Consider the following 115,073-nt stretch of genomic DNA (forward strand, 5'->3'; position numbering starts at 1 on the left):
GCAGTCTGTCGCAAATTATTACCGATTTTGCAACGACTGGCGCTACCGATCTATGACCCTGAACAGAACTCCGGGATCATCAAAGGCATGGCCGTCCGCGATTCCCACTTGCGGAACCAGGTCCAGTTGACCCTGATCACCAATTCGAAGAAACTACCGCAAAAGCAAGCCCTGATCGCGGCGATCCAACAGGAGATCCCCGAAGTCGTGAGCATCAACCAAAACTTCAATCCCACGAAAGATGGCTTGTTCTGGGGCGACGAGACTTGGCTACTCGCTGGCGAACCCTACTTAGAGGAACAAGTTGGGGACTTGCGCTTCTTACTGTCACCCCGCGCCTTCTTACAATTAAACTTGACGCAAACGGAGAAAATGTACCAGTTGGTCGCTGAATTGTTGGCGCTGACCAAACAAGACACGCTGTTGGACGCGTACGCAGGCGTGGGCACGATCGGCCTTAGTCTCGCCCACGCTGTCAAAAACGTGGTCGGGATCGAAGAGATTCCCGAGGCTGTCCAAGATGCTGAACAAAATTGTCAACACAACGGCATCACCAACGCCCGCTATTTAACAGGTAAAGTAGAAACGATTTGGCCCGAGCTGACCGCCCAAGGCCAACAATTTACCGCCTTAGTTGTCGATCCGCCGCGCACCGGTTTAGCGCCCAGCTTACTGGAAACGATTTTGACTCAGGAACCAGAGAAATTCGTTTATATTTCCTGTAACGAATCGACCTTGGCCCGGGATTTAGTGGAATTGACTAAGAAATATCGGGTCGCCCATATTCAAATGATCGACCTCTTTCCCCAAACTGCCCGCGTTGAAACGGTTGTCAAACTGGTGCGCCGCGCTGACGCGAAGAAACAGCGACGTTAGGCCACCCCAAATCAGCCCGTGACTTCTTAGGCAACGTTGAGTTTTGCAACTAACTCGGGGACAAACGGAGATAGTCGCAAGCTAAATTCTACCGTCAGCGACTAGGTTGTCCTCGCTAATAATGCTATAATTTATTCGAGCACTTTATAAACGTTACTTTAGGAGGTTAAACTAATGCAAACAACAGTGACACGTGGTGAAATCAAGCAACGAGCGAAGGCGCGCATGAAAGGTCATTTTCGTGAGGCGTTCGCCTTGAACAGCTTACCGATCATTTTAGGGATTGTCGCTCTTGTCATCGCGATCATAGTGACCGCCCTAGCGATTGCCGCGACCATTAATAATCCCCAGTTAGCTGATCCCTCGGATTTGGACGCCCAGACTTCGGTTGCTGAGATGATGACCAGCAATCAAGCCTCATACGGCGCTGGGCTAATCAGCAGTATCCTAGGCGCGCTCCTTAGCGCCGGGATCTCCGTCAGTTCCTTACGCTGGTTGCGGCAAGATGCCGACACCCGCTTGGAACGGCCCTTCGCCCAACAATTTGTTGGCTTCTCGGAGTTTTTCGTGCCTTTCATTGTTCTATTCATGCTGACCTCGATCATTATTGACCTGGGTCTCATCGCTTTCGTGATTCCCGGTATTATCCTCCAGCTTGCTTACGCGCCAATTTACCTGCTGTATGCCGATGACGGTCCGCGCAAGGGCTTCTTCGAGATGATTGGCCATTCTTGGCGCTTTATGCGCGGACACAAGCTAGACTGGTTTATCTTTGAATTAAGCTTCATTCCTTGGTATATCGGAGTTGGTTTGACCGCAGGCTTGTTGGGAATCTACTTCATGCCCTACCACAATTTGGCCGTCGCCGCTTTCTACGACGCGATCCGCCAAACAGAACAGGTCAAAGACGAGCACATCGATTCTGACACGGATTCACGGCTTTAATTTTACTCGACTTCAATCTCAACAAAGGAGTTCTTGGTAATGGCAACAATTTTGACACGCGCTGAGATCAAGCAACAAGCAAAAGCTCGTTTTCGCGATAATAAAGGCGCCGTCCTCGCTTTAAACAGTGTGGCAATCATCCTTAGTATCTTCAACAATTGGCAGATCAGTCACGCCAGTTATCAAATGATCGATGCTGCCCCTAATCATTCTGGAGAAAGTACCGTTATGTGGAAAATAGTCAATTCTGGAGTCAACCTCAACCCATTTGGCGATATCAACATTACCTTTACTTATTCCGGAGTTATCTCCGACCTGTTTATCGCGTTGTTGACGGCCGGCATCACTATCGCAAGTTTGCGCTGGTTAAGACAGCCTAAAGAAACACCTTTGACCGCACCGTTCAAACAACAATTTCTGACATTCTCCTCAACCTTCTTCATCCCCTTCTTAGTCCTTTATCTACTCAGTAATTTAGCCACCCTCATTGGTACCATCCTCTTGGTCGTTCCTGGGATTCTCTTGCTCTTCGCGTTCCAGCCACTGTACCTGCTTTATAGCGACATTGGCGCTGACGACGGCTATTTCGCCTTCCTCAAGACTTGCTGGACCTTTATGAAAGGCCACAAATGGGACTGGTTCGTCTTCGAACTAAGCTTCTTATTATGGGAGCTCGGCATCGCCCTAACCCTTGGCTTGCTAGCAATCTACGTGGTTCCTTATTACAACCTTGCCACTGCTGGTTTCTACGAGTCGATCCGCTTACAAAATAACGAGCTCGCCACTAGCGCCAATTAATTTAAGCGACCATCATAAATTGGAGGTTCTTCCGATGCACATTTACTTCGCCAATGGTTTATTCTCGCAAGCCGACTTCCGCTTCAACGCCAAGTTAGCCGCCGCGATCCGCGCCACCTATCCGCAGCTCACCATCTATTTACCCCAAGAAAACGCCGCGATCAACGACAAACAAGCCTACGCCGATTCCAAAATGATCGCTCACGCCGATACCGAGGAAGTTTTGAAAAGTGATCTGATGATCGCCGTATTGGATGGCCCAGTCATTGACGCCGGCGTCGCCAGTGAGATCGGCGTCGCCTACGCCAAAGAAATCCCGATCCTCGGCCTTTATACCGATTCCCGCCAACAAGGCGCCGACAATCAGCAAAAACTGACGGCGCTCCAAACCATCGCCGAGAATCAATTTCATTATCTCAATCTTTATACCACCGGTTTGATCAAGTTGAACGGCGCCATTTACAGTAACGAAACCGACTTGATCAAGGCGATCGCGACTTACCAATAAAGTTCACCGAACTACCACTGAGCTTTGATCAGAATTTAATTATAACCGCAGCTTGCGCTGCGAAATTCGGGGTGAGCTCGCTGTGGGCGTCACTTTGAGCTTTTCGGAAACCCACCGAAAATCTCAAAGCTGAGCCTTATTCTAAGCGGCAAAGCCGCTAAGAATAACGACACGGCGATCTCACCCCGAATTTCTCCGCTCCAGCCGCTCAACGTTATAACAGCCGTATGAGCACTCTCGCCATTTGGCAGGCTATTGCTACTTGATGGGGAGCTACGCAACTGACGACCGTGATTAGTGGTTACCAGTTTTAAATTGGTGACACCAGGACAGTCTGTCTGATAAACAAACCTAGTTCTCAGTGAATCAGTTGATGATGCGGCACGGCCCGCAACAAATGCGCAGCGAGAATGGGTTGATTGCGAGCATTAGCCTAGCGTAGTTAAGCACAGCGGTCAATTGCGCGCAGCACGTTTTGAATAAAGCAGATCCTGCTCTCTCTTCCAGAGCAGGATCTTTTTATCATCAAAAATTATAGACCCAATTTAAAGTGATCACCCTCACTCAAGACGTGTATCGTCTTGGCTGAGGGTGATTTTTGCACACAAAAATGACCCAGTCGACTGATCAAGTTCGACTAGGTCATCTTGTTAAGTAAAGAGGTTACAGATGCATCATCTCTAACGTTCTTAATATTTAACACCTCATGCTATTCAATTGTCACAAGAATCAGATTCGTTACGCACTACTTCTAAACGCTATCTGTGTTCCGTATCAAAAATGATTAACGGCTAATTGTTCTCGCGATCAAATTGATCCTTGTTGTAACGTGCTGTCCGAAGTAATTTCAGACATCCACCTCCATGATATGATTGATAACTAGAATTCTGCTTTTCACTCAGCTTTTCTAGTCCTTAAACTGCAAACTCAATTCTGACGCAATTACCATATCACTTGTTTCGTTAGTTTGATATTGAGTCTGGTAAAACTTGGTTCGGTGCTTGAAACATTATTGCTTAGTACCATGTCGCAATTGCTTGTACTTGGTCCATAGTTCAAAATCTATGTTACTAAATACTGCTCCTGCTTGAAACTTGGCTCAACTTTGGCCTTTCGTTGAGCATCGCTTGACTAATGATCATTAGTTCTAAATCTGCCAGTTTGATAATCCTATCGGTGACTGGCTGGCACCTGTTCCTCTTTACATTCTTATATTAACACGCTTTGTAAACGGTTGCAAGCGTTTTACCGAATTTGTTTTTAGAAATTTGAAAGCGTTTTCTGGCGGTGCTGCTTGACCCCATTTTGCCTGACTTCGCGGGCGATCCTCACACCAAACGGACTCAGGCAGTTGCGGCCTACTCAGGTCCATACCCATCGGCAATCAGTATAATGCCCCAAGTCAGCATTAGTCATGAGTCATGAGTCATTGATCATGGATCATTAATCATTAATCATTAGTCATTATTCATTGCCAGATCTAAAAAGGCCGCCGCATCACGGCTGCCTCAACGGATCAAATCAATGTGTGACCGGCGTCTGTAATTGCCCATTGCTGGCATAGGCCAACAAATTCGCTAAAGAATCCTGAACCATATTTTCCACCGCGACATTGGTGTGGTAGGCGATGTGCGGCGTCACCAGCACATTGGGTAACGCGAGCAACTCTCGGTAAAGCGGGTCAGTGATCGGTCGTTGTTGCTGAACAGCGGGCTCGATCTGGTCTTCCCGTTCGAAGGTATCGATCGCCGCGCCGCCTAAAGCGCCCTTTTTCAAAGCGGCGATCAAGGCTGGCGTATCAATCAAATTGCCGCGAGCTGTGTTGATCACCAAGGCCTCTGCTGGCAATAACGCCAAATTGGTGGCGTTCAAGAGGTGATGATTCGCCGGCACCCCAGGAACATGGAGCGTTACTAGATTACTTTCCGCTAATAAGCTGGGCAGATCAGGCATCAGCCGGAGCCAAGTTGGCTCGGCGCCATGATAATACGCGTCATATGCCAAGACCCGCGCCCCCATCTGGTGAAACAGTTTCGCGGTCAACTGACCGATATGGCCGAAGCCAACCACGCCAACGGTTTGCCGACTCAATTCGCGTCCGGTCAAGCCCCGGGCCGTCAAAAGTTGATCAGCGGCCACCAGCGTCGTCACTTCCGGCAAACGTCGCAGTAATTGGAGGGCCAAGGCGACCACGTATTCCGCGATTCCCGCTGGTGAGTAGCTGGGCACGTTACTGATTTGAATACCAGCCTGGGCCGCGGCGGGAAAATCAATGTTATCCGTGCCCACATTACGGATCGCCAAAACCGGTATTTGCAAACGGGCCATTTTTTCAAACAGGGCGGCATCATATTGTCCGGTCTGAAAGGCGCTGATGCCTAAGCTGCCGGCTGCCAGATCCACGTTCGCTGCGGTCAGCCAGTCAGGCAACAGCTGCAAGGTCACGTCAGGATGAGTGGCCTGCCACTTTTCGAAAATGCGCTGTTCTTCTGTGCTGACACCATAGGCCGTGATTTTCATTGAATTGTTCCTCCATTATTCTGATAAAGTCGTTGGTGACCGGCGATCCCGGCCAAACGAAACGGCGTCTGCCGAGATTGTTGCGGAGTGGTCCAGTCACTCCCATCCGTTGGTAATTGTGCGTTGAACAAGTGTTGGTAGCCGTCCATGGTCAAACGTTGGCGCGTCGCTAATTGCTGTAACACGCTGGCGCCCGTGGGCAAGACCTTCGCGTAACCAGCCACCAACCGGCCACTGAAGAACTCCGCCACCGCGCCGGAGCCGTAACTATAAAGGCCGATCCGCGCGCCTGCAGGTAGGTGGCCAAACAATAACAACGAATACAAACTCAAGTATAACGAACCGGTATATAGATTGCCCACGCGCCGATTGAGTTTCGTCGCCTGCTGGAATAACGCCAAGTAATCCGCCTGTTGGGCGGCGCTGGCGGTCGCCGTCAGTTGGCGTAATCCCTTTAATCCTAGCTTGGTAAAGGGGATGTGGAAAATGACCGCCGCCAGATCCGTCAGGTCGCGCTGGGTTTTGGTCTGATAATCCGCCCAGGTCAAGTCAAGGAAGCGCAAATATTGTTCCGTTGAGAAACGTCCATCGGCCAAGGCCTCTTGGCGATAATTCGGCCGCCAAAAGTCCATCACTTCTTCGCTATGATAGGCGCTGGGCTGTTCCAACTCCAAGATCCGCGGTTGCCGCGTCACTAATAACGCAATGGCGCCGGCGCCTTGCGTGACCTCACCGGCCGTTTGCAAGCCGTAACGCGCTTCATCAGCGCCTAGTACCAAGACCCGCTGACTTTCTGGATGGGCCGCCAAGTGATCATAGGCCAGTTGTAACCCGGCCGTGGCGCCGTAACAGGCTTCTTTGATCTCAATAGCACGCGCCGCTTGATTCAAGCCCAGCAACCGCTGAACATACAGCGCGCTGGCCTTGGATTGGTCGACGCCGCTCTCCGTGGCGAAAATAATCAAGTCCAAACTCTGCCGTTCCGCCGGCGTCAAAATCTGCGCCGCGGCTTGTGCGGCTAAGGTGACCACATCTTGATCCTGCGGCATGACCGCCATTTCGTCCTGACCAATGCCAATATGATACTTCGCCGGATCCACCTGCCGCGCCTGGGCCAGATCCGTTAGATCCAAATAGAATTCCGGGCTGGCAAAGCCAATTTTATCAATCCCGATCGCCATTTTCAAAATTAGTGTTCCTTCTTTTGTCGTATTTGCTGTAATAATGTTTGCGCCAAGGCCAAGTCGACCTGGCGCTGTTGATTCAACGCCGTGGTCAACGCGGCGATTTCCTTGCCTTGCGCGCCAGCTTGGATCGCCAAGTTCGCCGCCTGCAAGCGCATATGACCAGCCTGGATGCCCGTCGTCACCAAGGAGCGCAACGCCGCCAAATTGTTGGCCAACCCCACACTGGCAATGATACTCATCAGGCCGGTCACAGTTGGTTGGCCCAAGAGCGCCAGGCTGATTTTCGCCGCAGGTAGTGAATTGATCGCGCCGCCGACCCGCCCGATCGGCAAAGGCAGATTGACTTGTCCTTGCAAACATTGCTGCTCAGGCTGATCCACCCAAGTCGCTAAAGTTAGTTGCGCCTGCGCTTGCAGTTGCGCGGTCACCGCCGCGCTGACAGCGCGCAAATCATTACCCGTGGCCAAGGTAGCGGCGAAAACGCCATTCAATACCCCTTTATTCTCGGTGCTGGCCCGATCACGGTCCGCTTGGGCGAATTGGTTGAGCTTGACGATCTGGGCCGCCACCGCCGCGCCACTTTGCGCCGCTGTCGCCAATTGGTTGTAAGGCACGCGCCCTTGCACCCGCACTTGCATCCGCGCGCCGGAATTGCTTAAGATCGCCGCCAAAACCTGCTCCGAACCTTGAAGGACCTGCACTTGTAAGTAGGCCGCCACCGCTTCGGCGATCGTGTTGGCCAAGTTAGCGCCAAATGCCGCTTGGGGATCGATCCACAAATTTAGGCTGGCCCAGTCATTTTTTTGTCGAACCAGCTGCACCTCGCGCAAGCCCCCGCCGCGGCGAACGATACTGGGGTGAGCCGCCGCCGCTACTGTTTGGATCTGAGCCGCCGCCTGGTCCACCCGGATTTGGAGGTCAGCAAAGTCGGCCACTCCGGTCAAAATCACTTGCGCTTGTAGTTGGTGCTGCACTTGCAAGGTCTGAAAGCCGCCACCCGCCGCGATTCGTTGGGCGCCATTACTGGCTGCGGCTACCACTGAAGGTTCCTCAGTCACCAACGGCACGAAATACGACTGGCCGTCGATCAAGAAATGATTGGCCACCGCCAAAGGCAACACAAACTGGCCCAGATCATTCTCGGTGATTGCGGCCAAGAGATCATCCGTTAACGCTGGCTTTGTCAACAAATAAGCCGCGCTATCAGTGTCCAGTTGACCCTGAGCGACTAATTGTTGGATGCGTTCTGTGCGGGAAAGCTCGTAAAATTTCATTTTGCCTCCGGTCATTCACGATACAGGCGCCAAGCGATACCCTGGCCGCCGCCAATACATAAAGTCACCAGGCCATTGCGCAAGTCGCGCCGCCGCATCTCGCTCAGTAAGGTGGTGACTAACCGCGTTCCTGAAGCGGCCAAGGGATGGCCCAACGCCAAGGCGCCGCCGGTTGGATTCAACTTCGCCGCTGGAATTTGTAGCGCTGTCTGCACCGCCAAGGCCTGGGCCGCGAACGCTTCGTTCAATTCCACCACGTCGATTGCCGCCAGCGGCAGTCGCGCCTGGGCCAAGACCGCCTGAACCGCGGCAATCGGGGTCGTCCCGAATTGTGGTGAAGGAGCCCCTACCTCGCTGAACTCACCTAAATAAGCCGCGATCGGCCAGTTTTGCGCCTGGGCCTCACGCTCCGTGGTTAAGAAAACCATGCTGGCGCCATCATTCAGCGGCGAGGAATTTCCCGCTGTAATCGTCCCGGCTGGCGCAAAAGCTGCCGGTAATTGCGCCAAGGCGGCCAGCGTCGTTTGCGGGCGAATCGATTCGTCTCGCGTCACCGCTTGATCACCCACGGTCACTGGCACGATTTCCTCCTGAAAGCGACCCGCCGCAGTGGCTGCTGCCGCTTTTTCATGGGAAAGAACCGCGTATTGATCCTGTTGCGCCCGGGTGATTCCCTGTTCCTGAGCCATTGCTTCGACTTGCGCGCCCATCGCTTGTTCCGTTAAGGTATCCGTCAACCCGTCATGAAACAAACTATCGGTCAATGCGCCAGCGCGATCCACCGGTTGTCTTTTCTCCGGTCGCGCCAGCAGGAATGGCGCTTGGGACATACTTTCGATCCCGCCCACGACGATCGCGCGCGCCACCCCAGCAGCTAACGTTAACTGCGCGAACCGCAACGCCTTCAAACTAGAGCCACAAACATCATTGACGGTGGTCGCTGTCACTTGTGGCGCCAATCCCGCCTGTTGCGCCACCAATCGGGCCGGATTCTGACCCAAACCGGCGCTCAAAACGTTTCCTAATAAAACCTGATCAACTTGCGCCGCGCCGCCTGGGACCGCCGCCAGCAACCCTTTCAAACAAGCCACGCCTAAATCAACCGCGCTTAAGGTGCGGAACTGACCGCCGAATTTCCCGATCGCGGTTCGCTTCGCGGCAATGATGACTACTCGTTCCAAGCCGATTTCTCCTTTATTCTTCACTGAAAACTGTTAGACTTAACAATAACTGATAGCATAATTTTTGTCCATGCTGACCGCCCCGTTCGCCGGAAAGTTAACTAAAAAATAGCAATTTTTCAGGATTCGGACAGCCGTGGACGTTTGATTAAACAAGTTTGATTAGGAGCTGATTTCATGCTAGTGATTGATTTTTTGCAACTGAGCCAAGATTTACGACGGCAAACACCATTTTTCTACCACACGCCCACAGAGAAATGGGCTTGCCAATCGATCTCGGTCACGACCATCAATGAGCAGGACTGCCTGGTGATAAAAATGGTGGCGCGGCCGAAGTCGTTGCAACAGTGGGAACTGGCGGTGCTGTTAAACAAGCCGGAATATCTGACGATGCCGATTTATTTGGCGGTCGCGGATGAATTAGTGGCGGTTTATGGCTTTCGGATGACGCAGGGCGAAGCTTGGTTGAACTGATTTATCCTCAACTCGAGATCAAAAGTGTAGCTTGGCCGCAGCTTGCGCTGCGAAATTCGGGGTGAGCTCGCTGTGGGCGTCACTTTGAGCTTTTCGGAAGGGCGCCGAAAATCTCAAAGCTGAGCCTTGTCCTAAGCGGCAGAGCCGCCAAGGACAATTTCACGGCGATCTCACCCCGAATTTCTCCGCTCCAGCCGCTCAACGTTATAACAGCCGTTTGAGCACTCACGCCATTTGGCAAGCTATCGCCAATTGATGGGGATCTACGCAATTGACGACCGTGGTTAGTGGTCATCAGCTTTAAATTGGTGACACCAGCGCAGTCTGTCTGATGAACTGAGGCAGAATCTTGGCGAATCAACCAAATCAGTTGGCATTGCCGTACCATCAAAAAAGGGCGATTGTTTGACCTCTAGCTTGCAAAAGCACTTCGTCAGATACACAACTTCGATTGTAGATAGGCAGATAGGCTCAATTCTGCCTAGCAACTATTTTGGCGGCGGATTTGAACCTCCGAAATAGTTGCATAGCTAAACAGAAGAAACCAGGTTGGCGAACACGTTTCAACGCCACGTTTCACACCAGCTGCTCAACATTATCATATTCATTGAAGTACTCACGCCCACTGACGGGCTATGTCCGATCGATGTTGATCTACGCAATGGACGGCCGTGGTTAGTGGTCACAATTTTTAAATTGGTGGCGCCAGTGCAATCTACCCGATGAACTGGGACAGGTTCTTGATGAATCGGTCAAATCGGTCGGTCTCCAACCAAAATTCGTTTAAATGAGTGAGGTAAGTCCGTAGCACTACCCGAAATGTACCGACAGCTTTATCCGAAATCCATTGACATTGCTGTACCACCCCAAAAGTGGGCAATTGTTTGACCTCTACCTTGCAAAAACACTTCGTCAAATCCTTCACTTCGATTGCAGATAAGCTCAATTCTGCCTAGCAACCGCCTCAGGACGTGTGGCTCAGCGGTGAGATTATTCTTAGCGATTTATCGCTTAGAATAAGGCTCGATTTGAAGACAAGCCGCTGGGCTTGCGGATTGGCTTCAAACGATGCCCACCGCGTTCCAGCCACGACAAACGTCCTGAGGCGGTTGCGTCACCACCCAAACCCAGCACACCTGCAGTCAAGCGGACGATCAAGAATAGAAACTAGTCATTCCTAATCAATTCAAACGATACCCGCTCAGCTATCATCAAAAGAAATCCGCCAACAAAAAAGCGTCCTCGTGGTGAGGACGTTTCATCGCAAAGTCTTATTTCTTAGTTTTCTTAGCGTCTTCTTGAGCCAGCTGTTGACCTAAATCGATGATCAGCTTGCGCAGATCATCCTTGATTTCAGGGTGCTTTAACCCAAATTCGATACTGGTCTTAACATAGCCAAACTTATTGCCCACATCATAGCGTTGGCCCTTGAATTCTCGAGCGAAGACCCGTTGTGTTTTATTCATGGTATCGATGGCATCGGTTAGTTGGATCTCGCCACCAGCGCCTGGTTTCTGATCCGCTAAAATATCGAAAATCTCTGGCGTCAGTAAATAACGGCCAATGATTGCCAAATTACTTGGCGCCTCAGCTGTTTTAGGCTTTTCAACAAAGCGGCGAACATTGTAAAGTCCAGGAACGCTTTCGCCTTCAGGATCGATCACACCGTAAGCGGAAACTTCCTCTTTAGGCACTTGCATCACGGCCAAGGTGGAGGCGTGGGTCCGTTCGTAATCTTGGATCAATTGTTTGGTCAAAGGCACCTTGTCTTGCATTAAGTCATCGCCGAGCATCACGACGAAAGGTTCGTCCGCCACAAAGGATTTGGCCAAACGGACAGCGTCGCCCAGCCCCCGGGGATGAGATTGGCGGGTAAAGTAAAGATTGACGCCCATTTCAGTCGTTTCCTGAACTAGGCGAAGCAAATCTAATTTGCCTTTTTCTTCCAAATTGTGTTCCAGCTCCGGCACGGAATCGAAATGATCTTCGATTGGGCGTTTGCCTTTACCGGTAATGATCAGAATATCCTCGATCCCAGATGCCTTCGCCTCTTCCACGATGAACTGGATCGTGGGTTTGTCAACGATCGGCAACATTTCCTTGGCCATCGCTTTGGTCGCTGGTAAGAAACGGGTCCCGAAACCGGCGGCCGGGATCACTGCTTTACGAACTTTCATCAAAAAGCCTCCTTAAGATTACCATACATACAACTAGCATACCTGAAGCGCTCTGATTTACCAAGAGCTAATCTAAAACTTAGCGGTTTTTCAAGAATTGGGCCAGCCGCCCGCCGGAAGTTGTTTGCTGAGGCTCCCCATGCCAGGATTCATTGAAGATCGCGTTGATCACGGTGCCCACCATCAGCAACGTCGCGGCGAAATTCAGCCACAAGAGGCCGATGATCAAGGTCCCGATGGTGCCGTAACTGTTGAAAGAACGGCCAAAATAATGAACATACAGGGAGAAGCCTTGCGTCAAGACCAGCCAGCCGCCTGCCGTAAACAAGGTCCCAGGCAAAACAGTCCAGAATTTCAAGTGAATATTCGGCAAGAAATATTGCAGGAAAAGTAAAACGGCCAACGTCACCGTTACCACCACCGGCCATTTCCATTTGGAGAAAACCACTAGGATTTTATTGGATAGCTTAAAGGTTGGCACAAACCATTCCAAGAATGTTTGCCCAAAAGTGAACGCCCCAATGATCAACATCACCGACATCACGAAAATAAACGTCAATAGAAAAGCCAGAAACCGGCGCATGATCGCGTTTTGGATCGGCACATCACTATAAATATTCGAACTATCGATCTGATAAGCGTCATTCATACTGTTGCGGATCGCGTTGATGGCGCGACTGCCGGCCCACAAAGTCGCGATCACCCCAATCGACAACAAGCTACTGCTACTTTTGCCCAATAACGACACAACGATTGGCCGCACCAAGGGCAAAATTTGTTCAGGAAAGGCCATCTCGAGATATTCCAGGACTGTTTTCGCGTCAAGCCCCAGATATGGCAACATATTCCCAATAAAAATGATCAAAGGAAAAAAGCCCAAGAGCACGTAATACGTGATCACTTTGGCCGCGTTGGAAATATTGCTAGAAATCACCCGCGCAACAATTCGCTGAATAAAAACAAACAATTTGCGGTACCACGGTAATGCTTGATGAAATAAAGGTACCTCAGTCGTCGTTTCCACTTTCATTTTTCCCCTCCGACTGGAATTCGTACTTGAACCGCCGCTCATGACCGCCACCAAAACCACGGCCATAATCGGTGAGACTCGAACCGTTTGGCGCTAGAATCATTGACACCCCCGCGCCACGGTCGCTTGGGGCCACCAGCACGCTAACGCCACTACCGCCAATTCGGCGAACAACGATTGCCGCCAGCGCCCCGGTCGCGGCCTTAACGTCGTCGCTAAAGCCACCAGCACTAATGACTAAGTATACAAAAACGCCCGCTTCAGCGCAAACTGAGCTGAACCGGCGCGTCGCCATCCATTTCTAGGCTAATGCTCGAAGTCAAACCGTTGCGCTCCGCACTCTAGTCTTTGATGCCTCGAGCCAGGATTTCTTGAGCTAATTTCAGGTAATGGGCATCCTCTTCAGGATCCTGTGAAGTCAGAATTTGCGGACCATCTGGCGTGATCGCCAAAGTATGTTCGTATTGCGCCGACCAACTGCCGTCCGCCGTCACATAATATTCCCAAGAATCATTGGGATCATTGACTTCCTTAGCCGCGATCTGCCAAGTACCTTCATTGATCATCGGCTCGATCGTGATCGTCATTCCGTTTTTCAGTCGCAAGCCTTTTCCAGGTTCGCCATAATGAGGCACATTCGGTTGTTCGTGCATCGTTGGTTGGATGCCGTGGCCGATCAGTTCACGAACATCGCCGTATCCGTGGACATCTTCCGTGTACGTCTGGATCGCGTAACCAATATCACCCAAGCGATTGCCGGCGACGGATTCAGCGATGCCCAAGTACAAGGCCTGCTTGGTCACTTCCATCAGGTCTTTCGTCGATTGACTGACTTCACCCACCGCGTAACTCCAGCAAGAATCGCTTTCGTAGCCATCCAAATTGACCGTCATGTCGACCTTGACCAGATCCCCCTCTTTCAGGTAAAGATCCTTCCGCGGTGTCCCATGTGCGACCTCATCATTGACGTCCACACAAGTCGCGTATTTGTAGCCTTCAAAACCCTTCTCAGAAGGGTGACCACCACGACTGGTAATATATTCATCAGCAAATTTTTCAATATCATAAGCGGAAATACCTGGCTTAATGAGCTTGCGCAAGCCCAAGTGAACTCCAGCCAACAACTCGCCGGAACGCCGCATTCCTTCAATTTCACGCGCAGATTTTAATGTAATCATAAGCAGCCTCCATTCCTAAGTATTATACCGCTTGTAAAAAAGAAAGACCAGCGCGGGTCGCGGATGGCAGTGGCTTTGCTTGGTCGGCGATTTTTAGCAAATGATCATTTGCGTTTGCTGGTAAAAGTAGATTGGCCGCAGCTTGCGCTGCGCGTGGCGTTGGTGGAGTGCAGATGTGGTGGGGCTCCAGGTCGGGCTGGGGGTGGTGGAACGCGGCGGGCACGATTTTGAGCTTTTCGGAAACCCACCGAAAATCTCAAAACTCGGCCTTATTGTAGGCGATAAATCGCCAACAATAATATCTCGGCTGACTCACTCCCAGCCCGACCTTCCGCCAGACGGATAAACAGCTCACCAACGCCAGAGTGTGAGCCGACCTGGGCAGCGTCTGAGCATTAGCCTAGCAACTATTTTGGAGGCCGGTCTATGCCTCCAGAATAGTTGCTAGGCTAAGCGGAAGAAGCTAGGCCGGCGAACACGTTTCAATGATGTCCACGGCTTGCGCTGCGAAATTCGGGGTGAGCTCGCTGTGGGCGTCACTTTGAGCTTTTCGGAAGAGCGCCGAAAATCTCAAAGCTGAGCCTTGTCCTAGGCGGCAGAGCCGCCAAGGACAATTTCACGGCGATCTCACCCCGAATTTCTCCGCTCCAGCCGCTCAACGTTATAACAGCCGTTTGAGCACTCACGCCGACCAGCGAGCCATGGTCAATTGATGTGAATCCACGCAATTGACGGCCATGGCTAGTGATCATCAGCTTTAAATTGGTGACACCGGCACAGACTGCCTGATGAACAAACCTAGTCTCAGCGAATCAACTGAATCAGTCGGTTTCCCACCCATGGATTGTTTAGGAAACAGGTAAAGATGTTCAACCAATGCAAACTATCCCAACCAACAAATCCGAATCAGTTAGCATCGCCGTACCACCTCAAAAGTGGGCAATTGTTTTTTCTCTAGCTCGCAAAATCACTCCGTCAAATCCTTCGCCTCGATTACAGATAAGCTCAATTCTGCCTAGCAACCGGCTGGGACTGCGCGGCTCAGTGGTGAAATTGTCCTTGGCGGCTTTGCCGCTTAGGACAAGGCTCGATTTGAAGACAAGCCGCGCACTTTGCGGATTGGCTTCAAACGACGCCCACCACGTTCCAGTCCGCATCAGCAGTCCCAGCCGGTTGCGTCCACATCTAGACCCAGCATACCTGCAATTAAGCACAGAGCTTTTGGAATCCGTTGATGTTGCCGTACCACCAAAAAAGGGCGATTGTTTTGACCTCAATCTTGCAAAAGCGCTTTGTCAAATCCTTCGCTTCGATTGCAGATGAGCTCAATTCTGCCTAGCAACCGGCTGGGACTGCGCGGCTCAGTGGTGAAATTGTCCTTGGCGGCTTTGCCGCTTAGGACAAGGCTCGATTTGAAGACAATTCCCGCTTTTGGAATTGGCTTCAAACGATGCCCACCACGTTCCAGTCCGCATCAGCAGTCCCAGCCGGTTGCGCTCACGCGCAACACCCACCCAAACCTGCAATCAAGCAGAAACAAAAAAACCACCGCCTAGGCCAGTTGCGGTCTCAGCGATGGTTAGGTTTTTTTCTCAGAATTACGGTGAGGTTAACTTAGTTCGATGGTGTATCCCAGCACCAGCTGATCGCGCGCCGGTAGGGTCAAGTTTCCTTCCTTGCGCAATAAATCAGAGCGGAGACCGCGCTTGTCAGGCAATCCATTCCACAAACCGAAACTGATGGTTTGCCGCGCTGGCGAGATCTGCACCGCGTAATATGGAAAATCATCGGTTCGTAGCGTCAGTTGTTGGTGTTGCGTGGGACTGGTCAATCGCAACGCCTGCATATCCCGGTTGGTCAGAATCAACAGTTGCTCCGCGACTTCTGGTGTTTGCAGCGCCAATTTGCCGCGGTGAAAATAGCGGTTGGGCTGGATCGCGCCGGTGCGAAAGGCGTCTTGGTCTAGCTCGCGCACCAAGGTCAGGGCCTTTTCCGGCGCCAAGATCAATTGGCAATCATGCCAATCAGCGCTCGCCAAATGACAGGTCAGCTCCGTACCTAAGGAGAAGGCCATGGTCACATTCCCCATGTTCATCAAATGATACTGAACTTTGATTCCCGCGGTCAGTAATTGAAAAGTCGCCAGAAAGCGGAAATAGAAAGGATAATTTTTGCGTAGGTTGTCGTTATCGGTCAGTTCAAAGGTAACCTGCGTCTCAGTTTGGCTGTACACCTGCCAGCGGGCATCCTTGGCGAACCCTTGTTGCGGCATTACGTAGGTTTGGTTGCCATAATCATAGCTGTCACCAAAAGAACGACCGATCGCTGGGAAAAGTACCGCCGCGCTCTGCTGATCGACCAGCGGTTTGGCTTGATCAAAGCGCGCCAAACGACTGATCTGAGCGCCAACTTCATTGATTTGGGCGGTCATCGTTTTATTTTTTAATGTGATCATCTTATCACCTGTTTATCTCTTGGAATACCTCCATTATGACACAGGCGCCGAGATTTGAAAGCGATCAACCATCAAAATTTACTTAAAAAAAGCTAACGTTCATTAGGAAAAGATTAAGCGATTCGCCAGCGTTACCAAAACGCGCGCCACATCTAAGTCGATGAGCGCGCGTCGTTTGGACCCAGCGTTAAGTTGGGCTATTTTTCTGTTGTTAAGTTAGGTTATTTTTCTGTTGTAAAGTTGGGTTATTTTTTAAAGAAACAAAGTATAAATTTCTAATTATCTTTTTATATTTTCTTAAATGCTCGTAAAGCCTTATTCTATGTGCTTTCGAGTATTTTTACTGTAGGAAGATACTTCACGTTTCTTTGCATATTTCCTCATGTCTTAGCTGTCAGAAGTGGTAAATAAGTAGTAAATTCATTTGTACTACTAAGCAACAAGACGCTCCTGTTGCTTCTCTTTATTCAAGCGTTTCATTTCTGCCATTGCAGAATCGAATGTTGCATGTGCGTAATAGTTCAGCGTCATGGCTATATTAGCATGTCCCATAATGTACTGTAATGCCTTTGGATTCATTCCTGCATTTGCATAGTTGGTACAGAATGTATGTCGCAAACTATGTGGAGTGATGTGTGGCAATTTATCCTCGTTATACTTATTGTATTTCTTAACAAGACCTTTCATCATGCCGTTGTAATCACTTGCCACTTTTGGATAGTTCTTTCTATTAAGAAAGAGGAAATCACTATATCCATCAATCTCAACACGCTTATCATTCTTTCGATTCGCTAACACTCGCTTAAATGCTTGATAGGCTTCTTCAACCATAGGAACTTGACGTTCGCCACTTTTGGTCTTTGGTGTTTCAATGTAGTACCCAATTTCAGTATCTCTCAATAGCTGATGGTCTATATTGACAAGACGATTCTCAAAATCTAAATCTGGAAGTGTCAAACCACCAAACTCTGAAATACGAAGACCTGTTTTTAAGAGTATCAGAATTTCATCATAATTTTTGCTGTAGGTTTTATCAGCTTTTGCAAAGGCTAACAGTTTTTCTTCCTGTTCTTCTGTTAGTACGGTCTTAGGGACAGTATCATCATCAAGAACTGCTTTCAGTTGAAAGTCAAATGGATTCTTCCGAACACAATCATCTTGTATAGCAATATAGAATGAAGCCTTTAAAGAACGTTTGTAGTTATTGATGGTTTGATAAGCATAACCATTTTCACTCATTCTAATAGCCCATTCTTTAGCGTCTGATGGCTTAATACTGTCAATACTTCTTACACCTAACTTGTCTTTCTTCAAAATATCCATAAGATATTTGCGTCCAGTTTCAGTGTTTTTTCTAACCTTTGGTCTTTGAGCGTTCTGTTTTGCGTAAAGCTGGCAGAGTGTCATTTTCTTTCCTACAACATCAATACCATCATGAATGTCTTTCTGTAACTCTGCGATTTTCTCTCTAAGTGAGATACAATCACGCTTTCCTGCTGGTACTCGGTCTGTAGCCACAAGTTTCCACGAGTAAACAAATTGCGGTTCTCCAAATGAATCTATATATTTGTATAAGTATCTTCCGTCTTTTCGTTGGCTCTCTCCAGTCTTTAAGATTCGACCTTTATTGTCACGTCTTTTTTCTGACATGGCATTTGCTCCTTTCCTTTATGGAAAGAGCCTTGATACGACTTAATACTATTTTATCATATACAAGACCCTTTGGCGACGCTAGATTGCGTCCAATGTATCTATAATTTTTTCAAATTGTTTTCGTTTAATCTGAATACGATTGCCATTCATAATCAGCCAATTTGCATTTTTATTTTCCTCTGCCAAGCGTCGTAGCTTGTTTTCGCCAATACGAAAATATTTTGACGCTTCTTCAATGGTTAGGGTATAACGTTCCCAAATAGGAATGTCAGTCTGCTTCATAAAATCCTCCTTTCCAAATCACTTATTTGGATTTCATAAAAGTTGTTTTACCAGCAATCGAACAGCTTTAGCAAAGCTCACGGGAGTTCCACCCCTGCATGGTTCTCATGTAGCCATACTCATTGCCTGCGACGGTTTTATCACGCTCGGACTATTGACTGTATGGGAGTATCATTATCACGATAAGAATGTCGTTGCAGGCAATCCTGCTAAAGATTGCTTCTCGGATCACTAACATGAATCGCTCGCTATCTTTATAAGATAGGTCATGGCGGTTAGTTCCGTTGGCTCTTTTCTTATCGAAACGTATTCGATTACTTTTATTCAGTTTTCAAAGAACAATGGCTCGTTAGCCTATCAAAACACATTGAAAGCTCAATATGCTTTGGTGGAATAACAAACCTCCCTGTTCGGGAAGCGTGGAATGGTTTAGCACGCTTCCACGAAAGGAGAGAGGATATTACTTAATTTCAAATGACAAAATCTTTGTAATCAGTCTGGTTTCCATTCTTCCACGTAAGACTTCATCAACGACCATACTTTGATTGCCATATTCATCTTTCATAAGTCGTAGGGAACGCTTCGTTATGTACCCTCTGTAATGATGTAGAATCTGGTTAATCGCTTCGGTATCGCCATCTGTTGCCTTTACAATGAGAGGAAAGGGAATCATAGGATATTGTGTTTTCATTCTTCAAATTCCTCCATAAACTTTTTAATTAAGGCTAGTCCACTGGTTCTATGCCGATAGACAGTAGAACGGTTCAATTTCAACAGGTCTGCAATTTCTGAATCGCTCATGTCCATAAAGTAAAACAGCAGTAGAATTTCACGTTTCTTGTCTGGCAACTCACGTAATGCTTCACTCAACAAATCATTTTCAACGCCTACTGATAACCCATTGAGTGTAAAAATCTGAAAGTCAGTTGAATAGTTATCTGTTGTCGCAAACTGGCTAACAAGATAATCGCCAACATCCGAAAAGGACACCTCACGCTTTGCAATCCTTGAAAGATAAAGCATATAATTCTTTCGCTCGTCTTCCATAGCACGTTTACAGATATAGTCAAACTGATTTTCTATTGTGGTCTGAAAAGAAGATGGTTTCATGTTTCTCACCCCCTTTCTGTCTAGGAAAGGAAGTGAGCCTTGCTCGTTTATCTCCTTTCACTCTTAGTCCCAATGTGAAAGGGGGATTTGTTGCATTACTGATAAATAAACTTTGTAAAAAAGTTCTGAATAGCCAAAAAAGCATATAAACAGATTTATTTCTCTGTTTACATGCTTCTGTTATTCTATCTATATGATTTATAAAACCACATTGGTGGACGTACTTATCTATTGCAGATAGACGACTTTTTTTGACAAGAACCCAATGTAAGGAAATTTATTGTATATGATGTACTTCATGGCGACGTTGACCTCCAACAAACCGCCATTTGGAAGTAATATACAATATTTTAACAGCGTAAATAGCACTACCATATAACGGTTTTTTTTATTGGCGTTTAGTAGTGCTTTTTATTAAATATAAACCTATAAACCATATAACACGTTTTTCTATACCTGTTTTTAATTCAGTAGGAACAATAAAATGTATAGAGGTGGTCTACTATGCGTAAAAAAGAAGATAAATATGATTTTAGAGCCTTTGGTTTAGCCATTAAAGAAGCTCGATTGAAACGAGGTTTAACTCGTGAACAAGTGGGAGCATTGATTGAAATTGACCCACGGTACTTAACTAATATTGAAAATAAAGGGCAACACCCCAGCATACAAGTTCTTTATGACCTTGTATCGTTACTTCATGTTTCCGTTGATGAATTTTTCTTACCTGCTAATAACTTGGTAAAAAGCACCCGACGATTACAGATAGAGAAATACATGGATAGCTTTACAGACAAAGAACTATCCTTAATGGAATCTTTAGCCAGCGGTATCAACGAAGCAAGAAACATCGAAGACTAATTAAAAGAATCCATACATAACGGAAAGAGCCGATAAAATGAGATTGTATTAATCTCATTTTATCGGCTCTGCGTCTTTGCGTCTGGCTCTGTAATCACAGTTACTTTGAACTGCTTTATTTCAATTAAATTTTCTTGTCTGCATTTCGGACAATAGAGGGGGAATTTTTTTAATTCAGTATCTTCCCTTATCTTTAATCGTGTTTTATTTCCACATACAGGACACAATATCCACTTGTAGTTTATAATAACTATCTCCTCCTTTACACTTTAATTCAAATCTTTATTAAAAAATATTTCATCTTATTTAACAAGAAACCATATTTATATAACAACATAAAATACACTAAGTTATTTTATTGAACATATATCGTACTTTATCTATCCGACTATTTGGACGACGGGGCTGGCAAACAGGTTCACCGGTAGTAACATGGTACCCTTTTAACTCTGTTAAACAAACACTACGTCCATTTGTAAAGAAAGTTAAATCACTACGATATTCTTGAATACACCGAGCAGGGATTTCTCCACTAAGAATGACCTCATTATTTTTCAATTGAGTGTCTACGATGTTCGCACAATATTTAGGAGCATCGTTGTATGCTCGTGAAAGATATTCCTGTGGCGCATAAATTTTAAAACTAAGATATGGCTCTAACAATTCTGTTCCAGCTTTTTTTAAGACTTGTTCCAATACAATAGGAGCAAGCATCCGAAAATCTGCTGGGGTACTAACAGGGCTATAGTATAAGCCATACTTAAAACAGATTTTACAATCCGTCACATTCCAACCATATAATCCTTGTTCGCAACCATAGCGTATCCCTTCCATAACTGCATTTTGAAATGATTGATTTAAGTATCCAAGAGAAACCGAGCTCTCATACTGCATTCCACTTCCCAACGGAAGCGGTGATACAGATAAACCAATGGAAGCCCAGAAAGGATTTGGCGGCACTTCGATGTGAATGGTATATTCTGCATTTTTTAACGGTCTCTCCATATAAATGACTGTAGGCTCTTTTAGTTCTATCTCCACATGATACTTTTCTTGCAACAGTGCACTAATCACTTCCATTTGTACTTTCCCTAAGAAAGAAAGTATAATTTCATGTGTCGTAGAATCCACGTAATATCGTAGAAGCGGATCACTATCTGAGATTTCCAAAAGGGCATCAAGCAACATTTCTCTCTGTTCAGGTTTACTCGGTTCAACAGTTGTTTGTAGTAGAGGGTGCGGATTTTCAATCTTTTTTCTCTGTGGCAATAGTTTTGTATCTCCAAGAACACTATTTAACTTCAAAAACTCATTTTGCAAAATAACAATTTCTCCAGAATAAGCTCTATCAATCTTACATAATTCACCATTTATTGAAGTATACATTTCTGTAACTTTTATTTTTTCTTTTTCTGATACTCTAACCGAATCTCGTAAATGTAGTACTCCACTATAAAGGCGTATATATGCAAGACGTTGTCTTTTTTTTGTATATTCAATTTTGAAAACATTTCCGCAAAGTTCAGACGGACCTCGATGTGTTGATGAATAAAATTTATTCGTAATCACTTCTATAAGGTTATCAATCCCTATATTGTTTTTTGCACTTCCGTGATAAACAGGGAACAGGGAACAATTATGAAATCTTATGCTTTCCTCTTGTTCGAGTTCCAATGCTTCTAATGATTTACCGGACATATATTTCTCTAAAAGGTCATCGTTTCCCTCTATTACCGTATCCCATTGTTCAGATTCGGTAAAGTTCGTCACACACATATTAGGATACAGTTCTACCTTCTGTTTGATTACAATTTCGGCAGAAAGTTTCTCTTTAATATCCTGATAAACCGTTGATAAATCAATTCCATTTTGGTCAATCTTATTGATAAAAAAGATTGTGGGAATCCCCATTTTCCTAAGTGCATGAAATAATATACGAGTTTGTGCTTGTACGCCATCTTTTGCAGAAATCAGTAGAATTGCCCCATCTAAAACTGATAATGAACGATATACTTCTGCTAAGAAATCCATATGTCCTGGCGTGTCTATGATGTTCACCTTCGTATTTTCCCACTGAAAAGAGGTTATTCCTGTCTGAATTGTAATTCCTCTCTGACGTTCTAAAAGCGTATTATCCGTCCTCGTTGTACCTTTGTCCACGCTTCCTAATTCTGTAATCGCTCCACTGTTATATAATAAGCTTTCTGTTAAGGTAGTTTTTCCTGCATCAACATGAGCTAAAACTCCAATATTAATAATTTTCATGTGATTTTCCTCCATTCAAAAACCCAAAAGGGCATAAAAATCCCAGTGATAAATACTTTTATCACTGGGATTTTTATGCATAACCATAGGTATACAAAGCATACAGATATTCTCTGGATACTTTAGAATCACATGATAAAGGTATTCTTAAACTGGGTACAAAAAACTAAGCCCTCCTAAAAAAGGACATCTAATTATTTGTTCCCGCTATCAAATTGACAGTTTATTTAAGAATACCTTGCCGCATATTTATTAACTCCTTTTAAATAGTCACTTAAATAATAGCACGTAAGAGCATATTTGTAAAGGAATCTCCAATTTTTTATCAAAAAGAGTACATGATTACAAAGTATCTGTAATCATGTACCAATATTTGTTATTTTACAATCTTCCAATTACTCCCGTTCTTTTCAAGTACCAAATCAAATTGAGATACCTGCGTTGCTTTGGTCTGCTGGTCGATATACTCCACTGTCAGCGATACCGTGACTTGATTATCCTTACGATTGTGAATAGGATTTACCAGTTCTTGAAAGATGTACTCTTTTCCGATTGGTTTTAATATCCCGTCATTCACATAGTAGGAAAGTTCACTGGCTGTCGCTGTAGGATAGAGCTTGAAGAACGTCGTTAAAAACTCATTGATTTCATTGGTTGTAATGGAATCAACCGTCCCCTCACTTTCAATGGCTTTTGGTTTATAACTTGATTTCTTAGGTATGTTGGTAATGGTCGGATTCTTAACCAGTACCATATTTCCAGAACCATCTACATAGACACTCACTATATAAGCAGAGTGGACGGTCTTTGTATTTTCTCCCTCTGTAATGAGCTGGTCTACACTGTAGGTTACATTAAACTCATTGTCGCCAGTTGGCTCTACCGTCCATATCTGAAATCCTCTTACAGAAGACGATACAGGAATATCTTTGCGTACTGTATCAACATTGAGAGCTTGAAGTTCATCTGTCAGATAGCCTTTTAGACTTTCCATTCGATTATCAATGGACTTATCGGATTGCTCCCATGAATAGTAGACTTTCGCAAAGTTCTCTACAAAATTTTCTACATGATGAGTATCAACGTATTCCTTTTCTATGATAGTTGTTTCGTGAATAGTATGAGTATCTATAGCTGTAAAGTGCTTGAATATCGCAAAGCTGAAACTAAGCCCTAAAAGTACCCACAAGGCAATCACAACCTTTTTATGAGGATTGACCTTATAGACACGAGGTTTCTTTTCCTTTGGTATCTGTTTTTCTTTATTCTGATTTTTTCTAAATTTCATCATTAAATCTTCCTTTCTCATTGTTTGATTCGTCCTGCTCCCACTAAATGCTGTTGCCAGTAGGGGCTTGTTAAGTCGGCATAACCGATTGGGTCGCCTGCATGAAACATACGGTTATTGCCAAGGTATATCCCAACATGAGTAATATAAGAGCCAGCGTTATAGGTAGAATGAAAGAAAACCAAATCGCCAGCTTGTGCTTCCGATAGTGGGATATGCTGGGTCACATCATATTGCTGTTGTGCGGTTCGTGGTAAGTTAATTCCAGCTTTTCCATACGTCCATTGTGTCAGTCCGCTACAATCAAAAGAAGTAGTCGGGGAAGCTCCACCGTAAACGTATCGCCAGCCCTCATATTTCAGTGCTTCGTCCATGATGGCTTGTACCGTATCATCATCAAACTCTGTTGTGACAAGATACTGCGTTACCAGTTGCACATAAAACATATTGCCATAGTTGTATCGCCAGCCCCCATTGATAGGTATGGCTATGGGATTGGGGTAAGACACTTTTTCGCCACCTGAATACTCTTTTGAGAAACTTTGAGCCAGTTCAAAGGTATATTTATTTCCACGATTAGCCACATACCCTAAGAAACCACCACCATAATTGTAGGACTGGATAACCGATTCTAAATCTACACTGAGCCTTTCGCTACTGGCTAATAATTCACTGAAATACTTCACACCTTGCTTAATGGATTCTTCTGTACTCAATGAATTAGGTGGAAGACCGAGGGATTCCGAGGACTGCATAACATCTTCCGCAGTACCGCCCGATTCCACCTGTATAATCGCAAGAAGTATGTTGACATATTCTTCAACGCCATATTCTTTGGCATATTTTTCTACCATAGGCTTATGAGCCAGCACTTCTGCGGAAACATTCACACCTCCATAATGAATATTGGAAATTCCGCTGTCCTGTTCATCTGAAAATAAAATGGCAACAAACAGAAGCAGTGAGAAGACCATCAAGAATAATCCAGAACCACCAATCACTAAAGTTTTCAACTTCATGGTTTCTTACCGACTTTCTTAATGGTGGCGGTTTTGATTGGTGGTCTACTTCTTGTATTTTGTAGTGGTACTCTTTGAACAGTAGACGGACGTTCTTTTGTGATTGGACGTTGTGAAGTTCTATCTGCTGTAGTGGTTGAAGTTGCTGGCTTTTGAACGGTTTTTTCTTGAACGGTATTGCCTTGGCGTTCCACTTTTGGACTTGAAAAATCGGACTTAACTGCTGGACGCTCTTGTTTGGCTTGTTGAGATTCCTTATATGAAGTCTGAATATTAGACTGTTTTGAGGTCTGTTCATCATGATATTGTTCTTGTCTTGTAGTCGGTCTTTCATGAACAGAAGAAGCAGGCTGTTTTTTCTGTTTGACCTGTTCCATTTCAGAGCGACGCTTCGCAATGGTTTTTCGCCTTTGTTCCTGCTGTTCCTTGCGTCCACTGGCTCTGTCCGCTTTGGTTTGAGAAATACTACTGGTTAAATCACGGACATTCTCTTTTACTTTGGATTTTCCTTGATATACTGCATATCTTGCATTGGTCGGCAAATCTTTAACCTGTTCTTTCAAACCACTAGCAGTGTCTACCATTCTGTCTTTGGTATCAGCTACTGTACCGATGGTTTGACCGATACGTTTTCCAAGTGTTGATTTTTCCTTTCCGTCTGGTCGGGAGTGATCTGCTTGTGTCCTTGCAGAACTCCCCGAACCCGACTGTCCTTTTTTACCTGTAACAATGGCAGACCCAGCCCCTAGAGTAGTCATGGAACGTCCAAGTTTCCGCTGTAGACGGTGCATGTGAGCGTGCATAAGCATACGAGGTTTTCTCATCACACGACTTCCCACACTTTGAGAATCGTTACTCTGTAGAGAAAACATACTCATTAAATCGCCCAGCTTGAAGTAGATTCCTGCAAAGGTCACAATCTGTAGAAAAGCAATCAAAAAGAACGGATAACCAGCCGATAAGGTATAGAGCATGGTTGAAATACTAAATGCTGTCGTAATAATCAATGTGATTCCAGCTCGTGTCAAAATGGTATTAAAGAGCTTTGTTATGGCTCGTTTTGACATACCATCAAATGATGGAATCATGCTTAAAATAAAGCTCACAGGCAGAAACATAGCATAGATGATAAAAAGTACCTGCGAGAAAATCATGATTCCTGTTAATAGGAATACAAATATGGAAATCCCAATATTGAAGACAAATAGGAAGAAGACTGTACCTAAACGGTTAATGGTCTTTGTAATGGTTAGATTGGTATTGCTTCTGTCTTCAATTTCTTCCGCAACAATTTTTTCTCTGTCTTCGCCATTGTTGGAATCTGGGCTGGTGGAGAGCAGGCTTTCCACACGGTCAATACCGATACTTTCAATGTCTGAACTGTTGTATTGAAGCAGTAGCCACGGTTGCTGAACCTGTATGGAAAACAGGCTATCTCTGATTAAGTCCACGCTGTCCTTGCCTTGACTATCGGAATGGGGCATGACAATCTTCGTGCCAAGTGATAAACTGGCATTACTGATGTCTGATGAAAAGTCATTGATTTTTTTAATGTAGTCGGGAGCGTAGGCAATAAAGGAAGCCGATAGGATAAACACCAGCACAAAATTCATAATGGCATGAATTGCCTTTGTGGTTTCTCTCTTTATCAGTCCCGTATAGGCAACATAAACCCCAAGAACCAAAATCAAGAGTAAGAGGAATCCAACATAGAAACCCTCTGTTGAAAATCCGTTTGCACTCACACCAGCTAAGGTCTGCATATTCTTACCAATGGAATCTGCTGTAGCGGAAATGAAGTCTAAGGAATAGGCTTCCTGTACTAAGTAACCTGTCGCATTGGAAACATACAAACTGATTGTCCAAATAAAATTGGTAATGGCATATAGTCCATACATGACCTGTTTTCCAATCCCGTCCGACCAGTTCCACGGAAGCCAGCCCCAGCTATTATCCACATAAAAATCCAGTTGATAGTTTTCAAGTGGGTATCGGCTGTATTCATTTGCCACATTGACCGTATCATCTACCAAGCCCGCAGCTTGAACCACCGTTCCCAGCATGGCTAAAAGAAAAATGGCAATCACAAGTGTGAAAGCCACTGTCATTGCCACTTTACCTAGACGTTTCAGCGTCCAGTTTGATTTTATTCTGTTTACTATTGATGGTTTCACATTTACACCTCTTTTCGCACAGGTGGTCTGGTATCAAAGGCATGGAGCAGTTCTTCAAATACAGGGTGGAACTGTATCACACCGACACGACCATATAAATCACTGATAAGGCATTGCCCGTTTTCCAAATCACGCAATCGCTTCTGATTGTTTTCGTCCTCTGGGTCTACACCAAAAAAGGCTAAGGTCTTTTTAATCTCGTTAAGGTCAGTGGAACGAAATGCAAATTTTAAGCCGAGGTTATTTTTCAGTTTTTCATCTAAGAGGTCGTCTGTATTTTGGGTCACGAAATATACCCCAGCGTTCATAGCACGACCAGCCCGAACCAGCTTCATAGATAGTGTTTTTCCTTGTGCTACCTGTAAAAAGCTCCATGCTTCGTCTAAATCTACAATCTTGAAAATGCTTCGGTCTGTATGGATAAAGTCTAAAGCAAAGGTACTAATGACAATCAGCATAGCAACGGATAAAAGCTCCATAGTGGTATATTCCTCAAAGGAAGTTTCCTTGTCGGGAAGTACCAAGTCCGCAACCTGTATAATGTTCAGTTGTTTTTCTAAGCTGATAGACTGCTCCACATAACCATTACTGAATAATAAATGTGCAAAGTCATAGTCTGTAAAACTTTCGATATGGTCGGCTATACTGGTACTTAGTGGCGTATTCTCAACCCGTAATTCCTCAATCACTTTCATCAACCCTCGTACTTCACTATTGGTTACTGCACGAATGGCTTTTCTAAGGATTGGGAAGCGTTCCCCATCACGAGAGGAAATCCCCGTAAGGAATGTCAGAATATCAATAGCCAGTGATTCAGAATCTTTGGGATTTTTCATAATCACATAAGGGTCAAGTAAGCCTTTGTTTTTCTCATCAGAAGTCAGAGTGACGATATTGATTTCATGGGAAATCTCTGGCAAGGTTTCTTTCCATCTGCCACGTTCTGCTTTTGGGTCTACAATCACTGCTTGTGCCCCATAAAGCACCGCATAATAGACGATAAGGTTATTCGCAAAGGATTTACCACCACCCAGCGAACCAACAAAAGCCGACGCTAACGCATTGGTTACTGAACCCTTAACCCCTTGACTGGCAAGAGCAGGTTTCAGATAGACATTGCGTCCAGTATCTAAGCTGTAGCCAACATAAATCCCCTCATTTTCCCCCAGCATTTGAGTAGCACCAAAACCTAAACCAGCGAGGAAATCAGAGGTCACGTATTGAATATAATCATTCATATAACGCTTGCTGGCAGGTAAAAATTCTTCATGTAAGCCGAGCATATCCCCAAATGGTCGTACCAGTTTTACGCTTAAATCGTCATAAAAATCTTTCACTTCATTACAACGACGTTTGAGTTCGTCAAGATCATTTGCTGATACCCTTACCACATAAGACAGCTTGTACATAGATTCCTTGCTTTGGTCTAAATTGGTTTCCAGCTCATTCACACTTTCCAGAGCTTCCGCCACATTGGAGCTGGTTTCATTATCACTTTGCCAAGCGTGGTTATCCAAGTCTTTCAGTTCTTTCTTTTTATTGCGGACAGTAGATAGGGCTTTACGATTCGCTACAATTTCCACATTCATTGACGTATCAATCGGGAATGTAAATTGCTGTTGCTGGTAGTAGAAGATTTCAGAGGACGGGAAGTCCAGTTCTCCGACAATGCTGTTAATGGTAAAGTAAGCTACATAGACGGTTTCATCTTCCTGCTGGATTTTCAAATATCGCTGTTTTTCTTCCACCAAACAGCGAGTAGGCTTAATCAAGTCATAGTATTTAATCAGCGTTTCATTATCCAGCTTTTTCTTTGATAGATGGTACTCATACTCTTCATAGGCAGTGCCTGTCTGTCCGTAAAGGTGTTCAATCAGATAGCCGAAGTCGTCCTTATCTAACCTGCGGATTTTGAAACGACGAGAGATTTTATTTTCTAAGAGCTTTTCCATCTTCTGAAAACGCAGGATTTCATCATTACTCATACTAACAAAATCGCCCATCAGCTTATGGTTCACATCATAGACAAAATCAGACAAAGCATTTTTTGCTTCAACGGTAAGACTTTTCATAGAAAACTCCTGATCGTTGAGAAGCAACTTAAAGCCGATAAAGAAACGGTAGTTCACTTGATTTTCGCCAATCATGGATATTAAAGCGTCTGTCTGTTGGTCGATTTTGTCATAGGCAACCGCTTTGAGCTTGCCAGTGACTTCATTTTTGGAACGCTCTTGTGCAGAACGTATGCTGGATTCTGTACTGATTTGTAAAGCATGAATTTTGCCATCACGATTTTGTGCGATAAGCTGTCTGAAAGAATCATGCACTTGTATTTTCTGTTCTGGACTTAGAAATGAGTAATTGTAAGGAACAAGCTCATAGTAAGCATAACATTCCCCGTCTTTATTCCAGACGAGATTGTTTTCAATGTATTTAATTGGATATGCCATAAAATTCACTCCTAACTGCTGTAATGGCTTCTTGTGGCTGGTTTCTGCCAAGCGTTACTTTTTTTCCTGCATAGGTCAGCTTTGGTCGCAGTGCATAAGCAATGACAGACTTCAAAAATCCATAAGGCTTTTTACCATCAAAAGTTTTTGTAGACATAAACCATGTGAAAGCCACAGGAATCCCAAAGTATTTGAGAAATGCTCCCTCTATCATGGAAAGAGGGGGCAAGTTGCCAAGTATCATCACTGCAAAGAGTGACACGACAAACCATGTCATTTGCGTAAAGGTTATGGGAAACGGAAGTCTAAAATCATTGATAGAATACAGTACCTTTTCCACAGACCAGATACTGGTATAGCTTCGTATTTTCTTCATGTAATCAATCCTTTCATAAAAAATAGGGGTAGCTGATTGAGCCACCCCGTAAAATAGAAAATCTGCCAGTAGTAATGTACCGACAGATTTAATAGACGATTTCAAAAATCCCATGATTGGTTGAGATAAACGTTCCTGAAAGGTCTAAATCCCGACCATAGGCTTGATAATCAATATAGTTTTGAAGACTAGCTGGTACTTCGCCTAAAGCACCCGTTTCTTCAATGTAGTAGCGTGCCACGTCATACATATCATCACAATCGGAATGAATGATAATATCCTCTTGATGTTCGCTTAGTTCTTCAATGCTTGAAAAATGAGTGAGCAGAGCAGATAGCTCCGATTGTAATTCTTCGGGTAATTCCGATACCATTTCCCATAGTCGATTGAGTTCGCCAATGGAAGTGTATTCGTCAACCGTAAAGGGTAACTCGTAGTCATGAATGGCGTATTCCTCATATTCATCATTCAAGCCGATTTTCTCTTTGACTTCCTCAAAGTCAATGGGAAAGGTAAACCACGCACCGACCAATTCGCCCTCATTGTATTTGCCTAAATTCGCAATATAGACTTGCATATCGTCCATATATTCACGTCCTTTCTTTGTAGAGATTCAAAAATCCCTACCGCACTTCGTTTGGTGTACCATTCCTTTGCGGAACATAAGAAAACCACTTATATTCCACAAAAGAACGGTTTTATTTAAGCACCAATAATGCGATTGAATAGCTCTAGTAAAATGTCTTTTACTCCAGCAGCGTTGAAGACTAAGCCAACCGCAATAATCGCAATAATTAAAAAGCCAATCAGTTTGCTAAACTCACGCTTGAAGCCAAGATACAAGCCAATCACAACGATTGCTAAAAGCACCAGTGATTGAGCGTTTGATAGAAACCAGTTATAAAGGTTTTGTCCAAAATTCATAAAAATGTTCTCCTCTCTATATTCAATGAATTTGTATTTGAGTTATTTTTTTGTTGTTATCACGTCCTGTTCTTTTACTGACTGTTGCTTCAAAATCTGCTTGTGTCGGTCTGTCAGTTTCGCATGGTCGAGAATGTCTTTTACAACCTGCGTCTGGTTGATTTCATCAAGTTTAATCGCAACCTTTAAGGTCGGGGCAACTTGATGAGATAGCCAGTTCAGCGTCCTTTGGAAGGAGTAAGGCTCTGGTTTTGTGGTTAGTTTTAATCGTTCACGATTGTTCCCAATAAACCAAGCCCATTCTTCATTCAGTTTCCAATCAGAACGAGGTTTGGAATCGTCTTTATCTACAAAACGGATATACCGATTGATAATTTTAAAGGCGGTATGCTCTGGATTGTCATAGACGAGTAAATCACGGACTGCATAATAGGCACGCTCATTTTTCAATCGAATCTCAAAACGGTTTTTTACTTCTGCGTCTTCAATGGGAATATCATTTTTCTTGTACTGCTCGTAGTCCTTTTCATAGATACAGAAATAAACTTCACTTTGTAATGAACCGATATAGAGGGTGTTTCCCATACATTCCTTTTCCTCTTTGCGTACCAGTTCGCCACTGCGATAGCTTTTAAAACTGCGGAAGACGGAGATACATTCTTCCTGTTGGCACTTTTCAGTGAGTACAGGGATATTTAAAATCCCTGTCTTATCGTTAATGGCAAGGTCAAGGCGTTTCATCACACCGCCAGCCACCAAAACGTCCATAAAGAACTCATACCAGCTTCTTTGTTGTGCCAGAAGATAGCTTTCAAATTGTCTGCACCCACGACCTTTCAATTCCACCAGAACTCCTTTGTCCAGTTCATGGGAGCAAAGGACGAATATGTCGCCTAAAGCATAATGCTCTGAATAAGAATAGAAACCATAGTCCTCATGAAGAAAATAGGACAGTTTCAGTTGTAAGATGTTTTCGACCACCTGCTGTACGTCTGTTGTCGGAAAGCGAATTCTTACATAATCAAACAGCATTTCAAGGGGAGCGTCGGGATTGAAGCGTTCCAGAGCTTCCCAAAGGGACTGCTGTAAATCCTCTGATGGCTTGACTTTTCCTGTTTCAATATCGCTTAGATACTGCCTTGTAATACCAGTCGCAACAGCTAAACGGTTTTGAGATAGTCCATAAGCCAAGCGTTTTTCTTTTAAATGCTGTAACCAAGTTTGTTCATTCAGTAAAAATCCCTCCAATCAAAAAGGCGTATGTCAACTTTTAAAGCCCATTTGACATACGCTGAAATTTTGTAAATCCCTTGTAACCAAAGGATTTTCTAATGTTTTTTTGACTGTTTCCTGTCGATTTGTACCCCCCTGTTAGATACGGGGGGTTAAGTGCTGGCGTGGCTATTGCCACACCAGCCAGCAAGATCAGTCCACACCTGCGACTTCCGCTTCGCACGTCGCCTGCGTGGACTGTCTGCTGTTGGATAACTTTTTAATTTCCTCCAAGAAATCATATCCTTTTGGTACAAGGGGAGTATAAAACTCTGATATGACACTTGTTCCTACATCAACATAGCCACGACCTTTGATTCGCTTTAAGAAGAAATCCTTTTGTACGTCACTGCCAAACATCATGCCATAGCCCATTTCAGACATACGACCTAAAGCCACTCTGAAATTAAACTGATCACGGATTCCGTCGCCTAAATATTTTGCGTCTGGACGTTGACAAGCCAGTATTAGAAAGAAGCCAGCTTGACGACCTAACATGACAATCTGTTTCAGCTTATTCATAACTGCGGTGTTTTCTTTTGTTCCCAGCATTTCCATGAAAGCGACGTATTCATCAAAGATTAAGAAGTGTGCCGGGAGACCTAAGTAAGCATAATTTTTGCCAGTCTTATAGTTCTTCATCTGCTTCATTTCCTCACTACGTTTCATCATTTCTTCATAGAATGTTTCAATGCAAGAAAGCAAGTCTTCTTTTCTATAGTAGACATTTGCCATCACAGAACCTAAGTCCGCAAGATCAGCATTTTTCGGGTCAAGAATATACAGTTTTGAATCTGTATGAAGCAAGGCTTCAATCAGTGTCAGTATAAAGTAAGTTTTACCGCCACCTGTACCACCAGCAATCAACATATGAGGGAGCTTATCATATTCCCACCATACGTTTTTCATTAAGCGAAGTTTACCATCTTTAGCTTCTACTTCATCAATAGAAATACGACTGGCTATGGTGTCATAGAGCAAAGTATATTCCACATAGGAATCCTTTAACTCTTTATCCGTCAGCTCACAGTACAAGCCACTCTCTAATTTCTTTTCCAAGTGTAAGAGTTGGTCTTGATATTTTCCCAGCGTGATTTCCACCCGTATCTGTATCAAGCCATTTTTAAGTCGATAATACATTTTAGGGAAGTAGGTTATCTTTTCCTTTGTACGACCAGCACTATCTTTAAAGAAACCCTCTGTTTTGACCTGTTCAGATTCATACCACTTGTTTTCAAGTATCATCTTTGCCAGTTTTTGACGGTGGTAAAGTTGTTTAACCGTATCATAGCGAACCCGTTTGAATACAAACGCTACCAGCAAGCAGATAAGAATTGCGACACTGAAACTGATAATTAAATAGGGAATGTCAATCTTATCTGCTTGTGATAGGTTAAAATCCTGCCAGTTGATCTGCTGGATTGTCTTCACATGAAACAGTCCGACAACCAGCAGGAAAACAGGCAGGAGTGACGCTATCGTAAAATGAAAGACTAAATCTTTACCAGATGGGCGAATCCTTTTACCACGCTGTTTCATGCGAAAAAGTCTCCTTTCTACCTAGCGACTATTTGTCTTGTGTCGGTTCTTTCTTTGCTTGTGGTTGAGCTTTGAATGAACTAGAATCCTTTGTCAGCACAATATCGTCTGCCTTGATATACCAGTCAACATCTGCTCCTTGATAGGTGGCAGTAGCAACGGTGTCCGCAATGGGATTGATAAGTTCCACCCGTGCGTTATAATCAAACTCTTTCAAAGGCACGCTGGCAGGAATACTTACTTGAATCATGCGTCCTTGTCCTTTGGATTTTAAGTCATAGGTACGTTCCTTGATTTCATCTGAAACCGACCCGTCTTCATTTTGGATTCTCACTTCACGACGTAGAGCAGAGAATTTCAATTCTCCAAAAGTCGTGTCTTTATCTAATACAATGCCATTTGCTAATCTCATCATTTTTCCTCTCTTTCTTTATTCTTTTATCATGTCGTCAGCATGTAAAAGGTAATTTGTAAAACCACGAGTGCCGATTTTGTAGCCCTCTGCGGTAATACGTGGATTGACTAACTTCACACGTTCCTCAAAGCCGAAATGTTTTTCGCCAGCTTCAGCAGGAAGCACCACCACAATATCATCTGCTCTTTGAACATCAGAATAGAGATTATAGCTTCTTGATAAGACAGTTAGCCGTCCGTTGATTCTTCGCTGAACGACTTTATCCTCGCCAGCAAATTCTAAATTGCCGAATGTTTTTTCCATGTTGGGAATCACAAATTTAAGTTCCATATTTTTACCTATCCTTTCTTTTTTATTGGCTGAATGAATGTTTGATGGTCTTAAAGAGTGGGGAACGACCTTTTGATTCTTGATTTTTTGTTTTCATAAGTTCACTTCCTTTCAAAATCGGGTAAAAAAATAGACACCTCATTTTTTGAAGTGTCTACCTATTAAATATTCAAATTTTATTGGAAGTATCTTTATATCTTCACTTTTCAAGGATAAATCGTCGTATCAAAGCTCATTCATAAGTAGTAAATTAGTAGTAAATTGAGTGGTTTTGACCTTGATAAAGTGTGATAAGTCCAGTTTTTATGCGGATAACTAGATTTTTATGCTATTTTTCTGTCGAAAAAATTGGCGTTAGTTGGCCAGATCGGCCCCATTGTTGGCGATGACTTTCTTGTACCAGTAGAAGGAATCCTTCGGCATCCGGTTCAATGTTCCGTGACCAGCGTCGTCGCGATCGACGTAAACAAAACCATAACGTTTCTTCATTTCACCAGTCCCGGCGGAAACCAAGTCGATACAGCCCCACATGGTGTACCCCATCAGGTCAACGCCATCTAGGTCAACGGCCCGTTTCATTGAGCCAATATTCGCTTGGAGATATTTGATCCGATAGTCGTCGTGGACTTTGCCATCTGCGGCGATCTCATCGGCCCAACCAATCCCGTTTTCCACGATCCATAATGGCTTGTGGTAACGATCCGTCAAGGTATTCAATGCTAAGCGCAGAACTTCTGGGTCAGTCGCCCAACCCCAAGCGTTGGTTTCCAAATAAGGATTCTTGATCCCACCTTGGCCGAGATTACCATCGCTTTTCGCGGTTTCCTCATGCGTGGTGACCACGTTGGACCCGTAGCAAGAGAAGCTTAAGAAGTCAGCTGGGTACTGCGCCAACAGGTCATAATCCTCCGGACGATCATCCAAGGTGATACCTTGGCGCTCATAGCGTTTCCACTGATATTCAGGGTAATGGCCGCCGGTTTGCACGTCAGAATAAAACGAGGATTGTTGCATGCCTTCCATCACTTTGATCTGATCTTCCGGATCACACGTGTAGGCGTACAAAGGTCCGTAAGCCAGCATTTGGCCGATTTGGATCGTCGGATCGATCGCGTGCGCGGCCTTGACCACCTTGGCGCTGGCAACCAACTGATTATGAGCCGCTTGCGCCTTATTTTGCGGTGTGCCGTCGATCACGCCACCAGCAACGAATGGCGCGAATTCCATACAGTTGATTTCATTAAAGGTCAACCAATACTTCACTTTACCTTGATAATGCTTGATTACAGTTGTAGCATAATTTTCGAAAAAGCCAATCAATTTGCGGCTGGCCCAACCATTATAGTTGATTGCCAAAGCTAGCGGCGTTTCATAATGGGATAAGGTCACCAAAGGTTCAATATTGTACTTCTTACACTCGTCAAAAACCCGATCGTAGAAATCAAGACCGGCTTGATTAGGTTGCGTTTCTTCACCGGTTGGGAAAATTCGCGCCCAGTTCATGCTGAGCCGGAAAGTCTTGAAGCCCATCTCACCCATCAGGGCAATATCTTCTTGGTAATGATGGTAGAAATCGGTGCCTTCATGACTAGGATAATAATACCCGGCCACATCCGCAGGTACGGTTCCTTCAGGGACGACACGGGTCGGACCGCCCCAACCTGCTGGGTTACTACCGGTCTCGCCGGTCGTTGGATTACGCCAAGTGATGGAACGCGATTTCGTCGCGGAGCCCACGGTCATCACGTCGGAAGTGTTCAACCCCTTGCCGTCTGTCAAATAGGCGCCCTCGTACTGGTTAGCCGCAGTCGCGCCACCCCAGAGAAAATCTTGCTTAAAAGCCATCAAATCATCGCACCTTTCTCGGATCATTTTATTAGCCGATTTACGGCTGTCTACCTGTTTATTGTACCATGTAACCGCGGCGAAGGAAGCGCTGACTCGTCAACTGCGGCGAAAATCACCCGCTTTCCTGTCAAAATTGGACCAGAGTGCGGAACACAACGGGTTGACTTTGAGCATTAACCTAGCTCTTGTTTTGGAAGCGTCCTTTGCTTCCGGAACAAGTGCGTAGTTAAGCGCAGAAGTCAGTTGTGTGGAGCACGTTTCGAGTGCGAGCCGACCCGGGTAGCTCCTGAGCATTAGCCTAGCAAAAAAAGTAGCTTGGCCGCAGCTTGCGCTGCGAAATTCGGGGTGAGCTCGCTGTGGGCGCTGTTTTGAGCCAATCCGCAAAGTACGCGGCTTGTCTCAAAATCAGGCCTTGTCCTAAGCGGCAAAGCCGCCAAGGACAATTTCACGGCAATCTCACCCCGAATTTCTCCGCTCCAGCCGCTCAACGTTATAACAGCCGTTTGAGCACTCACGCCAGCTGGTAAGCTATGGCCAATTGATGGGGAACCACGCAATTGACAACCGTGGTTAGTGGTCACCAGCTTTAAATTGGTGACACCAGCACAGTCTGTCTGATGAACTAAGGCGAGCTCTCGTTGAATCAACTTGATCGGTCAGTTTCCAACCCAAGACCGCTTAGGTAAGTGAGATAAAGTTGCCGGCATTATCCGAGATTTACTGACCTACAAATCTGCATCCGTTGATATTGCAGTACCCCTCAAAAACGGGCAATTGTTTGACCGCTCGCTTGCAGAAGCACTTCATCAAATCGTTCGCTTCAATTGTTTTAGAGGGCAACACTGGAACATATTTTTCTGGGATTTCGGGGCAGTTATTTTCAACTTTTCAAGCTGCGTTGACGCCTTTCCGGGATGTTTTTATAATTTTATATTTTCATCATTCACTATCTTCATCATTCGCTTATATCAAAAAACGACAGCCTAATTTGCCGGCTGTCGTTCCTTTAGCGCTGAGTTGCGCTGGGATTCTCGATTTTGATTGAGTTGGGATCACGGTGTTCGCTGATGCAAACTCGATTTTTCAATTAAATTTTACCCATTTCCCGTAACTTCGCTTCGATTTGGTCCAGGACGATGACGCGATCCTGTTCGTTCTCCACGAAATCGTACTTGTCACCGTCAATGCGGATCTTAGGTGAGTAGTTATAATTCTCATACCAAGGCTCGTAATAATCCAGCAAGGTGTGATAGTACTTGACCAAGGAAGGATCTGTGGTGACTTGTTCGTAAGACCGGCCCCGCTTGGTGATCCGCTTCAACATGGTCTCGTAAGACACGTCGATATGGATCAATAAATCGGGATTCTTCTTGGGCATTCCTTTGATTTCTTCCATCATGTTCGCCAACAGATCCTTGTAGATCTTGACTTCGGTTTGGTTCGCCCGCCCCATATCCGCGTTCATTTGGAAGAACAACGCATCTTCGTAGATCGAGCGGTCCAGAACATTATTGTCCGCCGCCAAGGCCCGTTTGATACTGTGGAAACGGGTATTCAAGAAGTAGATCTGCAAGAGAAAGGCATATTTATTAGGATCTTCGTAGAATAATGGCAAGACCGGATTGTCATCCACACTCTCATAAAAAGCTTCAGTTCCCAAACGTTTCGCAATCAATCCTGTTAATGATGATTTGCCGGCTCCAATGGCCCCACTAAGTACTAAAACTGTCATCACATTCTTTCCATTCTTTTTAGACTTGACCGTCGCGAGTCAGGCGATCCTTATTTTTGACGGCCAATGAGAATTGATGACCAGCCTGCTGACCATCGCGTCAAAAACACCTTATCTATCATACAAAAGCTACGCCCTTTTTTCAAGCAGAAAAATACACTCTCTTGTGTTTAAAATAACTTCGACCCACTAAATGTAGTACAGCAGGGCTGGCCCCGCGCAACTTAATTATCCTGGGAAGCACCAAACTGCCACTCCGCCTTGAATTCGGCGACGAATTGGCGCATGACCGCCGTGCGTTCTTGGGCGATCCGCTTGGCTTCTGGCGTGTTCATTAAATCGCCTAATCGGAAAAGTTTCTCGTAGAAATGGTTGATCACCGGCGTAACTTGGCGATAAGCCGTGTGATCCAAATTTTCCCGCGGTGGTAGTGCTGGGTCGAACATTGGCGCCCCCGTGCTGGCGCCATAATAGAAGGCCCGGCCGATGCCCACCGCACCGATCGCGTCCAAACGGTCAGCGTCTTGGACCAATTGGCCCGCCAACGTCAAAGTCCAATGATTCCGGAGATTTTTCGCGTAAGACATATGGTCAATGATCGCGTAAACCGCCGTCACTTGATCTGAGCTTAAACCAGCCGCGTGATAACAAGCGGTCAACGCCTGGCGCAATTGCTGCAATTGTGCTGAATCGGACACCAGTTTCTCGTCCAACACATCATGGGTCCAGGCCGCCGCCAACACCACGGTTTGGTCAACATCAGGATAAAAACCGACTAAATAATCGCTTAAGTTCACAACACGATGAATATGGGCCAAATCGTGTCCCGAATGATCGCCAGCTGCTTGGGTCGCTACGAACTGGGCGATGCGTTCAATTGTTACCATCTTGATTCCTCCAACCTGACTTCTTGGCGCAATTGGCAACGGACCATCGCGGACCGCCACCAAAAATGCTAAAATAAACTTTAGCATATCTGCGGCGGCAAAGAAAGCTGTTGCTTGCGTTGAGTGTTAAAAGTAAATTGTTCGCAGCTTGCGCTGCGAAATTCGGGGTGAGCTCGCTGTGGGCACTGTTTTGAGCCAATCCGCAAAGTGCGCGGCTTGTCTCAAAATCAGGCCTTGTCCTAAGCGGCAAAGCCGCCAAACGTGTTCGCCAACCTAGCTTCTTCCGCTTAGCTACCCAGGTCGGCTCGCACTCTCAACCATTTCACGGCGATCTCACCCCGAATTTCTCCGCTCCAGCCGCTCAACGTTTTAACAGTCGTTTGAGCACTCACGCCATCTGGCAAGCTATAGTCAATGGATGGGGAACCACACAATTGACGACCGTGGTTAGTGATTACAAGCTTTACATTGGCGACACCAGTGCAGTCTGTCTGATAAGCTATGGCGATTTCTACCGATCTGCCCGGTCTCACCAAAAAATGTTTCAAAGCGGATAAAGATGTTCCTAGCATGCAAAATGTTTTTTTAACATTTTGCGAATGGCCTTAAAATTTCTCGATAATCGCGATTCTTACTTCCGAAATTTGAAGAATTGCAACACTCAACAATAAATAATTAGGTTGGTTTGATGCGTCCATTTATCTCCTATCTCTCTGATTAATTTTGGTTGGCGTATTTAATCGCCGTCTTGAAGGCCGCTATCTCAGTGGTGATCGCATCTTCGCCAAAGTTTAGAAAGAGCATGCAAAATGTCCCAACCGCTAAAACGGATCAATTTCAAAAAATGTTTCAAGAAAGTGACGATTATGAAAAAAAGTCAACGCGCTCAATTGTTTCTCCAAAATAATGCTCACTATTTTAGATGTCCGCTGTGCCAGGAGGGCTTAACCAGTGCCGCGGCTGGTTTGACCTGTGTCAATGGGCATGCTTTCGACCTTTCCAAGAAGGGCACTTTATATTTCTTACCCCATCAAATCAAAACCGACTATGACACGGACATGCTCAGCGCTCGGGGACGTATGATCCAGCGCGGGATTTTCCAGCCTTTGGTGGCGCTCTTGCAGGGTTGGTTACCGGCAAGCAATCCGTTGACCATTGATGTGGGCTGTGGTGAAGGTGGTTTTCTGGCGCAGCTGGGGCAGGCCCGCCCAGCCAGTGAAGCTAAGATTGGTTTTGATATTAGCAAGGACGGCGTTTATTTGGCGACGGGACAACCGTTGGCGAACGCTTTCTGGTGTGTGGCGGATCTGACCAACTTGCCTTTCGCCGCTCAGCAAACCAGCACGATTCTCAATATTTTCTCGCCATCCCACTATCGGGAATTTCAGCGGGTGTTGCGTCCCGACGGTCACCTGCTGAAAGTCATTCCCGAGGCCCACTATCTGCAAGAATTGCGCCAGCATTTCCTACCCGACGACAAGATCGCCTATTCCAATCAGCGCGTGCTCGACCATTTGGCCCAAGAAATGACCATTGACCAGCAAACCCGCTTGACTTACACCTACCAACTTCCAGACGCGGCGGCTTTTGCTGATTTGATGCAAATGTCGCCATTGGAATGGCAAGCCTCCGCCGACCAAAAAGCCGCTTTGGCCGCGCATCCATTCACGGCGATTACGATCGATCTGCGGGTGATCCAAGCTCACTAAAACTTAAGTATGTCGCTTTTAGTTCGGAAAATTCTGATAACTGGACCACACAAAATCGACCTGTTCCCGCAAATGGGACAGGTCGATTTTTTCAATAACTGGTTGAATGACTGGTGGGATAACTTAGTTGAATAACTGGTGCAATAACTGCTGGAATAACTGCTGGCGGCAAGCCGTCATGATTGGCCCTCAGCGAAAAATCGTTTCACCAAAATCAACGGCGAAGTATTCTTGATAACTGGCGGCCGCGGCGGTCTTGAAACAAACCAAATCGACGCGGCGGATGGAACTAGGCTGGCGGCCAAAAGTCCGCAAAACGCTGGCAACTAGGGGGAGGCTCAGCCCGATGGGAAAGCCATAGACCCCTGTACTGATCGCGGGGAAAGCGATGCTGGTCAGTTCTTGGGCCGCGGCTAAGTCCAGACAGCTCTGATAACATTGTTGCAACTGCTGACTGACACGGGCATGGGCCTCTGGACGATAAATCGGGCCAACTGTATGAATGATGAATTTCGCCGGTAAGTCGAAGCCTGGCGTTAGCACCGCCGCACCAACAGCCAAGGGCCCTAAACTGCGCTGCAAAGGCGCTAGCCGCGGACCCGCCGCCAAATTAATGGCGCCGTCGACCCCACCGCCTGGATTCATCGCCGGATTGGCCGCGTTTACGATCGCGTCCGCATGAACCTGGGTCAGATCGCCTTGATAGACGCGAAGCTCAAGTTGGCCGGTTGTCAAAACCAGCGCCTCAGTCATTCCCACCTGCCTGGGCGTCTGTGTCCGCCGCGGCAGCCGGATCGGCCGCGGCGGGATCAGCGCTAACTGACGCAGCATCGGAAGTCGGTGCCGCTTCATCTTCCAAACGTTTTTGTCCGGTCAATTGTTGGATTTTGGTAATATCTTGGGTCACTTCTAAGCACCCGGCGTATTGCCCTTGCTCATCATGAACGGCAAAATAGCGAATATAGACCCGGCGACCACGGAAATCGATCCAGAAATCGGCATGATCCCGCACACCGTCGTGGAAATCTGAAAGAATTTTCAAAACCCGATCGGCGCTTTTTGGCGGATGGCAATTGACCACTGCCCGGCCCACCACTGCTTTAGTCCGCGGGAAAACCCGATCGCCATCATCGGAGAACCAAGCGACCTGGTCATTTGCGTCCACAAAGGTCAGATCAAGCGGGAGCACTTTGAAAATCCCCGTCAACTGGGCCAGATCCAAGGTGCCATTGTTGAAAGCGACTTGGGCGAAACCTTGGGCGCTCAACAATAAATGCGTCGGTTGATAATCGCCGCTTAGATCACGGGCGCCAGCGGTTGGCCCGGTTGATGCTGATGACGCTGATGGCGCCGGGGCCGGAGCGGCCACAGGTGCCGTGGTTGGTGGTGTCGGTGGCGTGGTCGCGGTTGGCGCTGCTGCTTGTGTCGGGGCGCCGATCTGCGTTTTAAATTCATTGACCTTGTAATTTTTGACCTGCGGATCGATCTTGGGCCGGTTGGGATTCGTTTGCGCAGCCAGCGCTTGCGCCATCTCATTCAATTCATTCGCAATCTTCGAATCCACTTGAGGTGTGGCCGTGGCCAGCTGCGCCGCGGTCGGTCGCCAAGGCAATGGTGGCGCGATCAAGGTGTAGCCGATCGGATCACTTTCGGCCGCGATCAACCCCCAGTCCGCCACGGTGAAGACCTCATTGACCATGGGCACCATGATTTCTTCTTCCTTGAAGATCATCTCTTTGATTTCTTTGTTGGCCGCTTCGATCGCCTGTTCAATAACATATTTATCCGGCAATGGCGCCGCGTTGACCAACTGATTCGCTTGCTTGATCAAGTCCCGGATCTGATCATCCACGCCCCACATGACCTTCGGCGGCGCAGTGATTCCATACTTATCCATCAATGGGAAAATCAAGTTTTCCTTGCGCGTATAATGACGGTCGATCGTCGCTAAATCCGCCAAAGCCCGGCGCATCCGTTCTAAATACAGTTCATCCGTCCCGGATTGTTGCCACTTCTTCAAACAAGGCAACAATTCATCCTTGAGCAATGACCCGATGATCAAGTTCTCCAATTTCAAAACTTGGACCGGATGACCTGGTTGTTCTTGATCCGGTGTTTCTGTCTGGTCGTCCGTGATTTTGCCCTTGAAAACCGCGGCATGAACGTTACACAAATGTTGGATCTCCATCGGGTTCAATCCGCTGGCCACCCATTTACTGATATTAACCAGTAGTCACGAAGCGTTAAAACGCCGTGGTTGCTGGTTTTTTATTTCCCCTCGATATCATTGATTCTCAGAAATCACCACCAGATGACCGTCAATTTGACCGTCACGAAATCAGAAATCAAGATAATGCGCTAACTTATTTGCGACCTCTTTATTTTGATTTTTGGTAACGTGCGTATAAATATTTAACGTCGTTGCCACGTCCGCATGACCAAGTCTCATCTGCACTTCTTTGATCGTCGCGCCTGCAGAAAACAGCGCTGAACAATGCGAATGCCGAAATCCATGAACCGTCACTTTGGTCAAGTTATGTGCGACTCGAATTGACTTCAGCCACTTCGCTGGTGTATTCAAAGACTTATACCCATTTTTATTATTCGCAAAGATTAATTGATTTGGCTGGAGTGTGTTAAACCCTAACATCAAATATTTACGTTTCTGAAGAGCCTTCCATTGCTTAAGATCATTCAGCGTCTTAGGATCTAAATCAATGGTACGCCGTGAATTTCTCGTCTTCGGCGCTTGAATGATCTGCCTACCCTTTTCGCCTTGTGTGAGCGTCTTATTGATCCGCATTGTCCCGTTTTTGAATGAAATATCATTCCATGTCAACGCTAAGGCTTCACCACGACGCACACCACAGAAGGCGTATACTCTAAACAACGTGTACTTTTCCATTTCCAAGGTTGGATCAAGATAGCTAAAGAATTCAGCTAGTTGCGCCTTATCCCAGAAATTTTCAAACTTATCTCCCGCTTCTTCGCGTTTTTTCGGAACCGTAATCAGTTTGGCAACATTCTTTTCCAGATAGCCATGCTTGATGGCGAATTCGAAAACATCGACGACATAGTTATACCAACGTTTGTAGTTGCGAGCCGCGATCTTGAACCACTCATTGACCGCCCTTTGTATTTGGGCAATTGTGATCGTTCTGATTCGATATTTACCTAAGGCCGGTAAAATATGATTATCAAACATACCCGCGGTTCGATTCCAAGTACTTTCACTCACCGTATTTACATATGCCTGATACCACTGCTCATAGACCGTTTGAAAACTAATATTGTTATCTTTCTCGATCGCACCACGTGAAGCTTCAACTTCCAGCCTAGCCGCCGCAAGTGAAGCCTTTTTTTGTGTGCTAAAACCTCTGCGAACCGTATGCTTAGGTTTCCCAGTTTGCGGATCAGTCCCCAAATAAATATCAAATTTCCAAAACTTTTTACCTTGCTTCGTTTCATATTGCTTATATGATGCCATATCTATCAACCTTCCATAGCTAAAGCGCTGTCGAGACGTGCTATGTAGTGATAATAGTTAATACTTATCTATGAGCCTCTGACTTATGATACCTAAAATCCGGCGTTCCCACACTAGCAATCGGATTTGGGATCTCATACTTGGGTTCTAATTCATAAATGCGATCATACACAAAAGATGAGAAGTTCTCCTCAATCAATGATTGAAAAGAAACACTTAACTGATCAAAGAAAATTGACGGATCTGTCGTCGGATTAAAGGAAACCTTACGAGAGAATATCTCTTCACGAGTCTGGTCATAAAAAAAGTCCTTTTCATATTTTACTGTTCCCGTATAGTGTAGCCTGCCTATACCTTCATCATAACGAGTAAACTCAATCGTACCATCTAAATCAAAAAAGAATCTTTGGTTCGGCTGTATCTCCACAGGAAGAATATCTAAATCAAACAACACTTCAATAGGCGTATAGTCGAAAAAATCCGCTGGCGTGATTTTAAGAAATTTGCAAAGTGTATTGATCGTTTCAATTTGAATCATCTTACTATTATTCTGTGTCAAACTTGATAGCGTCGATCGCGCAATTCCGGTCTCTTCCGAAACTTTAATAGCCGTCAATCCACGTTCCGCAAGTAATACAGAAAGATTATTTTTTATCATGTGTTTCACCTCAAATACATTGTAGCATAAGCGCTTCAATAATTTCAATATTCCAGAATCAATTGATTGACATAAGAACAAACGTGCGATATGATATGTTTAAATAAATGAAGCATTAATACTTCATTATAACCGACATTAAATAATATTAGGAGATGATCCAAATGGCTAGCGAGATGAAATTTGCACTTCCAGATGAGGTACAAGCGGAAATTAGTTTGATGTTCGTCAAATCAGCACAACAAGCTTTCCAGGCTTTGATCCAGCAACAAGCTTACCCGCAGTACTTGAACCAGAAACAAGCGGCAGATTACCTAAGCATTTCCGTGACCAGTTTTAAAAAGCTCAATATTCCTAGAGTGTCTCTAGAAAACATTGAGCGGTATGACAAGGCAACATTAGATCAGTATTGTAAAGCACACGAGTTTTAAAATAAGCAAAGCGCTGTCGAGGCGAGCAATGCAAGCAACATCTATCTTAATTATCGTTTGATTCAGCGGTTGAGCGCAGGCGTTCAATTGTTGAGCTGAGACGGTAAGTCCTTAGTCTCAATTGATCTTTGACAACTAAATAAAAAAGGCATTTAAGCCGAATTGACGACTCAAACACCTAGGATAATAACTGACATAATCATTCTAGTCGATACTGAGAATTAGTCAAGGCGAATTCGCCGCGGGTTGCGAGTACCATTAGGAAAAACGTAGAGTTCAGGGTGTTTAGTACACATGCTGACCGTGCTGTAAGAAAAACTGCATGCTAGACCGTTGAAACGGTTGATTGGTTAAGATACCTACATCTATGAATAAGAACCTTCTATCCATAGACGAAGCGCGATGATATGAGCGGATCGATTCATCAATTCAGAACGAGAAAGAAGCGAGGTCATGGATTTTGATACGGTAAAATTTAATGTTGAAAAAACATTAGGAAAACTCACTTTTCGTAACGCCACACCAGCGTTAGATCAATACGATAATCAATCTGAGCGTGGACGATCAGTTAAAATTTTAAAATATCGATGTTACGAACTCGGTTCAGAAGTACAAGCAGGCGCCATTCACGTTTTTATCTCGAATCGTGCGAATAAAATGAGTGATCTCAACTTTGATATGCCCTGTGAACTTGTCAATCCAACAATACAAGTTAGATCATTGATTGATCGTTATCAAAGCGAAGACGGCGATACTTGCTATAAAGCTAAATCGCTATTGATCATCATTGCCAGTGATCTCAAGTTTACGGAGGAAAGCTAATGACAACCACCTTTGGGATTGATCCAAATAAGTTTTATCCAGAGATTGATGAAACGCTTGGAAGAATAGAATTTCAAAAAATTCTGTCTGAGTATCACCCTGAAGATTTGACTGGTGACATCGACCTAGATGAAGTTAAGTCCACACGAATTGAGTTATATAGTAAGAACTTTCATGGTGCCGTGATCGTCACCCTCGTTGGTAGATTAGAAAGCAACTTTGTTTTTGGAGATGAAGTGACCTTGATCGGTGCTGAGTTTAAACCATTTTCTATCCTTCCCGACCCAACGAGAAAAGAAGTGAATAACTTCTTTCAAATCAAGATCACTGGTTTAAGAAAAGTGAACGGTCAAGGAAAAATTAGTGGCGCGTAACACAGACGGGAGCAGGTATCCTGCGGACAGTGCCGGCGGTAGCTTAAGGCACGTGTCGGTGTAGTGAGCGGAAATGTATCATTTTCGGGAACGTTAGCGACTCGGCGGCGGCGAAAGCCGCCGCCTTCAACCCCCAACTGTAACACGGGGGTTGAAATCAAGAAAAGCAAGTAAAATTGACGTATAAATACCGTTATATCAACGTTAATCGCTGTCACAAAAACAATTAAAAAATGTGTCAAGCAAAGCTAAAAAATCAAAGAAAGCGAAGTGCCAACAATGAGAGAACTCGAAAATATCCCCCTGAATCAAGCACTAAAAACCTATCGTAAACGCAACCGCCTTTCACAACAGGCTTTAGCAGATATTCTTAATATTGAACGTTCAACATTATCCCGTTACGAAAAAGGCACTCGCCTACCAACTGGAGAGGTCTTAAAAAAAATCACACAGTTCATGCCCTGGTTGATCAATCATGGTAACCCACTAGACTCAATCTTTGACTACATCAAAGTTCGCTTTAATAATCTACAGCCGGACGAAGTGATCAAGAAGATTTTAAATTTGCGACCGAAATTCTTTGTCGCCGAAGAATATGGAATGCCTTTCTATCCACAGATACTTAGTTATGGGAGTATCAGAGTGTTATCTGATCCAAATAAAGCCTCACAAGGTGTGATTATTGAGCTAACTGGACAAGGTTGTCGCGAATATGAGCAAGTATTCGGTGAAGATGGTTTAGAATGGACGAGTTTCTTCGCGGTCTGCTTGCACAACAACGGTGTTTTCAAACGGATCGATATCGCCATCAATGATTATCTGCCGATCCTTAATATCCCCGATGTGATCAAACGTGTTAAACAAGGAAATTTCAGTAGTCAGTTTAAAAAATATAGTGGCAACTTCTCTGGATTTACGCCAAGTGATGATAATGATGACATTGCCTACACCGCTGGCGAAACTATTTACTTCGGCACACCAAAATCAAACCTTCGTATTGTCTTTTATGAAAAAGATCAGGAGCAGGCGAATAAATATAATCAGTTGCCCGAAGATGAAGCCATCAAGAATCGCTATGAAGTTCGTTTCAAAAATGATTATGCGGAAGATATTGCGGTTAAGTTCTTAGAATGTGCAGATAACATGTGGTTAGTCCTCGGCGTGATCGACCATTACCTCACCCTATTGGATCGGCCGAAACAAACTAATATTCCTAGAAGTGAATGGCAAGCTTCGCAGGACTGGTTGGATCTCCTTAACGACGCAGAAGAAGTTAAACTCGTTCTGAAGCCACGAGAATATAATTATCAAAGATCGTTTAACGCGTTGACGCATCAATTCAGCTCAACAATCGCAACGACACGTGAAGCCGATAAAGCAACAGGCACCGTCTTATTAGATACTTTGGTCAACAAATCAGAGATGAAGCCACGACAAAAGAAGATGCTCGCGGCAATGTTAGCAACACGCGATGAAGTCATTGAAGATAAGGATTGGCACGTAAAAGAAAACTAGTTGTGATTATTACGTCCGTACGACAAAATGAAAAGATATGTTTTCGATAAATAGAAGTTAAGTGTTAAACGGAATCAAAAAATCACATTCATCAATTTGAATGTGATTACATAAATCTCCCTAATCTTATTCAGTTATTCGCAGACCGATTCAAGGACTGGTAGAAACAGTCTAAAAGCAAGCCGCACCAACAGAAAACATTTGAGACTTATCAGGGAAAACACATAGATAATTCCATTGATGTGAATCTCCGATAACGCTTTACATATCCTGCTTAAAAAGGTCACTCACATCAATATCAATTTCTTTCAAATAACGCTCAGCTTTACTCAAAGCGACATCGTCACCATTAAATTTCGCAAATGTGTAAGCCTGCAATAAATGGAGACTGGCTGGTGCAGTCCACTTACTAGCCTGATTTTTGATCTATGCAGCTAGGGCTACAGAGATGGACGGAAATAAGGCGATGTGAATTACACTAACTCGTCTCAAAAAGTAACCAACGTCCAGCCTATGAGGACAACCTTGAGGCACAACAAAGGCTCCTAGCTAAATCATGAAAGTTCATATTAGCCTTAATCCCATGTCGCCGTAAGTTATTTTTACCCAAAATTAAACACAAGCAACTACTTGAAGTATACTTGAGTCGTCTAAACCACAAATACAACAAGGAGTGCTTGTGCTATGGCTAGTATACCTCAAGATCAAACGAAAAAACGCGGGTTTAAAATTATTCGCAAATTGCAATAGTAAGTTAGCCAGTGCCGATAAAGCACACAGACGAAAGGGCTCATGGGAGTTCCAGGTGGATCAGGATTAGGCGGCTCGGCCTTTGCGCGCACGTGCTAATTCCTTTCGAAATACTTCAGCTGGTGTACAGAACTTAAGTAAGCGGCGCGGGAGATGGTTGAGCCGAGATTCAGCTTGACGGACCAGACTGGGTGTAGCTAGATCGAGTGATTGCCCCTTAGGAAAGTAACGTCTGAGTATACGATTGTGGACCTCATTAGTGGCGCGTTCGGCCGAGCTATAAGGGTGGGCATAATAAGTCTCGGCAACACCCTCAAGCGCAGCCGTTAGCGTGGTGAACTCTGTTCCGTTATCCGCCGTAACTGTCCGCATAACGTCACCGAATTCAGCCGTAATATTTTGCATGGCATAAGCCACAGATTCGGCGTCTTTACCCTCGATCAAGCGGACAATCTCATAGCGCGTTTTACGTTCGGTAAACGTTAATAGGACACTCTCGCTACCAGCACGTTTGCCAATGACAGTATCGATCTCAAAATGACCAAACTCGTGGCGCGTTTCTACTCGCTTTGGCCGTTCTTCAATACTACGACCGAGTAGGCGCTGATGTTGGTGCGAGTGGTGTTGGGTCATCCGGCGTTTTGTTTTTTCCAGCAGATCAAGGTTACGGATCTCCAATAGTTGCGCATCGATATAGTTGTACAAAGTCTTCGTACAGACCATTTTGGCCGGCTTAAATAACCGGTGCTTACGGGCATAACCAACAGCAGCGTCCGGCGACCAGCCCTCATGGCAGAACTTATCATCAAAGTAGGCTAAGAAGGCCGTCACTTGGCTAAATTTTAATGGACGTCCACAGTTTTGCCGCTTTATTTCATAGCGATTCTGAGCGGCTTCAGGGCTGTAAATTTCAAAGTAGTGTTTCTGATTATTAACGCGTTTAACTTGCGTGACTCGACCACGCTTGAGCTCATTATTGACGGTCTGGTGGCAGACGCCTAATCGAATCGCTATTTGCCGTGCTGAGCATCCTTCAATGTGCCAAGCGGCGATTTGACCGCGTTCGATTTCCGATAAATGGTGACCTTTTGGGCGTGGTGTGATAGACTGTTCTTGCATCAAGACGAAAACTTCTTTCATTGTTTGTTGTAGGAACTTCAATGATACCTGAATTTTTCGTCTTGGTGTCTTTTTTTTACCATTTTGGCTGGGTGGCTAACTTAATTATAAAACGCGCGGTTTAAAATTATTTCTCAATTTTGTCAGTTAGTTCATTTACCCAACTTGGTGCACCGGCTAAATGATTGTCGGCACTCCGATGTTTCTTTAGGCCCTGTATTGGTTTGGGTGTTGAAAACAATTTTCCAGCGTCAAACACTCTATCGTGCCGAAGCACCGACTTTTTGCACTAAGCGCACGATTTACAACATGCTCGATGACGGTCGAATTAATTGGCAACGCCTAAGCTGTCAGCTAGCACAGCGGGTAATTGCTAGTTTGACTAAACGATTAGATGCACGCCATAGTGGCGCCTTAATCGTCGATGATACACTGATCCCACGCCTAAGCGCAAAGCAAACTGAATTGTTGGCGAACACCTTTGACCACGATAAAAGTCGCCATCTGACTGGCTTTCGTGGACTGACCATTGCTTGGAGTAACGGTCAATTGGTCCTACCAGTGACAACGGCCGTTTTATCATCCAAAAAAGCCTCAAATCGCGTTAGGGCACCAGCGTCAACGCTGGATTGGCGGACGCTATCTGGACAGCGACGGGCTCAAGCTATGCAAGAAATGCCAACTGTTAGCCTGGCCTTAATCAAACAAGCACTGGCCAACTGGATCAAGGCAAAATATGTCCTTTTTGATAGTTGGTTTACGTCATCTAAGCTACTGCTGGCACTTAAACGCCTTGGTCTAGTCGGTGTGGGTATGCTCAAACGGACCAAGAAAAGCTACTTTCGTTATTGGAGCCGAGAATACACGATTCCTGATCTGTATCGCCACTTACGCCGGTCAAACCGGCAAACGCACACACACTATCTGTACAGTTGTATTGTTAAGGCTGAACGGTCAGGTGTTGAGTTACCGATAAAATTAGTTTTCGTGACTAAAGCTCATCGAGGCAATGATTATTTAGTACTAGCGACCACTGATACGACCTTAACACCGACCAAAATCATTGGCCTCTATACACGGCGATGGCAGATCGAGAATTATTTTCGGGCAGCTAAGCAATATCTTCGTCTAGCTACCGTGCGGTTCCAAGATTACGATGGCCTTTGTGCGCATATGGCAATCACGATGATGGCTTACGATCTGTTGGCGTGGCAACAACGACATCAACCAAATGACCAAACATTGGGTGATATTTTCCATAATTTGAATACATTACTGCCAGTATTAGATTTGACGCTGGCGGTAACACAATTGCTCGATGGCTTATCCGATATGGTTCAAGCCGAGCCAAAAATTAGTACGCGCGTTACTACCTTGATTAATAATTTGTTTAACCAGTTAACGCCACAAGTTGGCACAATAATTGGCGCAGAACTGACGGACATTGGTATCTAATTTTATCGGTCTGATACCTAGTGTGACAAGGAATCAAGCTTGATTTGGGCTTTCATGATTTAGCTCCTAGCATCATTCCTATAATCGTGAGTCTTTATCCAAAAAGGCATTTAATACTTGCTTCCAATGGGGTATAGGTTACGCCGGATTTGTGATAGAGATAACAACGCCATTGGCAATTTCCACAACTTCATCATACTGATCAAATAATTCGCGATTAACATGGTGAGAGACCGAAATAATCATGCAGGGGAGTTCCAATAAATGCTTTTCCAATTTTAGGCTAAGATCTGGATCTAGTGCTGAACTAAACTCGTCAAGTAATAATACATCAGGTTTTGCCAATAAGGCGCGTCCTAATGCAATTCTTTGACGCTCGCCTCCAGATAGATCTTCTTCAGATATACTATCATTCATCAGATCAAATCTATCAGTTAAATTGTTTAATTCTAAAAAGTTGATCATTTGTTGCAACCGTTGATTATCAACACGTTCACCTAAGAACAAATTATCAGCGAGACTTGCTTGAAAGATAGCCGGAGACTGTGTTACAAGTTTAATTTGTTTGAATGATTTTCCAGAAAGGCCATTTATCGCTAGCTCACCATATTGTTCCCCTACGGTTACACCTGAAATTGCTCGCAATAAAGTTGATTTCCCAGAACCGCTTTTCCCAACGATTAAATACTTTTTCTTCTTTTCAAAAGTCAAGGAGAGGTCATGTAATACTTCTTTTCCGTCAATTTTTTGACCATAATGATTGAAGTTAACCGTTACAATCGAATCCATTATTACTTTAGCTTCAGTAGTTGGTTCGGTCGTATATGCTTGAACACGTTTTGCAATTGGTTCGACTTCACGCCGTGAGTATAGCAACATTGATAAAACCTCCATGGGTGCACCAAGAGTTGCAGCAATTTGAATCGCCGCTAGTAGTCCACCGATAGAGAGTTGATTCTTCGTAATCAAGTAGGCACCAAGTCCGATAATAACGAATGTTTTTGTGATTTGTAAGAAAGCATTGACTGTGTACGTTACTGTTTTAAAGTTGTTGGCTTTACCTTCAGTGGAAAGAATTGCACTGTTATCTTTTAGTAGTAGCCTCTTAAAATAGCCTCGTGCACCAAAATTATAAAGCGTCTCAATACCTTTTACGAATGAAGTGGTTCTTTTATTTAATATATCTTGAGCGTTTATTTGATCTTCGCGGTTTTTCTGGCTCTTCTTCGAAAAAACTTTCGGAAAAACTACAATTATTATGCTGATGATAATTATCACCACAGAAAGTGTTTTGTTAATTGTGAATAGACCAACCGATGAAAGTATGATCATACTAATGCAGTTGACAATATCGATTTCACCCTTGACGTATTGTTCAGCAATAGTTGAGCTACTAACGTTAATATCAGTAATCGCAGAAGATAATGATTTTTCTTGATACTTTCGATGTGCAAATAAGGAACGGACAACATTGATTCTGAAAAAATTTTTAACACGTTTGACTAAATCAAGGCTGAGAAATGTACTGATTGCTGAGAACGTTGCTTGAAGTACTGAACACACCAGAAACAGCCAAAAATAAATTCCAGAGATATTATGAGGATCAGTTGTAACAGCATTGATAAACCGTCCGCTGATCAGCGGTACTAATACAGAAATTGCACTCCATAAAACCGTAGCAACTAGTGTTAATAAATACCAGAATTTTATTTTAATTGATAAAAGTTTCACTGTTATCCTCCGTAAATAATTATTTTTTTAATTAATATTAAGCATTAGATATGTCAATTAAGTCTAATATACCGCAACAATATATCACATTATTAATTGTTTTTCAATAATCAATTCATAGTTTAATAACATTATTTGATGGTTTTCAAAGGATTATTATAATCTGTGATTTAATATTTTAAAATTTATTTGATTAGCATAATATACAAAACATTTATCGACAGTTAGTTTAATTGTGGTATTATTATCATTAAGATTGCTTTTTATTGAGCAACTGCCCCGAGACCGCATTGAACACTTCACATAAGATTTAGGCTTGTCGTTTTAAAGAATTAAAGCACAGTATTAATTATTACTTCTTTTGCCAGCACCGATTATGGAGGAATTTATATGTTGAGTGAAATAAGAAAATACAGCAAAAAGAAAGGCTCACGTAAACAGATGGGAATGCCTTGCCCCGGTGGAACACCGTACAACATCATTCGGCCAATTATCAAAAACAAAAATTAGCAACAGAATTTAGTGTCCCAATTTGGTCTCAGGGGTACATAATTTTGCAGAGTAGGTGGAGTGTCATGTATTTTGACTTATCTAAATTTGCACTATTTCACTGGTATAAGGAGCAAATCTATGGAACCCTAATTAGTGGTGAGATTGTTAGATTTAATGTGGTAGAGTCCTATTTACTGGAGCTCTATTTTGAATCTGATAGTTGTAGTAATCTTAGAAGTAAACTGATTTCCTTGGGATTAACTGCCAATGAAACCGAAAAGTTTATTGCAAAGTTTTTGAATAATAATGAAAATTTTTTATCATTGCAAGATTGTGCATACTCGCTTCCTATGATTACTGGAGAGAAAGGAAAATCCTATCCACTTGAGTTTCATGTTTCGTTAACCAATAAGTGCTTTTTGAAATGTAAGCATTGTTATAAGGGGGATATTCTGAAACCAAAGGAATTAGACTTCAACAAGTTAGTTGATTTCCTAAATCATTTCATAGGTAAAGTACCGCTGATTACACTGTCTGGTGGTGAGCCGACTCTATACAGGCATTTCAATGAATTGATAGATGAGCTATCAAAGAACTTCTTAATATCATTCAGTACTTCTGGTTTCAAAATTGCCCCTAAAAAAGGGAATGCTCTGATAGAACTCGGCAGAAATGTACAAGTTTCCTTATATTATGACAATCCTCTAGAGCATGATAGTTTTACACAAGTAAAGGGCTCCTTTAAGAGCACCACCAACTTTATTCGATCATGCATAGCTCGTGGGCACCAAGTTAGTGTTACAACACTTTTTCAAAACGACACTAAAAAACTGTACGATACAATTGCATATTGTGCACAATTAGGTGTGAGCAATGTTGCGGTTGGCGAAATAACAAATATCGGGCGAGCATCTAATCAACATTTTTACGCCAAGGATTTTACTCGTGTTGTTAATAATGCTAAAAGAGATTTTGAGAATATTATTCCAATTTATTTTGAGGAACAAGGTGAAAATTTACAATTAAGCTGTTTGGGCTGTATTGCCGGAACGCTTCTTTGGTCAATATTTGAAGATGGGGATATTTATGGATGCGGAATCGGGAAAATAGACTATATGAAAATTGGAACAATAAATGAATTACCCATCGAACAAATTTCTGATAACTCTTCATTCTTGGAACGTATGCAAATAGCCACAGGAACAAGCAATGGAAGTAATCGAGTACAATGTCCGTTTAAAAAATAGGACTTCCATGAAAGAGAATTTATGTTAATCTAACAAAAAACGCTATCCATTTTCACAGACAGCGACACACGCCTCGACAGACTTCAAATTTTATTATCAATAACCTTCAAAATGACCTTCACGAAGGATTATCATCCTGAATATATCCGTGAAATCCCTGGTGTACAAGCATTTGAGAGAAATCCAAGCTCAAACCCCTGGCGATCAACTCCCGTTCCGCGGAAGTAATCTCGGCAACGTCAACTTGGTCAAACGTCTCATCGAAAATCGCCTTGGCCGTTTCGAAGGAACCACCGTTATGCAATAGTTTCAAAATCTCCACGATCTTCTGCTGACGATAAACGGCGTTATGCTTGATCTGATCAGCTCCACTCATACTTCTGCCACCTCGAATCCGGCGTTATGTAACGCCGTTATTAGTTGTACTAAGGGGATTTCTTTCATTTTCGCGCCTTTACGCAAGGTCATAAAGCGCCCCGCGGTTTGTAACATGAGCGGGTTAGTCACGCCATCTAAACCGATCGCGATCATCACCGGCTGGACCTCAGGAACCTGGTTAAGCAAGTCAAAAACCGGCTGATCCAAACTGATTGTCTTCGTTGTCATCCGCAAAACCTCACTTTTCTACACCCCCATTGTACCATGTTGCCAGGAGTTAATTGTGGACAATTCAATTATTGTCCCTGAAAAAAAGGCGCTTCCAAACCCATTAGACAGGAAAAAGCAGAGTGCGCAGCGCAACGGGTTGACTTCGAGCATTAGCCTAGCTAGTGTTTTGGCAGCGAACACGTTCAAAAAAGCCGGCGACCGAAAACCGGCGCCGGCTGTGAAACTTTTTTGATTGATGATATTGGGTTTGATAAAACGGCTGGTTAATCGTGGTCCCCATTATAGATGGTATTGCGGACCAAAACATAGTCCACGGCTTGTAATGCGGCCAGATCCCGCCCGCCCGCGTAAGAAATGGCCGACTGCAAGTCTTCTTCCATGTCCGTCAATTCTTGGTAGAGATCACCTTTCAACGGCAACAGTAAATGTTTACCCTCGATATTATGATGTTCGTGTTTTTGATTTTCGGAAGCGGAACCGAAATATTCCTTATAGACCTTGCCCGCATGCTCGACGATTTGGCCGGGAGATTGTTCAAAGCCGGCCAGCATTGAGCCGACCATCACCATGGTGGCGCCAAAACGGATCGACTTGGCAATATCGCCGTGAGTTCGAATCCCACCGTCAGCGATAATTGGTTTAGTCGCGGCGGCCGCGCACCATTCCAGCGCGGACAACTGCCAGCCACCAGTGCCAAAGCCTGTCTTGATTTTTGTGATACACGCGCGGCCAGGACCAATGCCCACTTTCGTCGCGTCCGCGCCTGCTGTTTCCAAATTGCGCACGCCTTCAGGGGTTCCCACATTGCCGGCGATGACAAAAGTCTCTGGCAACGTTTGCTTAATGAATTTGATCATCGCGATCACCGAATCCGCATGACCGTGGGCAATATCAATGGTCACAAATTCCGGCGTCGCTTGGGCCGCCCGCAATTCCTCAACAAATTTGAATTCATCTGGTTTTACCCCCACCGAAATCGAGGCAAACAAGTTATGTTGATGCATTTTCTGAACGAAGGCGAGGCGCGTTTCCGGTTGAAAACGATGCATCACATAGAAATAGCCATGACTCGCCAGCCATAGCGCTAAAGGTTCATTGATCACCGTTTGCATATTGGCCGGGACCACTGGGATCTTGAACTCATAATCCCCTAGTTTCACTGCGGTCGCCACTTCTTGACGGCTGTTGACCACACAGCGGCGGGGAATCAATTGGACGTCATCATAATCAAATGTATTCATGCACACTCACCTATATCGTTCGTATATTTTTTAAGCCAGAACTATCTTAACAATTTGTCAGCCGATATGCAAGTAAAATACGAACTATATTTGTATTGTTATCCTTATTGTCCTTTTTTCATTTGATGGCTGAGATTCTTGCAGCTGGTGCGGCAGTTATTAAGTATTTCAATTATGGCCGCGGCTTGCGCTGCGAAATTCGGGGTGAGCTCGCTGTGGGCGTCACTTTGAGCTTCGCAAAACCCGCGAATCTCAAAGCTGAGCCTTATTCTAAGCGGCAAAGCCGCTAAGAATAACGACACGGCGATCTCACCCCGAATTTCTCCGCTCCAGCCGCTCAACGTTATAGCAGCCGGTTGAGCACTCACGCCGGCTGACAGGCTATGGTCAATTGATGGGGAGCCCCGCAATTAACGGCCGTGGTTAGTGGTTATGATTCTTAAATTGGTGACACCGGTACAATCCGCCTGATAAACAAAGCTAGTTCTCGGTGAATCAACTGAATCGGTCAATTTCCACCCGTGGACTGTTAAGAAAACAGGTACGGATGTTCGGTCTACGCAAAGTGTCCCGACCTCCTGATCAAAATCCGTTGGTATTGCCGTACCACCACAAAAGTGGACAATTGTTTGACCTCTAGCTTGCAAGAGCACTTCGTCAAATACCCAACTTCGATTGCAGATGAGCTCAATTCCGCCTAGCAACCGGCTGGGACTGCGCGGCTCAGTGGTGAAATTGTCCTTTGCGGCTTTGCCGCTTAGGACAAGGCTCGATTTGAAGCCAAGCCGCTGGGCTTGCGGATTGGCTTCAAACGATGCCCACCACGTTCCAGTCCGCAACAGCAGTCCCAGCCGGTTGCGTCCACATCCAAACCCGCCAAACCTGCAATCAACCCCAACAAAAAAGAGCAATCGCCTGCGACGATTGCCCAACTGTGGTACCAATTCATTCATGATCGTTCAAATTCATTTTTCATGACCAACCAGCGTTGCGGCGCTATTTGACCAACAACGCCTCTTTCGCGTGGATCAATTCGGTCAGCAGTTGACAGATCGGCGTCGCCAAGCCAGCTGCCGCCGCCTTTTTCGCGACGTAACCGTTCAGATAATCGATCTCGGTCAAACGATGATGCTCGATCAGGTCTTGATGCATGGACGGATAGTGCTCGCCCGCCTTCTTCGGATCATACAAAGCCTCAATGTCTCGGGCGATCGGCTCCACAGGCAAGGCCACTTGATCATCATGTTTGGCGACCAGGGCAAACTCGGCGATGATCTGGCGCAACAATTTCGCGGTCTGTGGCAACGCGCCTAACTGGGCGATGTTGCAATCCAACAACGTGCATAAAGTATTCAAGGTCCCATTGACACAGGCTTTTCGCCAGATCGAGAAAATCACATTGGGACTGTATTCCGCCTTTAACCCTGCCGCGCTGAAAACGCGACAGATTTCTTCGGCCGCCGCTTGTTCCGTCGGCACGATATTTTGAACTTCGACGCGACCATCACCAACTAGTTTGACGTGACCTGGTCCGATCAACGCCGCCGTCCATAACGTCACGCCCATAAAAATGTTCTCTCGGTGAACGTATTTCTCCAAGGTTGGCACGTGACCTAAGCCGTTCAATAGGCAAACGATCTTCGTTTCCGGTGTCAAAATCGGTTCGATCGCCGCTAACATTTTCGGGAGACCCATGGATTTGGTAAAGAGGATCACCAATTCTGGTTTCTCCGTCACTTGGGCCGGTAAGTACGCCGGTAAGTGGACCTGAGAACTGCCGGTTTCTGTATCAACGGTCAAACCCTTGGCGTTGATCGCCGCCACATGTTCCGCCCACTGATCGATCAGAATGACTTGATTTCCCGCACGGCTAAGCATGACCCCGAAGCGGGAACCCATTGCGCCCGCACCTGCAATTGCGATTTTCATGATTAAAACTCCTTTTTTTGAAACGTGTTGCACACAACTGACTTCTGCGCTTAACTACGCCAGGTTTCCGGAAGCACAACCAGCTTCCAAAATCCTGCCTAGGTTAATGCTCAAAGTCAACCCGTTGTGTTCCGCACTCTTTTGGAAACGTGCTGCACACAACTAAACTACAGGTCTATTCTAACCGCTTTCGCCGCGCTTGGCCTGGATAACGCCTTGGTTATTTCGTTTTAAAATGGTGGTAAAGCCGCAAGCCTAAGTTGACCAATAGCACGATAAGCCCACCAAACAGCAATAAATAACCGATGGGGATCAGGAAGAAAGGCTCCTGTAAAACGCCGTTACTGTCCAGCGAGGAACCGATCAACGCCGCCGACAAGAAGCAGGCGCCGCCTAATACAAATAAGATCACGGTCGCGATATTGAGCCGGGCCAAGCGCACTTGACTACCATCTTTAACTAATTTCTTTGCCATCGTTTCGTCTCCTAAAATCAATTGATCAAGAGAGATTTGGAAAAGTTGGGCAATGGTGACCACCATGGCCAGATCCGGCAAATTACGATTATTCTCCCAACTAGAAACAGTTTGCCGCGACACATGTAACTGCTGGGCCAACTGTTCCTGCGTTAAGGCGTGTTGTTGCCGAATTTTCTTGACTTGTCCTCCGAAATCCAAATAACTTCCTCCTGTCACTTTTAGGTATAGCAGTCACGCCCGTTTTTGCCTAGCTTGCGCTACAAGCGGTGGCGCTAGCGGCTTGCCAGTTACACCAGCGCCCACGTCAAAATCTCGCCAGTCGCACAAGCATTCCTATTCCTTCAGGCTTTCGCTTGCGTTATATAACGCTGTAACGACCGTTTGGCAATAACTTATCAGCGCGTTATTGCGCCGTTCGCTGTTGCTTCACGGCAGTGGCGTAACCACGTTTAGATTTGTACCCCGCGGCGAAAATCTGCTTCATTTCCGCCAAATGTTTGGTCTGCGTCGCGTCGGCTTTGACGCCAAACAAATAGCGCGCCCACTCCCGCTGATAGCCTGGGGTCAATCCGCGAAAAAACGCTTGAAGTGTTGGATCATCCGCCAATAATTCCGCCACTTGGGGAATCATCGCCTCATAATCCGCTAAATTTCGACTGATCATTTGCCTTGCTCCTGACTCAATGTTATTTTCACTTACGGTTGACGTGAAAAATCCGATCAGTGCCAGAGATTCTTGAAGGAATCCCCTAATTGCACCGCCGCTTGGGCATACTTGTTCTTGATTGCCGGTTGGATCCGCAAGGAACAATCGCGCGCGATAAAATCGGCGATCTCCGCGTAAGTCATTTGCGAAGTATCGATTTTCTGAGCGAATTTAACGTCATCCAAGGGCGCCTGTTCATCCTTCAACCGCGTCACCGCAAATTGGTCGTGCAGATCCCCGCGCAACTTCAACCGCTTCTTGATTGTTTCCGGATCCGCGGTCAAGAAATAATGGCGAACATCAATTTGATCTTGTCGCAAACGCCCGATCACCTCATCGAAATAGCGCGGTTCCAGCAACTCCTCCGGCACGATCACCGTTTGTTTGCCCTGCAACGCGATTTTCCGCAATAACTGATAATTCCATTGCCGCCATTCTGGATAATCCTGGAAATTGTCCAACCGCAATGATTTCGGTAGCTGTTTGCGCAACAGTGTCCCCACATTATCCGGGTCATAGCGCGACGACCCATTCAAGCGCCGATTCAACTCCGCCGCCGTTTGCGATTTCCCGACGCCAAAAGCGCCATTTAACCAAATAATCATTTTGATCACCTATGTTTTACCAGCGCAGAGCTGAAATCTGCGCTTTTTTCTTATCATACCATGGACGCCGGGATTTTAGTCAAATGTAGCCATCGACTGCAATCACGGCCGCAACAGCACCACTAGAAAAGCGGACCAAACAATTCAATGTATTTCGAAATAACGGACCAGAAAAATTTAAATATAATAATAATCGTCATGATCACACCTATAGCGGCTGAGATCATGCCGATTCGCTCACTCTTAGCATTGGGTATGTCCACTTCTGGCTGCTCTGATTCGGGTTGATCCGTTTCTGCCTGCTCTGATTCGGGTTGATCCGTTTCTGCTTGCTCTGATTCGGGCTCCGCTATTCCAGAGCCCGCCGTAATGCTGGACTCGGACTCAACGAACACCCCCTGCTTGGAACCGGTTTGCGTTTGGTGCGGGTGGCTGCTGACCCGCACATCCTCATGCCAAGTATCGCCATCATGATAGTCTTCCTGGCGGTCATGATAAACAATATCCGCCGGTTCGTGATAGGTTTCTTCCCGCCCTAATTGTCGTTGTCGTCGCACTGCCCATTCCCCCTACTTGATCATGGTCTAGCCATTTCTGCCCTTGCTTTAATTCTACCCTTTTTTGCTGAGGCAACCAAGCCAACCTGGATAATAATTTAATAAGGGCTCTGATAAAATCAGCTTCCCGCTTTTGTGGTGGTACGGCAATGCCAACGGATCCGGATTAGCAGGTCGGGACATTTTTTGTAAGCTGAACACCTCTACTTGTTTCCTTAACAACCCACCGGTGGAATCAGACCGATTCAGTTGATTCGCTGAGAACTAGTTCTGTTCATCAGAAGGACTGCGCTGGAGTCACCAATTTAAAAATTGTGGCCACTAACCACGTTCGTCAATTGCGTGGTTCCCCGTCAATTGACCATAGCTTGCCAACTGGCGTGAGTGCTCAAACGACTGTTAAAACGCTGAGCGGCTGGAGCGGAGAAATTCGGGGTGAGATCGCCGTGAAATTGTCCTTGGCGGCTTTGCCGCTTAGGACAAGGCTCAGCTTTGAGATTCGCGGGTTTTGCGAAGCTCAAAGTGATGCCCACAGCGAGCTCACCCCGAATTTCGCAGCGCAAGCCGCGGCCAAGCTACTTTTACTCAGCGAAGTGAAGTACGCCAGCCCCACCAAGCGCCACGCCGCCACAATCGAGATTGAATTTTAGGAATATTCTGGTATAATTTCTAAGTTATTGGCTATTTATCAGCCGAATCTTTATAATGAGAACTAGAATGACTAATTGGAGGTAAGTGGATTGACTACTGCCAAAATCGTTTACGCCAGCATGACTGGCAACAATGAAGAAATCGCAGAAATCGTTGAAGAAGCATTCCAAAATCATGACGTTGATGTTGAAACCACCGAAATTTCCCAAGCCGATGCGTCGGACTTCGAGGACGCGGACATCTGCGTGATCGTGACCTATACTTATGGTGAAGGCGACATGCCTGACGAGGCCCAAGATTTTTACGATGATTTGCTTGAAGAATATCTGACCGGTAAAATCTATGGCACTTGTGGCTCAGGCGACTTATTTTATGAAGGTCATTTCTGCGCGACGGTTGACGATTTCGACCGCGCCTTGGCGCAAACCGGCGCGACAAAAGGCGCGGAAAGCGTCAAAATCGACTTGGCCGCCGAAGCTGATGACATTGAACATCTAGAACAATTCGTGACTGAATTAGTTGCTAAAGCGCAACAGAACGGGTAACTTGCGATGATTAAATTTCGTGAATTTCTCCTAAAGCATCGGGATTTCCTGATTTATACAGTTTTCGGTTTTCTAGCTTCGGTGATCAACATTGTTTCCTTTATGTTGATCAAGAGCGGCCTGCACGTTCATTACATTTTCGCCAACACCTTAGCCTGGCTGATTTCGGTAGTTTTTGGATTTTTCACTAATAAGTCGATCGTTTTCAAATCGGAATACTCAACGGGTTACGCGCTGTTCACCGAATTGATCGCGTTCTTCTTCTTTCGCGGCATGAGCTTGCTGGCGGATTCGGCAATCATGGTGCTGGGGATCAGCGTATTGCATATGTCCAGTTTCTGGGCCAAAACCATCGATCAACTCTTGGTCGGCCTGTTGAACTATGCCACCACCCGCTTTACGTTCAGCAAGGAGCAGAAGGCCATGACCGCGCGACTACGGAAGCTGCGGCAGGAACGGCTGGGCCGCCGCCGCACGCCCTCGTCTTTGCCGGAGCCCTCGGAGACCAGCCCAGATCAGCCCGAGAAGAAACAAGAATCACATTAGCCTGTCCGGAAGTGAACCAAGGACGCGTCAATTCCCGATAAAAAACCACCTGATCAGCGCCGACCGGCAAACATTGCGGTCAAGCTGATGATCAGGTGGTTCTTTTTTTGAATGTGCCGCGCGGGTTTGGAAACGTGCTGCCCGCAACTGACTTCTGTGCTTAGCTACGCAAATGTTCCGGAAGCGCAACCCGCTGCCAAAACCTTGGCTAGGTTAATGCTCAGAAGCTACCCGGGCCGACTGGCACTTTTAGCCTTCAAAATCGGTTGGCGCTGGGGCTTGATCATCGAAATAGGCGTGGATCGCCGTGCAGATCCGTTCGGCGGCATGGCCATCCCCATAAGGATTTTTGGCGTGGGCCATGGCTTGATAGGCGGTCTCATCTTCCAATAATCGCAACATATTGGTCGTGACCACCTCTGGATCCGTGCCCACCAACTTCAAAGTGCCCGCAGCCACTCCTTCTGGCCGCTCGGTGGTATCACGCAAGACCAGCACCGGCTTACCCAGCGAAGGCGCCTCTTCTTGGACACCGCCGGAATCAGTCATAATGAAATAAGACCGCGCCGCCAAATTGTGGAAATCAACCACATCTAAAGGATCAATCAAATGAATGCGGGGATCATTGCCCAGAAGTTCGTGGGCCGCCTCTTGGACCACCGGATTCAAATGGACCGGATAAATGATTTCCACATCAGCATGACTGTCAACAACTTGCCGCATCGCCTTGAACACGCGCCGCATCGGTTCGCCCTGATTTTCCCGCCGGTGCATCGTCACCAAAATCATCTTCTTCGCGGGATCGACTTCATCGAGAACATCATGATGATAATCGGCCTTGACCGTTTGCTTCAAAGCGTCGATCGCCGTATTGCCGGTAACATACAAATGCTCAGAAGAATGGTGCTCCTGCAACAAATTAGCCTTACTCTGGCTGGTTGGCGCAAAATATAAATCACTGAGATCATCGGTGATCTGCCGATTCATTTCTTCGGGGAACGGCGAATACTTATTCCAGGTCCGCAATCCCGCCTCCACATGCCCCAAGGTCGTCTGCTGATAAAAAGCGGCTAAACTCGCGGCCATGGAGGTCGTCGTATCGCCATGGACCAAAACAATATCAGGCTTCTCAGCGGCGATCACCTCTTCGATCCCGGTCAACACTCGGCCAGTGATTTGGCTTAAAGTCTGGCGCTGTTTCATAATGTCCAGATCATAATCGGGCGTGATTTTGAAAATCGCCAAAACTTGATCTAACATTTGCCGGTGTTGCGCGGTCACCACGGTGATCTCCTTGAATTCTGGTCGCCGCTGTAATTCTAGAACCAAGGGCGCCATTTTGATTGCTTCTGGCCGTGTGCCAAAAACGGTCATCACTTTGATCTGCTTTACCATCTACTTACCTCCGCGAGTTCATCGTTCTGTTCTCTAATTATAGCATACTTAGCTTGGTGTTTACTTTGCGTGTGGGGCTTCAGGGCGGGCTGGTGGTGCGGGCAAAAGTAGCGTGGCCGCAGCTTGCGCTGCGAAATTCGGGGTGAGCTCGCTGTGGGCTTCACTTTGAGCTTCGCAAAACCCGCGAATCTCAAAGCTGAGCCTTGTCCTAAGCGGCAGAGCCGCCAAGGACAATTTCACGGCGATCTCACCCCGAATTTCTCCGCTCCAGCCGCTCAACGTTTTAACAGCCGTTTGAGCACTCGCGCCAATTGGCAAGCTATGGTCAATTGATGGAAATCCACGCAGTTGACGGCCGTGGTTAGTGGTTACAATCCTTGAATTGGTGACACCAGGATAGTCTGTCTGATGAACAGACCTGGTTCTCGGTGAATCAACTGAATTGATACGTTTCCACCCAAGGATTGTTTAGGGAACAGGTAAGGATGTCCAATCAATGCAACCTGTACCAACCAACTAATCCAGATCGGTTGACATTGCCGTACCACCAAAAAGTGGGCAATTGTTTGACCACTACACTTGCAAAAGCACTTCGTCTAATCCTTCGCCTTGATTGCAGATGAGCTCAATTCTGTTCAGCAACCGGCTGGGACTGCGCGGCTCAGTGGTGAAATTGTCCTTGGCGGCTTTGCCGCTTAGGACAAGGCTCGATTTGAAGACAATTCCCGCTTTTGGAATTGGCTTCAAACGATGCCCACCACGTTCCAGTCCGCAACAGCAGTCCCAGCCGGTTGCGTCCACCTAAACCCAACCACGCCTGCAATCAAGCAAGGTTCAATAACAGCGCACAGGCATCTGGACTCAGTTTGCGTTGCCGTACCACCACAAAAAGGACAATTGTTTGATCTCTCGCTTGCGAAAGCACTTCGTCTAATCCTTCGCCTTGATGGCAGATAGGCTCAATTCTGCCTAGCAACCGCCTCAGGACGTGTGGCTCAGCGGTGAGATTATTCTTAGCGATTTATCGCTTAGAATAAGGCTCGATTTGAAGACAAGCCGCTGGGCTTGCGGATTGGCTTCAAACGATGCCCACCGCGTTCCAGCCACGATAAACGTCCTGAGGCGGTTGCGTCCCCATCCAAACCCAGCACACCTGCAATTAGGCTCAGGCTACTTTCCCTTCACAAAGCATGGTAAACTAGAGCTAAACAAGCGAAAAGAGGATCTCTGATGACGACAAGAAATTTCACCGAGCAACTACAAACCTATGCCGATTTGGCCATCAAAATCGGTCTAAATATCCAACCAGGCGATTTAATGACGCTTTCCATTGATGTTGAGCAGGCGCCTTTTGCCCACTTATTGGTGGCGGCGGCTTATCGAGCGGGCGCGCGCAATGTGATCATGCAGTGGCAGGACGCGCAGATCCAGCGGCTGGCTGTGCAGGCGCAATCTGATGATGAGCTTAGCAGTGTGCTGCCCCATCAAGAAACTTTGTCAGAATACATCGCCACGCAGCGGATCAAACGACTGGTCGTGATGTCCAGTGATCCCGACACCTTGGCTGGCTTACCCGCGGACAAAATCGCCGCGTTCCAACGGCGGGATAGTCAAGGGATTCAGGCCGTGCGCAGCGCCACTCAAAGCAATCGCTTGAGCTGGCTGATCATTGGCGCCGCAAGTCCGGCCTGGGCCCAAAAGGTTTTCCCTGGGGAGACGGCGGAGGTGGCGACCGATCATCTTTGGCAAGCGATTTTCAAAACGATGCGCTTAGACAGCGCCGATCCAATCAAGGCTTGGGAAGACCATCGCCAAAAACTAAGCGCCAAGGCGGAAATGCTGAACGCGCAACAATTCGATCGACTTCATTACACCGCGCCTGGAACTGACTTGGTCATTGGGCTACCGCAAGATCATCGCTGGGAGGCGGCTGGTGCCACCAACGAAAAGGGCGACTTCTTTATTCCTAATATGCCGACGGAAGAAGTTTTCACCGCGCCGGACGCCAATCGGGTCGACGGGACCGTAAGTTCGACCAAACCCCTTAGTTACGCGGGAACGATTCTGAGCGGCTTGCACTTCACGTTCGCCCACGGCAAGGTGATCGCCGCCACCGCCGCCCAAGGACAGGCCACCCTGGACCATCTCTTGGCGACCGATGATGGCGCCCGCCACTTAGGCGAAGTTGCGCTAGTTCCCGACCAATCGCCGATTTCGCAGTCAGGCATCACCTATTTCAACACCCTTTTCGACGAAAACGCCTCTGACCACCTCGCATTGGGCGCCGCCTATCCGTTTTCAATCAAGAACGGAACCAACATGACCAAACTCGCCTTACAAAAGGCCGGGTTGAACAGCAGCCAGATCCATGTGGACTTTATGGTCGGTTCCGCCGAAATGAACATCGACGGCATTACCAAAAGCGGCGCGGTCGTCCCACTATTCCGCCAAGGCAACTGGGTCGAATGAGTAGCGGCTGGTTGATGCTTAGCGGCGCCATGATCATTTTCACCTGTTTTGCCGCCGGGATCACTTATATGAATTGGACCCGCCCGCGCGACCGAAAACTCTTTCTCAGCATCACCGTGGTATTGTTGCTGGGCACCCTCTTCTGCCTGTGGCAACTTTTCCAAGGCATGGGCACGCTTTGAGCGCCGAGCCACAATTCCGAACCAACAGATGCCAATTCAGATTGCTTAACCAGCCAAAAACCATTATAATTAGTAGGTATTTCGCGGTGATAGCTCATCTGGATAGAGCAACGGCCTCCTAAGCCGTAGGTGGAGAGTTCGAGTCCCTCTCACCGCATAGAGTGCGAGCCAGCCCGGGTAGCTTCTGAGCATTAACCTAGCTAGGATTTTGGAAGCGGGTTTCGCTTCCGGAATCCTAGCGTAGTTAAGCGCAAGAAGCTGGGCTGGCGAGCACGTTTCAAATCAGAGAGTGCGGAGCGAGGATGGGTGGCTGTGAGCATTAGCCTAGCAACAGTTTTGGTGGCGTACTTTGCCACCGGAACTGTTGCGTAGCTAAGCGGAACAGCCAATCCTCGCGCAGCACGTTTCAAAAGAGTGCGGAGCGCAACGGGTTGACTTCGAGCACTAGCCTAGCTCTTGCTTTGGAAGCCGCACTTCGCTTCCGAAACAAGAGCGTAGCTAAGCACAGAAGTCAGTTGCGCTCCGCGCGTTTCAAAAAAGCAATCACAGCCCCGTGATTGCTTTTTTCGTGTCGATTGCCGGCGCCACGCCATTAATCATCTGGCGCCATTCATTCAGGTAGCACTTTATCTGCCGCGGTCAGCGCGCGCAACACGTGACAAGGATTGCCCACCGCGATCACATTCGCGGGGATATCCTTGTTGACCAAACTCTTGGCGCCAATAATGCTACCGTGGCCGATCGTCACGCCAGGCGTGATCGTCACATCGCCGCCGATCCAAACATCATCTTCGATCGTGATTGGCAGCGCCTCTTCCACGCCGGTGCGCCGCTCGATCGGGTCGAAAGTGTGATTAGCGGTGTACATGCCACAATTGGGCCCAATCAAGCAATGTTCGCCAATCGTGATTTTGCCCTCATCCATCAGAAATGCATTTCGATTGAGGAAAGAATTCGCGCCAATCGTTGTATGATTACCATAATCCACCCAAATCGGGTTGATGATCACCACACTGGCCGCCATTTCAGGGAAAAGCTGCGGTAACAGCTCAGCGCGTTCGGGGCTGTAAGTCGGTAATAAATTGATCTGGTGGCAGAGATCCATCGCCTTTTTCCGGTCGGCGACCAACTCAGGATCGCCATTGGGATCATACCACTCGCCAGCAAAACTCTTCTCTTTTTCAGTTCGCACCATAATTTCTCCTTAATAAATTGATTTCTAACATTACCATAAAGAACCAGCGGGTGATTGTCAATCAACTTTTTCCTGAGATGCGGCAACGGACTTCTTTCATTGTCCCTAATAAAAAAGCAAGGACCAATGGGAATCTCCTTGGTCCTTGCCTTTTCGAACTCTTGATTTGAAACGTGCTCGCCAGCCCAGCTTCTTGCGCTTAACTACGCTAGGCTTCCGGAAGCGAAACCCGCTTCCAAAATCCTAGCTAGGTTAATGCTCAGAAGCTAACCGGGCTGGCTCGCACTCTGTTTTGAAACGTGCTGCGCGAGGATTGGCTGTTCCGCTTAGCTACGCACTCTGTTTTTGAAACGTGCTGCGCGCAACTGACTTCTGCGCTTAACTACGCTCTTGTTTTGGAAGCGAAGTGCGGCTTCCAAAGCAAGAGCTAGGTTAATGCTCAAAGTCAACCCGTTGCGCTCCGCACTCTGTTTTTAAAAATAGTCCCAGAGCATTGGTTTGTTGGGGTAGGTCAGGCTGGCTTGTAGGCGGTCCAGGGTTGCTGGATCGGCTTGCAGATCAGTGCCGGCCTGTTGCAATTCGCGCAAGCTGCGGTAGCCTAAAACGACTTTTGTCAGCTGGCGGGTATCGATACGCAGATCGACTTGCTCGGCGGCGCTGGGCTTCAGTTGACCTTGACCAGCGGTGACGGTCAGTTCCCAAACACCCGCGTTTTGCGGATAGAAATCGTCGCTGATCGTCATGGTGATGGGTTGCGCCAAATCGGCGGTAAACTGCCAATTCGCTAGCAGCGCCGGCCAGTTCGCCACCGCGGCCATCATATAAGGCTGGATCGTCGTCTGAACCTGATAAGACTCAGGCAGCCAGTCATTATGCGGCGCTTGGTTGCTGCTGGTATAGCTGAAGGACTGATAACTGCTGACATGTTTCCCAACGAAAGTCCACAAGCGTGTCTGCGCGGCGGAACTGGTCGCCATCAACTCCACAACCCGAAACTCGGTCCCAGGTTCGCGCTCATACAGCAGATAGCCATCAAGCTCACCAGTTTCATCCTTGGATAAAGCCAGTTCCCAGCGCGAATGTTTACTGAAACGATAAGCTTGCCACCAATCCGGGCGGGTCACCCCACCTTGTTGACTCTGGAAATTGGCTTGATAAAGCCGAGCCATTTCCGGTAAATGCGCGGAAAAATCAGCGCGCACCACAGAGCCGGTTTGGTTTTTCGGTAAGCGGGGGAAATTAGCGGCGGTCAGTTGATACTTGACCTGATCGAAAACCTGTTCAAAGCCGAAGCGGCGATAAAACCTGAAGGAGAACGGCGCTAGATAGGATAAGTAAACCCCATCTTGAGCCATTTGGGCATAAGCCGCCTGCATCAACTGACTGATCGCGCCTTGACCACCGAATTCCGGATAAGTCGCCACGTAACCGATCCCAGCCATGAGCAAGCTGCGTCCATGCCAGTTCACAGGTAAATTGGTGACCATCAAGCCACTTTTGACCTGGCCGGCATCGTCGAGCAACACAAAGACATGGCTGTGCTTAGCCAAAACCATAAACTTCTCACGGCGACCAGCATTGCTGGGGCGATCGAACGCGTAATAACAAAGCTCTAAATACTGATCGAGGAGCGCTTGGTCAGCTTCTTGGAGCAAAACGACCTTGGTCATTTCTGTTCTCCTAAGTCCTCACCATTGCTGGCAATGACCTGTTTGTACCAATAGAAACTGTCCTTCGGATAACGCGCCAGATCTTTCTCGCTTTCTTCATCGCGATTGACATAAACAAAGCCGTAACGCTTGCGGTAACCATTGAGCCAGCTGAGTAAGTCCGTGAAGCTCCAAGTGGTGTAACCGATAACGTCAACGCCATCGCTAATGGCTTCGTGGATCGCCTTCACGTGTTCGCGCAAGAAGTGGATCCGATAATCATCATGGATCTCGTGATCAGCTTCTAAGGTGTCGAACGCGCCCAACCCGTTTTCCGTAATCAAAACTGGCAATTGATAACGACTATTGATCCGCCGTAACGCGATCCGCAAGCCGATCGGATCGATATTCCAATCCCAATCAGTTTTTTGCAAATAATCGTTCTTAGCCATCTTGAATAAGCCGGGAACACCGGATTCTTTCGAGGTCCCCTTCTTACCAGAAGTATTCTCCGCCGCCATGCCCACACCATCTAACGGATTGGCCGCCACGGTGTTGGTCTGGTAGTAGTTCAAGCCCATGAAATCAGGATGAGACAATGGGTCTTTTAACAACGCGTCGTCCGCTTCGGTGATTTCAGGCGCTAGACCTTGTTCTGTCTGCCATTTCCGGATCAAATCAGGATAATGACCGAAAACATACATATCCATCCAATAGTAAGAATTGAATTGTTCCGCATTATCCGCCGCCAGTTGATTGATTGGCGCCGCATCAGCTGGATAAGCTGGACTATAAGCGAAACTTGGTCCAATTTGACCTTGATAACCATGTTCGTGGAAATATTTGATCACCGTCGCGTTGACCAAATTACCGATATGATTCGCCGCATACATCCGTTTAGGATCCTTAACTGCTGGTGGATGACTGGCCATCAAATAGCCATGTTGCATAAAGATATTCTGTTCATTCAAGGTGACCCAATAACGAACCCGATCGCCATAGCGGTCAAACAGGGTTTTCGCGTAATTCAAGAAATCAGGAATAATTTCCCGAGATTCCCAACCACCATACTCATCCTGCAACGCTTGAGGCAAGTCCCAGTGATAAATCGTTACCACAGGTTCGATCTTATGCGCAATCAGATCATTGATCAAATCGTCATAGAACTTCAAACCAGCTTCATTCGGTTCGCCTTTGCCATTAGGGAAGATCCGCGTCCAAGCAATGGAGAAACGATACGCCTTCAAGCCAGCTTCAGCCATCAGGTCAACATCTTCTTGATAACGATGATAGTGATCAACGGCCACATCACCATTGGTTCCTTCGTAAGTCTTGCCAGGGATCCGGACGAACTTATCCCAAACTGATAGACCCTTACCGCCTTCGCGGTAGGCCCCTTCGATTTGGTAAGCAGCCGAAGCAGAGCCCCACAAGAAACTCTTAGGAAAAGCGGTCAATTCTTTGTGTTCCATTCTTTCGCCTCCGATATTTAGAAACCTGTTCAAATTCACCGACAGATCTAACAATCTAGCGGATCAGGAAGATTCCGCAAATCAATCAAATCAAACATCCATCAGATTGACCGCAGAAACCAGATCAACCAGATCTAGTATGATTCTTCGATCTGCGTCAACATTTTGCGGAAATCACGACGCCGCATCCAACCCATGAGCCAACCAACGACCATGTTGTTGACTTGCCGCATCCAGCTCTTCGCTTCAACGTGTTCTTCATAAGTCAATTCCGTCTCATGATCACCGATCGCCTTGATATCATAGCTGACCAAGAACTTGGTTTGCGTCGATTGTGTTTCATAATGATACGCTTCATTGGGCACTAATTTGGTGATCAACAATTTAGCCGACGTCGTGTTATTGAACTTCTTAACATAACTAAAGCCATCCAATTGATCCTCAGTTACATCAGTACCAGTTTGCTTGCGAATGTCATAGAGAACTGAATCGATGATCTTGTGGTAAAAATAGTTACTAGGAATATTTAATTTCTGCACGAGTTTCATTTCTTAGTCCCCTTCTTCTCTGTGGTAGTGACATCAGCATCATCGGGGCGCGCCGTTTTAGGATCATGTTCGCGAACATACTCGGCGTCAGCCTTTTTGTTCTCTTCAGCGACCTTGGCGCTATACACCTTTGAATCATGACGAAACAACCAGAAACCAAGAGCGGCAATGATCAAACCAGTAAACATGATTCCTGAGCGAATATCAGTCGCGCCAGGACCAGCCGGGCTGATCATGATGGTCAGAAAGCCCAAGGTCATTATCAATAAACCGCGGCGAGGCATTATTTTTCTACCCCAGCCTGGAAGTAAAGCACCATGCCCCAAGATTGCGCCTTGATCAAGGATTTCGCTAATTTTGCGGCCGCTTCCAAGTCGTCAGCAGTGGTCTCAAAGACTAATTTCATGCCATTCTTGCTCTTGAGCTTGAAGGAAACACCATTTTCATTGTAGCTGTTTAACAGGTCGATAATCTTGTCTTGAGAAATCGGTGCGTTTAAAAAAATCATAATTTTGATCTCCTTTGATTTGTCATAAATATTTTTATTACCATTATAGGATAAGCCATTTCACCGCTCGAATGCAACAATTCTGGATAATTTATCGGTTAAATTTACCCCAAATTTCGGCGTTGATTTGCGCGAGGATCCGGCAAGATAAGCGCGATGATTTAGGAAAGCGCTCTTTTTAAGTTAGAAAGGGCCAGCAGATCAATGACCTGCCAGCCCCTTTCTAGATAACTTAATCAAACTTATTCAGTTTTGTAATTAAGCTGCTTGTTCTTCGTCAGCAGCCATCCGACTTGAAGCAAGAACGAATGGTAACCAGATGAAGAAGGCAATAACGATGTTAACCAAAGCTAACACGGCAGCACGCCAATCAAAGTTCGTGGCCAACCATGCCAGTAATACTGGTGGAGTGATCCAAGGAACAGAGATTGTGACTGGGCTAACCCAATGAGCTGCAGTTACAAAGTAAGCAATGATTGTGTTAACAACTGGAGCCAAGATGAATGGAATGAAGTAAATTGCATTCAAGACAATTGGCAAACCAAACATAACAGGTTCGTTGATGTTGAACAGACCAGGCGCTAACGCTAATTTAGCGACAGCCTTTTCATCAGCACGTTTTGAGAAAATCAAAATTGCTGCCAACAGAACGATCGTACCACCAGAACCACCAAACCATACGTAAGCATCAAATGAGCTACGAGTCCAGTAGTATTGTGCTTGTTTGCCATCAATCAAAGCTTGGATGTTCAAGTTCTGTGTTGGTGTCCAAACACCTTCCAAGATAGGGCCCAAAACGTTTGGTCCGTGAATACCGAAGAACCAAAGAATTTGAACTAACAAGGAAACTAAGATAACTAAGCCAGGGCCTTGGCCTAACTTCATCAATGGCGCTTGGATCGTTGCATTGATCCAGTCACCGAAGACTTGGCCAGTTAACTTGTTGAACAAGTAGTTAAGGATCGCAACCCCAAAGATCGCAGCCATAGAAGGAATCATAGCTGTAAATGCTTTAGAAACTGCAGGTGGCACTGTATCAGGCATCTTGATTGTGATGTCTTTATGCAGTAACCAGATATAGATAACAACTGCTAACCCACCAAGAATCATGGCAGTGAACAAAGCAGCTGAGTTCAATTGACCAAAAGCGAATAAATTGCTGATAGTTACTGTTTTGCCATCAACTGCTGCATTAGCATCAGTAAACATTTTAGCAACACTAGATGACAATGGTTTAGCCAAAGTCAAACTTGTTGAGCTGTTGATTGACAGGAAGAACGCGGATAATGAAACCAGAGAACCGCCTAAGCCATCAGCATGATAGTTCTCAGCCAAGTGGTAGCCCCACATTGCTGCGAAGAAGACTGCGAAGATTCCTAAGGAACCGTTTGAAACCAAGCCATCAATCGCAACGATTGGTTGAATCGCATTAACAAAACCAGTCCAGCCCCATTGAGTTGGGTATGTTTGCAACAATGCGTTCAACAAAGTTGCTAACGAACCAGCCATGGTGATTGGCATCGTAGAAATGAAGCCATCACGTAAAGCGACTAACCAAGGAATAGAACCAATTTTTGTTGCAACTGGCACAACATATTTCTCAAGCCAATTTACAATCCCTTGCATAAATATAACCTCCAAAATAAAAGCTAACCCATATTTTCGGTCTTTCGACCAACCCAAAAAATAAAAAATAGCTAAAAACTAGTTAGAACTAAGTGCTAAACATAGTTGTCTATGCTTCTTTGCCAGCTAATTTCTTGTACAAATCAACGATTTCGCCAGCTAAATCACGGAAAGTGATCGCGTTCATCAAGTGGTCCTGTGAATGAACCATCAACAAGGTAACTGTGACATGCTCACCACTCGCCTCTTTGGTCAGCATCCCGGTCTGGGAATTATGAGCTTCCGCTAATGATGCGTCTGCTTCTTTCAGCTTCGCGTCAGCGCCCTCAAAATCACCCGTCTTAGCAGCTTGAATTGCCTCCATCGAGCTACTCTTTGCATTACCGCCATTGACAATCAAGCCCATGACCGCTTGTAGATTTTGATCTTCGTCCAATCTTCTTAGCCTCCTTCCGCTCTCAAAGTTTAAACAAAAATAATTGCAAAAACTGCTCCAACAGCAGCCAACAATGAAAACATTTTCATTGCTACAACCAAGTTTAGCACAATCAAAACTTCACAACAAGTCTGTTTTTGATAAAAGTTTATGATTGGTCCAGACCATAATTAGATTATAAGGATTCACTACTAGATTTGTCAACCTCTTTTTAGTGGTATAGCGCAAATGAAAGCGGCGCCACCTGATCTCGCATAAGACCGGGTAACGCCGCACCAAATGGGCGATTCTTTAAGAAAATCCTAAATTAAAATAAGGATTCACTAGTGTTTACCAATATTTTTCTGATCACGGAAGCGTTTCTTTTTATGTGTCTTTTTTCGCAATTCTGGTGCTTTCTGGACCGAATGACCTGCTTTTTCATTTGGCATAGACCAATTTTTCTCGCGAATTGGTTTTGTTTTGAGTGGTTTGTCCGTTTGTAGCTGTTTATCGATCAAATAAACCGTCCGAATTTGGTAATTTGGGCTCACCAACTTTTGCAAATCACGGCGATCGTGGTCGTTACCTAAGCTGATCACCGTACCTTGGTGGCTCATCCGCCCGGTCCGACCAGCCCGATGAATATAGCTGGTCAGATCGCTGGGCATATCATAATTGATCACGAAACTCAGGCCGGCGAAATCCAAGCCGCGCGCCGCTAACTCCGTGGTCACTAAATAAGTCAACTTGCCTTGACGAAATTGTTGCATGATCCGCTGCCGCTCCTGACTGGATTCGCGCCCTGTCAACATGCCAACTTTTAAATTGATGTATTTCAAGGTCTTGAAGAGGGTCTGGGCCTGGCCTTGGTGGCGGACGAAGACCAAGGCGTGATCGCCGGCGATCGGTCCCCGCGCCAACTGCTTCATCAGTTCGGCCTTATGATGGTTGCCGACGATCAGGAAATCATGGGCGGTTTGCTGCTGTTCTTGATCTTGACGCCGGGTATCGCAGCGCACGAAGTCATAGCCAAACCATTGAGCCAACTCCTGGAAAATCGGCTGTTCTGTGGCGGACATCAGAACCATTTGGGTATCGGCGGGGAATTTGCTGATCAGCTCCCGGGTCGCGGTCAAATGTTCCGGATCCAATTGCAGATCGGCCTCGTCGATCACCAAGGTGGTCAGGCGGTCCGCTTTGAGCTGGCGCTGATTCAACAATTCCGTCAACCGGCCCACTGTGGCGACCAGGACTTCTGGATGGGTCTTCAATTGTGTCAATTGGCGCTTCAAATTGGCCTTGCCCACCACGCCCTGCACCTTCAAGTCGATGGCCGCCGCAAATGGTCGGACCACTTCGCGGACTTGCATCGCCAATTCAGCGCTAGGCTCCAGGATCAGTAATTGACTGCCCTGCCGCGGTTGCAACGTTTCTAATAATGGCAGCGCAAAGGCTAAGGTCTTGCCTTTACCGGTGGCCGCTAACCCTAAGACAGGCTCGCCGCGTTTGATCGGCCAATAAACGGCCTTTTGGATCGGGGTGGGTACCGTATAGCCCGCCGCTTGCCATAAAGGTTGGAAGGGCGGGATCGGCGTTACATATTCAGGTTGTGTTGTCATTTTGTCTGGTCACTTTCGAAAACGATCCCAGCGCTGGCCCGTAATTCAACCAAAAGTCGATTGACTTGTCCCGCCAGTTGCCAGTAATGTTTGAATTTGTCTTCTTCACGGTTGGTGAACATCAGGCTGATCGCGTTGACTTCTTCCACCAAGCTATTCTCCGCGGTATGTTGGCTGAGATCCTGATAAACCGCAGGACTATCGTAAAGCCGCACTTGTGTCGGTTCGCCCAGATTGTCCAGCCACAGCGTCTTGCGGTGCGAGTAAATTTCGCTGGCCAAGAAGGATTGCTGGTCCTTCCCGAAAATCAAAGCCACATCGAATTTAGGATAGTGGAGCCGCGCCAGCCCGTGCAAATCAATGCCGTTGTCTGCCTTCGTGGCGTAATACGCGCTGGATTCAGGCACGCCGAACCAATCCACAGCAGCGTACAATAGATAAACGCCTAAATCGTAAAGCGCGCCCCCAGCGAATTTCGGCGAGAAGATGTTGGGATTTTGCCCGGCCTGGAAGGCGTCGAAACGGCTGGAATATTTCATATATGTCAAAGTCGCCCCAGTGATTTCCGTCAATTGACGAACTTTCTCCTGGGCCGTCAAGTAATTGCTGTCGAATAAATGACGCGCCGCTTCAATCACGTGCAAGTCTGGGTGCGCCTGCAAATAAGCGTCGATTTCGTCATACTCGGCGATCGTGGCGAACGCGGGTTTCTCCACGATCACGCTCTTGCCGTGTTCCAAGGCGGCCTTAACGTGGGCGAAATGTAAACTATTTGGTGACGCCACATAAACGACTTCTAAGTCTGGCGCGGTGAAGAAGGCCTCTAAGTCGTCATGCGCCGTTGCTTCTGGTAAAAACAAGTCATCGATCAAGGCTTGCGCTTTCGCTTTATCCCGCGAGTACAAGTGGCTGACTGTAAAGGCGCGACTGGCGATACACGCCTCAACGAAAGTTTTTGTGATTTGACTGGTACCGATCGTTCCTACATTTGTCATGTGCATGGACCCCTTTGTTTTCTTTTGTCCCGTTACCCTATTGTAACAAAAATGCCACGGAGAAATCATTGTTTTTCGTACCAATTTAGAATAACTGATGATATGATTGGAGTATGAAGCAAAGGAGATAAAAATGCGAATTTCGGATATCTACGCTGCCGGGATCCATGGCATCAACCAAGTCAGTCGTTTTCTGACGCAGACACGGCATCGCAAACAGCAGCAAAAGCGCGAGCCTGATCTCTCACTGCGCTATGGTGGTGACTGGTCGTTCATTGATCCCAAAACAAATCAAAAACACGATATGTCGATCGGACGTGACTTCACGATCAAGATCGATCATAAGGCGTTGCCCGGTCGAATCATTGGCCTGGATGGGGAACAGCTGGTCTTTCTCGATCATTACGGCTTCCAACTGAAGGTCTTCGCCAATCACTTAGGCCCAGTGGAAATCTATGATGAGTCCAGCAACCAGACCTATCCCGTGATCAATAATCGCGACGTCCCCCGCCGCCACCCCACTGAATCAACTGACCAGCCCGATTCTGAGCAAGCAATGGCTCAAGAAGACGACTTGATTTTGGATGTGACCGACCTGGTCGAACCGGAAGAATTTGACGCCGCCCCCGCAACCACGGTGCCACATTCCACCAGCGCGGAGGAAACTCCCGTCGTGGCGCCCACCGCTGACGACCACCTTGCTGACGACGATAACCTTGACTCCGACGACCCTGCTGACGTTAACCTTGACGACAACAACCCTGCCGACAACAACCAACCGCGTCAGCCCGAATAAGCATCGCCAAGGGTGTGCCACAGTTCAAGACCATTCACGATAAACAAAAAAGCTAGCGCAGATCGAGAAAATCGATCGCGGGCTAGCTTTTTTTCTTGGGTCGGAAACGGCGAAAAGCGGCCGCGGTGGTAACGCGGCAGGTCGGCAAGTCAGTTAACGCTGACCACAACCGAACTGGTCGCTTAATCCTGGCGGCGCGCTCGCTGACGGCGCTGTTGCCAATAAAAAACCGGCACGCCTAGCAAGGTCATACCCAAACCGATCCCCGCCAACCGCGGTTGCGTGATCAAGGTGGACAGGACAATGAAGCTGCCGCCAATGATGGCTACGATCGGCACCCAAGGATAACCGTTGACTTGGTAAGGCCGCTCCAAATCCGGGGCCTTCCGGCGCAAAATGAAAACCGCCGCGAAAATCAGCGTATTGAAGATCCACATGACAAAGACCAACATATCGGTCAGGAAAGTGAAGTTGCCCAATAGCAACATGACCAGCGCCACCGACACCTGAAACAGCGCGCCCCACAGCGGTACTTTGGTTCCCGTCAAGCGGCGGAATTGACGGGCGAACGGAATCGTATCATTGACCCCCATGGCGTAAGCGACCCGCATGCCCGTCATGGTATAACCATTGATCGCGCCGTAAACGGACACCAAGATGCCGATGGTCACCAACCGCCCGCCTAACTGGCCGAAGATCAGTTTGGCGCTACTGGCCGCCGCCATCGGGTCATGGGCCAATTGACCGATGGGAAGACTCTTCAAAAAAGCCCAGTTGATCAACGCGTAGATCACTGTCGTCAGACCCAAGCCCAAGACGATGGCAATCGGTAAATGTCGCTTGGGATCCTTCATTTCTTCGGCCATATTGCCCACGCTGATCCAACCGTCATAAGCGAACATTGTGGCCAGCATCCCGCCATTGAGCGCCGTGAACCAGCCAATATTCTTCCCTGGCGCCACCGGCCACAAGGGCACCGATTGTCCCTGAGGTTGTAACAAGCCGAAAACAATGATCAGAATGATCGGAATCATTTTGATGAACAGGGTCAAATTCTGAACGGCGCTGCCCAGCCGCGCGCCCAGTAGATTGAGCCCGGTGATCGACAGCGCAATGAACGCCGCTATGGGCACGATCAAACTTAGACTCAATCCCAACAAGCTCACCAATTGCGTCGCGAAAATAATACTCAAAGCCGCGATATTGGCCGGGTAGTAGATCAAGATCTGCGCCCAGCCCAGCAGAAACGAGGGCAACTTGCCATACGCCGCTTCAATATAGTTAACGGCGCCCCCAGCTTTCGGGATCGATGTGGCGATCTCCGCCACACAAAGCCCTCCGGCGATCGTCAACAGGCCGGCCAGAACCCACGTCAACAATAACAAGCTGCCGGAACCAGTATCCCGCGCCAAGATCGACACTTTAAAGAAGACCCCACCGCCGATCACCGTGCCCATAACGGTGGTCAAAGCGGAGGTCAACCCCATTTCCCGTTTCAATGTTGCTTTCTTCTGTACCATCCTGCCGCGCCTTTCCTAAAATCCATTTTTCCATTTTACAGGATTTTTCGCGGCGAAACCATCCTCAAGGCATGATCTTGACTATTTTTTTTACGAATCACGCCGAGGAGCCGGCGGTAAACGGCCCGCATTGGCAGGAAATAGTCACGACGAACGCCTCAGAACGAATCCCGACCAGTGTTCGGCGTTCATTCGTTCCCGCTGGAACAGACCTTGAGCGGTGTATCCTCGCCAAGCGCTCGTTTGAAGCTGGCATAGCGCCGTTATAACGGCGCTACCATAACGCTGAACGGTGGCGGTCACCATGGTCAAAGTTATCCGACCTAGTTTTCTTGTGGATTCCGTTCAATTTTGACAGCGCATTATTCTTTTCCCCAGCAAACAATGGTAGAATAAGAACTATCATAACCAGAGAAAGGGATGACCGAAATGCTCGATGATCGTTTACTTGGCTTGACCTTTATCAATCCGGCCAGTATCACGACGGGTGTCATTGAAATTTTCGGCGTCTTTTATCACTATCAGATCGAAGGCAAAGCAACAGCGGGTGACTTACTGGAAATCATTCGAATCACGCCACTGGCGCTGATCGTTCGGGTAGCGGATCGCCGGTTAGATTATTAGCGTCACCAAACTATCGTAAGGGGGATTTAAGAATGCCAAGTCATATCATTACCATTATTATTGTCGTGTTGGCCATCGCGTTATTGCTGTGGATCTTCTTCTCTTCGATCGCCATTATCCATACCGGTGAAGTGGGCATCGTCGAACGGTTGGGTGTTTACGTCCGCACACTGCAACCTGGCTTCCACATGGTCATGCCGATCATTTATCGCATCACCGAAGTCGTTAACATGAAGCAGATTCCAATGCGCGTCGCTGAACAAGAAGTCATCACCAAAGATAACGTCGTGGTCAAGATTTCTGAAACGCTGAAATACCACATCACCGACGTTAACGCTTATGTCTACAAGAACAAAGATTCCGTCACCAGTATGGTCCAAGACACCCGGGCCGCGTTGCGGGGCATCATTGGTAACATGGATCTGAACGATGTTTTGAACGGCACCGAGGCGATCAACCGCTCACTGTTTGAACAGTTGAGTGAAGTCACCGCCGGCTATGGTTTGAACGTTGACCGGGCCAATATCGATTCCGTCGAAGTTGACCAAGAAATCCAAGAATCCATGAACAAATTACTCCGCGCCTCCCGGGAAAAGGAAGCCAACATCATGCAAGCCGATGGTTTGAAACAAGCTGCCATCGCTAAAGCAGAAGGTGGCAAGCAATCCGCGATCCTAGAAGCCGAAGGTAACAAAAAAACCCAGATCTTGGAAGCTGAAGGTCGCGCGCAAAGTCAGCGGCTGTTGTATGAATCGATCCGTGATCAGATCAACTCAGTCAACGAAGCTCTGGCCAAGGATTCCAACGCTTATCTGCAATATAAGAACTTGGAAGCCATGGAGAAATTGGCTGAAGGCCAGAACAACACGATTGTCATGCCATCTGCTAGTCTAGATCGCTTAGGCGATATTCCCGCGGCTAAGAAATTGTGGGACAGCACTGGCAACGCCCCGAAAAAAATCTAATTTGAATTTGATGTGGTCATAACTCCGGCTGGGGTTATGGCCTTTTTTTGCTGGGATGGTTCGGTTTTTTGATTTGATTGGGGAAATGTCGTTTCTGTTTCAGATCTCTCACCTGATTGCTGGTTTGGTGGGTGTTGCGCGTGAGCGCAACCGGCTGGGACTGCTGTTGCGGACTGGAACGTGGTGGGCGTCGTTTGAAGCCAACCCGCAAAGTGCGCGGCTTGTCTTCAAATCGAGCCTTGTCCTAAGCGGCAGAGCCGCCAAGGACAATTTCACCACTGAGCCGCGCAGTCCCAGCCGGTTGCTAGGCAGAATTGAGCCTATCTGCAATCGAAGTTGGATATCTGACGAAGTGGTTTTGCGAGCTAGAGGTCAAAACAATCGTCCACTTTTGGGGGTGGTACGGCAATGCCAACGGATTCGGATTAGGAGGTCGGGACATTTTGCGTAGGCTGAACGTCTCTACTTGTTTTCTTAACAATCCACGGGTGGAACCCGACCAATTCAGTTGATTCGCCAAGATTCTGTCCGAGTTCATCAGACAGACTGTCCTGGTATCACCAATATAAAGCTTGTAACCACTAGCCACGGTCGTCAATTGCGTGGATCCCCATCAATTGACGATAGCTTGCCAGTCGGCGTGAGTGCTCAAACGGCTGTTAAAACGGTGAGCGGCTGGAGCGGAGAAATTCGGGGTGAGATCGCCGTGAAATTGGTCTTAGTGGCTATGCCACTTAGACCAAGGCTCAGCTTTGAGATTCGCGGGCTTTGCGAAGCTCAAAGTGACGCCCACAGCGAGCTCACCCCGATTCTCGCAGCGCAAGCCGCGGACAACCTACTTTTGCCAACCAAATCAGCGCAAAATTGGAGAAAAAGATGCCGAATGATTCGGAATGAGTTATACTAGCGGCAGATTAACAAGGAGTTGGAAAAATGGGATATAAAATCAGCGACGTCTCCAGAATTACCGGCCTAAGTGCCTACACACTACGCTATTACGACAAAAAGGGACTGCTTCCTTTTGTCGACCGCGACAGCAATGGCCGTCGCCACTTTAAAGAACACGATTTCGAGTTCCTGGCTGTGATCACCTGCTTGAAGGAAACCGGTATGCAGTTGGACGAGATCCGCCAATTCGTTGACTGGTGTCTGATTGGTGATACCACTTTAACGGCGCGGTTGGACTTCTTCATTGCCCACCGCGAAAAGGTCGAGGCCCAGCTGGCGCAAGTTCAGGGCTATTTACAGAAAGTAGATCAAAAGATCGATTACTACCAAAGAGCCTGCGCCGCGGGAACTGAGGATGCGGTACGGGAACCAGCAATCTTGCCGCAACCACGCTAACTCGGAGCAACACTGGGGTTTGATGATTCCGCGTCAATCATGGCTCCAGCAGCGCTCGGAACAAAGACTGGCGTTCCCCATACAATATTTCAACAAGCAAAAAGGCCTTGACCAATTTCTAAATCAGAAAATTGGTCAAGGCCTTTTAAATTAGCGGCTGATCATCATGCCGTAGATTTTTCCGCGATTCTTTTCACGGATTTGTTGCGAGGCTGTTATAGCGTTGAGCGGCTGGAGTAGAGAAAGTCGGGGTGAGATCGCCGTGAAATTGTCCTTAGTGGCTGTGCCACTTAGGACAAGGCCTGATTTTGAGACAAGCCGCGCACTTTGCGGATTGGCTCAAAACAGTGCCCACAGCGATCTCACCCCGATTCTCGCAGCGCAAGCCGCGACCAACCTACTTTTGCCAAGCTAATAAGCCTGATCACTGGAATGCTGACGAAGACTAAGGCAAATCATTGCCCGCCGCGAAGTAAATATCGTACCATTCTTGTTTGGTCAACGTTAAATCGCCGCCGACCGCGCTGTCTTTGATATGCGCCGGATTCATCGTCCCTAAAACTACTTGCATTTCCGCCGGATGGCGTAGGATCCAAGCGGTGGCGATCGCGTTTTTGCCGACATGATACTTCGCCGCCAATTGCGCTAACAGCTCATTGAGCTCAGGGAACTTGACGTTGTCGATGAAGGTGCCCTCGAACATGCCGTATTGGAATGGCGACCAAGCTTGAACCGTAATGCCCTGACGCCGGGAAAACTCAAGCAAACCGCCATCGTGGTTGATCGAGCGCGCATCGGCCATGTTGGTGTGTAGCCCATAATCGATCATTCCCGAATGCATGATGCTGAATTGCAGCTGATTGATCAACAGGGGCTGTGAGACCGCCGCTTGCACCATTTGAAATTGCTCCGGATTGAAGTTGGATACGCCAAAGTGACGCACCTTGCCTGAGGCTGTCAATTCGTCAAACGCCCCCGCGATACCGTCCAAGTCCATCAGTGGATCGGGACGGTGCAATAGAAAGGCATCCAAATAATCGATCTGCATCCGTTGCAAAATCCCATCGACTGCCGCTAATAAATGTGTTTTGGAGAAATCGTAGCGCTTGCCGAAAACAAAACTGCCGTGACTTTTGGCAGGATCAAAAACAATGCCGCCCTTCGATTGGATTGCGAAATCTTCTCGATGTAGGCCGGATTCCCGCAACGCCTGACCGAAAATCTCCTCAGATTTACCCATGCCATAAATATCCGCGGAATCAATATAATTGATCCCGGCTTCTTTGGCGGCTATCAAAGTTTGTGCCGCTTGAGCGGGCGTTAGGGCTTCCATCCGCATAATTCCCAAAGCCAGCGCGGAAGTTTGCCATTGTGTTTGCCCAATATTAACTTGTTTCAAATTAGTCATCCTTTCTTGAACTGAACTGCTCAATCCCAATGTCCTTAACATTGACTAGCATATTGCTTCGACCATAGTCTAAGTCAAGGCCTTTTTTCAAATTGGCCGGTATTTATAACGATTACTGTGCCCTAACCGCCAATCCCCGTGGACAGATGGACACCCGACGACCACCCACCCATTCAGCGCAAATCTTTCAATTTGTTTAAAAATTTCGCTAAAGCGGTTACCTTCCTGTTGTTTTTGCCGAAAAGTGCTAAAGTTTGGTTGATTAAACAACCACTGATTTTAGCAACGATCAGCTGATTTCGTGGCGTTACACCACCGAAGGAGTTCCTGCCCATGCTTGCGTCAATTATGCCAGATCTGAACCAACTCTTGCCCCAACTGATCGGTCAATATGGGAACCTGATCTATCTTGGCCTCTTCATCGTGATTTTTATTGAAACCGGAGTGGTCGTGCTGCCCTTCCTACCTGGTGATTCCTTGCTGTTTCTCTGCGGCTCACTGGCAGCGCTGGACGGCCAACCGCTTAACATCGAGATTTTGCTGATTCTGCTAAGTATCGCCGCGGTCATCGGCGACTCGCTAAACTTCGAAATCGGCAAACACTTAGGCCAACACCTAACCCATTCGGAGAAGATGCAACGCTGGATCAAGCCAGAATATCTGGCCCGCTCCCAAGGTTTCTTCGAGAAGCACGGAAAAGCGGCGATTTTCCTCGGACGTTTCATGCCCATCATTCGCACCTTCATCCCCTTCACCGCCGGCATCAGCCAAATGCCTTATCGCTCGTTTATCACCTACAACATTCTCGGCGGCATCAGCTGGGTCCTGCTGGCCGTCGGTTCTGGCTATCTTTTCGGCAATATCGCCTTTGTCAAAAACCACTTCGAACTGATCATGGTGGCGATCATCCTGATTTCGTTGTTACCCGCGCTGATTATGGCCTTAAAGAAGAAGGCCACGCCTGAAGAAAATTAACTAGTCAAACCCCAAAAGGTCAAACCAAAAAGGACGTCCTGACAATTTGTCAGGATGCCCTTTTTGGGTGTGGTGCATGCTAGTTTGAAACGTGCTGCGCCAGCCCAGCTTCTTCCGCTTAACTACGCCAGGCTTCTGGAAGCAAAACCCGCTTCCAAAAGCCTGGCTAGGTTAATGCTCAGAAGCTAACCGGGCTGGCTCCGCACTCTGTTTTTTGAAACGTGCTGCGCGAGGATTGGCTGTTCCGCTTAGCTACGCATCAGTTCCGGTGGCAAAAAACGCCACCAAAACTGATGCTAGGCTAATGCTCACAGCCACCCATCCTCGCTCCGCACTCTGTTTTTTATCCGGTAATCAATAATGCTAGGGTGAAGGCGGTCAGCATGACCAGGCTGCCGGCGATCAGGTCGCGGGGGCGGTGGCGTTTGAGCTTCAATGACGCCCAGAAACTGAGACCACCTGCCACCAAGAAGGCCGCCGCTGGCTTCAAGAGGCTGAAATAACTCAAGAAAACGATCGGGGAAATCACGCTACAAGCATGACCGGAGGCACGAATCTTGGTCACGCGATTGACCATGGTCAACAATACCGCGGACAAGGCGTAAGTCCAATAGATCAGCAGCAACGGTCGCGGCACTTGGGCCAGCCAGCCATTGAGCAGGGCGCCTAAATAGCCTACCAACGAGCAGATGAACGCCAATTTGCGTTGCGCCGCTCGGCCGCCTTGGCGCCAATGGGGCAGGATCCGTTGTAACGGATACGCCAGCACCGGGAATATTCCCAGCCACAGCAAGGCCAACCAAAAGTTGCCCTGACCACCAAAAATCGTTGGGCGCGTCAACCAAAGTAAGGTCAACAGCGCCATCACCAATAGTGGTGGCACCGTGATCACTCGAATGATTTTCGCTAACTTCTCAGTTCTAGTCATTTCGCCGATCGCCCCAGAAGAACAGCGCGACCGTGCCAGGACCTGTGTGACTCCCGATCGTGGTGCCGACGTAATTGATTTCCACGTGTCCCTTCAAATTAGGGAAGCGACCTTCGATCAATTCCGCGACTTTTTGCGCGTCTTCAAGACAATCTGATTGCGAGATGAAGCATTTGTCCGCGTAAGCCAAGCCATCATCCGCATGTTCTTCCATGCGCTTCACGATTTCTTGGATCACCCGCTTCTTACCGCGGATCTTACTGCGGGGAATCAAATGCCCCGCCTTGTCCATATTCAACAGCGGGCAGATACCCAGCAAGCCGCCCACAAAGCCACTGGTTTTAGAGATCCGGCCACCTTTAACGTAGAAGGACAAATCAGTCGAAAAGAACCAATGGTGCAGATTCAATTTATGCGCTTCGACCCATTCATGCAACTCATCGATGCCCATACCGCCAGCCCGTAATTCGGACAATTTGTCCATGATCAAGCCATAGCCTGAAGACGCGCCCAATGAATCCACAATGTAGATTTTACGTTCGGGGTACTTCTCGGCCAGGATGTTCTTCGCCAAGTTGGCGGAATTGATCACCCCGGATAAGCCTGAGGACAAGGTCACGTGCAGAATGTCCTGCCCCGCCTGCAAGAATTTCTCAAAATAAGCGGTGAATTCTTCCACATTGACCTGAGATGTTTTCGTCTCAGCGCCATTGGCCATCGCCTGATAGAATTGATGAAACGGCATCGATTTGCCCAAATCATCTGGATAAGATTTGCCGTCCAGCTCAAAGTGGAATGGAATATATTGAATATCCGCCTGGCGGAAATGTTCCTCGGTCAAATCAGCTGTTGAACAACAACTGATCACATAGTCGTTTGTCATTTTAGAACCTCCAAAGAAAGATTAAGTCCATGCACACTAGATCTAGCAAAATCAAAGATGGGCCGCCAACGCCAGAAGAACCGCCTTGACTGGCAGTCATCTTCGCCAACTGTTGCCCTGAAATCTACCCCAATTGTTACCATAAGGTTAGCCCTGCCGCCAAGATCTTGGCGCCGCGCCGCAGTTTGCTGATTGCTCGCCACAACGATCACAGAGTTGGCGATTCCCATGGCGGCCAATGATTAAATGCCCATAAACGCCGCAAACACACCACCATCCAGCCCATCAATTTACTTTTTTCCAACCATTTCCCATAGAAAAAATCACTTAATCTAATGTCTCAAATTGTAGCATGCAAAACCAATACATTCAATCATCAACAGCTAATCTGGCGTTCTTATTGGCAAAGAAAACGCAGTGGCTAGATAACCGAAAAAGTTGCCTAAACAGCAAAAACACGGCCCTTTCAGCGAATTGCCTCGCCTAAGTTAAGCCGTGTTTGCGAATCACGTGATCTCGATATTAGTCAGTCAGTTGCTGATCAAGCTGCGTTTTTACGTTTCCAAACGTAACCACCGCAGCTAACCAGCGCCAAACTCATTAGCCCATAAACCGCCACATTGCTAGTGGCTTCATCGGCTTGAGGCAATTTGCCTTGAGTTGTTTTATCGGTTGCGTTTGGTTTCGTCGTTGGTTTGGTCTGATCCCCAGTAGCACCATTGATTGCTTGCAAGTTGCCTAATGCCTTCTCTAACTTGAGCTGAGCTGGTTCGGCATTGGCACCATTTTTCGTGTTGACCATTTGTTGCGCGTGGTTCAGCGCTGCGGTGAAGGCCGCCCAGCTTTGCGGTGTATAATTCTTGGCCTGTTTGCTAGTGATATCTTTGGCCGCTAACCGTTGTTCCAAAGCAACTAATGAGATCTCATGGACCGTCTGGCGCGAAACGATCCGCGTCATTGGCAATTCGGTGCGGTACTGATCCAAGGTTTCCGGCGTTGCTTTGCGCATGTAGTCGAGAAAAACCGTATCCATTGACGGACCCTGTTGGACTGGTTTGCCACTTAACATGGTATAACCATCGCCACCAGCGGCCATGAAATCATTGGTTGCCATTTGATACTTCGTTTGATTATCATTACGAGGTAGGATCTTGCCATTGAGCCGAATCGTCAGCACCCGGATCCCGGTTGTTTTCTTGTCTGGTTCACTGGCTTGTCGAGTGGGATCGTACACCACCTGCAAGGTGTGCGAGGTTTGTAAGAAGCCACCATTGGCACCTAATTTTGGCAAGCCGTTCTCATCCATGACCGGTTTGCCTTGTGCGTCAGTCGCCGCGGGTGAGCGCAGAGAGTGCTCAAACATTTGGTACATTTCAGCTGGCGTTACGGCAATTTGCGAAATGGTATTCCCAAATGGCATCACCGCCACGATCTGTCCTTTTGTCACCGGACCGACTTCCAAGTTCTCACGGATCCCCCCGCCATTAACAACGGCGAAGTCAGTTTTTTGAGCAAATCCAGTCTGGCCATAGGACCAGAGCACATCACCGATCAGATCCCCTAAATTCGTTTCCCGGGTCCGAACATTATCCCGCAAACCATTGAATTTGACCTGATTCTTAGGCAAAATCACTTGCGAGTTATCCCGATCATATTCAGCCTGCGCGTTGTCAACGATTGCTTTAACGGCAGGATCTTCTGCTAAACCTTGCAATTCCTTCGCAGTGTGCAATTCAGCTTTCAAAGTCACCTGATCACCGGCATAAGTGCCAGTCATCAAGCCAACAGTATTTAAATAATTCCCAGTTTGACCCACCAAGACATTGCCGAATTTAAGTCCTTCTGGCAATTGCGTATGAGAATGCCCATCGGCAATGAAAATCCGCTTGTCTGGATATTGCTTGGCCAGACCGGCAGCGACATAAGTCGACTGTTCATCTGCCAAAGTGGTTTTATCCACGCCTAAGTGCGTCATGAAAACGAAATAATCCGCACCATCTTTGATTGCCGCGTCCATCGCTTTGATCGCAGCAGGTAATGGTTTTTCAAACTTGATTTTTTCCACATTCTTTGGATGCGTTTTATAGGCAGTTTCTGGTGTAGTCAGGCCGATCAACGCAAATTTACGCGCTTGACCATTAACCGTCTTGGTGGTCAGCGCATATGGCTGGAACGGCCGCGTCCCATCACGATAGAAAACATTGGCGGAAACAATCGGGAAGTTTAACGCCTTTTGATATTTCAACGCAGTCTCAAGGCCAAAGTCAAACTCATGATTACCCAAGGTCATGCCATCATAACCGACCGCATTCATCGCCTTGACCATGTCCATCCCTTTGGAATAATTGGACAAGGGTAGCCCCTGCATCGCGTCACCTGCATCCACCAACAAGGTTGGTTGGATTTGATCACGATAGGTTTTGAGCCGCGACATCCCTAAAGATTGATCTTTGACGTTGGCCAGTCGTCCGTGCATATCATTGGTATGCATGACCGTGACAACTTCGCTGTTCGCCGCTGCTGCCGGCTCTGTGGCCGCCAGTAGTGCCCGGCTGGGGCCAAATACCAGCCCGATAATAAAGTTAAGTACGACCAACCAAACAAGGGTTTGCCGTCTTGATCCACGCTTCTTTGCCAAACTAAACTCCTCCTCATGATGACCTTGATCATCGCGCTTGGGGCAAGCAAGCCCCTCATCAGAATGGGCACTCCCATTCAAGTTGATTTTAGCAGGAAACTCGCAACAATAGCGGCGCGCTACCGTCTCTTCCTGATCGAATCTCCTCACAAAAAGTAACAAGTTAGATTTTGCTTGCCCGTTATCAGTTAAATACGCCAACGATTTCGTTTTCCCCGAAGAAAAAACATTTTTTCGAAAATATTTTTTTGTAGTTAACCAGGCGGCGATTGCTCCTGGTAGCGACCGATAACTTGTTTCAATTTCGCGATGGGATAGGCCAGTTGCTCCGGCGAACGGCTTTCCAATTTGGTAATGACCGCAACTTTCGGATGATTCAAGACACCAGCGGGGACGAGCACCAAATCAGTGGCCACCAAGGAAACATCCGTGGCCTGATACATGTACTGACGACCACCAGCATTGAAAATAACCCAGCAGATCAGCAACTCACCTGGCAATGGCCAAGCCCGACAAACGTTATGAAAATCAAATAATTCCGTCCGCGGTAAAGTCAGGTGCTGGTCGTCCAACCAGGCAGCGAACCGATCCCAACCAGCCGGTAATTGGGCGCCAACTAGTGGGCCCTGGCGTCGCTGTTCGGTCTGATCTGACCAAGCGATCGTCAGCTCAAAGTCGCCGAAATCAGCTGGGATCATTGCGGTGACAGGTGGCGCCGCAATCTTGAGATCAGCGCTGGTCAATTCTTTCAAGAAAGTCTGAACCGCGGTTGCCTCCGTGAAGGTGATCCGTTGTTGCACCTGATCCAGCTGCAACAACCAAGTGAACGTTCCCGCTGTGCCATCGAACTCGAAAGTCTCCCAACAATCTGTGTATCGCGGCAACTCTTGTAAAAAAACCGGCCGCGCCCGTGTTGGTTTGAAGTGACGCTGGTAGACGCAACTGATTTTGGTGGGGATGGGCACGGTCGGTGTCGCCAGTGACCGCCTTTGGACCGCCGCGCCAGATAATAACGTTGCGAGATCGAGCACGTGCCCGGCAGAATCGAGCTGGAGCCAACCGCTAAACTGCCAACCATCGCCGGTGGCCGTCCGGACGGCTAAATGCCACATGCCCACAAGATCCCCAGACGTCGGTCCCGGCGTCCACGAAACCGCTTGGTCAAAGAACGCCGTCAAAACCGTCGCCAATTGTGGTGATCTTAACCGCCAAATTTTGCTGGGGCCGACTTGGCGGGTCAAATAATCGTAATAACGTAACTGCACTTGACCTTCAGACGTGAAATCTAACCGTTGCTCCACCACCGTGCCTGGGTTGGCCAAGGGGCGATAACCGAAATCGTTGACCACCAACGTCAAAGCGCTGGCCTGGCCAAAGCGCACCACCCCATACGCCCCAAACAGCCAATCTTGCAGCGCCGCTTGTTGTAAAGGTTGGTCGGCCGCTCGCCTGATCGCCGGCGCAGTCAGCAGGGCAAGCTGATTTAACGCCAGGAGTAACCACTGCTGCTGTTCAACCGGCAACCCGGTGACCGTGACCAAACGCGGCAGTTCAGTCGTGAAACGGACCAATCCATCCAGTAATAGTGGCGCCGTCAGCTGATCCAACCGTGCAATCAACCGCTCCCCAGTCCACGGCGATTGGTCTGGCGCAAATAGGGCCAAGTAAGTGCCCGGCTTCGGCAAAACAGCGGTCGCCGCCAAGTCTTGCACCGCTTGGGTAAAGGGCCGGACCCAGGTCAAGCCGGCACCAGCCGTTAACAATTGTTCATACCAGCGCACCGCAAACTCGTGCACCGCACCGCTTTCCGCTAGCATTGTCTTCCCCCCTTTCCCGTGATTTCAGCCGCGGTGACCAGTCGCCCAAAAAGCGATCATCACTACGCTGTCAGCCTCATGTGAATAAGGCTTAACGAGCACCGTGATAATCGCCAAACAACTATGATCATCGCTTAAAAAAAACAACTCCAAAAATATCGAAAATGATCTGACCCGCCAGTTAGCGCGCACCTGCAAAAAGACCGGATCTCTAACAATTTTGCCAGTACGCAACTGATCCGCCCTGAACCGCTTCAGTGCTAACTACCAACCGAAGTCCTGCACGGCGACATAATACCCATTCTTGGTGCGCACCACGCCGACGCCGATCCGCGAAAAACTAGAATCGAGCATATTCTCATTGTGACCAGGAGAATTCTTCCATTGGGTCATCAACTTGCTGGCAACCTGGGCGGAATTGTCGGTACCGCCGGAACGGACCGCCAGATTCTCGCCGCCAACTTGCGTCCCGATCAAGCCTGGGGATAGATCAAAGGAAGTCCCATTCGCGTTCGTGTGGTCAGCAACCATAATGTCGCCACCGTGATCATTGATTGCCTGAGCTTCGTCTTGGGCGCGTTCCAAAGCACCAGCCATCAAAGCACTGTCCCGGGTCAGGATTGCTTTACCCTGGCTCTGCCGATATTGGTTCAGTAGGTAAACGATCTGATCAGCGACTTGAGCGGGAACGATGCGAGTACTGTCGAGGTCTGGCTGAGGATTGCTTGCCGGTGCGATCGTCGGCTCATTGGCCAAATAAGCCTTCCTGTCCCGAGAACGCTCACTGATCAAATCCAAATACTGCCCGTCGACCCACTGCTCGCTTCCGAGTTCATACCAAACCTTCCCGTTAACAACGGCCCGCTGATAAACGCGCCAAGTGGTGCCATGGGCCAAACGACGGCCACGACCAATGTTGACCGGCTTACCATTCAGCGGCGTGCCCCAGATCACGATCCCGTAGCCCGGCACATAATTGACCCGACCTGTGGCGTTGATCTGCTGGACCGAGGTTTCCTGCCGTTGATCGGCGTAGCGCGAGGAGAGCCACTTATTGTTGCCAACCAGGAAATAATAATCCAGTTGATTCTTCGCCTTGACCGCGCGAAAAGTTTTCCAAGTTGAATCAGGGTTAACTTTCTGCTTGGTCATCGTTGCCAGCGGTGGATCTGCCCAGAGCGCCACTTGATAGCCCTTCACATAATTGACTTTGACCACACCCATTGCCGCCTCCGCTGGATCACTGGATCTAAACGCCGTCGCGGCCGCCAAACTAACAGCCGCCAATCCTAGCGCTACCCAGCGCCGCCATTTCCCGGCCTGCCTTTGGTCATGACCGCCTGGAATTCCGGCTTGGTGCCCGTACTTTTCTAGCTGTCCCATCTAGATTCCTCCTTAATGAATACAAGTTTATCATAGCACAATAGTTTTTTATTGAAAGCCCTTTCTTGACTTTGCTGTGCCCATCCTTTGGCCGCTCTTCAAGTGTAATCACAGTGATCGCCGGACCGGTAAAATCACCTCTGATTTTTCTCTAATTATTGTCAACGCGATCGAACCGACGCTTGATTTTCCAGGGACTGGTGTAAAAAAAATCACCCATTCTTTTGCGTGATGACTTAAAATCAGTCAGACTTAACGTACGCTCAACTTCGGTCTGCCCGTGTCCTAGTCCTGGTGCCTCGCAAGGACAACGTCGGGAAGCAAGCAGCGCGGTTCACACCAACACTCAGTAAACAACCAAGGGAGGTGCCCTGATGACCACAACGATCGGTCAAATTTTGCGGCAACGACGGCAGGAACGGCAAGCGACCCAAAGCCAGATCTGCGCCGGGATCTGTTCCCAGTCCATGCTTTCGGCAATCGAACACGACCAATATATTCCCAACGCGCAACTTTTGATCGCCTTGAGTCAACGCCTGGCGCTGACGCTGGACACTTTCAGTTTGGCGACCAACTACGCGGTCAGCGCCGAGCCCAGCTTCAACGCTCAAACGATTGCGCTGTGCAACCAACATCGCTATCAAGAATTGCTGGCGCTGCTTTCGCGGCCTGACGTGATCGCGTCGATCAACACGGCCGCTCAGACCCAGTCCTATTACTATTATTTGGCGGTGGCCCAACAGCAAGCGGTGCCACACCCCGACTTGGCCCAGGTTCAGCGCTCACTGCAGCTCTCTTTAGCCAGCGCGACCACGGCGCAACCGGCGTTAACGCGGCTGGCCACGGTAACATCCGCCTGTCTCACGGCCAAATCAGGTCAGACTGAGGGCGTCGTTGACCAGGTCGAAACCGCGCTGGCAGGGATCGCCAACGCCCCATTTGATGAAAACCTCAATATCGTTTTCTATTTGGCCGCCCTGACCGACTATTATCGCGGCAACCTAGCCGCCAGCCGCAACCGCTTAACTCAGGGGCTCGATTTCATCACCGCCCATGATTCTCATTATCTATTGGCCAACTGCTATTATTTACAGGCCTGGCTGGCAGAATCCGCCGGCATTGCCACAGAAGAACAGCAGGCGCAGGCGCACGCCACTTTCCTGGCCGATCTTTTCCACGAGCAAGTATACAAACTCTAGGCAATATCAGTATTCTGATTAGGCCCTACTTGGAAACTCAAGTATGCTGAAGTCATTCTTAGAAGGAGCGTGACTCATCATGCAAAACTTTTTCGACAACACCCTGACTATTCATGCTGAGGCGGCAACGATCAGTGCAATCTTATTAGACCCCAGTCGCTTGATCCAATGGAATCCGGCGATCCAAGCGATTCGAGCAGAGCGGCCGAACCAAGCGGCGCAACCGCGTCAAGCGGATCGATCCGAGCAACCCGACCAATCAGAGCAACTGCAAAAAGTGAACCAAGCGGATCGAGCAGATCGAGCGGCGCAACCCACTGGTAGCGAACGGCGCTATCAAATCGGGCGCGACCGTGAGGCGATCAACCAGACCGAGGAACTGACGATCGGTCAAAGCGCAGATCTGATCACCTATTCGGTCAACGGTAATCGGCTATCTTACTGCGTTCAATTCCAGCTGACCGACAATGGCGGCACGACCGCTGTGGCTGAAACGGTGCTGGTTGACGCCAAGGCGCTCCCCGGGATCCCGCTGACCTTGTTACGACCGGTCACCAAACATGCCTTCCTGACCAATCTCCGCGCGCTAGCCGCGTTGGCAGAACGCGGAACGCAACGGGGTGACTTCGAGCATTAGCCTAGTTTTGGTTTCGGAAGCGGGCTTTGCTTTGGAAAGTAGCTTGACCACAGCTTGCGCTACGAGATTCGGGGTGAGCTCGCAGTGCAAGTCGCGGGCATGGTCGAAACGTGCTCTCCGACCCAGCTTCTTCCGCTTAACTACGCTAGGCTTCCGGAGGCAAAGACCGGCCTCCAAAATCCTAGCTAGGTTAATGCTCTGAAGCTACCCGGGTCGGTTCGCACTCTGGTTTTGAAACGTGCTGCGAGGTGCAGACCGCTGCGCCTTAAAGTATCTGCTTGCCCAATCCGCTGCGCGGCTTAGTCAATCAGATAAATTAATGCTCACGGTCTAACCGCACCTCTCCGCACTCTGGTCTACAACTGTTTTTGGTAGATTCGGGACTGTTCGCCCCACGGATGATAACCGATGGCCAAGTAGTGGAAGTCATAATGTTCATAATAGCCATGATGGTCCGTACACAAATATAACTGCTCGAAACCAGCGCGCCGGCAATCCTGTTCGGCGCGCTGGATCAATTTGGCGCCATACCCGTGACCGCGATGATCCGCTTCAATGAACAGCGCGCACAGCCAGGGATACAGATCCATCCGACTGATGAAATCATTGGGAATCAAGCCGGCGCCACCAATAATTTGCCCTTGATCCAGCAACAAATACCACTGGGGCAAGGCCGCCGTCGTGGTCAGACAATTGGTGATGCAATCCTGATAGACCATGCGACTGTCCGCATCGCCCCACTTACTTTGAAAATACGCGATGGCGGCCGGCGCGAACGCCGGCTGTTCTCGAACTGAGATCACTTCCATAACGATGCTCCTTGACTGAATTTGAACCGGTTGATTTTGAAATGGCGATTTTAAAATGCTTGACCATTAAATGATAAGTAAAAATTAGAACCAGTTTTGTGATGACGGCGGAAACAAATCGCCTTGGGCTTGTTTGATGGCGAGAGCTTGAATGAAATCCGTGGAAATTGTTTGGACGCGTCCCTCAACTAGCAATAACAGATCACCATTACCGATCGGGCGATGATTCGAAAACAGGCTAAAGGTATCCACGTCAATGATGGTCCCGCCAGCACACTCACGGGTCAGTTGCGGTACCGGGGTGTGGCCGACGATCTGCCGCGGATAATCTGGATTGAAATAACCACTCAGCTCAGTATCAAAATCAGCCCACAATAAGCTGCCCCAGCGCGCCAAACCACCACGACTAAAGCCAACGTTATGTTCTAGACGGTTCAAGTCGGATAAATGCTCTCGACTAAGCGGTGCGAAATACCAAGGCTCTGGTGCTTCGGTGTCAACGAAACCGGCGTGGCTGAGTAGATAGCCATCACTTTTCAGCGCCAGTTGGCAACCCAATTGAAATAAACCCGCGCTGATTTTCCGACCAACCACAGGATCAGCGCTGGAATAGTGGCTCAGACTCCCCGTCAGGTAAGGAACATCATGATTACCTAGCAAGCAAACCACCGGCGTTCCTTGCGCGCGCAAAGCCGTGACCCAATCCGTCAAAAAGACCAGCTCACGCTGATACAGTTCACTATTCCCAGTTTCCGACCACTGATCGAAATAATCGCCTACCAGAACCACCTGATCCACCGCCAAGTCCGATAATTTCGCCGTCACCAGTGGCAAAACCGTCGAGCCCAACAAATGCAAATCGCCAACGACAAGTGTGCGCATGCCATTCTCCCCTCTCGTCAACGCTAGTTTCCCAGCATTCCCATTGTGCCGGACAATGATGACAGGAAAAATAAGTCATCATTTTACCATTGAATTACCTCGCGAATTATCAAACAACCGCGTTAGGTCGACTTCAGCGCCCGCAACTGCCGCTTGATTTTCTGGGCGGCCCAGGCGTAGTGACTGCTGGTGGCCGAGATGCAATAACTGCCCAGACTGGTGCTGCCAGTCCACTTGAAATACGCCTTCGTGAACAGCGCTTCATCAGAAAAAGTGTCGATCAAGGCCAACACTGCCTGATGACTTTGCCGCAAAGCCGTCTGCGCCGCGGTCAAACTAGTCACCTGATGTTGCCGCCAAAATTCGTCGTTGAGCCCAGCGTAATTCCGCCACGTATACGGCGCGGGCAGAAACGGCACTGCTTGAACACGCCCGCGATTAGCCGCGACCCAGTTCAACAACAACTGATGCCACTCCAGCAAATGCGCCAAAACATCGCGCAAATTACGATCGCGTCGCCAATGGGCAGCTTGATCCTTTGCCGTCAGTGGAAAAGTAAACTCCGCCGTCTGCGCGGTCGCCGGTAACTGGGCAATCAGCTTTTCCAATTGAGAAAATTGGATCGTCGCGGCAGTTAGTAGTTCGGCCTTTGAAGTCGGTCTCGCCATGGTCAACATCCTCCTGAAAATTCAAATCCATCAGTGCTATTGTGGAACAATGTCCGGTAATCCTTTAGCAACACACCTTTTCAGTAGCGCGGATAGCAAATATTTTCTGAACAAATCCTCGGTGCAGCATCGCCGGCGGTTACCCCCACCACCCCGGAAAAATCCCCATTATCGGAAACCAACCTACCAGCGGTGATCAGTCAGTCGACAACAATGGGTTGCCAGGCGAAGGGCAAGAGATCGCGAGCCGCCACCTTGACCAAGTGACCTTGCTCATCATTGACGATCACCTTGATGTCGGGACAATAGCTGAACAGCATTTGCCGGCAATTGCCACAGGGCGCGACCACCCCGTGCAGACTATGATCGTGCGCCGCGACGATCGTATCGAAAGTCCGGGCGCCGGCAGAGATGGCCATGCCCATGGTCACGTATTCAGCGCAGGATCCATGAATGCCATCGCAATTCACCCCTTGATAGGTTTGGCCGGTGCTAGTACGCAAGGCACAACCGACCGTGTGATGATAAGTACCGTCATCGAAATTGTTTTTGAGAACGGCTAACGCTTGTTCGATCAACGCGTGATCGGCGGGGGTCAGGGATAGTTTTTCCATAAGGTTCTCCTTTGAGATAACATCTGGTGCCAGCGGCGTATTTTCAAGGCAAAGTGGGCGACAACGGCCTCGTTTGCGTTGCGGTTATTCCGTGGCCGGCGCTTTGCCAATGATCCACTTGGTCTGTTCAACGGGGCGCGGCGCTTCCTCCACGCTAAAATAATCCACCGCCACCACCTTGACCGTTGTCTCATGTTGCTTGGCGCCGGTGGGCACGATCACAAGATCCCCTTCCGCGATCTGCTCATCATCGGTCAGATAGTAATAACTTTCAGCGCCATCCTTAAAAACAACGCTGCAAAAAATCAATTCATCCGGGCGTCGTTTAGCCTGGCGATAAGTCCGCGGATCAAGGATCGCGCCTTGATCATAATTGCCTAGCAACTCGGCGAGCTCGGCCGCGAAGTCAGCGAAGTCCTCTGGTAGACCTTGGCGATCGAAACTACCGCTCAACACGCGCTGGGGGTTCTTTTCGTAATCCACCGTGATTTGATAAGTCTTCACATCATCCGCCATAACGTCGGGCGCTGGCGGATGACCCACAGTATAGGCGAAAGTGCCATTTTCCTCAAGATCTCCCAGCAGTCCTGCGACGACTTCAGGTAACTGGTAGGCCCGGGTGATTTTATTATCCGCGCCGAAATCCTGGATCTGGGTGATCGTCGCTGTGTGCCGATCGATCTGCCATTGCTCCGAATAATCCTGCAACCGCTCAAGCTGCTCATCAAAACCTAGCAGGTAGATAAACCGCGGAAACGAATCAACGGGCGGACGCCGATCTTGGTAAGTCACGGTCAGGCGTGAAATCGTAGCCTCCGGTCTAGGTTCGCCAAAAGCGATCACTTTGGCGATTTTGACCGTGGCGCGAATCAATTCCGACAAATTGGACTGACTCGTTGCGCTGCAACGTCCCAGGGCGCCAGTAAGGGGCAGCACCACCCCAGCCTCGTTCATCAAAGTCAATTGCCAGACGCCGGTCGTGCTCGGCTTGGGAATCGGTGGATCTTGCCGGAAAGCCGCACTGATCGCCGCGAATAATTGTTGAATCTCCCCGGGATCGATCCGAAAGGTCTGCCGCCGCGTCAACGTTTCCGAATCAGCGAGCGCGCCAATAAAGGTCCCTTCACCATTGGCCGTGAGGGTGAGCCACTGGACCAATTCTTCATCCTGTTCTGGATAACGATGTAAATCCGCGCCATAAGCCTTCGAGGTCAACACTAACTTGGCCAAGGGCGCCTGCTCAAAGAAATCATCAAACATTAGCCAACCACCTTTCTTGCTACCTAGCAAATGCTAGAAACACAAACTCAATAGAATTCCAACTAAAAAGAATCCTGACCACGCAAACTGGCGCCTCAATATAAATTAAGCAAACAATCTGTTGCGGTTCTACTTTAGCCTGCAACAAAAGATGAGCGACCCGCCTGGAAAGAATCTGGGTCTTCCCGGTTCCCGGGCCCATCACCATGACAGGCTCTTCAATGCACTAATTATAGCATTGATTAACTTAATCACAATGCATTAATCATGGGCGCCCATCACTAATTGGCGCCGCGTTGGCCCCAAGCGCATACCACGGCCGATCGAGGATTGACAAGAAATAAGTTGAGACTTATATTGGTCATATGGATGGTGGCGCTTTCTCCAATCAGTGCGCAAGCAAGCATGTTGGCAGCGCTAGCGTGCTGGAACGCGGCGCTGAAGTGAGGCGTCAACCGTCAACCACCAATTATCAAATTGTCATCGTGAAAGGACCGATCAGTGATGAATCGAATCGAGATCCGCCGGCGCGTTGTTGAACACCTTAAGACGCACCACATTCAGTACATGGATGATTTCAATTCCCCATGCGGCCATGAGCGCCTCCTCTTAAACTTCGTCAATCGGGATAACGCGCCAGGGGAAACGATTGAAGCGACCTTTATTTTGCACAACGAATGGATTGAATCTCAAGCTTATTACAACCAGGTTGGATCCATCCTTTGCAAGCGAAGTGACCATATTCCCGAACTTTATCGCGTGCTGAACTATATTAACGCCAGGGTACTGCTCACTTATGGCGATACTTCCGGCAACGGACTTTACTCACCGACAATTCTTTACACACCGCGGATCAACTTAAGCGAAGGCCAGGGCTTTAACATCCAAATCACGACCATCGTCAATAACGATTTCTTCACGCTTACTCCCGTTGAGACGTTGGACTATCTAACAGAGTTCCAGCCGGAGTTTTTGAACATATTAGCGCCACCGATTTTCGGTCTACTTGACGGTATTCTAACACCGGAAATGGCGATCCGCCAAATCAAGCACGACTGTATTGACTAGCATGGCGGTTGAACGTTCTTTGACTCATTCCCACTAGTTCTTACCGAATCCGATCCGCGCCAAAACAAATAACAGTTCAACTTAACCTTGCGGAAATTATCGCTAAGATCAAGTTAAACTGTTATTTTTTCTAATGGATCAAATTGGATCGTCGCGGCAGTCAGTCGTTCGGCCCTTGAAGGCGGTCTAGCATGGTCAACGCGATCCTAGTCTGGCGGAATTGTTTTACGAATGATCCGTTTGATTGTTTCAACAGGCACCGGCGCATCCGCCAAGCTAAAATATTCCACCTCGATCACTTTAGCAGTAGCCTCGTGATTATCGGGGCCAGCTGGAACGATAACAAAATCCCCAGCGGCGATTTGTTCATCATCAGTTAGGTAGTAATAACTTTTGCCGCCACCTTTAAACGTGACCAGGCAAAAAATCAAATCCGATGGGCGCCGTTCTGTCTTGTCATAAATTTCCGAGTCTAGCAAGTCACTTTGATCATAAAACTGAAAAACCTGATTGAGTTCTTCCGCGAAGGTGGGAAAGTCCTCAGGAAGCCCATTTTTATCAAAGCTACCGCGAAGCACTCGTTGCGGCTTCTTTTCATAATCGATCGTGATCCGATAATCCTTGAACTCGTCGGGAGTTGCGTTCCCATTAGCTGCCTGACCTTCCGTATAAGCAAATAAGCCGATCACCGCAAAATCGTCAAGTAATTTAGCGACTTGATTGGTGAATTCATATTTTCGTGTAATTTTACTGCCTGAGCCTTGATCGTGAATCCGGGTGATCGTCGCGGTTGGTCGGTCGATGATCAGTTGTTCTGTCTGGTCGTCCGTGGACTTGATTACAGGAAAATCCGGATCGTGAAGCCAGTCCGCAAAACGGTCAAAGTTAAGTTGCCGCACCTTATGATAATCGATCGTGATCCGTTGAATCAGGTCAATTGGCTGCGGTTCGCCAAAAGCGATGACATTCGGGAGCTTGATCGTTGTTCGGATCAATTCCGACAAGTTCAGCGTTGGCTCAGCAAAACACTGCCCCAAAGAACCGCGAAAAGGCTGGGTCATACCGGCAGCATTCTCCAAGCTCAGTTCCCAAGTTCCCCGATCTGTTGGCAACACGTCCGGCAACCTCTGCAGAAAAGCTGTTCCGATGGTCACCAATAGTAGTTGTGCAACGAGTGGTTCGATTTGATTTTTTTTGCGGCGCAGATTCAAACCCGAATGGCTCAGCGCTTCAATGAATTCAATGTGTCCCTGAACATCAATCGTGACTTGCTGGATAAGACTCTCATCCATCTCCGCTGGGAAAAATTGCAAATAATTGGAAGTCAGCGTCAACTTGGTCAAGGGCGCCTGGCTAAAAAAATCCTCGAAGATAATCATGACCTCCTTTCGTTGTCTGGTCGCCAAACAAGGCTTATCGCCTATTCTTAATATATAATATCGATATTATCCACATCAGGTCAACACGCTACTTAGCCATTGACCAACCAGTGTTCGTCGCAGTTTTCGCGACGGCACCAAATCTCGGCGACCAACTGCCCTTGAGCCTCTTAACAGTCAGCGCCCAAGCACCCAGCGCGATTTTTCCGTGCCATTTCAAACGGCCGGCGCGCGCATCAGTTTAACCCTAGCATAGCAGATTTAGCGCCATTTCTATACGCTAAACTAGCAAAATTTTGGCAGGTGGCGTCCCATCGATTCTCGACCTACTTGACGGCTGGATTGATGTTGAAACGGCGATCCAGTATATTAAACGAAAACTGGCGGATTGACCGATCAAAACCCAGATTTCAGACATTTCTGAAGGTAAGCTTCGGTAACAAAATAGTGAGAGCCAACTCGGGTAGTTCCCAAGCAGTTAGTCTAGCAATTGTTTTGGAAGCCCCGCGTTGCTTTTGAACAATTGCGTCGCGAAGCCGCAAGGAGCTAGGCCGGTGAGCCCGTTTCAAATAACGGTTCAGCTCGATTACCGGGGTAATTCTCGTCGGGTCAAGCTGAACCGTTACTGGTTGATTCTCATATTTTGGTAATGGACGAAGTGATCGCGCCAATGATTACCGGCAGAAGTGATCGCGAGTTCCAGTACCGTTAACTTCAGATACTGAAATAGCGGAGTTTGATGAGAAATTGGTATGCGGCTTGTGGAGAAGATTGTAGTTTCTCCAGATGAGTTTTCAGTGACGTTTAAGTCCGGGGTGCGGGTGGACGTTAAGGATAATGAAAAAACGTGTTTCTCCACCACTATGTGCAGAAACACGTTTTGCTCTCTTATTAGCTTTTTGGATTTATTTTTCCTTTTGTAACGACGACTACTGCAAGACTTGCAACGCTCCCCGCTAGAGCAAGCAACCCTTTCCCGGTTTTCTTGAGATTTTCTGCCTGCTGATTTCTGCAAGATTCACAATAGCGATGTTTGTAGCCTTCTGGAAGTGGCCTTTGACACTTTTTACAGAATTGACTTTTCATCGTACTTTTCCTCCAATTTTTCCCAATTCTCCTCACAAGGCAATGCTAGTATTTTTTTCGCTATGTCAGGAATTGTTTTTGTCCAATAGTTTTCTGGCGAAGAATCAATCAAGTCAAGTCGTTCCACAAAGCCGGTTCGGTTCAAATAAGAATTTCGAATATATTCAGCATAGTATTGTAAGCTTTTCCTTGCCGCAGCATTTTCCCCCAACTCTTGATACGCTATAGCTTCAGATAAAGACACCATATTTACAGCATTCAAACTTTCTCGGATTTCGCTCATTCGTTGATTGACCTGATCGGGTTTGGCACCACTGAGTATTTTTCCAAAAAACGACTCGGGTTGTTTCTTTATAAACATCAAGTTATCACTTTGGCTTTGCATTAATAAATTTCGGCTATCCTCCGCATTGGACACTATTTGTAGCAAAGCCATTGCTTTTAGCTCAGGATTTTTAATTGCCATTGCCTGCAACAGTTTCTGTTGACAGCTATATGCAGTGGCAAGTCTATCGTTCTCTTGTCCTTGACGAACTTCCTCTACCGCAAGCTGTACGAATTGAATTTGCTCTGCAATTTGCGCCATCTGCATTTGTGTTGCATAGCTAGTTACTGCTTGTGTTAAATCGGGCGATAGGTCTACATCTTTAAGAGATAACGTTGACACGATTTTATTCGTCTTTGGATTAATAAGATTTGCCATCAAAGAACCATCTTTTTTGGTCATAAGTTTCAATGTACCGCTGGCGAGTGCAGCTTTTTGCTCATCAGTAAGAATTACTTGAAATGTCAATTCTGGAACACTTGCTTTTACCATATTAATAAAAGCAGGTGCTGAGTATAACATTTTTTCAATTTTTGTAAATGCCTCTTTAGCCCCTTTAACCAATGGGTTAGCAACCTCTGTCAAGTTGGAAAAATACTCGTTTATATCATATTTATATTCTGACTTATCTAAAACCTCTATATCATCTGGCGATATATAAATAGTTTTATCCATATCCGTATCTCCTTAGTTCTAAACCTCGCGATAAAAGTCATCATCAATATATGGTTGGAACTTTTTCCAGTTTTTCCAACATGATTATTCTACACTGAGGCACGATTATCCTTCCAGCATAAAACCAGATCTCAAACCACAAAAAGCCTTTATTTACTATCTTTTTTCACACTCACTTCTCAACCCTCGTCAACGCGACCACGCTCTCCACATGGTTAGTCAGCGGAAACATATCGACTGGCTGGACGGTTTTGGCCTCGTAGCCGCCATCGACCAGCAGGCGCAGATCGCGGACCAAAGTGGCGGGGTTGCAGGAAATATAGACGATCTTGGCCGGCTTGACTTGGAGCACCGCCGCGACAAATTCCGGGGAAAGGCCTTTGCGCGGTGGATCGACGAACAGGACGTCCATTTTGACTTGCTGTTCGGCCCAGGTTGGCATCACTTCTTCGGCTTTGCCCACGGTGAATTCCAAATTAGTCAAGCCATTGAGTTGGGCGTTGGCTTTGGCGTCCGCCACCGCCTCGGGAACGACTTCGATTTCTTTGACGGTTTTGACCTTTTCCGCCACGGAGATGCCAATGGTGCCAATGCCCGAATAGGCGTCAACGACCACATCGTCAGGCTGCAGGTCGGCGGCGTCGATCGCGGTTTGGTAAAGTTTCTCAGTCTGATCGTGATTGACTTGGTAGAAGGATTGCGCCGAAATGTGGAACTTATGGCCTAAAAGTTCGTCCTCGATATAAGGTTGGCCGTGGACCAAACGTTCTTGCGCGCCCAAAATAACATTGGTGGTTTTCGGATTGTAATTGATGATGATGCTGACGACTTCTGGCAAGGCCGCGATGGCTTCGATCAATTCGATTTCATGGGGCAAATGGCGTTGCTTGCTGACCAACACCACCATTTGTTGTCCCGTCGCCTGCCCCCGCCGAACCATAATGTGGCGGATCACGCCGCTGTGGTACTGCTCGTTATAGGCGGGCACGCCAAACTCTCGTAACAAATCACGAACTGCTTTGATGGTGGCATCGATTTGCGGCGCCTGGATCAAGAAGTTGCTCAAGGGCAACAAATCATGGGATTTCTGGCGGTAGATCCCCGTTTCCAAAACACCCTTGATCGTTCGCACCGGCACTTGCGCCTTATTGCGATAACCTGTTTGTTGATCCGCGCCGATCGTTGGCGCCACGGTCAACGGCAATTTCACTTTGGCCAACAAGTTGATGACTTGCTGTTGTTTGAATTTCAATTGGGCTGGGTAGGACAGCTGCGCCAAGGGAGCAATGCCTGCCTGCAAATAAACGCGTTCAACCCCTTCGACCCGGTCTGGACTTGCTTTCTTGACCGCTAACACGCGAGCGAAGCCATAATGAGCGTTGACTTTGGTGACCAGATAATCAATTTCTTCGCCAGGGAGAACGTTGGCGATGAACAGGGGATAATCGTCGACCTTGATTACGCCCATTGCTTCGTAGGTCAAATCAGTTACGGTGCCGGAACCTTTTTCGTTCTTGCGAACTGGTGCTTGAATTTTTGCCATGTTTTACCTCATTTTTCTTGAAAAAGTGATGTCTGATCACTTCTAGGGATTTTCTGAATGATTGCTGGTTCGGTTAAAAGTAGGTTGGCCGCGGCTTGCGCTGCGCGTGGCGTTGGTGGTGGGCAGATGTGGAAGGGCTCCAGGTCGGGCTGGGGGTGGTGGAACGCTGCGGGCACGATTTTGAGCTTTTCGGAAGCCCACCGAAAATCTCAAAACTCGGCCTTATTGTAGGCGATAAATCGCCAACAATAATATCGCGGCTGACTCACCCCCAGCCCGACCTTCCGCCAAGCGAGCAAACGAACCACCAACGCCAGAGTGTGAACCGAACCGGTCAGCTCCTGAGCATTAGCCTAGCAATTGTTTTGGAAGCCGTACTTTGCTTCCGGAACAATTGCGTAGCTAAGCGCAGGGAGCTGGGTCGGTGAGCACGTTTCCAGCCACGACAACCGTCCTGAGGCGGTTGCGTCACCATCCAAACCCAGCAAACCTGCAATCAAGCGAGGATTCAAGAACTGAATCCAGACTTCCAAAATCCGTTGGCATTGCCGTACCACCCCAAAAATGGACGATTGTTTTGACCACCGCACTTGCAAAAGCACTTCGTCCAATCCTTCGCCTTGATTGCAGGTAACCGCAATTCTGCCTAGCAACCGGCTGGGACTGCGCGGCTCAGTGGTGAAATTGTCCTTGGCGGCTTTGCCGCTTAGGACAAGGCTCGATTTGAAGACAAGCCGCGCACTTTGCGGATTGGCTTCAAACGATGCCCACCACGTTCCAGTCCGCAACAGCAGTCCCAGCCGGTTGCGCTCACGCGCAACACCCACCAAAACCCGCAATCAAGCACGGCGCAAGGCAACAAAAAGCTTATCGGTGCGCCGAATCCTAACTGACGACCAATAAGCTTGCCTGTTTACTTCGTTGTTGCGGTATCATCACCGTCAGCCGCATTCTTTTGCTGATCAGCAAATTGTTCCACTGTTGCTGGCGACAGCGCCGTCTTGGGGATTTCATCCACATTGGCGAACATTTCGATATGCTGGCGCAGGTTAATAAAGGTCATCGGCGCCAAGCCGCCGAATTCGCCATCCAGATTGATTTTCATTTCATCGCCGTGGACGGTTTTAGCGACGACTTTGCGAGTCTTGGTGTAAATGATATTGGGGTTGTTGATGTGACGCCCGCCGTTGAGGACCATGGTCATCAACTTAATGATTTCCGCGGGATTGCCGGTTTTGACCAAGATCATCGCAAAATTCCCGTCATCCAAGGAAGCGTCTGGGGCGATCGATTCCATGCCGCCGACGGAATTGGTCAGTCCCAGCAAGAACATCGAGGCTGGTCCTTCGTAAATGCCATCGTCGTACTCAATGTGCATGTCGATCGGCCGGATCCGCGGCAACATTTCCGCGCCCTTCAGCACGTAGGCCAAATAGCCGAGGACCGATTTGAATTCGGAAGGCACATCATAGGTCAATTCCGTCATGAAACCACCACCGGCAATATTCATGAAATAATTGTCGTTGGCTTTGCCGATGTCCATTTTGATGGTTTGTTTCTTCAAAATGACTTTCGCGGCTTCCACCGGGTCTTCCCTCGGGATCCGCAAAGCCCGCGCGTAGTCATTGGTGGTACCAGCGGGAATGATGCCCATCTTGGGGCGATGTTTCAACGGCGCGATGCCGTTGACCACTTCGTTGATCGTGCCATCGCCACCTGCCGCTAACACCAGATCAAAGCCATCGCGAGCGCAACGCCGCGCTTCTTTAGCCGCGGACATTGGTTCTGGCGTGGTTTGAAATGCGCTAGCTTCGTACCCAGCGCGTTCGAGAACATTAAGGATTTCCCCAACATTGCGGGGCATGGTTTCATGCCCCGACGTGGGGTTATAAATCAAGCGCGCACGCATTCGCATTACGCAACCCTACTTTCTACTATCTTTTGTTCAACTCAGCCATGAGGATCGTGTTGACGACCTTAGGATTGGCCTTGCCATGGGTCTGCTTCATGATCTGACCGACCAAGAAGCCGACTGCCCGATCTTTCCCGTTGTGGAAGTCAACGATCGATTGTTCGTTGTCGTCGAGAATCGCGGTGATGAGCGGGGTCAGAACAGTTGGATCAGACTCTTGAACGAGACCTTTTTCTTTGACCCAGGCTTCTGGTTCGGTACCCTTTTGGATCGTCTCTTGGAAAACTTTCTTGGCGATTTTCGAGGAGATCGTGCCATCTTGGATCAACTTGATCATGGTCGCTAAATTAGCCGGTGTCAACTTGGTCTGTTGCAACTCCAATTTATGCGCGTTCATGAAGGCATTGACTTCACCCATCAACCAGTTCGACGCCAGTTTAGGATCGGCGCCAGCGGCTAAGGTCGCTTCAAAGAAGTCTGACATTTCCTTGGTGTCCGTCAACAAGTTAGCGTCATATTCGGGGATCCCCAATTCGCCGACGTAACGGGCCCGCCGCTTGTCTGGCATTTCCGGGATCTTGGCGCCGATTTCTTCGATCCATTCCGGACTGATATCGAATGGCGGAATATCTGGTTCGGGGAAGTAGCGATAATCATCGGAGCCTTCCTTGACCCGCATCAAAATCGTTTCACCGGAAGTTTCATCAAAGCGCCGTGTCTCTTGGCGAATTTGACCGCCAGACAGCAGCACTTCCGCTTGCCGTTTTTCTTCGTAGTCCAAACCTTGGCGAACGTAATTGAAGGAGTTCAAGTTCTTCAATTCGGTCTTGGTGCCTAGCTTGTCAGCGCCGATCGGTCGAATCGAAATGTTGGTGTCGACCCGCATCGAGCCTTCTTCCATCTTAACATCAGACGCGCCGGTGAATTGGATCGTTTGCCGTAACTTCTCCAGATACGCGTAGGCTTCTTCCGGCGAAGCGATATCTGGTTTGGAGACGATCTCGATCAACGGTGTGCCCTGTCGATTCAGATCGACGTAGGAATAACCCGCGTCGCCGTGGGTGTTCTTGCCGGCATCTTCTTCCACGTGCATTTCTTCGATCCCGATCTTTTTCTTCTTGCCGCCGACTTCGATCTCGATCCAGCCATTGCGAGCCAGCGGTTGTTCGAACTGAGTGATCTGATAAGCTTTCGGATTATCTGGATAGAAATAGTTCTTCCGGTCAAAGTGCGTCTCGGTCGCCACTTCCGCGTTCAAAGCCAAGGCTACCATGATGCCTAAGCGATAAGCTTCACGGTTGACTGTTGGCAAAACCCCAGGAAAACCGAAGTCGATCACATTGGTGTTCATGTTCGGTTCCGCACCATAAGCCACCGGCGAGGGACTAAACATTTTAGTCTTGGTTTTCAACTCCACATGGACTTCCAGCCCAATCGTTGTTTCGAAATTCATTAGGCGTTACCTCCATTTTTAAAAGTCGGCGTTTCCAAATTGTAATGATTGAGTTCTTCAAACGCGGCGGCCGCCCGGAAAATCGTGCTTTCGTCGAAGCGTTTGGCGATCATCTGCATGCCCACTGGCAAGCCCTCAGCATTGAAGCCGGCAGGGACCGACGCGGCAGGGACCCCAGCCATGTTGGCGGAAATGGTCAAAATATCTTTCATATACAGCGTGATCGGATCATCATCATTAACCCCGATCTTAAAGGCGGTATCTGGCGCGGTCGGCCCAATGATCAGGTCGTGGGTCGCCAGGATCTTTTCAAAGTCTTGTTTGATCAAGGTCCGGACCGCCGCAGCTTTGTTGAAGTAGGCATCGTAATAGCCGGAAGACAAGGCAAAGGTGCCCAGCATGATCCGTCGTTTAACTTCAGGCCCAAAGCCTTCCGAACGACTGCGAACGTAAACATCATCCAAGTTCTTCACGTCAGCGGCGCGGAAGCCATAACGGATCCCGTCGAAACGCTGCAAGTTAGAGGACGCTTCACTGGAAGCCAACACATAATAAGCCGGCACCGCGTATTTCGTGTGCGGTAATTGGACGTGATCAATGATCGCGCCTTGGTCGGCTAATTGTTGTAACCCTTTTTCAACTTGGGCCTTAACATCTTCGGCGATCCCTTCGCCAAAGAATTCATCGGGAACAGCGATTTTCAAGCCCTTGATACCTTGGCCGATCGCCGCGGTGAAATCAGGCACCGCTTGTTCGGAACTGGTGCTGTCTTTCGCGTCGTGACCACTGATCGCGCCTAACAGCACCGCAGCGTCTTGCGCCCGGCGGGTAAAGACGCCGATCTGGTCGAAGCTGGAACCAAAGGCGATCAAGCCCCAACGGGAAACGCGCCCGTAAGTTGGTTTGATCCCGAAAATACCATTGTAAGCAGCTGGCTGGCGAATCGAGCCCCCAGTATCACTACCTAAGGCCGCGAAAACCTCACCGGCGGCGACAGCAGCGGCGGAACCACCCGAAGAGCCTCCAGGAACCCGTTCGAGATCCCAAGGGTTATGGGTCACGCCGAAATGAGACGTTTCGGTGGAAGAACCCATGGCGAATTCATCCATGTTGGTTTTCCCCAGATTGATTGTGCCCGCGGCGTCTAGTTTCTCAACCACGGTGGCGTCATAAACCGGATTGAAGTTATCCAAAATATGGCTCGCCGCCGTTGTGCGGATGCCGTTGGTGACGATATTGTCTTTGTAAGCGATCGGGATCCCCGCCAACAAGTCGTCAGGATCGATCCCTTCAGCGTCCAGCTCGGCTGCCCGCGCCAAAGCCTTCTTCTGGTTAATGGTAATGAAGGCGTTCAACGCTGGTTGCTCCGCGTTGATTTTCGCCAGCGCCGCTTCGGTCAACGCGACGGCGGTAACTTTCTTGTCGACCAAAAGCTGATGCAACGTTTGCAGGTCGTAGTTCAAATAATCGGAATTACTCATGCGTCAGCTTCCCCCTTATCAATGATCGTTGGCACTTTGATCAGCCCATCTTTACTTTCTGGTACGTTTTGTAACAATTGGTCTCGCGTCGGTCCGCCAGTCACCGGCACGTCTGCCCGAAAGACATTGCGCTCGTCGCTGACCTGAGTTGTTGGCGTTACCCCATCTGTTGGCACTTCTGCCAATTCATTTTCCATCGCGATGATCTGATCCAGCTGGTGCGTAAATTGTTCCAATTCCGCCTCGCTGAAAGATAACCGTGCAAGTTTTGCCACGTGAGCAACTTGATCTTTTGATATCATTGCTAAACGTCCTCCATTCGTTTATCAGTCAAAACTAATTCTATCATTTAACGCCCAACTTACAAACTAATAGCTGCTAAAAACATGGGTGTAGAAATCTTTATCGCCACTTTCTCGGCTGAGGAAGGACTGCATGCCCTCCACCGAAGAGATCGTGATCTCGATCGGGATATTGGCCGGCAAGTAACGCTTGGCCGCGGTATCCACGTATTGGGTGAAACTCTGGATCTCGTTGACCCCGAAGAATTGGGTGCTGATCTTGATCTTCATCCCCTGTAAGGTCCCATTCTCATAGTGCGTTTGGGCGGTGACGCCGCTCAAATTCGGGAAGAAGGCTTGGATCTTCGTTTTGAAATTACCAAAGGAATCAGCATCGCCGTCATTGACCGCTTTCTGATTATTGACCACGGGCAAAACCCCATTCTCTTGATTCAGGGTCTTCCATTCGGAAATCGTCGTGCCTGACTTACTGACTGCGGTGGCGAAATAAGTACCACCAACTAAACTATCATTCGCCGCTTGTTTATACAAGCCGAAAACAATCGTCACATCGGCCAACTCTTTCTTCTTCCGCAAACGCGCCAAAATCTTGACCGCCATAGCCTTGCCTTGCTTCTCCCGCTCGGCCTGGCTGATCGTCGTTTTGAACGTGGCGCCGTATTGGACCTTCTGGTAATAATCGATCTCGTTAAGTCCCAACCCAATGGCCACGCCCGCCGTCTGATAGGAATTGTTAGTTCGTTGCAAATAGTCTTGCTCCAGGATCTCTTGCAGATAGATCGGCGCCCGCTTGTCCGGGTCGGTGGACCCATTGTCTTTCGGGTTGAGCCCAGCCTCATTATTAGCGGACTCCCGCTTCAGCCAACTATTGGCCGTCGTGCGCGAAATATGTTGACCTTCTTGAAAGGCATACTTCTCCGGCGAAAAATTGCTTTTACTGATGGTGGTCAAACCGGCCTCAAAACTGGATGTGTTGAACGTGTTGGAATTCTGATCAACGGTCAAGCCGCGGGATGTGCTGACCTTATACTTGCCATTGGCCAACAGCGCGCTATATTGCGTCCCATCCGTACTCCCTGTAATTTGATAGGAGGCCGATTTATTGCTACTGGCCGTGGTTTCCGTCCCACTCAGATCTGCGTTTTGTAAATTTCCGCAGGCCGCCAGCGCCAGCAAACTTGCCAGACCAACGGCGCCTTGGAACCATCGTTTTACCGAAAACTTCATTCTTTCACCTCGTCCAAATGTTGCTGCGCTTCCGCTTCCGTCAAAATCGCGACGGCCAATTGCTGCGCCTTCGCCAATTTACTGCCCGCGTCGGCCCCAGCAATCAAGTAGTCCGTTTTCTTCGAAACCGAACCGGTCACTTCCGCGCCAAGCGCCGTCAGTTTCGCGGTCAGTTCACTACGAGTATAGTGAACTAATTTGCCGGTCAAGACAACCTTTTTATCTTTGAAAAAGTTCGCTGTCGCCGCCGTTGTTGGGCCTAAGAAAGTCAAATTAACGTTGGCCGCAGTCAATTCTTCGATCAATTCCTGAACCTGGGCGTTGGCGAAATAGGCAGTCAAACTGTCGGCGATCGTTTGGCCGATCGACTTGATCGCCACGATTTGATCAGCGTCGGCGGCCATTAAGCGCGGAATCGAGCCGAAATGAGCCAGCAACAAGGTCGCCGCCTTGGCGCCTACATTGCGGATGCCCAGCCCGAACAAAAGTTTATCCGCCGAATTTTGTTTCGAGCGTTGGATCGCCGCCAACAAATTGTTGATCGATTTTTCCTTGAATTTATCTAGCTGGGCCAATTCCGTCGCGGTCAATTTGTACAGATCCGCCACATCTTTGATCAAGTGACGATCGTACAATTGGGCGATCACTTTCGGACCCAAGCCAGAAATATCCATGGCATTGCGCGAGGCGAAATGAGTCAGGCCTTCCTTGACCTGGGCGGGACACATTGGATTGACGCAACGCAGAGCCACTTCGTCTGCCAAATGAATCAATTTGGACCCGCAAGAAGGACACGTGGTCGGTACTTGATATGGCGCCGCGTCGGCAGGTCGCTTACTCAAGACCACTTGGGAAACCTCTGGGATAATGTCACCCGCCTTGTGGATCAGCACCGTATCGCCGATGCGCACGTCCTTTTCGCGGAGCATATCGACGTTATGTAACGTCGCCCGCGCCACCGTCGTTCCCGCCAAGGTCACCGGATCCATGACCGCGGTCGGCGTAACCACGCCCGTTCGGCCCACGGTCCATTCGATCGCGCGCAAAATTGTTTGTGCTTCTTCCGGCGGAAACTTATAAGCGATTTCCCAACGAGGAACCTTCACCGTATTGCCTAATTCCGTTTGGAGTGCCAATTGATTTATCTTCAAAACGACGCCGTCAATGCCATAGGGCAAATCATCCCGCTGCCCCTGGTAACGGTCAATATAATCATGGATCTGCGGTAATTCCCGGGCGACCAGCGACTCGGGATTAACGTGAAAGCCCCACTGCCGCAGTTGTTTCAAAGCGTCTGCCTGGGTGCTGATCCCGTATCGCTGGGCGTCAACGATCGTATAGATGAACGTATCCAATTGCCGCTTGGCGGTGGTTTTGGTATCCAATTGGCGTAAACTGCCAGCCGCCGCATTCCGTGGATTGGCGAAAACCGCCTCACCATTCCGATCACGTTCGGCGTTCAAGGCTTCAAAAGACGTCTTCGGCATATAGCACTCACCTCTGACTTCCAAGTCCAACGGTTGACTCAATTGTTGGGGGATCGACTTGATCGTCCGCAAATTAGCGGTCACGTCCTCACCGATGGTCCCATCGCCGCGAGTCGAGCCGAGCACCAAGCGGCCGGCTTCGTAACGCAAAGAAATCGCCAACCCATCGATTTTCAATTCCACATTGTATTCGGTGGCCTGAGCGATCGCCTTGGTCATGCGACTATCAAACTGGGCCAACTCTTCGAATGAAAAGACATCGCCCATGGACAGCATCGGCGCTTGATGAGTCACCTTGTTGAAGCCAGCCAGCACCGCGCCACCAACCTGTTGTGTCGGCGAATCAGCCGTGACCAAGGTAGGAAAAGCGGACTCTAACTGTTGCAATTGACGATAAAGATCGTCATAGACCGCATCTTCAACCAGAGGCGCGTCTTGGGTGTAATAAGCTTGGGCATACTGCCGCAACTGCTGCCGCAATTGGGTACTGGTCGCGGTCGCCTCTGCTAATGAATAGGCCGAAATTGCTTTTGGTAAGGGCATGATTGCATCCTCCTTAACACCTTTAGAAATATCATAACCGATGGAACCACCCACCGTAAAACCTGATGATCACGAAAACGTAAGTTAACTCGAAAATCTGACCGTTCAACTATCGGCGTCCAGCGGCCAGCGTTACAGCACCGTTATGAACGGTGCTCAATCTACCTTGGTGATCGGCGCGAACACCGCCATCAAATTCTTGATGCCGATCTCTGGAAAGGCAATCGCCAGTTCAACGTCATCACCGGTGCCACTGACTTGGACCACTGTACCGACGCCCCATTTTCGGTGTTCCGCTTTATCACCGACTTGCCAGCCCACTTGTTCGGCGCCAACCGAACCAGAAGCTGTCTTGGCCTGCTTCGTCGCTTGATAACTCGGCGCTAGGGCTCGAGCCTGACGATTTTGCTCGCGGCGCTGGCTGGCGTTACCGCCACCTGTAGCGCCGTTATAACGACCACCCCGACCTTGGTCAAAGGGAAAAGGACTGCCCACATTGGCGGTGGCGTGATTCTCTTCCACTAAAACCTCCGAATCGATCTCGTTCAAAAAGCGAGACGGCGGATTGCTTTGCGTGCGTCCATAAAGCATCCGCGCGTAGGCGTTGGTCAAGAATAACTGTTGTTGCGCCCGAGTAATCCCCACATAGGCCAAGCGGCGCTCCTCTTCCAACGCATCATCATCCAATAAGGCCCGGGACAGGGGGAAAATCCCTTCTTCCAGGCCGACCAGGAAGACCACCGGGAACTCCAACCCTTTAGCCGCATGCAAGGTCATCAACGTGACTTGCTTAATGTCCTCTTCCAGATCATCTTGATCCGAAGTCAGCGCCAAGCCCGCGATAAAATCGGTCAAAGGCTCGCTGTCGTCCGTTTCTGGCTCATAACTATCATCAAATTGTTGCGTCACCGTGAGAAACTCAGCCAAGTTTTCCAAGCGCGTCTCGGCTTCGACGGTTTTTTGCGCCTCAAGATTGGTTTGATAGCCGCTTTTCTCCAATAATTGTTTGGTCAAGTCGGTCATTGATAGATTCAAGCGTTGGTCGCGCAGATCATAGATCAATTGGGCAAAGTCCAGCAGACTCGTCCGCGCCCGCGCTGGCAAATTCGCCAAATCAACATTATGCGCCGCCTCTAAGAGCGACCAGTCATGTTCGTCGGCGAATTCCTGTAACTTACCAACGGTCCCCGCGCCTAACCCACGCTTCGGTTCGTTGACCACCCGATTGAAGCTCAACGAATCGGCCGGATTGGCCACCAGCCGTAAATACGCCAAGATATCCTTGATTTCCTTACGATCGTAAAACTTATGCGCACCCACTAATTTATACGGCATATTGGCCCGCAGTAGGACTTCTTCCAGCACCCGGGATTGGGCGTTGGTCCGATAAAGAATCGCAAAATCACCGTAGTTCCGGTGGTCCGTAGCGATGCCGGTCCGAATTTGACTAACGACAAAGTTAGCCTCATCGGTTTCACTTTGCGCGCGGTAATACACCAGCTTATCGCCCGTTGGATTATCCGTCCATAATTCTTTCGGCTTACGATAATTGTTGTGTTGGATCACCGCATTGGCCGCTTCCAGAATATTCTTGGTTGAGCGGTAGTTTTGCTCCAAGAGAATGCTCTGGGCGTCCGGATAATCCTTCTCGAAATTCATGATATTATCCATATTCGCGCCCCGCCAGCCGTAAATACTCTGATCAGCGTCACCGACCACGCAAACATTGTGGTAGCCAGCTCCTAGCAACCGCACCAGCTGATATTGAGCCTCATTGGTATCCTGATATTCATCCACATGGATATAGCGATAGCGCCGTTGGTAATACCCTAAAGTTTCAGCATCCCGTTGGAACAACAAAATCGTTTCCATGATCAAATCGTCGAAGTCAAAGGACTGATTTCGCTTCATTTCTCGCTGATAGATTGTGTAAACCTGGCTGACGATCTGATCAAAACCCTGACCAGCCGTAGCCGCAAATATTGCCGGCGTCGCCAATTCGTTCTTGGCCTGACTGATCGCGCCTAAAATCGCTTTTGGATCATACCGCTTGGGATCCAGATTCAATTGCTTCAAAATACGCTTGACCAAGGTTAATTGTTCCGCCGGATCAGCGATCGAAAATGAACTGCTGTAATCAATTTTCTTCGCTTCCCGCCGCAAGATCCGCAAACACAAAGCGTGGAAAGTCGCCACCATGACTTCATTGGCGTCAGCGCCCAGCAAACGTTCCACCCGTTCCCGCATTTCCCGCGCGGCCTTATTAGTAAAGGTAATGGCCAAAATCTGCCAAGGCAACACGCCTTTTTCTTGAATCAAGTAGGCGATTCGATGGGTCAACACGCGAGTTTTGCCCGAGCCCGCGCCTGCCATGATCAGCAGAGGGCCCTCAGTTGCTTTGACCGCCTCTGCTTGTTTATCGTTCAAACCTGCCAATAATTTACTTACGACCATGTTGCCGTCCTTCCCGAAACCTGTTTTGTA

The 115,073-nt window shown here is 47.7% G+C and carries 122 protein-coding genes, 1 tRNA gene and 1 pseudogene (1 of these 124 only partly in view); 30 read left to right on the top strand and 94 right to left on the bottom strand.

What is annotated here, in order from left to right; translation table 11 throughout:
• The 4 genes from rlmD (EKM94_RS01660) to EKM94_RS01675 form a co-directional block, all read left to right on the top strand.
• Nucleotides 1-876, top strand: the 3' portion of a protein-coding gene (gene rlmD, locus EKM94_RS01660; RefSeq protein ID WP_125596560.1) for a 23S rRNA (uracil(1939)-C(5))-methyltransferase RlmD. It extends 543 nt beyond the left edge of the window; 876 of the gene's 1,419 nt are visible here — the last part of the coding sequence; the start codon falls outside the window, past its left edge; it ends in the stop codon at nt 874-876.
• Between the two features lie 174 nt (nt 877-1,050).
• Complete coding sequence (locus EKM94_RS01665; protein ID WP_125596563.1) at nt 1,051-1,821, top strand: DUF975 family protein; 771 nt, start codon at nt 1,051-1,053, stop codon at nt 1,819-1,821.
• A 39-nt stretch (nt 1,822-1,860) separates the two neighbouring features.
• Nucleotides 1,861-2,619, top strand: a complete 759-nt coding sequence (locus EKM94_RS01670) for a DUF975 family protein (protein WP_125596568.1) — start codon at nt 1,861-1,863, stop codon at nt 2,617-2,619.
• Between the two features lie 34 nt (nt 2,620-2,653).
• Nucleotides 2,654-3,127, top strand: a complete 474-nt coding sequence (locus EKM94_RS01675; RefSeq protein WP_125596571.1) for a nucleoside 2-deoxyribosyltransferase — start codon at nt 2,654-2,656, stop codon at nt 3,125-3,127.
• An 89-nt stretch (nt 3,128-3,216) separates the two neighbouring features.
• On the opposite strand, the gene EKM94_RS01680 is transcribed toward EKM94_RS01675, so the two are convergent.
• From EKM94_RS01680 to EKM94_RS01700, 5 genes are all read right to left on the bottom strand, one after another.
• Nucleotides 3,217-3,408, bottom strand: coding sequence for a hypothetical protein (locus EKM94_RS01680; protein ID WP_125596574.1), 192 nt, complete (start codon nt 3,406-3,408; stop codon nt 3,217-3,219).
• Nucleotides 3,409-4,648: 1,240 nt separating this feature from the next.
• Nucleotides 4,649-5,647, bottom strand: a complete 999-nt coding sequence (locus tag EKM94_RS01685) for an NAD(P)-dependent oxidoreductase (RefSeq protein ID WP_125596577.1) — start codon at nt 5,645-5,647, stop codon at nt 4,649-4,651.
• A complete protein-coding gene (locus EKM94_RS01690; RefSeq protein WP_125596972.1) occupies nt 5,644-6,828 on the bottom strand; it encodes a hydroxymethylglutaryl-CoA synthase in 1,185 nt (394 codons plus the stop codon). The genes EKM94_RS01685 and EKM94_RS01690 overlap by 4 nt, the downstream gene beginning before the upstream one ends.
• A gap of 8 nt (nt 6,829-6,836) precedes the next feature.
• Nucleotides 6,837-8,108 (bottom strand): 3-hydroxy-3-methylglutaryl-CoA reductase, encoded by a 1,272-nt coding sequence (locus EKM94_RS01695; protein ID WP_164511052.1) that lies wholly within the window; start codon nt 8,106-8,108, stop codon nt 6,837-6,839.
• A gap of 11 nt (nt 8,109-8,119) precedes the next feature.
• Nucleotides 8,120-9,289, bottom strand: a complete 1,170-nt coding sequence (locus EKM94_RS01700) for a thiolase family protein (RefSeq protein WP_164511053.1) — start codon at nt 9,287-9,289, stop codon at nt 8,120-8,122.
• A 177-nt stretch (nt 9,290-9,466) separates the two neighbouring features.
• Here EKM94_RS01700 and EKM94_RS01705 point away from each other — a divergent pair, with 177 nt between their 5' ends.
• Complete coding sequence (locus tag EKM94_RS01705) at nt 9,467-9,763, top strand: hypothetical protein (RefSeq protein ID WP_125596586.1); 297 nt, start codon at nt 9,467-9,469, stop codon at nt 9,761-9,763.
• A gap of 79 nt (nt 9,764-9,842) precedes the next feature.
• Here the strand turns inward: EKM94_RS01705 and EKM94_RS01710 are convergent, their stop codons facing one another.
• The 14 genes from EKM94_RS01710 to EKM94_RS01765 all read right to left on the bottom strand — a co-directional run bounded on the left by EKM94_RS01710 (nt 9,843) and on the right by EKM94_RS01765 (nt 19,648).
• The gene (locus tag EKM94_RS01710; protein ID WP_125596589.1) at nt 9,843-10,151 is read right to left on the bottom strand and encodes a hypothetical protein; all 309 of its coding nucleotides are present in this window, start codon (nt 10,149-10,151) and stop codon (nt 9,843-9,845) included.
• 576 nt (nt 10,152-10,727) lie between these two features.
• Complete coding sequence (locus EKM94_RS12735) at nt 10,728-10,853, bottom strand: hypothetical protein (RefSeq protein WP_263853211.1); 126 nt, start codon at nt 10,851-10,853, stop codon at nt 10,728-10,730.
• Between the two features lie 181 nt (nt 10,854-11,034).
• A complete protein-coding gene (galU, locus tag EKM94_RS01715) occupies nt 11,035-11,940 on the bottom strand; it encodes a UTP--glucose-1-phosphate uridylyltransferase GalU (RefSeq protein ID WP_125596592.1) in 906 nt (301 codons plus the stop codon).
• 79 nt (nt 11,941-12,019) lie between these two features.
• Nucleotides 12,020-12,970: a YihY/virulence factor BrkB family protein gene (locus EKM94_RS01720; protein ID WP_164511054.1), complete on the bottom strand. Its 951-nt coding sequence runs from the start codon at nt 12,968-12,970 to the stop codon at nt 12,020-12,022.
• A complete protein-coding gene (locus EKM94_RS12250; RefSeq protein ID WP_164511055.1) occupies nt 12,948-13,265 on the bottom strand; it encodes a hypothetical protein in 318 nt (105 codons plus the stop codon). The genes EKM94_RS01720 and EKM94_RS12250 overlap by 23 nt, the downstream gene beginning before the upstream one ends.
• Before the next feature lie 46 nt (nt 13,266-13,311).
• Nucleotides 13,312-14,148: a type I methionyl aminopeptidase gene (gene map, locus EKM94_RS01725; protein ID WP_125596598.1), complete on the bottom strand. Its 837-nt coding sequence runs from the start codon at nt 14,146-14,148 to the stop codon at nt 13,312-13,314.
• Between the two features lie 536 nt (nt 14,149-14,684).
• Nucleotides 14,685-14,900, bottom strand: a complete 216-nt coding sequence (locus tag EKM94_RS01730; RefSeq protein ID WP_125596601.1) for a hypothetical protein — start codon at nt 14,898-14,900, stop codon at nt 14,685-14,687.
• A 177-nt stretch (nt 14,901-15,077) separates the two neighbouring features.
• Complete coding sequence (locus EKM94_RS01735; protein ID WP_125596604.1) at nt 15,078-15,305, bottom strand: hypothetical protein; 228 nt, start codon at nt 15,303-15,305, stop codon at nt 15,078-15,080.
• A 116-nt stretch (nt 15,306-15,421) separates the two neighbouring features.
• Nucleotides 15,422-15,595, bottom strand: coding sequence for a hypothetical protein (locus tag EKM94_RS12255; RefSeq protein WP_164511056.1), 174 nt, complete (start codon nt 15,593-15,595; stop codon nt 15,422-15,424).
• 162 nt (nt 15,596-15,757) lie between these two features.
• Nucleotides 15,758-16,603 carry an aldose epimerase family protein gene (locus EKM94_RS01740; protein ID WP_125596607.1) on the bottom strand — a complete coding sequence of 282 codons (846 nt, stop codon included), beginning with the start codon at nt 16,601-16,603 and terminating at the stop codon, nt 15,758-15,760.
• Between the two features lie 432 nt (nt 16,604-17,035).
• Nucleotides 17,036-18,253 (bottom strand): tyrosine-type recombinase/integrase, encoded by a 1,218-nt coding sequence (locus EKM94_RS01745; protein WP_001291561.1) that lies wholly within the window; start codon nt 18,251-18,253, stop codon nt 17,036-17,038.
• An 81-nt stretch (nt 18,254-18,334) separates the two neighbouring features.
• On the bottom strand, nt 18,335-18,538 hold the full coding sequence (locus tag EKM94_RS01750; protein ID WP_000814511.1) for an excisionase: 204 nt from the start codon (nt 18,536-18,538) through the stop codon (nt 18,335-18,337).
• Between the two features lie 460 nt (nt 18,539-18,998).
• Nucleotides 18,999-19,229 carry a helix-turn-helix domain-containing protein gene (locus EKM94_RS01760; protein ID WP_000857133.1) on the bottom strand — a complete coding sequence of 77 codons (231 nt, stop codon included), beginning with the start codon at nt 19,227-19,229 and terminating at the stop codon, nt 18,999-19,001.
• The gene (locus EKM94_RS01765) at nt 19,226-19,648 is read right to left on the bottom strand and encodes a sigma-70 family RNA polymerase sigma factor (RefSeq protein WP_000804885.1); all 423 of its coding nucleotides are present in this window, start codon (nt 19,646-19,648) and stop codon (nt 19,226-19,228) included. The genes EKM94_RS01760 and EKM94_RS01765 overlap by 4 nt, the downstream gene beginning before the upstream one ends.
• Before the next feature lie 504 nt (nt 19,649-20,152).
• Between EKM94_RS01765 and EKM94_RS01775 the strand changes: the two genes are divergently transcribed.
• Nucleotides 20,153-20,506 carry a helix-turn-helix transcriptional regulator gene (locus tag EKM94_RS01775; protein ID WP_001227347.1) on the top strand — a complete coding sequence of 118 codons (354 nt, stop codon included), beginning with the start codon at nt 20,153-20,155 and terminating at the stop codon, nt 20,504-20,506.
• 59 nt (nt 20,507-20,565) lie between these two features.
• Here the strand turns inward: EKM94_RS01775 and EKM94_RS01780 are convergent, their stop codons facing one another.
• From EKM94_RS01780 to EKM94_RS01890, 20 genes and pseudogenes are all read right to left on the bottom strand, one after another.
• Nucleotides 20,566-20,751: a cysteine-rich KTR domain-containing protein gene (locus EKM94_RS01780; RefSeq protein WP_011058338.1), complete on the bottom strand. Its 186-nt coding sequence runs from the start codon at nt 20,749-20,751 to the stop codon at nt 20,566-20,568.
• 100 nt (nt 20,752-20,851) lie between these two features.
• A complete protein-coding gene (gene tet(M) / locus EKM94_RS01785) occupies nt 20,852-22,771 on the bottom strand; it encodes a tetracycline resistance ribosomal protection protein Tet(M) (protein ID WP_000691727.1) in 1,920 nt (639 codons plus the stop codon).
• 15 nt (nt 22,772-22,786) lie between these two features.
• A pseudogene (locus tag EKM94_RS12955) lies at nt 22,787-22,834 on the bottom strand (hypothetical protein); the annotation flags it as partial.
• A 313-nt stretch (nt 22,835-23,147) separates the two neighbouring features.
• A complete protein-coding gene (locus EKM94_RS01800; RefSeq protein ID WP_001224319.1) occupies nt 23,148-24,080 on the bottom strand; it encodes a conjugal transfer protein in 933 nt (310 codons plus the stop codon).
• The gene (locus EKM94_RS01805; RefSeq protein WP_000769868.1) at nt 24,077-25,078 is read right to left on the bottom strand and encodes a bifunctional lytic transglycosylase/C40 family peptidase; all 1,002 of its coding nucleotides are present in this window, start codon (nt 25,076-25,078) and stop codon (nt 24,077-24,079) included. The genes EKM94_RS01800 and EKM94_RS01805 overlap by 4 nt, the downstream gene beginning before the upstream one ends.
• A complete protein-coding gene (locus EKM94_RS01810; protein ID WP_000804748.1) occupies nt 25,075-27,252 on the bottom strand; it encodes a CD3337/EF1877 family mobilome membrane protein in 2,178 nt (725 codons plus the stop codon). The genes EKM94_RS01805 and EKM94_RS01810 overlap by 4 nt, the downstream gene beginning before the upstream one ends.
• 2 nt (nt 27,253-27,254) lie before the next feature.
• Nucleotides 27,255-29,702: a conjugal transfer ATPase TcpF gene (gene tcpF / locus EKM94_RS01815; RefSeq protein WP_000331160.1), complete on the bottom strand. Its 2,448-nt coding sequence runs from the start codon at nt 29,700-29,702 to the stop codon at nt 27,255-27,257.
• Nucleotides 29,686-30,078, bottom strand: a complete 393-nt coding sequence (locus EKM94_RS01820; protein WP_000723888.1) for a conjugal transfer protein — start codon at nt 30,076-30,078, stop codon at nt 29,686-29,688. The genes tcpF and EKM94_RS01820 overlap by 17 nt, the downstream gene beginning before the upstream one ends.
• An 88-nt stretch (nt 30,079-30,166) precedes the next feature.
• Nucleotides 30,167-30,664 carry an antirestriction protein ArdA gene (locus tag EKM94_RS01825; RefSeq protein ID WP_000342539.1) on the bottom strand — a complete coding sequence of 166 codons (498 nt, stop codon included), beginning with the start codon at nt 30,662-30,664 and terminating at the stop codon, nt 30,167-30,169.
• 116 nt (nt 30,665-30,780) lie between these two features.
• Nucleotides 30,781-31,002, bottom strand: coding sequence for a hypothetical protein (locus EKM94_RS01830; protein WP_001009056.1), 222 nt, complete (start codon nt 31,000-31,002; stop codon nt 30,781-30,783).
• Between the two features lie 42 nt (nt 31,003-31,044).
• Complete coding sequence (gene mobT / locus EKM94_RS01835) at nt 31,045-32,250, bottom strand: MobT family relaxase (protein ID WP_000398284.1); 1,206 nt, start codon at nt 32,248-32,250, stop codon at nt 31,045-31,047.
• A gap of 177 nt (nt 32,251-32,427) precedes the next feature.
• The gene (locus EKM94_RS01845) at nt 32,428-33,813 is read right to left on the bottom strand and encodes an FtsK/SpoIIIE domain-containing protein (RefSeq protein WP_000813488.1); all 1,386 of its coding nucleotides are present in this window, start codon (nt 33,811-33,813) and stop codon (nt 32,428-32,430) included.
• Between the two features lie 28 nt (nt 33,814-33,841).
• Complete coding sequence (locus EKM94_RS01850) at nt 33,842-34,228, bottom strand: YdcP family protein (protein WP_000985015.1); 387 nt, start codon at nt 34,226-34,228, stop codon at nt 33,842-33,844.
• A gap of 15 nt (nt 34,229-34,243) precedes the next feature.
• The gene (locus EKM94_RS01855) at nt 34,244-34,558 is read right to left on the bottom strand and encodes a YdcP family protein (RefSeq protein WP_000420682.1); all 315 of its coding nucleotides are present in this window, start codon (nt 34,556-34,558) and stop codon (nt 34,244-34,246) included.
• Between the two features lie 354 nt (nt 34,559-34,912).
• Nucleotides 34,913-36,403: a glycoside hydrolase family 1 protein gene (locus EKM94_RS01865; RefSeq protein WP_125596609.1), complete on the bottom strand. Its 1,491-nt coding sequence runs from the start codon at nt 36,401-36,403 to the stop codon at nt 34,913-34,915.
• Nucleotides 36,404-36,699: 296 nt separating this feature from the next.
• The gene (locus EKM94_RS01870) at nt 36,700-37,053 is read right to left on the bottom strand and encodes a hypothetical protein (protein ID WP_125596611.1); all 354 of its coding nucleotides are present in this window, start codon (nt 37,051-37,053) and stop codon (nt 36,700-36,702) included.
• Nucleotides 37,054-37,493: 440 nt separating this feature from the next.
• Nucleotides 37,494-38,138 carry a deoxynucleoside kinase gene (locus EKM94_RS01875; protein ID WP_125596614.1) on the bottom strand — a complete coding sequence of 215 codons (645 nt, stop codon included), beginning with the start codon at nt 38,136-38,138 and terminating at the stop codon, nt 37,494-37,496.
• A 224-nt stretch (nt 38,139-38,362) separates the two neighbouring features.
• Nucleotides 38,363-39,025 carry an HD domain-containing protein gene (locus tag EKM94_RS01880; RefSeq protein WP_125596617.1) on the bottom strand — a complete coding sequence of 221 codons (663 nt, stop codon included), beginning with the start codon at nt 39,023-39,025 and terminating at the stop codon, nt 38,363-38,365.
• Nucleotides 39,012-39,284 (bottom strand): hypothetical protein, encoded by a 273-nt coding sequence (locus tag EKM94_RS01885; protein ID WP_125596620.1) that lies wholly within the window; start codon nt 39,282-39,284, stop codon nt 39,012-39,014. The genes EKM94_RS01880 and EKM94_RS01885 overlap by 14 nt, the downstream gene beginning before the upstream one ends.
• Nucleotides 39,285-39,312: 28 nt before the next feature.
• Nucleotides 39,313-39,573 carry a hypothetical protein gene (locus EKM94_RS01890; protein WP_125596622.1) on the bottom strand — a complete coding sequence of 87 codons (261 nt, stop codon included), beginning with the start codon at nt 39,571-39,573 and terminating at the stop codon, nt 39,313-39,315.
• Between the two features lie 315 nt (nt 39,574-39,888).
• Here EKM94_RS01890 and EKM94_RS01895 point away from each other — a divergent pair, with 315 nt between their 5' ends.
• The gene (locus tag EKM94_RS01895) at nt 39,889-40,734 is read left to right on the top strand and encodes a putative RNA methyltransferase (protein ID WP_125596975.1); all 846 of its coding nucleotides are present in this window, start codon (nt 39,889-39,891) and stop codon (nt 40,732-40,734) included.
• A gap of 189 nt (nt 40,735-40,923) precedes the next feature.
• Here the strand turns inward: EKM94_RS01895 and EKM94_RS01900 are convergent, their stop codons facing one another.
• From EKM94_RS01900 to EKM94_RS01915, 4 genes are all read right to left on the bottom strand, one after another.
• Nucleotides 40,924-41,487: a macro domain-containing protein gene (locus EKM94_RS01900; protein ID WP_164511057.1), complete on the bottom strand. Its 564-nt coding sequence runs from the start codon at nt 41,485-41,487 to the stop codon at nt 40,924-40,926.
• Complete coding sequence (locus EKM94_RS01905) at nt 41,480-42,922, bottom strand: DUF438 domain-containing protein (RefSeq protein WP_125596628.1); 1,443 nt, start codon at nt 42,920-42,922, stop codon at nt 41,480-41,482. Before EKM94_RS01905 ends, EKM94_RS01900 begins: the two co-directional genes overlap by 8 nt.
• 150 nt (nt 42,923-43,072) lie before the next feature.
• Nucleotides 43,073-44,221 (bottom strand): site-specific integrase, encoded by a 1,149-nt coding sequence (locus tag EKM94_RS01910; RefSeq protein ID WP_125596631.1) that lies wholly within the window; start codon nt 44,219-44,221, stop codon nt 43,073-43,075.
• Between the two features lie 64 nt (nt 44,222-44,285).
• The gene (locus tag EKM94_RS01915; RefSeq protein ID WP_125596634.1) at nt 44,286-44,879 is read right to left on the bottom strand and encodes a helix-turn-helix domain-containing protein; all 594 of its coding nucleotides are present in this window, start codon (nt 44,877-44,879) and stop codon (nt 44,286-44,288) included.
• Nucleotides 44,880-45,043: 164 nt separating this feature from the next.
• On the opposite strand from EKM94_RS01915, the gene EKM94_RS01920 reads away from it, so the two are divergent.
• The 4 genes from EKM94_RS01920 to EKM94_RS01935 all read left to right on the top strand — a co-directional run bounded on the left by EKM94_RS01920 (nt 45,044) and on the right by EKM94_RS01935 (nt 48,021).
• Entirely contained in the window at nt 45,044-45,310 is a 267-nt protein-coding gene (locus tag EKM94_RS01920) for a hypothetical protein (RefSeq protein WP_125596637.1), read from the top strand.
• A 453-nt stretch (nt 45,311-45,763) separates the two neighbouring features.
• Nucleotides 45,764-46,132 (top strand): DUF961 family protein, encoded by a 369-nt coding sequence (locus EKM94_RS01925; RefSeq protein ID WP_125596640.1) that lies wholly within the window; start codon nt 45,764-45,766, stop codon nt 46,130-46,132.
• Nucleotides 46,132-46,506: a hypothetical protein gene (locus tag EKM94_RS01930; RefSeq protein WP_125596643.1), complete on the top strand. Its 375-nt coding sequence runs from the start codon at nt 46,132-46,134 to the stop codon at nt 46,504-46,506. The genes EKM94_RS01925 and EKM94_RS01930 overlap by 1 nt, the downstream gene beginning before the upstream one ends.
• A 279-nt stretch (nt 46,507-46,785) precedes the next feature.
• Nucleotides 46,786-48,021 carry an XRE family transcriptional regulator gene (locus tag EKM94_RS01935; protein WP_057824529.1) on the top strand — a complete coding sequence of 412 codons (1,236 nt, stop codon included), beginning with the start codon at nt 46,786-46,788 and terminating at the stop codon, nt 48,019-48,021.
• A gap of 816 nt (nt 48,022-48,837) precedes the next feature.
• On the opposite strand, the gene EKM94_RS01940 is transcribed toward EKM94_RS01935, so the two are convergent.
• Complete coding sequence (locus EKM94_RS01940) at nt 48,838-49,911, bottom strand: IS30 family transposase (protein WP_125596978.1); 1,074 nt, start codon at nt 49,909-49,911, stop codon at nt 48,838-48,840.
• A 108-nt stretch (nt 49,912-50,019) separates the two neighbouring features.
• Between EKM94_RS01940 and EKM94_RS01945 the strand changes: the two genes are divergently transcribed.
• Nucleotides 50,020-51,345 (top strand): IS4 family transposase, encoded by a 1,326-nt coding sequence (locus tag EKM94_RS01945; protein ID WP_449826293.1) that lies wholly within the window; start codon nt 50,020-50,022, stop codon nt 51,343-51,345.
• A 138-nt stretch (nt 51,346-51,483) separates the two neighbouring features.
• Here the strand turns inward: EKM94_RS01945 and EKM94_RS01950 are convergent, their stop codons facing one another.
• Nucleotides 51,484-53,076: an ATP-binding cassette domain-containing protein gene (locus EKM94_RS01950; protein ID WP_057823587.1), complete on the bottom strand. Its 1,593-nt coding sequence runs from the start codon at nt 53,074-53,076 to the stop codon at nt 51,484-51,486.
• A gap of 575 nt (nt 53,077-53,651) precedes the next feature.
• Here EKM94_RS01950 and EKM94_RS01955 point away from each other — a divergent pair.
• Nucleotides 53,652-54,815: a radical SAM protein gene (locus EKM94_RS01955; protein WP_057823588.1), complete on the top strand. Its 1,164-nt coding sequence runs from the start codon at nt 53,652-53,654 to the stop codon at nt 54,813-54,815.
• 118 nt (nt 54,816-54,933) lie between these two features.
• On the opposite strand, the gene EKM94_RS01960 is transcribed toward EKM94_RS01955, so the two are convergent.
• The 10 genes from EKM94_RS01960 to EKM94_RS02005 all read right to left on the bottom strand — a co-directional run bounded on the left by EKM94_RS01960 (nt 54,934) and on the right by EKM94_RS02005 (nt 60,940).
• Nucleotides 54,934-55,191: a DUF438 domain-containing protein gene (locus EKM94_RS01960; RefSeq protein WP_125596649.1), complete on the bottom strand. Its 258-nt coding sequence runs from the start codon at nt 55,189-55,191 to the stop codon at nt 54,934-54,936.
• Nucleotides 55,188-55,421, bottom strand: a complete 234-nt coding sequence (locus tag EKM94_RS01965) for a DUF1858 domain-containing protein (RefSeq protein WP_125596652.1) — start codon at nt 55,419-55,421, stop codon at nt 55,188-55,190. The genes EKM94_RS01960 and EKM94_RS01965 overlap by 4 nt, the downstream gene beginning before the upstream one ends.
• A 266-nt stretch (nt 55,422-55,687) precedes the next feature.
• Entirely contained in the window at nt 55,688-56,665 is a 978-nt protein-coding gene (locus tag EKM94_RS01970; RefSeq protein WP_125596655.1) for a GMP reductase, read from the bottom strand.
• A gap of 104 nt (nt 56,666-56,769) precedes the next feature.
• Nucleotides 56,770-57,075 carry a hypothetical protein gene (locus EKM94_RS01975; RefSeq protein WP_125596658.1) on the bottom strand — a complete coding sequence of 102 codons (306 nt, stop codon included), beginning with the start codon at nt 57,073-57,075 and terminating at the stop codon, nt 56,770-56,772.
• Nucleotides 57,076-57,618: a hypothetical protein gene (locus EKM94_RS01980; RefSeq protein ID WP_125596661.1), complete on the bottom strand. Its 543-nt coding sequence runs from the start codon at nt 57,616-57,618 to the stop codon at nt 57,076-57,078.
• A gap of 43 nt (nt 57,619-57,661) precedes the next feature.
• Complete coding sequence (locus EKM94_RS01985; RefSeq protein WP_125596664.1) at nt 57,662-58,594, bottom strand: 2-dehydropantoate 2-reductase; 933 nt, start codon at nt 58,592-58,594, stop codon at nt 57,662-57,664.
• A 220-nt stretch (nt 58,595-58,814) separates the two neighbouring features.
• Entirely contained in the window at nt 58,815-59,270 is a 456-nt protein-coding gene (locus tag EKM94_RS01990; RefSeq protein ID WP_125596667.1) for a helix-turn-helix domain-containing protein, read from the bottom strand.
• A 205-nt stretch (nt 59,271-59,475) separates the two neighbouring features.
• On the bottom strand, nt 59,476-59,736 hold the full coding sequence (locus EKM94_RS01995; protein WP_125596670.1) for a YdeI/OmpD-associated family protein: 261 nt from the start codon (nt 59,734-59,736) through the stop codon (nt 59,476-59,478).
• Nucleotides 59,737-59,792: 56 nt separating this feature from the next.
• Nucleotides 59,793-60,383 (bottom strand): AAA family ATPase, encoded by a 591-nt coding sequence (locus tag EKM94_RS02000; RefSeq protein ID WP_125596673.1) that lies wholly within the window; start codon nt 60,381-60,383, stop codon nt 59,793-59,795.
• A gap of 122 nt (nt 60,384-60,505) precedes the next feature.
• Complete coding sequence (locus EKM94_RS02005; RefSeq protein ID WP_125596676.1) at nt 60,506-60,940, bottom strand: hypothetical protein; 435 nt, start codon at nt 60,938-60,940, stop codon at nt 60,506-60,508.
• Between the two features lie 314 nt (nt 60,941-61,254).
• Between EKM94_RS02005 and EKM94_RS02010 the strand changes: the two genes are divergently transcribed.
• From EKM94_RS02010 to EKM94_RS02020, 3 genes are all read left to right on the top strand, one after another.
• Nucleotides 61,255-61,590: a hypothetical protein gene (locus EKM94_RS02010; protein WP_125596679.1), complete on the top strand. Its 336-nt coding sequence runs from the start codon at nt 61,255-61,257 to the stop codon at nt 61,588-61,590.
• 90 nt (nt 61,591-61,680) lie between these two features.
• Nucleotides 61,681-62,136, top strand: coding sequence for a flavodoxin (locus EKM94_RS02015; RefSeq protein WP_125596682.1), 456 nt, complete (start codon nt 61,681-61,683; stop codon nt 62,134-62,136).
• A gap of 6 nt (nt 62,137-62,142) precedes the next feature.
• Complete coding sequence (locus EKM94_RS02020; RefSeq protein WP_125596685.1) at nt 62,143-62,682, top strand: GtrA family protein; 540 nt, start codon at nt 62,143-62,145, stop codon at nt 62,680-62,682.
• A 249-nt stretch (nt 62,683-62,931) separates the two neighbouring features.
• On the opposite strand, the gene wecB is transcribed toward EKM94_RS02020, so the two are convergent.
• The 4 genes from wecB to EKM94_RS12745 all read right to left on the bottom strand — a co-directional run bounded on the left by wecB (nt 62,932) and on the right by EKM94_RS12745 (nt 65,184).
• Nucleotides 62,932-64,077: a non-hydrolyzing UDP-N-acetylglucosamine 2-epimerase gene (gene wecB / locus EKM94_RS02025; protein ID WP_125596688.1), complete on the bottom strand. Its 1,146-nt coding sequence runs from the start codon at nt 64,075-64,077 to the stop codon at nt 62,932-62,934.
• A 60-nt stretch (nt 64,078-64,137) separates the two neighbouring features.
• Complete coding sequence (locus EKM94_RS02030; protein ID WP_125596691.1) at nt 64,138-64,395, bottom strand: hypothetical protein; 258 nt, start codon at nt 64,393-64,395, stop codon at nt 64,138-64,140.
• Between the two features lie 255 nt (nt 64,396-64,650).
• A complete protein-coding gene (locus EKM94_RS12260) occupies nt 64,651-64,824 on the bottom strand; it encodes a hypothetical protein (RefSeq protein ID WP_164511058.1) in 174 nt (57 codons plus the stop codon).
• A 234-nt stretch (nt 64,825-65,058) separates the two neighbouring features.
• Nucleotides 65,059-65,184 (bottom strand): hypothetical protein, encoded by a 126-nt coding sequence (locus tag EKM94_RS12745; protein WP_263853211.1) that lies wholly within the window; start codon nt 65,182-65,184, stop codon nt 65,059-65,061.
• A 123-nt stretch (nt 65,185-65,307) separates the two neighbouring features.
• On the opposite strand from EKM94_RS12745, the gene EKM94_RS02035 reads away from it, so the two are divergent.
• The 3 genes from EKM94_RS02035 (at nt 65,308) to EKM94_RS02045 (ending at nt 66,885) form a co-directional block, all read left to right on the top strand.
• Nucleotides 65,308-66,546, top strand: a complete 1,239-nt coding sequence (locus tag EKM94_RS02035) for an aminopeptidase (protein WP_125596694.1) — start codon at nt 65,308-65,310, stop codon at nt 66,544-66,546.
• On the top strand, nt 66,543-66,728 hold the full coding sequence (locus EKM94_RS02040; RefSeq protein ID WP_125596697.1) for a hypothetical protein: 186 nt from the start codon (nt 66,543-66,545) through the stop codon (nt 66,726-66,728). Before EKM94_RS02035 ends, EKM94_RS02040 begins: the two co-directional genes overlap by 4 nt.
• An 83-nt stretch (nt 66,729-66,811) precedes the next feature.
• Nucleotides 66,812-66,885: transfer RNA gene (locus tag EKM94_RS02045), tRNA-Arg, on the top strand.
• A 453-nt stretch (nt 66,886-67,338) separates the two neighbouring features.
• Here EKM94_RS02045 and EKM94_RS02050 read toward each other — a convergent pair.
• From EKM94_RS02050 to EKM94_RS02095, 10 genes are all read right to left on the bottom strand, one after another.
• Nucleotides 67,339-67,920 carry a sugar O-acetyltransferase gene (locus EKM94_RS02050; RefSeq protein ID WP_225422127.1) on the bottom strand — a complete coding sequence of 194 codons (582 nt, stop codon included), beginning with the start codon at nt 67,918-67,920 and terminating at the stop codon, nt 67,339-67,341.
• Nucleotides 67,921-68,396: 476 nt separating this feature from the next.
• Entirely contained in the window at nt 68,397-69,593 is a 1,197-nt protein-coding gene (locus EKM94_RS02055) for a GNAT family N-acetyltransferase (RefSeq protein ID WP_125596703.1), read from the bottom strand.
• The gene (locus EKM94_RS02060) at nt 69,590-71,044 is read right to left on the bottom strand and encodes a glycoside hydrolase family 1 protein (RefSeq protein WP_125596706.1); all 1,455 of its coding nucleotides are present in this window, start codon (nt 71,042-71,044) and stop codon (nt 69,590-69,592) included. Before EKM94_RS02060 ends, EKM94_RS02055 begins: the two co-directional genes overlap by 4 nt.
• Nucleotides 71,045-71,178: 134 nt before the next feature.
• Nucleotides 71,179-71,592 (bottom strand): DUF3284 domain-containing protein, encoded by a 414-nt coding sequence (locus EKM94_RS02065; RefSeq protein WP_125596709.1) that lies wholly within the window; start codon nt 71,590-71,592, stop codon nt 71,179-71,181.
• Nucleotides 71,589-71,876 carry a hypothetical protein gene (locus tag EKM94_RS02070; protein ID WP_125596712.1) on the bottom strand — a complete coding sequence of 96 codons (288 nt, stop codon included), beginning with the start codon at nt 71,874-71,876 and terminating at the stop codon, nt 71,589-71,591. Before EKM94_RS02070 ends, EKM94_RS02065 begins: the two co-directional genes overlap by 4 nt.
• Nucleotides 71,876-72,100, bottom strand: coding sequence for a hypothetical protein (locus tag EKM94_RS02075; RefSeq protein WP_125596715.1), 225 nt, complete (start codon nt 72,098-72,100; stop codon nt 71,876-71,878). The genes EKM94_RS02070 and EKM94_RS02075 overlap by 1 nt, the downstream gene beginning before the upstream one ends.
• Nucleotides 72,101-72,358: 258 nt before the next feature.
• Nucleotides 72,359-73,726 carry a PTS sugar transporter subunit IIC gene (locus tag EKM94_RS02080; RefSeq protein ID WP_125596719.1) on the bottom strand — a complete coding sequence of 456 codons (1,368 nt, stop codon included), beginning with the start codon at nt 73,724-73,726 and terminating at the stop codon, nt 72,359-72,361.
• 109 nt (nt 73,727-73,835) lie between these two features.
• Nucleotides 73,836-74,132, bottom strand: a complete 297-nt coding sequence (locus EKM94_RS02085; protein ID WP_125596981.1) for a PTS lactose/cellobiose transporter subunit IIA — start codon at nt 74,130-74,132, stop codon at nt 73,836-73,838.
• A gap of 353 nt (nt 74,133-74,485) precedes the next feature.
• Entirely contained in the window at nt 74,486-75,763 is a 1,278-nt protein-coding gene (locus tag EKM94_RS02090) for a DEAD/DEAH box helicase (RefSeq protein WP_125596723.1), read from the bottom strand.
• The gene (locus EKM94_RS02095) at nt 75,760-76,758 is read right to left on the bottom strand and encodes a Gfo/Idh/MocA family protein (protein WP_164511059.1); all 999 of its coding nucleotides are present in this window, start codon (nt 76,756-76,758) and stop codon (nt 75,760-75,762) included. Before EKM94_RS02095 ends, EKM94_RS02090 begins: the two co-directional genes overlap by 4 nt.
• Nucleotides 76,759-76,891: 133 nt before the next feature.
• On the opposite strand from EKM94_RS02095, the gene EKM94_RS02100 reads away from it, so the two are divergent.
• Nucleotides 76,892-77,554 carry a DUF4828 domain-containing protein gene (locus EKM94_RS02100; protein WP_125596730.1) on the top strand — a complete coding sequence of 221 codons (663 nt, stop codon included), beginning with the start codon at nt 76,892-76,894 and terminating at the stop codon, nt 77,552-77,554.
• Nucleotides 77,555-77,736: 182 nt separating this feature from the next.
• Here EKM94_RS02100 and EKM94_RS02105 read toward each other — a convergent pair whose 3' ends face one another.
• On the bottom strand, nt 77,737-79,074 hold the full coding sequence (locus EKM94_RS02105) for an APC family permease (protein ID WP_125596733.1): 1,338 nt from the start codon (nt 79,072-79,074) through the stop codon (nt 77,737-77,739).
• A gap of 429 nt (nt 79,075-79,503) precedes the next feature.
• Between EKM94_RS02105 and EKM94_RS02110 the strand changes: the two genes are divergently transcribed.
• From EKM94_RS02110 to EKM94_RS12265, 6 genes are all read left to right on the top strand, one after another.
• Nucleotides 79,504-79,698 (top strand): hypothetical protein, encoded by a 195-nt coding sequence (locus tag EKM94_RS02110; protein ID WP_125596736.1) that lies wholly within the window; start codon nt 79,504-79,506, stop codon nt 79,696-79,698.
• A 32-nt stretch (nt 79,699-79,730) separates the two neighbouring features.
• Complete coding sequence (locus tag EKM94_RS02115) at nt 79,731-80,663, top strand: SPFH domain-containing protein (protein ID WP_125596739.1); 933 nt, start codon at nt 79,731-79,733, stop codon at nt 80,661-80,663.
• Nucleotides 80,664-80,790: 127 nt separating this feature from the next.
• Nucleotides 80,791-81,114, top strand: a complete 324-nt coding sequence (locus EKM94_RS02120; RefSeq protein WP_125596742.1) for a hypothetical protein — start codon at nt 80,791-80,793, stop codon at nt 81,112-81,114.
• Between the two features lie 57 nt (nt 81,115-81,171).
• Complete coding sequence (locus EKM94_RS02125; RefSeq protein ID WP_125596745.1) at nt 81,172-81,570, top strand: hypothetical protein; 399 nt, start codon at nt 81,172-81,174, stop codon at nt 81,568-81,570.
• Nucleotides 81,571-81,596: 26 nt separating this feature from the next.
• On the top strand, nt 81,597-82,007 hold the full coding sequence (locus tag EKM94_RS02130; protein WP_125596748.1) for a MerR family transcriptional regulator: 411 nt from the start codon (nt 81,597-81,599) through the stop codon (nt 82,005-82,007).
• A 262-nt stretch (nt 82,008-82,269) separates the two neighbouring features.
• A complete protein-coding gene (locus EKM94_RS12265) occupies nt 82,270-82,422 on the top strand; it encodes a hypothetical protein (protein WP_164511060.1) in 153 nt (50 codons plus the stop codon).
• 30 nt (nt 82,423-82,452) lie between these two features.
• Here EKM94_RS12265 and EKM94_RS02135 read toward each other — a convergent pair whose 3' ends face one another.
• Complete coding sequence (locus tag EKM94_RS02135; RefSeq protein ID WP_125596751.1) at nt 82,453-83,406, bottom strand: aldo/keto reductase; 954 nt, start codon at nt 83,404-83,406, stop codon at nt 82,453-82,455.
• 342 nt (nt 83,407-83,748) lie between these two features.
• Here EKM94_RS02135 and EKM94_RS02140 point away from each other — a divergent pair, with 342 nt between their 5' ends.
• Nucleotides 83,749-84,390, top strand: coding sequence for a VTT domain-containing protein (locus EKM94_RS02140; protein ID WP_164511061.1), 642 nt, complete (start codon nt 83,749-83,751; stop codon nt 84,388-84,390).
• 343 nt (nt 84,391-84,733) lie between these two features.
• Here the strand turns inward: EKM94_RS02140 and EKM94_RS02145 are convergent, their stop codons facing one another.
• The 5 genes from EKM94_RS02145 to EKM94_RS02165 form a co-directional block, all read right to left on the bottom strand.
• Nucleotides 84,734-85,318, bottom strand: coding sequence for a hypothetical protein (locus EKM94_RS02145; protein ID WP_125596757.1), 585 nt, complete (start codon nt 85,316-85,318; stop codon nt 84,734-84,736).
• A complete protein-coding gene (locus tag EKM94_RS02150) occupies nt 85,311-86,201 on the bottom strand; it encodes a DegV family protein (RefSeq protein ID WP_125596760.1) in 891 nt (296 codons plus the stop codon). The genes EKM94_RS02145 and EKM94_RS02150 overlap by 8 nt, the downstream gene beginning before the upstream one ends.
• A gap of 541 nt (nt 86,202-86,742) precedes the next feature.
• On the bottom strand, nt 86,743-88,839 hold the full coding sequence (locus EKM94_RS02155) for a 5'-nucleotidase C-terminal domain-containing protein (protein ID WP_125596763.1): 2,097 nt from the start codon (nt 88,837-88,839) through the stop codon (nt 86,743-86,745).
• A 254-nt stretch (nt 88,840-89,093) separates the two neighbouring features.
• Nucleotides 89,094-90,656, bottom strand: a complete 1,563-nt coding sequence (locus EKM94_RS02160; protein ID WP_125596766.1) for a hypothetical protein — start codon at nt 90,654-90,656, stop codon at nt 89,094-89,096.
• A gap of 264 nt (nt 90,657-90,920) precedes the next feature.
• The gene (locus tag EKM94_RS02165; protein WP_125596769.1) at nt 90,921-92,039 is read right to left on the bottom strand and encodes a CAP domain-containing protein; all 1,119 of its coding nucleotides are present in this window, start codon (nt 92,037-92,039) and stop codon (nt 90,921-90,923) included.
• 374 nt (nt 92,040-92,413) lie between these two features.
• On the opposite strand from EKM94_RS02165, the gene EKM94_RS02170 reads away from it, so the two are divergent.
• Together EKM94_RS02170 and EKM94_RS02175 are read left to right on the top strand one after the other, a co-directional pair.
• Complete coding sequence (locus EKM94_RS02170) at nt 92,414-93,238, top strand: helix-turn-helix domain-containing protein (protein ID WP_125596773.1); 825 nt, start codon at nt 92,414-92,416, stop codon at nt 93,236-93,238.
• Between the two features lie 79 nt (nt 93,239-93,317).
• A complete protein-coding gene (locus tag EKM94_RS02175) occupies nt 93,318-93,875 on the top strand; it encodes a hypothetical protein (RefSeq protein WP_125596775.1) in 558 nt (185 codons plus the stop codon).
• Nucleotides 93,876-94,231: 356 nt separating this feature from the next.
• Here EKM94_RS02175 and EKM94_RS02180 read toward each other — a convergent pair whose 3' ends face one another.
• The 6 genes from EKM94_RS02180 to EKM94_RS12960 all read right to left on the bottom strand — a co-directional run bounded on the left by EKM94_RS02180 (nt 94,232) and on the right by EKM94_RS12960 (nt 98,316).
• A complete protein-coding gene (locus tag EKM94_RS02180; protein ID WP_125596778.1) occupies nt 94,232-94,684 on the bottom strand; it encodes a GNAT family N-acetyltransferase in 453 nt (150 codons plus the stop codon).
• Nucleotides 94,685-94,768: 84 nt separating this feature from the next.
• Entirely contained in the window at nt 94,769-95,566 is a 798-nt protein-coding gene (locus EKM94_RS02185; protein ID WP_125596780.1) for a metallophosphoesterase family protein, read from the bottom strand.
• 122 nt (nt 95,567-95,688) lie between these two features.
• Nucleotides 95,689-96,234, bottom strand: a complete 546-nt coding sequence (locus tag EKM94_RS02190; RefSeq protein ID WP_125596783.1) for a ClbS/DfsB family four-helix bundle protein — start codon at nt 96,232-96,234, stop codon at nt 95,689-95,691.
• A 200-nt stretch (nt 96,235-96,434) separates the two neighbouring features.
• Nucleotides 96,435-96,848 carry a cytidine/deoxycytidylate deaminase family protein gene (locus tag EKM94_RS02195; protein WP_125596786.1) on the bottom strand — a complete coding sequence of 138 codons (414 nt, stop codon included), beginning with the start codon at nt 96,846-96,848 and terminating at the stop codon, nt 96,435-96,437.
• A gap of 84 nt (nt 96,849-96,932) precedes the next feature.
• Nucleotides 96,933-98,108, bottom strand: a complete 1,176-nt coding sequence (locus tag EKM94_RS02200; protein ID WP_125596789.1) for a hypothetical protein — start codon at nt 98,106-98,108, stop codon at nt 96,933-96,935.
• A gap of 19 nt (nt 98,109-98,127) precedes the next feature.
• Nucleotides 98,128-98,316, bottom strand: a complete 189-nt coding sequence (locus tag EKM94_RS12960) for a UvrD-helicase domain-containing protein (protein WP_125596792.1) — start codon at nt 98,314-98,316, stop codon at nt 98,128-98,130.
• Between the two features lie 296 nt (nt 98,317-98,612).
• On the opposite strand from EKM94_RS12960, the gene EKM94_RS02210 reads away from it, so the two are divergent.
• Nucleotides 98,613-99,176 carry a hypothetical protein gene (locus tag EKM94_RS02210; RefSeq protein WP_125596795.1) on the top strand — a complete coding sequence of 188 codons (564 nt, stop codon included), beginning with the start codon at nt 98,613-98,615 and terminating at the stop codon, nt 99,174-99,176.
• 206 nt (nt 99,177-99,382) lie between these two features.
• On the opposite strand, the gene EKM94_RS02215 is transcribed toward EKM94_RS02210, so the two are convergent.
• The 12 genes from EKM94_RS02215 to pcrA all read right to left on the bottom strand — a co-directional run bounded on the left by EKM94_RS02215 (nt 99,383) and on the right by pcrA (nt 115,043).
• Complete coding sequence (locus EKM94_RS02215; RefSeq protein WP_125596798.1) at nt 99,383-100,555, bottom strand: hypothetical protein; 1,173 nt, start codon at nt 100,553-100,555, stop codon at nt 99,383-99,385.
• Between the two features lie 891 nt (nt 100,556-101,446).
• Nucleotides 101,447-101,641, bottom strand: coding sequence for a hypothetical protein (locus tag EKM94_RS02220; RefSeq protein ID WP_125596802.1), 195 nt, complete (start codon nt 101,639-101,641; stop codon nt 101,447-101,449).
• On the bottom strand, nt 101,622-102,641 hold the full coding sequence (locus EKM94_RS02225) for a hypothetical protein (protein ID WP_125596805.1): 1,020 nt from the start codon (nt 102,639-102,641) through the stop codon (nt 101,622-101,624). Before EKM94_RS02225 ends, EKM94_RS02220 begins: the two co-directional genes overlap by 20 nt.
• Nucleotides 102,642-102,813: 172 nt before the next feature.
• Nucleotides 102,814-104,184 carry a 23S rRNA (uracil(1939)-C(5))-methyltransferase RlmD gene (gene rlmD / locus EKM94_RS02230; RefSeq protein WP_125596808.1) on the bottom strand — a complete coding sequence of 457 codons (1,371 nt, stop codon included), beginning with the start codon at nt 104,182-104,184 and terminating at the stop codon, nt 102,814-102,816.
• 353 nt (nt 104,185-104,537) lie between these two features.
• The gene (locus tag EKM94_RS02235; protein WP_125596811.1) at nt 104,538-105,011 is read right to left on the bottom strand and encodes a hypothetical protein; all 474 of its coding nucleotides are present in this window, start codon (nt 105,009-105,011) and stop codon (nt 104,538-104,540) included.
• Between the two features lie 86 nt (nt 105,012-105,097).
• Complete coding sequence (locus EKM94_RS02240; protein ID WP_125596814.1) at nt 105,098-106,099, bottom strand: diacylglycerol kinase; 1,002 nt, start codon at nt 106,097-106,099, stop codon at nt 105,098-105,100.
• 19 nt (nt 106,100-106,118) lie between these two features.
• Nucleotides 106,119-107,549, bottom strand: coding sequence for an Asp-tRNA(Asn)/Glu-tRNA(Gln) amidotransferase subunit GatB (gene gatB, locus EKM94_RS02245; RefSeq protein WP_125596817.1), 1,431 nt, complete (start codon nt 107,547-107,549; stop codon nt 106,119-106,121).
• Nucleotides 107,549-109,030, bottom strand: coding sequence for an Asp-tRNA(Asn)/Glu-tRNA(Gln) amidotransferase subunit GatA (gene gatA, locus EKM94_RS02250; RefSeq protein WP_125596820.1), 1,482 nt, complete (start codon nt 109,028-109,030; stop codon nt 107,549-107,551). The genes gatB and gatA overlap by 1 nt, the downstream gene beginning before the upstream one ends.
• Complete coding sequence (gene gatC, locus EKM94_RS02255) at nt 109,027-109,332, bottom strand: Asp-tRNA(Asn)/Glu-tRNA(Gln) amidotransferase subunit GatC (protein ID WP_125596823.1); 306 nt, start codon at nt 109,330-109,332, stop codon at nt 109,027-109,029. Before gatC ends, gatA begins: the two co-directional genes overlap by 4 nt.
• Before the next feature lie 66 nt (nt 109,333-109,398).
• Nucleotides 109,399-110,559, bottom strand: a complete 1,161-nt coding sequence (locus EKM94_RS02260; RefSeq protein WP_125596826.1) for a CamS family sex pheromone protein — start codon at nt 110,557-110,559, stop codon at nt 109,399-109,401.
• The gene (gene ligA, locus EKM94_RS02265) at nt 110,556-112,589 is read right to left on the bottom strand and encodes an NAD-dependent DNA ligase LigA (RefSeq protein ID WP_125596984.1); all 2,034 of its coding nucleotides are present in this window, start codon (nt 112,587-112,589) and stop codon (nt 110,556-110,558) included. Before ligA ends, EKM94_RS02260 begins: the two co-directional genes overlap by 4 nt.
• A gap of 156 nt (nt 112,590-112,745) precedes the next feature.
• Nucleotides 112,746-115,043, bottom strand: coding sequence for a DNA helicase PcrA (gene pcrA, locus EKM94_RS02270; protein ID WP_125596829.1), 2,298 nt, complete (start codon nt 115,041-115,043; stop codon nt 112,746-112,748).
• Nucleotides 115,044-115,073 lie beyond the last annotated feature (30 nt).

The organism is Lapidilactobacillus achengensis (assembly GCF_003946655.1).
Taxonomy (GTDB): domain Bacteria; phylum Bacillota; class Bacilli; order Lactobacillales; family Lactobacillaceae; genus Lapidilactobacillus; species Lapidilactobacillus achengensis.

Coding starts and splice junctions, on each gene's coding strand:
- EKM94_RS02190 (WP_125596783.1), bottom strand. CDS start 96,234: ATGGCGAGACCGACTTCAAAGGCCGAACTACTAACTGCCGCGACGATC.
- EKM94_RS02100 (WP_125596730.1), top strand. CDS start 76,892: ATGCGAATTTCGGATATCTACGCTGCCGGGATCCATGGCATCAACCAA.
- rlmD (WP_125596808.1), bottom strand. CDS start 104,184: ATGGCAAAAATTCAAGCACCAGTTCGCAAGAACGAAAAAGGTTCCGGC.
- EKM94_RS01935 (WP_057824529.1), top strand. CDS start 46,786: ATGAGAGAACTCGAAAATATCCCCCTGAATCAAGCACTAAAAACCTAT.
- EKM94_RS01855 (WP_000420682.1), bottom strand. CDS start 34,558: ATGGAACTTAAATTTGTGATTCCCAACATGGAAAAAACATTCGGCAAT.
- EKM94_RS02105 (WP_125596733.1), bottom strand. CDS start 79,074: ATGGTACAGAAGAAAGCAACATTGAAACGGGAAATGGGGTTGACCTCC.
- EKM94_RS02150 (WP_125596760.1), bottom strand. CDS start 86,201: ATGACAAACGACTATGTGATCAGTTGTTGTTCAACAGCTGATTTGACC.
- EKM94_RS02240 (WP_125596814.1), bottom strand. CDS start 106,099: ATGCGAATGCGTGCGCGCTTGATTTATAACCCCACGTCGGGGCATGAA.
- EKM94_RS02060 (WP_125596706.1), bottom strand. CDS start 71,044: ATGGAACACAAAGAATTGACCGCTTTTCCTAAGAGTTTCTTGTGGGGC.
- EKM94_RS02085 (WP_125596981.1), bottom strand. CDS start 74,132: ATGGGCTTGATTGTCAATGGCGGTAATGCAAAGAGTAGCTCGATGGAG.
- EKM94_RS02175 (WP_125596775.1), top strand. CDS start 93,318: ATGCAAAACTTTTTCGACAACACCCTGACTATTCATGCTGAGGCGGCA.
- EKM94_RS02115 (WP_125596739.1), top strand. CDS start 79,731: ATGCCAAGTCATATCATTACCATTATTATTGTCGTGTTGGCCATCGCG.
- EKM94_RS01740 (WP_125596607.1), bottom strand. CDS start 16,603: ATGATCACATTAAAAAATAAAACGATGACCGCCCAAATCAATGAAGTT.
- EKM94_RS01735 (WP_125596604.1), bottom strand. CDS start 15,305: ATGCGGACTGGAACGTGGTGGGCGTCGTTTGAAGCCAATCCGCAAAGT.
- EKM94_RS02145 (WP_125596757.1), bottom strand. CDS start 85,318: ATGACTAGAACTGAGAAGTTAGCGAAAATCATTCGAGTGATCACGGTG.
- EKM94_RS01920 (WP_125596637.1), top strand. CDS start 45,044: ATGGCTAGCGAGATGAAATTTGCACTTCCAGATGAGGTACAAGCGGAA.
- EKM94_RS01665 (WP_125596563.1), top strand. CDS start 1,051: ATGCAAACAACAGTGACACGTGGTGAAATCAAGCAACGAGCGAAGGCG.
- EKM94_RS01830 (WP_001009056.1), bottom strand. CDS start 31,002: ATGAATTTTGGACAAAACCTTTATAACTGGTTTCTATCAAACGCTCAA.
- EKM94_RS02035 (WP_125596694.1), top strand. CDS start 65,308: ATGACGACAAGAAATTTCACCGAGCAACTACAAACCTATGCCGATTTG.
- EKM94_RS02170 (WP_125596773.1), top strand. CDS start 92,414: ATGACCACAACGATCGGTCAAATTTTGCGGCAACGACGGCAGGAACGG.
- EKM94_RS01910 (WP_125596631.1), bottom strand. CDS start 44,221: ATGGCATCATATAAGCAATATGAAACGAAGCAAGGTAAAAAGTTTTGG.
- EKM94_RS02090 (WP_125596723.1), bottom strand. CDS start 75,763: ATGACAACACAACCTGAATATGTAACGCCGATCCCGCCCTTCCAACCT.
- EKM94_RS01900 (WP_164511057.1), bottom strand. CDS start 41,487: ATGACTGAGGCGCTGGTTTTGACAACCGGCCAACTTGAGCTTCGCGTC.
- EKM94_RS02065 (WP_125596709.1), bottom strand. CDS start 71,592: ATGAAACTCGTGCAGAAATTAAATATTCCTAGTAACTATTTTTACCAC.
- EKM94_RS01925 (WP_125596640.1), top strand. CDS start 45,764: ATGGATTTTGATACGGTAAAATTTAATGTTGAAAAAACATTAGGAAAA.
- EKM94_RS02000 (WP_125596673.1), bottom strand. CDS start 60,383: ATGATTATTTGGTTAAATGGCGCTTTTGGCGTCGGGAAATCGCAAACG.
- EKM94_RS01765 (WP_000804885.1), bottom strand. CDS start 19,648: ATGAAACCATCTTCTTTTCAGACCACAATAGAAAATCAGTTTGACTAT.
- EKM94_RS01805 (WP_000769868.1), bottom strand. CDS start 25,078: ATGAAGTTGAAAACTTTAGTGATTGGTGGTTCTGGATTATTCTTGATG.
- EKM94_RS01875 (WP_125596614.1), bottom strand. CDS start 38,138: ATGACAGTTTTAGTACTTAGTGGGGCCATTGGAGCCGGCAAATCATCA.
- EKM94_RS02055 (WP_125596703.1), bottom strand. CDS start 69,593: ATGACCAAGGTCGTTTTGCTCCAAGAAGCTGACCAAGCGCTCCTCGAT.
- EKM94_RS01745 (WP_001291561.1), bottom strand. CDS start 18,253: ATGTCAGAAAAAAGACGTGACAATAAAGGTCGAATCTTAAAGACTGGA.
- EKM94_RS01850 (WP_000985015.1), bottom strand. CDS start 34,228: ATGATGAGATTAGCAAATGGCATTGTATTAGATAAAGACACGACTTTT.
- EKM94_RS01915 (WP_125596634.1), bottom strand. CDS start 44,879: ATGATAAAAAATAATCTTTCTGTATTACTTGCGGAACGTGGATTGACG.
- EKM94_RS02040 (WP_125596697.1), top strand. CDS start 66,543: ATGAGTAGCGGCTGGTTGATGCTTAGCGGCGCCATGATCATTTTCACC.
- EKM94_RS02020 (WP_125596685.1), top strand. CDS start 62,143: ATGATTAAATTTCGTGAATTTCTCCTAAAGCATCGGGATTTCCTGATT.
- tcpF (WP_000331160.1), bottom strand. CDS start 29,702: ATGGCATATCCAATTAAATACATTGAAAACAATCTCGTCTGGAATAAA.
- EKM94_RS01845 (WP_000813488.1), bottom strand. CDS start 33,813: ATGAAACAGCGTGGTAAAAGGATTCGCCCATCTGGTAAAGATTTAGTC.
- EKM94_RS02140 (WP_164511061.1), top strand. CDS start 83,749: ATGCTTGCGTCAATTATGCCAGATCTGAACCAACTCTTGCCCCAACTG.
- EKM94_RS01905 (WP_125596628.1), bottom strand. CDS start 42,922: ATGGAGATCCAACATTTGTGTAACGTTCATGCCGCGGTTTTCAAGGGC.
- EKM94_RS01695 (WP_164511052.1), bottom strand. CDS start 8,108: ATGAAATTTTACGAGCTTTCCCGCACAGAACGCATCCAACAATTAGTC.
- EKM94_RS01865 (WP_125596609.1), bottom strand. CDS start 36,403: ATGGCTTTTAAGCAAGATTTTCTCTGGGGTGGCGCGACTGCGGCTAAC.
- galU (WP_125596592.1), bottom strand. CDS start 11,940: ATGAAAGTTCGTAAAGCAGTGATCCCGGCCGCCGGTTTCGGGACCCGT.
- EKM94_RS02110 (WP_125596736.1), top strand. CDS start 79,504: ATGCTCGATGATCGTTTACTTGGCTTGACCTTTATCAATCCGGCCAGT.
- EKM94_RS01775 (WP_001227347.1), top strand. CDS start 20,153: ATGCGTAAAAAAGAAGATAAATATGATTTTAGAGCCTTTGGTTTAGCC.
- EKM94_RS01880 (WP_125596617.1), bottom strand. CDS start 39,025: ATGGTAACAATTGAACGCATCGCCCAGTTCGTAGCGACCCAAGCAGCT.
- EKM94_RS01970 (WP_125596655.1), bottom strand. CDS start 56,665: ATGAATACATTTGATTATGATGACGTCCAATTGATTCCCCGCCGCTGT.
- EKM94_RS02160 (WP_125596766.1), bottom strand. CDS start 90,656: ATGCTAGCGGAAAGCGGTGCGGTGCACGAGTTTGCGGTGCGCTGGTAT.
- EKM94_RS01750 (WP_000814511.1), bottom strand. CDS start 18,538: ATGAAGCAGACTGACATTCCTATTTGGGAACGTTATACCCTAACCATT.
- EKM94_RS02220 (WP_125596802.1), bottom strand. CDS start 101,641: ATGAAAAGTCAATTCTGTAAAAAGTGTCAAAGGCCACTTCCAGAAGGC.
- ligA (WP_125596984.1), bottom strand. CDS start 112,589: ATGCCCTTACCAAAAGCAATTTCGGCCTATTCATTAGCAGAGGCGACC.
- EKM94_RS01690 (WP_125596972.1), bottom strand. CDS start 6,828: ATGGCGATCGGGATTGATAAAATTGGCTTTGCCAGCCCGGAATTCTAT.
- EKM94_RS02210 (WP_125596795.1), top strand. CDS start 98,613: ATGAATCGAATCGAGATCCGCCGGCGCGTTGTTGAACACCTTAAGACG.
- EKM94_RS01760 (WP_000857133.1), bottom strand. CDS start 19,229: ATGAAAACACAATATCCTATGATTCCCTTTCCTCTCATTGTAAAGGCA.
- EKM94_RS02200 (WP_125596789.1), bottom strand. CDS start 98,108: ATGTTTGATGATTTCTTTGAGCAGGCGCCCTTGGCCAAGTTAGTGTTG.
- EKM94_RS01730 (WP_125596601.1), bottom strand. CDS start 14,900: ATGATCACTAGCCATGGCCGTCAATTGCGTGGATTCACATCAATTGAC.
- EKM94_RS01930 (WP_125596643.1), top strand. CDS start 46,132: ATGACAACCACCTTTGGGATTGATCCAAATAAGTTTTATCCAGAGATT.
- EKM94_RS01960 (WP_125596649.1), bottom strand. CDS start 55,191: ATGAGTGGAGCTGATCAGATCAAGCATAACGCCGTTTATCGTCAGCAG.
- EKM94_RS01825 (WP_000342539.1), bottom strand. CDS start 30,664: ATGGACGATATGCAAGTCTATATTGCGAATTTAGGCAAATACAATGAG.
- EKM94_RS01980 (WP_125596661.1), bottom strand. CDS start 57,618: ATGAATGAATTGGTACCACAGTTGGGCAATCGTCGCAGGCGATTGCTC.
- EKM94_RS02180 (WP_125596778.1), bottom strand. CDS start 94,684: ATGGAAGTGATCTCAGTTCGAGAACAGCCGGCGTTCGCGCCGGCCGCC.
- EKM94_RS01670 (WP_125596568.1), top strand. CDS start 1,861: ATGGCAACAATTTTGACACGCGCTGAGATCAAGCAACAAGCAAAAGCT.
- EKM94_RS12960 (WP_125596792.1), bottom strand. CDS start 98,316: ATGGTGATGGGCCCGGGAACCGGGAAGACCCAGATTCTTTCCAGGCGG.
- EKM94_RS01710 (WP_125596589.1), bottom strand. CDS start 10,151: ATGGTACGGCAATGCCAACTGATTTGGTTGATTCGCCAAGATTCTGCC.
- EKM94_RS12250 (WP_164511055.1), bottom strand. CDS start 13,265: ATGGCGACGCGCCGGTTCAGCTCAGTTTGCGCTGAAGCGGGCGTTTTT.
- EKM94_RS01820 (WP_000723888.1), bottom strand. CDS start 30,078: ATGAAGAAAATACGAAGCTATACCAGTATCTGGTCTGTGGAAAAGGTA.
- EKM94_RS02070 (WP_125596712.1), bottom strand. CDS start 71,876: ATGCCTCGCCGCGGTTTATTGATAATGACCTTGGGCTTTCTGACCATC.
- EKM94_RS02260 (WP_125596826.1), bottom strand. CDS start 110,559: ATGAAGTTTTCGGTAAAACGATGGTTCCAAGGCGCCGTTGGTCTGGCA.
- EKM94_RS01995 (WP_125596670.1), bottom strand. CDS start 59,736: ATGATCAGTCGAAATTTAGCGGATTATGAGGCGATGATTCCCCAAGTG.
- EKM94_RS01965 (WP_125596652.1), bottom strand. CDS start 55,421: ATGACAACGAAGACAATCAGTTTGGATCAGCCGGTTTTTGACTTGCTT.
- EKM94_RS02095 (WP_164511059.1), bottom strand. CDS start 76,758: ATGACAAATGTAGGAACGATCGGTACCAGTCAAATCACAAAAACTTTC.
- gatA (WP_125596820.1), bottom strand. CDS start 109,030: ATGAGTAATTCCGATTATTTGAACTACGACCTGCAAACGTTGCATCAG.
- map (WP_125596598.1), bottom strand. CDS start 14,148: ATGATTACATTAAAATCTGCGCGTGAAATTGAAGGAATGCGGCGTTCC.
- EKM94_RS02080 (WP_125596719.1), bottom strand. CDS start 73,726: ATGCAAGGGATTGTAAATTGGCTTGAGAAATATGTTGTGCCAGTTGCA.
- EKM94_RS01955 (WP_057823588.1), top strand. CDS start 53,652: ATGTATTTTGACTTATCTAAATTTGCACTATTTCACTGGTATAAGGAG.
- EKM94_RS01685 (WP_125596577.1), bottom strand. CDS start 5,647: ATGAAAATCACGGCCTATGGTGTCAGCACAGAAGAACAGCGCATTTTC.
- EKM94_RS01800 (WP_001224319.1), bottom strand. CDS start 24,080: ATGAGAAAGGAAGATTTAATGATGAAATTTAGAAAAAATCAGAATAAA.
- wecB (WP_125596688.1), bottom strand. CDS start 64,077: ATGGTAAAGCAGATCAAAGTGATGACCGTTTTTGGCACACGGCCAGAA.
- EKM94_RS02130 (WP_125596748.1), top strand. CDS start 81,597: ATGGGATATAAAATCAGCGACGTCTCCAGAATTACCGGCCTAAGTGCC.
- EKM94_RS02165 (WP_125596769.1), bottom strand. CDS start 92,039: ATGGGACAGCTAGAAAAGTACGGGCACCAAGCCGGAATTCCAGGCGGT.
- EKM94_RS02215 (WP_125596798.1), bottom strand. CDS start 100,555: ATGATTATCTTCGAGGATTTTTTTAGCCAGGCGCCCTTGACCAAGTTG.
- gatB (WP_125596817.1), bottom strand. CDS start 107,549: ATGAATTTCGAAACAACGATTGGGCTGGAAGTCCATGTGGAGTTGAAA.
- EKM94_RS01675 (WP_125596571.1), top strand. CDS start 2,654: ATGCACATTTACTTCGCCAATGGTTTATTCTCGCAAGCCGACTTCCGC.
- EKM94_RS02195 (WP_125596786.1), bottom strand. CDS start 96,848: ATGGAAAAACTATCCCTGACCCCCGCCGATCACGCGTTGATCGAACAA.
- gatC (WP_125596823.1), bottom strand. CDS start 109,332: ATGATATCAAAAGATCAAGTTGCTCACGTGGCAAAACTTGCACGGTTA.
- EKM94_RS02225 (WP_125596805.1), bottom strand. CDS start 102,641: ATGGATAAAACTATTTATATATCGCCAGATGATATAGAGGTTTTAGAT.
- EKM94_RS01720 (WP_164511054.1), bottom strand. CDS start 12,970: ATGAAAGTGGAAACGACGACTGAGGTACCTTTATTTCATCAAGCATTA.
- EKM94_RS01985 (WP_125596664.1), bottom strand. CDS start 58,594: ATGAAAATCGCAATTGCAGGTGCGGGCGCAATGGGTTCCCGCTTCGGG.
- EKM94_RS01705 (WP_125596586.1), top strand. CDS start 9,467: ATGCTAGTGATTGATTTTTTGCAACTGAGCCAAGATTTACGACGGCAA.
- EKM94_RS02185 (WP_125596780.1), bottom strand. CDS start 95,566: ATGCGCACACTTGTCGTTGGCGATTTGCATTTGTTGGGCTCGACGGTT.
- EKM94_RS01940 (WP_125596978.1), bottom strand. CDS start 49,911: ATGAAAGAAGTTTTCGTCTTGATGCAAGAACAGTCTATCACACCACGC.
- EKM94_RS02075 (WP_125596715.1), bottom strand. CDS start 72,100: ATGATTTTTTTAAACGCACCGATTTCTCAAGACAAGATTATCGACCTG.
- pcrA (WP_125596829.1), bottom strand. CDS start 115,043: ATGGTCGTAAGTAAATTATTGGCAGGTTTGAACGATAAACAAGCAGAG.